Annotated in this window: 93 protein-coding genes, 1 tRNA gene, 2 pseudogenes and 2 riboswitches (1 of these 98 running past the window's edge); of the genes and pseudogenes, 46 read left to right on the top strand and 50 right to left on the bottom strand. The window is 63.4% G+C overall.

Translation table 11 applies throughout. The features are described 5' to 3' along the window. The 4 genes from prpC to prpD all read left to right on the top strand — a co-directional run. Positions 1–315, top strand: partial view of a 2-methylcitrate synthase gene (gene prpC / locus E8E68_RS04620; RefSeq protein WP_110745013.1) — the 3' portion only. The gene continues 813 nt to the left of window position 1, outside the view; 315 of the gene's 1128 nt are visible here — the last part of the coding sequence; its start codon lies beyond the left edge, outside the window; the stop codon is at positions 313–315. 161 nt (positions 316–476) lie between these two features. Then, a complete protein-coding gene (gene acnD, locus E8E68_RS04615; RefSeq protein WP_110745014.1) occupies positions 477–3065 on the top strand; it encodes a Fe/S-dependent 2-methylisocitrate dehydratase AcnD in 2589 nt (862 codons plus the stop codon). 65 nt (positions 3066–3130) lie between these two features. After that, positions 3131–4321: a 2-methylaconitate cis-trans isomerase PrpF gene (gene prpF, locus E8E68_RS04610; protein WP_266030337.1), complete on the top strand. Its 1191-nt coding sequence runs from the start codon at positions 3131–3133 to the stop codon at positions 4319–4321. A 171-nt stretch (positions 4322–4492) separates the two neighbouring features. Then, the gene (prpD, locus tag E8E68_RS04605) at positions 4493–5977 is read left to right on the top strand and encodes a 2-methylcitrate dehydratase (RefSeq protein WP_047604059.1); all 1485 of its coding nucleotides are present in this window, start codon (positions 4493–4495) and stop codon (positions 5975–5977) included. Between the two features lie 103 nt (positions 5978–6080). Here prpD and acnB read toward each other — a convergent pair whose 3' ends face one another. Continuing rightward, a complete protein-coding gene (gene acnB, locus E8E68_RS04600) occupies positions 6081–8690 on the bottom strand; it encodes a bifunctional aconitate hydratase 2/2-methylisocitrate dehydratase (RefSeq protein ID WP_110745017.1) in 2610 nt (869 codons plus the stop codon). A gap of 406 nt (positions 8691–9096) precedes the next feature. Between acnB and E8E68_RS04595 the strand changes: the two genes are divergently transcribed. Continuing rightward, a complete protein-coding gene (locus E8E68_RS04595) occupies positions 9097–9576 on the top strand; it encodes a DUF1289 domain-containing protein (RefSeq protein ID WP_266030484.1) in 480 nt (159 codons plus the stop codon). A 39-nt stretch (positions 9577–9615) separates the two neighbouring features. On the opposite strand, the gene queD is transcribed toward E8E68_RS04595, so the two are convergent. Further along, positions 9616–9972: a 6-carboxytetrahydropterin synthase QueD gene (queD, locus tag E8E68_RS04590; RefSeq protein ID WP_003250327.1), complete on the bottom strand. Its 357-nt coding sequence runs from the start codon at positions 9970–9972 to the stop codon at positions 9616–9618. 308 nt (positions 9973–10280) lie between these two features. Between queD and E8E68_RS04585 the strand changes: the two are divergent. Beyond that, positions 10281–10901 (top strand): annotated as a pseudogene (locus tag E8E68_RS04585) (zeta toxin family protein). A gap of 107 nt (positions 10902–11008) precedes the next feature. Then, on the top strand, positions 11009–11206 hold the full coding sequence (locus tag E8E68_RS04580; RefSeq protein ID WP_110745021.1) for a hypothetical protein: 198 nt from the start codon (positions 11009–11011) through the stop codon (positions 11204–11206). Between the two features lie 139 nt (positions 11207–11345). Here E8E68_RS04580 and E8E68_RS04575 read toward each other — a convergent pair whose 3' ends face one another. Continuing rightward, on the bottom strand, positions 11346–12425 hold the full coding sequence (locus E8E68_RS04575) for a patatin-like phospholipase family protein (RefSeq protein WP_266030333.1): 1080 nt from the start codon (positions 12423–12425) through the stop codon (positions 11346–11348). A gap of 180 nt (positions 12426–12605) precedes the next feature. Here E8E68_RS04575 and E8E68_RS04570 point away from each other — a divergent pair, with 180 nt between their 5' ends. The 5 genes from E8E68_RS04570 to E8E68_RS04550 all read left to right on the top strand — a co-directional run bounded on the left by E8E68_RS04570 (position 12606) and on the right by E8E68_RS04550 (position 16593). Beyond that, positions 12606–12914: a PepSY domain-containing protein gene (locus E8E68_RS04570; protein ID WP_110745023.1), complete on the top strand. Its 309-nt coding sequence runs from the start codon at positions 12606–12608 to the stop codon at positions 12912–12914. Then, positions 12914–13228 (top strand): PepSY domain-containing protein, encoded by a 315-nt coding sequence (locus E8E68_RS04565; protein WP_110745024.1) that lies wholly within the window; start codon positions 12914–12916, stop codon positions 13226–13228. Before E8E68_RS04570 ends, E8E68_RS04565 begins: the two co-directional genes overlap by 1 nt. Then, positions 13229–13897 carry a response regulator transcription factor gene (locus E8E68_RS04560; protein ID WP_110745025.1) on the top strand — a complete coding sequence of 223 codons (669 nt, stop codon included), beginning with the start codon at positions 13229–13231 and terminating at the stop codon, positions 13895–13897. Next, the gene (locus tag E8E68_RS04555) at positions 13894–15213 is read left to right on the top strand and encodes a sensor histidine kinase (RefSeq protein WP_280339923.1); all 1320 of its coding nucleotides are present in this window, start codon (positions 13894–13896) and stop codon (positions 15211–15213) included. Before E8E68_RS04560 ends, E8E68_RS04555 begins: the two co-directional genes overlap by 4 nt. A 225-nt stretch (positions 15214–15438) precedes the next feature. Then, entirely contained in the window at positions 15439–16593 is a 1155-nt protein-coding gene (locus E8E68_RS04550) for an HPP family protein (protein WP_280339921.1), read from the top strand. Here the strand turns inward: E8E68_RS04550 and E8E68_RS04545 are convergent. Continuing rightward, positions 16567–17433 (bottom strand): LysR family transcriptional regulator, encoded by an 867-nt coding sequence (locus E8E68_RS04545; RefSeq protein ID WP_266030327.1) that lies wholly within the window; start codon positions 17431–17433, stop codon positions 16567–16569. The genes E8E68_RS04550 and E8E68_RS04545 overlap by 27 nt on opposite strands. A 179-nt stretch (positions 17434–17612) precedes the next feature. Between E8E68_RS04545 and E8E68_RS04540 the strand changes: the two are divergent. Beyond that, positions 17613–19502: pseudogene (locus E8E68_RS04540) on the top strand (propionyl-CoA synthetase). 88 nt (positions 19503–19590) lie between these two features. Here the strand turns inward: E8E68_RS04540 and E8E68_RS04535 are convergent. From E8E68_RS04535 to E8E68_RS04525, 3 genes are all read right to left on the bottom strand, one after another. Beyond that, positions 19591–20817: a hypothetical protein gene (locus E8E68_RS04535; protein ID WP_266030325.1), complete on the bottom strand. Its 1227-nt coding sequence runs from the start codon at positions 20815–20817 to the stop codon at positions 19591–19593. 103 nt (positions 20818–20920) lie between these two features. Then, entirely contained in the window at positions 20921–21994 is a 1074-nt protein-coding gene (gene zapE, locus E8E68_RS04530) for a cell division protein ZapE (protein WP_266030324.1), read from the bottom strand. A gap of 132 nt (positions 21995–22126) precedes the next feature. Next, positions 22127–22369, bottom strand: a complete 243-nt coding sequence (locus E8E68_RS04525) for a hypothetical protein (protein ID WP_110745032.1) — start codon at positions 22367–22369, stop codon at positions 22127–22129. Positions 22370–22635: 266 nt separating this feature from the next. On the opposite strand from E8E68_RS04525, the gene E8E68_RS04520 reads away from it, so the two are divergent. After that, positions 22636–22710 (top strand) — tRNA-Gln (locus E8E68_RS04520). Between the two features lie 185 nt (positions 22711–22895). Here the strand turns inward: E8E68_RS04520 and E8E68_RS04515 are convergent. The 3 genes from E8E68_RS04515 to E8E68_RS04505 are packed head-to-tail and all read right to left on the bottom strand — an operon-like array spanning position 22896 to position 28032. Beyond that, a complete protein-coding gene (locus E8E68_RS04515) occupies positions 22896–25292 on the bottom strand; it encodes a response regulator (protein WP_266030323.1) in 2397 nt (798 codons plus the stop codon). A 13-nt stretch (positions 25293–25305) separates the two neighbouring features. Beyond that, the gene (locus E8E68_RS04510) at positions 25306–25767 is read right to left on the bottom strand and encodes a response regulator (protein ID WP_266030322.1); all 462 of its coding nucleotides are present in this window, start codon (positions 25765–25767) and stop codon (positions 25306–25308) included. 6 nt (positions 25768–25773) lie between these two features. Then, a complete protein-coding gene (locus tag E8E68_RS04505) occupies positions 25774–28032 on the bottom strand; it encodes an ATP-binding protein (RefSeq protein ID WP_266030321.1) in 2259 nt (752 codons plus the stop codon). Between the two features lie 267 nt (positions 28033–28299). On the opposite strand from E8E68_RS04505, the gene E8E68_RS04500 reads away from it, so the two are divergent. The 7 genes from E8E68_RS04500 (at position 28300) to E8E68_RS04470 (ending at position 34646) form a co-directional block, all read left to right on the top strand. After that, a complete protein-coding gene (locus E8E68_RS04500; protein WP_266030320.1) occupies positions 28300–28827 on the top strand; it encodes a spore coat U domain-containing protein in 528 nt (175 codons plus the stop codon). Between the two features lie 30 nt (positions 28828–28857). Further along, positions 28858–29400, top strand: a complete 543-nt coding sequence (locus tag E8E68_RS04495; protein ID WP_266030319.1) for a spore coat U domain-containing protein — start codon at positions 28858–28860, stop codon at positions 29398–29400. 18 nt (positions 29401–29418) lie between these two features. Continuing rightward, positions 29419–29952: a spore coat U domain-containing protein gene (locus tag E8E68_RS04490; RefSeq protein ID WP_266030318.1), complete on the top strand. Its 534-nt coding sequence runs from the start codon at positions 29419–29421 to the stop codon at positions 29950–29952. A gap of 3 nt (positions 29953–29955) precedes the next feature. After that, the gene (locus E8E68_RS04485; protein ID WP_266030317.1) at positions 29956–30459 is read left to right on the top strand and encodes a spore coat U domain-containing protein; all 504 of its coding nucleotides are present in this window, start codon (positions 29956–29958) and stop codon (positions 30457–30459) included. A 39-nt stretch (positions 30460–30498) separates the two neighbouring features. Further along, positions 30499–31275, top strand: a complete 777-nt coding sequence (locus E8E68_RS04480; RefSeq protein ID WP_266030315.1) for a molecular chaperone — start codon at positions 30499–30501, stop codon at positions 31273–31275. Between the two features lie 108 nt (positions 31276–31383). After that, positions 31384–33681 carry a fimbria/pilus outer membrane usher protein gene (locus tag E8E68_RS04475; RefSeq protein WP_266030483.1) on the top strand — a complete coding sequence of 766 codons (2298 nt, stop codon included), beginning with the start codon at positions 31384–31386 and terminating at the stop codon, positions 33679–33681. Next, positions 33678–34646 (top strand): spore coat U domain-containing protein, encoded by a 969-nt coding sequence (locus E8E68_RS04470; protein ID WP_266030314.1) that lies wholly within the window; start codon positions 33678–33680, stop codon positions 34644–34646. The genes E8E68_RS04475 and E8E68_RS04470 overlap by 4 nt, the downstream gene beginning before the upstream one ends. 144 nt (positions 34647–34790) lie before the next feature. On the opposite strand, the gene E8E68_RS04465 is transcribed toward E8E68_RS04470, so the two are convergent. The 3 genes from E8E68_RS04465 to dkgB all read right to left on the bottom strand — a co-directional run bounded on the left by E8E68_RS04465 (position 34791) and on the right by dkgB (position 37615). Continuing rightward, positions 34791–35939, bottom strand: coding sequence for a M14-type cytosolic carboxypeptidase (locus E8E68_RS04465; protein ID WP_280339913.1), 1149 nt, complete (start codon positions 35937–35939; stop codon positions 34791–34793). A gap of 200 nt (positions 35940–36139) precedes the next feature. After that, entirely contained in the window at positions 36140–36604 is a 465-nt protein-coding gene (locus E8E68_RS04460) for a nuclear transport factor 2 family protein (RefSeq protein WP_266030311.1), read from the bottom strand. Between the two features lie 207 nt (positions 36605–36811). Further along, the gene (dkgB, locus tag E8E68_RS04455) at positions 36812–37615 is read right to left on the bottom strand and encodes a 2,5-didehydrogluconate reductase DkgB (RefSeq protein WP_266030310.1); all 804 of its coding nucleotides are present in this window, start codon (positions 37613–37615) and stop codon (positions 36812–36814) included. A 203-nt stretch (positions 37616–37818) separates the two neighbouring features. On the opposite strand from dkgB, the gene E8E68_RS04450 reads away from it, so the two are divergent. Beyond that, the gene (locus tag E8E68_RS04450) at positions 37819–41853 is read left to right on the top strand and encodes an NEL-type E3 ubiquitin ligase domain-containing protein (RefSeq protein ID WP_280339911.1); all 4035 of its coding nucleotides are present in this window, start codon (positions 37819–37821) and stop codon (positions 41851–41853) included. A 46-nt stretch (positions 41854–41899) separates the two neighbouring features. Here the strand turns inward: E8E68_RS04450 and E8E68_RS04445 are convergent, their stop codons facing one another. After that, a complete protein-coding gene (locus E8E68_RS04445) occupies positions 41900–42394 on the bottom strand; it encodes a DUF934 domain-containing protein (RefSeq protein ID WP_266030308.1) in 495 nt (164 codons plus the stop codon). Next, positions 42378–44030 (bottom strand): nitrite/sulfite reductase, encoded by a 1653-nt coding sequence (locus E8E68_RS04440; protein WP_110745048.1) that lies wholly within the window; start codon positions 44028–44030, stop codon positions 42378–42380. Before E8E68_RS04440 ends, E8E68_RS04445 begins: the two co-directional genes overlap by 17 nt. Before the next feature lie 213 nt (positions 44031–44243). Between E8E68_RS04440 and E8E68_RS04435 the strand changes: the two genes are divergently transcribed. Further along, positions 44244–45320 (top strand): ABC transporter substrate-binding protein, encoded by a 1077-nt coding sequence (locus E8E68_RS04435; protein WP_266030307.1) that lies wholly within the window; start codon positions 44244–44246, stop codon positions 45318–45320. 290 nt (positions 45321–45610) lie between these two features. On the opposite strand, the gene E8E68_RS04430 is transcribed toward E8E68_RS04435, so the two are convergent. After that, positions 45611–45826: a DUF2970 domain-containing protein gene (locus E8E68_RS04430; protein ID WP_043201995.1), complete on the bottom strand. Its 216-nt coding sequence runs from the start codon at positions 45824–45826 to the stop codon at positions 45611–45613. 76 nt (positions 45827–45902) lie between these two features. Then, positions 45903–49610, bottom strand: a complete 3708-nt coding sequence (gene metH / locus E8E68_RS04425) for a methionine synthase (protein WP_280339905.1) — start codon at positions 49608–49610, stop codon at positions 45903–45905. A 182-nt stretch (positions 49611–49792) separates the two neighbouring features. Here metH and E8E68_RS04420 point away from each other — a divergent pair, with 182 nt between their 5' ends. The 5 genes from E8E68_RS04420 (at position 49793) to E8E68_RS04400 (ending at position 55205) form a co-directional block, all read left to right on the top strand. Continuing rightward, on the top strand, positions 49793–52093 hold the full coding sequence (locus tag E8E68_RS04420) for a fatty acid cis/trans isomerase (RefSeq protein ID WP_280339935.1): 2301 nt from the start codon (positions 49793–49795) through the stop codon (positions 52091–52093). Between the two features lie 148 nt (positions 52094–52241). After that, a complete protein-coding gene (locus E8E68_RS04415; RefSeq protein ID WP_110745051.1) occupies positions 52242–53276 on the top strand; it encodes an acyltransferase in 1035 nt (344 codons plus the stop codon). Positions 53277–53334: 58 nt separating this feature from the next. Then, positions 53335–53919: a Fe-S biogenesis protein NfuA gene (gene nfuA / locus E8E68_RS04410; RefSeq protein WP_003250416.1), complete on the top strand. Its 585-nt coding sequence runs from the start codon at positions 53335–53337 to the stop codon at positions 53917–53919. Between the two features lie 194 nt (positions 53920–54113). After that, a complete protein-coding gene (locus E8E68_RS04405) occupies positions 54114–54722 on the top strand; it encodes an SCO family protein (RefSeq protein ID WP_110745052.1) in 609 nt (202 codons plus the stop codon). Beyond that, positions 54723–55205, top strand: coding sequence for a copper chaperone PCu(A)C (locus tag E8E68_RS04400; protein WP_110745053.1), 483 nt, complete (start codon positions 54723–54725; stop codon positions 55203–55205). A 42-nt stretch (positions 55206–55247) separates the two neighbouring features. Here E8E68_RS04400 and E8E68_RS04395 read toward each other — a convergent pair whose 3' ends face one another. The 8 genes from E8E68_RS04395 to E8E68_RS04360 form a co-directional block, all read right to left on the bottom strand. Further along, the gene (locus E8E68_RS04395) at positions 55248–55475 is read right to left on the bottom strand and encodes a hypothetical protein (RefSeq protein WP_023381060.1); all 228 of its coding nucleotides are present in this window, start codon (positions 55473–55475) and stop codon (positions 55248–55250) included. Between the two features lie 68 nt (positions 55476–55543). Further along, positions 55544–56446 (bottom strand): AraC family transcriptional regulator, encoded by a 903-nt coding sequence (locus E8E68_RS04390; RefSeq protein WP_266030301.1) that lies wholly within the window; start codon positions 56444–56446, stop codon positions 55544–55546. Further along, complete coding sequence (locus E8E68_RS04385; protein ID WP_266030300.1) at positions 56443–56757, bottom strand: AzlD domain-containing protein; 315 nt, start codon at positions 56755–56757, stop codon at positions 56443–56445. The genes E8E68_RS04390 and E8E68_RS04385 overlap by 4 nt, the downstream gene beginning before the upstream one ends. Continuing rightward, on the bottom strand, positions 56754–57446 hold the full coding sequence (locus tag E8E68_RS04380) for an AzlC family ABC transporter permease (protein ID WP_110745057.1): 693 nt from the start codon (positions 57444–57446) through the stop codon (positions 56754–56756). Before E8E68_RS04380 ends, E8E68_RS04385 begins: the two co-directional genes overlap by 4 nt. 129 nt (positions 57447–57575) lie before the next feature. Beyond that, positions 57576–58271: a sel1 repeat family protein gene (locus tag E8E68_RS04375; RefSeq protein WP_110745058.1), complete on the bottom strand. Its 696-nt coding sequence runs from the start codon at positions 58269–58271 to the stop codon at positions 57576–57578. 138 nt (positions 58272–58409) lie between these two features. Beyond that, positions 58410–59492 carry a hypothetical protein gene (locus E8E68_RS04370; protein ID WP_266030296.1) on the bottom strand — a complete coding sequence of 361 codons (1083 nt, stop codon included), beginning with the start codon at positions 59490–59492 and terminating at the stop codon, positions 58410–58412. Positions 59493–59531: 39 nt separating this feature from the next. Next, complete coding sequence (locus tag E8E68_RS04365; RefSeq protein WP_110745060.1) at positions 59532–60158, bottom strand: LysE family translocator; 627 nt, start codon at positions 60156–60158, stop codon at positions 59532–59534. 2 nt (positions 60159–60160) lie between these two features. After that, positions 60161–60949: a YqcI/YcgG family protein gene (locus E8E68_RS04360; protein WP_280339894.1), complete on the bottom strand. Its 789-nt coding sequence runs from the start codon at positions 60947–60949 to the stop codon at positions 60161–60163. A 160-nt stretch (positions 60950–61109) separates the two neighbouring features. On the opposite strand from E8E68_RS04360, the gene E8E68_RS04355 reads away from it, so the two are divergent. Continuing rightward, a complete protein-coding gene (locus E8E68_RS04355) occupies positions 61110–62030 on the top strand; it encodes a LysR substrate-binding domain-containing protein (RefSeq protein ID WP_280339892.1) in 921 nt (306 codons plus the stop codon). Here the strand turns inward: E8E68_RS04355 and E8E68_RS04350 are convergent. Next, a complete protein-coding gene (locus tag E8E68_RS04350; protein ID WP_266030481.1) occupies positions 62011–62907 on the bottom strand; it encodes a LysR family transcriptional regulator in 897 nt (298 codons plus the stop codon). The two genes, E8E68_RS04355 and E8E68_RS04350, sit on opposite strands and share 20 nt — an antisense overlap. Positions 62908–63023: 116 nt before the next feature. Between E8E68_RS04350 and E8E68_RS04345 the strand changes: the two genes are divergently transcribed. The 8 genes from E8E68_RS04345 to E8E68_RS04305 all read left to right on the top strand — a co-directional run bounded on the left by E8E68_RS04345 (position 63024) and on the right by E8E68_RS04305 (position 78789). Continuing rightward, positions 63024–64214 carry an MFS transporter gene (locus tag E8E68_RS04345; RefSeq protein ID WP_280339889.1) on the top strand — a complete coding sequence of 397 codons (1191 nt, stop codon included), beginning with the start codon at positions 63024–63026 and terminating at the stop codon, positions 64212–64214. 66 nt (positions 64215–64280) lie between these two features. Then, complete coding sequence (locus E8E68_RS04340; RefSeq protein WP_280339887.1) at positions 64281–66641, top strand: DNA polymerase II; 2361 nt, start codon at positions 64281–64283, stop codon at positions 66639–66641. A gap of 78 nt (positions 66642–66719) precedes the next feature. Continuing rightward, positions 66720–71141, top strand: coding sequence for an NEL-type E3 ubiquitin ligase domain-containing protein (locus E8E68_RS04335; RefSeq protein ID WP_280339885.1), 4422 nt, complete (start codon positions 66720–66722; stop codon positions 71139–71141). A 98-nt stretch (positions 71142–71239) separates the two neighbouring features. Continuing rightward, entirely contained in the window at positions 71240–75733 is a 4494-nt protein-coding gene (locus E8E68_RS04325; protein WP_348530064.1) for an NEL-type E3 ubiquitin ligase domain-containing protein, read from the top strand. A gap of 226 nt (positions 75734–75959) precedes the next feature. Next, positions 75960–76508 (top strand): DUF4174 domain-containing protein, encoded by a 549-nt coding sequence (locus E8E68_RS04320; protein WP_110745067.1) that lies wholly within the window; start codon positions 75960–75962, stop codon positions 76506–76508. A 174-nt stretch (positions 76509–76682) separates the two neighbouring features. Next, entirely contained in the window at positions 76683–77174 is a 492-nt protein-coding gene (locus E8E68_RS04315) for an EF-hand domain-containing protein (RefSeq protein WP_266030281.1), read from the top strand. Between the two features lie 78 nt (positions 77175–77252). After that, positions 77253–78101 carry a DUF692 domain-containing protein gene (locus tag E8E68_RS04310; protein ID WP_266030279.1) on the top strand — a complete coding sequence of 283 codons (849 nt, stop codon included), beginning with the start codon at positions 77253–77255 and terminating at the stop codon, positions 78099–78101. Beyond that, positions 78094–78789 carry a putative DNA-binding domain-containing protein gene (locus E8E68_RS04305; RefSeq protein WP_280339880.1) on the top strand — a complete coding sequence of 232 codons (696 nt, stop codon included), beginning with the start codon at positions 78094–78096 and terminating at the stop codon, positions 78787–78789. The genes E8E68_RS04310 and E8E68_RS04305 overlap by 8 nt, the downstream gene beginning before the upstream one ends. Before the next feature lie 41 nt (positions 78790–78830). Here the strand turns inward: E8E68_RS04305 and E8E68_RS04300 are convergent, their stop codons facing one another. The 4 genes from E8E68_RS04300 to E8E68_RS04285 form a co-directional block, all read right to left on the bottom strand. Next, positions 78831–79319 carry a DoxX family protein gene (locus tag E8E68_RS04300; RefSeq protein ID WP_110745071.1) on the bottom strand — a complete coding sequence of 163 codons (489 nt, stop codon included), beginning with the start codon at positions 79317–79319 and terminating at the stop codon, positions 78831–78833. A 14-nt stretch (positions 79320–79333) separates the two neighbouring features. Continuing rightward, on the bottom strand, positions 79334–79951 hold the full coding sequence (locus tag E8E68_RS04295; protein ID WP_280339878.1) for a ferric reductase-like transmembrane domain-containing protein: 618 nt from the start codon (positions 79949–79951) through the stop codon (positions 79334–79336). 120 nt (positions 79952–80071) lie between these two features. Further along, entirely contained in the window at positions 80072–81358 is a 1287-nt protein-coding gene (locus tag E8E68_RS04290) for a HAMP domain-containing sensor histidine kinase (RefSeq protein WP_280339877.1), read from the bottom strand. Further along, entirely contained in the window at positions 81355–82095 is a 741-nt protein-coding gene (locus E8E68_RS04285; protein ID WP_110745074.1) for a response regulator, read from the bottom strand. Before E8E68_RS04285 ends, E8E68_RS04290 begins: the two co-directional genes overlap by 4 nt. A gap of 219 nt (positions 82096–82314) precedes the next feature. Here E8E68_RS04285 and E8E68_RS04280 point away from each other — a divergent pair, with 219 nt between their 5' ends. Further along, entirely contained in the window at positions 82315–82590 is a 276-nt protein-coding gene (locus tag E8E68_RS04280; RefSeq protein WP_266030272.1) for a DUF2790 domain-containing protein, read from the top strand. A gap of 10 nt (positions 82591–82600) precedes the next feature. After that, entirely contained in the window at positions 82601–83116 is a 516-nt protein-coding gene (locus E8E68_RS04275) for a thioredoxin family protein (RefSeq protein ID WP_280339933.1), read from the top strand. A 207-nt stretch (positions 83117–83323) separates the two neighbouring features. On the opposite strand, the gene E8E68_RS04270 is transcribed toward E8E68_RS04275, so the two are convergent. Together E8E68_RS04270 and aroQ are read right to left on the bottom strand one after the other, a co-directional pair. Next, on the bottom strand, positions 83324–84172 hold the full coding sequence (locus E8E68_RS04270; protein WP_266030270.1) for a shikimate dehydrogenase: 849 nt from the start codon (positions 84170–84172) through the stop codon (positions 83324–83326). Beyond that, positions 84169–84618 carry a type II 3-dehydroquinate dehydratase gene (aroQ, locus tag E8E68_RS04265; protein ID WP_110745078.1) on the bottom strand — a complete coding sequence of 150 codons (450 nt, stop codon included), beginning with the start codon at positions 84616–84618 and terminating at the stop codon, positions 84169–84171. Before aroQ ends, E8E68_RS04270 begins: the two co-directional genes overlap by 4 nt. Positions 84619–84843: 225 nt before the next feature. On the opposite strand from aroQ, the gene E8E68_RS04260 reads away from it, so the two are divergent. From E8E68_RS04260 to E8E68_RS04250, 3 genes are read left to right on the top strand one after another with little or no spacing between them, the layout of a single operon-like run. Beyond that, the gene (locus E8E68_RS04260) at positions 84844–86097 is read left to right on the top strand and encodes a TolC family protein (RefSeq protein WP_266030267.1); all 1254 of its coding nucleotides are present in this window, start codon (positions 84844–84846) and stop codon (positions 86095–86097) included. Next, complete coding sequence (locus E8E68_RS04255; RefSeq protein ID WP_280339871.1) at positions 86090–87286, top strand: efflux RND transporter periplasmic adaptor subunit; 1197 nt, start codon at positions 86090–86092, stop codon at positions 87284–87286. The genes E8E68_RS04260 and E8E68_RS04255 overlap by 8 nt, the downstream gene beginning before the upstream one ends. Before the next feature lie 16 nt (positions 87287–87302). After that, positions 87303–90449 carry a CusA/CzcA family heavy metal efflux RND transporter gene (locus E8E68_RS04250; protein ID WP_266030265.1) on the top strand — a complete coding sequence of 1049 codons (3147 nt, stop codon included), beginning with the start codon at positions 87303–87305 and terminating at the stop codon, positions 90447–90449. 32 nt (positions 90450–90481) lie between these two features. Here the strand turns inward: E8E68_RS04250 and E8E68_RS04245 are convergent, their stop codons facing one another. From E8E68_RS04245 to E8E68_RS04220, 6 genes are all read right to left on the bottom strand, one after another. Then, entirely contained in the window at positions 90482–91819 is a 1338-nt protein-coding gene (locus tag E8E68_RS04245) for an MFS transporter (protein ID WP_280339869.1), read from the bottom strand. Positions 91820–92030: 211 nt separating this feature from the next. Continuing rightward, a complete protein-coding gene (locus tag E8E68_RS04240; protein WP_280339867.1) occupies positions 92031–94181 on the bottom strand; it encodes a TonB-dependent receptor in 2151 nt (716 codons plus the stop codon). Positions 94182–94249: 68 nt separating this feature from the next. Then, complete coding sequence (locus E8E68_RS04235; protein ID WP_266030262.1) at positions 94250–94660, bottom strand: DUF2946 family protein; 411 nt, start codon at positions 94658–94660, stop codon at positions 94250–94252. A 113-nt stretch (positions 94661–94773) separates the two neighbouring features. Continuing rightward, positions 94774–95550: a ParA family protein gene (locus E8E68_RS04230; protein WP_110748639.1), complete on the bottom strand. Its 777-nt coding sequence runs from the start codon at positions 95548–95550 to the stop codon at positions 94774–94776. 145 nt (positions 95551–95695) lie between these two features. Next, positions 95696–97267, bottom strand: a complete 1572-nt coding sequence (locus E8E68_RS04225; protein ID WP_266030261.1) for a sensor domain-containing diguanylate cyclase — start codon at positions 97265–97267, stop codon at positions 95696–95698. Between the two features lie 53 nt (positions 97268–97320). After that, a complete protein-coding gene (locus E8E68_RS04220; protein WP_266030260.1) occupies positions 97321–97800 on the bottom strand; it encodes a hypothetical protein in 480 nt (159 codons plus the stop codon). 131 nt (positions 97801–97931) lie between these two features. On the opposite strand from E8E68_RS04220, the gene E8E68_RS04215 reads away from it, so the two are divergent. Further along, positions 97932–98429, top strand: a complete 498-nt coding sequence (locus E8E68_RS04215) for a GNAT family N-acetyltransferase (protein WP_266030259.1) — start codon at positions 97932–97934, stop codon at positions 98427–98429. Between the two features lie 103 nt (positions 98430–98532). Here E8E68_RS04215 and E8E68_RS04210 read toward each other — a convergent pair whose 3' ends face one another. From E8E68_RS04210 to lpxO, 10 genes are all read right to left on the bottom strand, one after another. Beyond that, entirely contained in the window at positions 98533–99870 is a 1338-nt protein-coding gene (locus E8E68_RS04210; protein ID WP_280339861.1) for an OprD family porin, read from the bottom strand. Continuing rightward, entirely contained in the window at positions 99867–100301 is a 435-nt protein-coding gene (locus E8E68_RS04205; protein WP_266030257.1) for a pseudoazurin, read from the bottom strand. The genes E8E68_RS04210 and E8E68_RS04205 overlap by 4 nt, the downstream gene beginning before the upstream one ends. Positions 100302–100318: 17 nt before the next feature. Continuing rightward, the gene (locus E8E68_RS04200; protein WP_266030255.1) at positions 100319–101107 is read right to left on the bottom strand and encodes an ABC transporter ATP-binding protein; all 789 of its coding nucleotides are present in this window, start codon (positions 101105–101107) and stop codon (positions 100319–100321) included. Further along, positions 101104–102120, bottom strand: a complete 1017-nt coding sequence (locus tag E8E68_RS04195) for an iron ABC transporter permease (protein WP_110748381.1) — start codon at positions 102118–102120, stop codon at positions 101104–101106. The genes E8E68_RS04200 and E8E68_RS04195 overlap by 4 nt, the downstream gene beginning before the upstream one ends. Further along, a complete protein-coding gene (locus E8E68_RS04190) occupies positions 102120–103130 on the bottom strand; it encodes an ABC transporter substrate-binding protein (protein WP_280339859.1) in 1011 nt (336 codons plus the stop codon). Before E8E68_RS04190 ends, E8E68_RS04195 begins: the two co-directional genes overlap by 1 nt. A 110-nt stretch (positions 103131–103240) precedes the next feature. After that, positions 103241–103439, bottom strand: a riboswitch (cobalamin riboswitch). Between the two features lie 28 nt (positions 103440–103467). Then, entirely contained in the window at positions 103468–104634 is a 1167-nt protein-coding gene (locus E8E68_RS04185) for a DUF1624 domain-containing protein (protein WP_266030253.1), read from the bottom strand. A 142-nt stretch (positions 104635–104776) separates the two neighbouring features. Further along, positions 104777–106903 (bottom strand): TonB-dependent receptor, encoded by a 2127-nt coding sequence (locus E8E68_RS04180; RefSeq protein ID WP_280339857.1) that lies wholly within the window; start codon positions 106901–106903, stop codon positions 104777–104779. A gap of 108 nt (positions 106904–107011) precedes the next feature. Next, positions 107012–107220: riboswitch (cobalamin riboswitch) on the bottom strand. Positions 107221–107375: 155 nt separating this feature from the next. Then, a complete protein-coding gene (locus tag E8E68_RS04175; protein WP_280339855.1) occupies positions 107376–107945 on the bottom strand; it encodes a GNAT family N-acetyltransferase in 570 nt (189 codons plus the stop codon). A 78-nt stretch (positions 107946–108023) separates the two neighbouring features. Then, complete coding sequence (locus tag E8E68_RS04170; protein ID WP_013973174.1) at positions 108024–108368, bottom strand: carboxymuconolactone decarboxylase family protein; 345 nt, start codon at positions 108366–108368, stop codon at positions 108024–108026. Positions 108369–108474: 106 nt separating this feature from the next. Continuing rightward, positions 108475–109374: a lipid A hydroxylase LpxO gene (lpxO, locus tag E8E68_RS04165; protein ID WP_266030251.1), complete on the bottom strand. Its 900-nt coding sequence runs from the start codon at positions 109372–109374 to the stop codon at positions 108475–108477. 158 nt (positions 109375–109532) lie between these two features. On the opposite strand from lpxO, the gene thpR reads away from it, so the two are divergent. Continuing rightward, complete coding sequence (gene thpR, locus E8E68_RS04160) at positions 109533–110078, top strand: RNA 2',3'-cyclic phosphodiesterase (protein ID WP_266030250.1); 546 nt, start codon at positions 109533–109535, stop codon at positions 110076–110078. An 81-nt stretch (positions 110079–110159) separates the two neighbouring features. Here the strand turns inward: thpR and E8E68_RS04155 are convergent, their stop codons facing one another. Continuing rightward, the gene (locus E8E68_RS04155) at positions 110160–111065 is read right to left on the bottom strand and encodes an AraC family transcriptional regulator (RefSeq protein WP_266030248.1); all 906 of its coding nucleotides are present in this window, start codon (positions 111063–111065) and stop codon (positions 110160–110162) included. Positions 111066–111245: 180 nt separating this feature from the next. Here E8E68_RS04155 and calA point away from each other — a divergent pair, with 180 nt between their 5' ends. Then, entirely contained in the window at positions 111246–112298 is a 1053-nt protein-coding gene (gene calA, locus E8E68_RS04150; protein WP_266030246.1) for a vanillin reductase, read from the top strand. A gap of 78 nt (positions 112299–112376) precedes the next feature. On the opposite strand, the gene E8E68_RS04145 is transcribed toward calA, so the two are convergent. Further along, positions 112377–113693, bottom strand: coding sequence for a hypothetical protein (locus E8E68_RS04145; RefSeq protein WP_266030245.1), 1317 nt, complete (start codon positions 113691–113693; stop codon positions 112377–112379). 204 nt (positions 113694–113897) lie between these two features. Between E8E68_RS04145 and E8E68_RS04140 the strand changes: the two genes are divergently transcribed. Beyond that, positions 113898–115097: a sugar transporter gene (locus tag E8E68_RS04140; protein ID WP_110743288.1), complete on the top strand. Its 1200-nt coding sequence runs from the start codon at positions 113898–113900 to the stop codon at positions 115095–115097. Positions 115098–115343 lie beyond the last annotated feature (246 nt).

The raw sequence follows: 115343 nt of genomic DNA, 5'->3' as shown, positions 1-115343 counted from the left end.
GAGGTCATCAAGGGCTGGTCGAAGCAACTGGCCGATGAAGTGGGTGACAAGGTGCTGTACCCGGTTTCCGAGGCCATCGACAAGACCATGTGGGAGCAGAAGCGCCTGTTCCCCAATGCCGATTTCTACCATGCCTCGGCGTACCACTTCATGGGTATCCCGACCAAGCTGTTCACCCCGATCTTCGTCTGTTCGCGCCTGACCGGCTGGGCGGCGCACGTGTTCGAACAGCGTGCCAACAACCGCATCATCCGCCCGAGCGCCGAGTATGTCGGCGTCGAGCAGCGCCAGTTCGTACCGATCGAGCAGCGCTGAATAGCTATAGAGAGGCAACCCGTTCTCCTTGTGGGAGCGGGCTTGCCCGCGAATGCGCCCGGCCTTGCAACCACTGTGCAGCTGCTGACGCATTCGCGGGCCGCCCGCTTCCACAGGTACGGTAAAACCTTCCGAATCCTGTGACCGAGCCTGATTCCATGATGAACACTGCATACCGCAAGCACCTGCCAGGCACCGATCTGGACTACTTCGATGCCCGCGCGGCGGTCGAGGCGATCAAGCCCGGCGCCTACGACGGCCTGCCCTACACCTCACGCGTACTCGCCGAAAACCTCGTGCGCCGCTGCGACCCGGCCACCCTCGACGCCTCGCTGGGGCAACTGATCGAGCGCCAGCGCGACCTCGACTTCCCGTGGTTTCCGGCGCGCGTGGTGTGCCATGACATTCTCGGCCAGACTGCGCTGGTCGACCTCGCCGGCCTGCGTGACGCCATCGCCGACAAGGGCGGCGACCCCGCCCAGGTCAACCCGGTGGTGCCGGTACAGTTGATCGTCGACCACTCCCTGGCCGTCGAGTGCGGTGGCTTCGACCCGCAAGCGTTCGACAAGAACCGCGCCATCGAAGACCGCCGGAATGAAGACCGTTTCCATTTCATCAACTGGACCAAGAAGGCGTTCAAGAACGTCGACGTGATCCAGCCGGGCAACGGCATCATGCACCAGATCAACCTGGAGAAGATGTCGCCGGTTATTCACAACGACCACGGCGTGGCCTATCCAGACACCTGTGTCGGCACCGACAGCCATACTCCCCACGTCGATGCACTGGGCGTGATCGCCATTGGCGTGGGCGGCCTGGAGGCGGAAAACGTCATGCTCGGCCGCGCCTCGTGGATGCGCTTGCCGGAAATCGTCGGGGTCGAGCTGACCGGCAAGCTGGCACCGAACATCACCGCCACCGACCTGGTGCTGGCTTTGACCGAATTCCTGCGCAAGCAGAAAGTCGTGGGCGCCTACCTGGAATTCCATGGCGAAGGTGCGCGCGCCCTGACCCTGGGTGACCGCGCCACGATCTCCAACATGGCCCCGGAATACGGCGCCACGGCGGCAATGTTCGCGATCGACCAACAGACCATCGACTACCTGCGCCTGACCGGCCGCGAGGAGCAGCAGGTCAAGCTTGTGGAAACCTACGCCAAGGCCACCGGCCTGTGGGCTGACAGCCTGAGCGGCGCCGTCTACGAGCGCACCCTGAGCTTCGACCTGTCGAGCGTGGTGCGCAACATGGCCGGCCCGTCCAACCCGCATGCCCGCGTCGCCACCAGTGACCTGGCGGCCAAAGGCATCGCCGGCAGCTGGGAGGAAGTGCCGGGGCAAATGCCGGATGGCGCGGTCATCATCGCTGCCATCACCAGTTGCACCAACACCAGCAACCCGCGCAACGTGATTGCCGCAGGCCTGATTGCGCGCAATGCCAACAAGCTGGGCCTGACCCGCAAGCCGTGGGTCAAGTCGTCGTTGGCACCCGGCTCCAAGGCGGTGCAGCTGTACCTGGAGGAGGCAGGGCTGGAGAAGGAGCTGGAGCAGCTTGGCTTTGGCATCGTCGCCTTCGCCTGCACCACCTGCAACGGTATGTCCGGCGCCCTGGACCCGGTGATCCAGCAAGAAATCATCGACCGCGACCTGTACGCCACTGCCGTGTTGTCGGGTAACCGTAACTTCGACGGGCGTATCCACCCGTACGCCAAGCAGGCTTTCCTGGCTTCGCCACCGCTGGTGGTCGCCTACGCCATCGCCGGTACCATCCGCTTCGACATCGAGAAGGATGTACTGGGGGTGGTCGACGGCAAGGAGATCCGCCTCAAGGACATCTGGCCCAGCGACGAAGAAATCGATGCGGTGGTGCGTGCGGCGGTCAAGCCGGAGCAGTTCCGCAAGGTCTACATCCCGATGTTCGCCATCGAGGAAGACCGCGGGCCGAAAGTTGCGCCGCTGTATGATTGGCGCCCGATGAGCACCTATATCCGCCGCCCTCCCTACTGGGAAGGGGCCCTGGCCGGTGAGCGCACCCTGCGCGGCATGCGCCCGCTGGCGGTGCTGCCGGACAACATCACCACCGACCACCTCTCGCCGTCCAACGCGATCATGCTCGACAGCGCGGCAGGTGAGTACCTGGCGAAAATGGGCCTGCCGGAAGAAGACTTCAACTCTTACGCTACCCACCGTGGCGACCACCTGACCGCCCAGCGCGCCACCTTCGCCAACCCCAAGCTGTTCAATGAAATGGTGCGCAAGGAAGACGGCAGCGTGAAGCAGGGCTCGCTGGCGAGAATCGAGCCGGAAGGCAAGGTTACCCGTATGTGGGAGGCGATCGAAACTTACATGCAGCGCAAGCAGCCGCTGATCATCGTCGCGGGTGCTGACTACGGCCAGGGCTCGTCGCGCGACTGGGCGGCCAAGGGCGTGCGCCTGGCGGGTGTCGAGGCAATCGTCGCCGAAGGCTTCGAGCGCATTCACCGGACCAACCTGGTAGGCATGGGCGTGCTGCCGCTGGAGTTCAAGCCGGGCACCGACCGCAAGACCCTGGGCCTGGATGGCAGCGAGACCTATGATGTCCTGGGGGCGCGTACGCCACGGGCGACCCTGACCCTGGTGGTTACCCGCGCCAATGGCGAGCGCCTGGAGGTACCGGTGACCTGCCGCCTGGACACCGCCGAGGAAGTGTCCATCTACGAAGCGGGCGGGGTGCTGCAGCGCTTTGCCCAGGACTTCCTCGAAGCGACCGCCTGAGCATGAATCGGGGGCCGCTTTGCGGCCCCAGGGTATTTCACCGGACTATCAGGATGCCCAAGACAATGGCACATGTACCCCAGATCAAAATCCCCGCCACGTACATCCGTGGCGGCACCAGCAAAGGCGTGTTCTTCCGCCTGCAAGACCTGCCCGAGCAGGCGCAAATTCCAGGCCCCGCTCGCGACGCACTGCTGCTGCGGGTAATCGGCAGCCCCGACCCCTATGGCAAACAGATCGACGGCATGGGCGGCGCCACGTCCAGCACCAGCAAGACCGTGATCCTGTCGCAAAGCATCAAGCCCGAACACGATGTCGACTACCTGTTTGGCCAGGTCAGCATCGACAAGGCCTTCGTCGACTGGAGCGGCAACTGCGGCAACCTCTCTGCTGCGGTCGGTTCGTTCGCCATCAGCAGCGGCCTGGTCGACCCGGCGCGTATTCCGCGCAATGGCGTTGCCACCGTGCGCATCTGGCAAGCCAATATCGGCAAGACCATCATCGCTCACGTTCCGATCACCGAAGGCGAAGTGCAAGAGACCGGCGACTTCGAGCTGGACGGGGTCACGTTCCCGGCCGCCGAGGTGCAACTGGAGTTCCTTGACCCCGCCGCCGACGAGGACGGTGACGGCGGGGCTATGTTCCCCACCGGCAAGCTGGTCGATGACCTGGAAGTGCCCGGTGTGGGCACCCTGAAGGCGACGTTGATCAATGCCGGCATCCCGACCATTTTCCTCAATGCCGCCGACATTGGTTATAGCGGTACGGAACTGCAGGATGCCATCAACGGTGACCCCCAGGCGCTGCTGCGTTTCGAGACCATTCGTGCCTATGGAGCAGTGCGCATGGGCCTGATCGAAAACGTCGACCAGGCTGCCGGGCGTCAGCACACGCCGAAAGTCGCTTTCGTCGCGCCGCCGAGCACCTACACTGCGTCCAGTGGCAAGACGGTGCAGGCGGGCGACATCGATCTGCTGGTGCGGGCGTTGTCGATGGGTAAGCTGCACCATGCCATGATGGGAACGGCGGCGGTGGCAATCGGCACCGCAGCGGCCATTCCGGGTACGCTGGTCAACCTTGCTGCTGGTGGGGGTGAGCGCAGTGCCGTACGGTTCGGCCACCCCTCGGGCACCTTGCGGGTTGGGGCCCAGGCGCGCCAGGTGGAGGGTGAGTGGACGGTAACCAAGGCAATCATGAGCCGCAGTGCTCGCGTGCTGATGGAGGGCTGGGTTCGCGTGCCTGGCGATAGCTTCTAACGCACCACTGGCGCTCGGCTTTAGTTCGTTGGGGCCGCTTTGCGGCCCTTCGCGGGCTTGCCCGCTCCCACAGGGTAACCACTGGTTCTGAATGCTGTGGTCAATCTGTGGGAGCGGGCAAGCCCGCGAAGGGCTGCACAGCAGCCCCGGCAATTCTGAAGGGAGCTGGATATGAGCGCCAACGTAGACCTCAACGACCGCCCGGACTACGACCGGGTGCTGCAAACCTTGGCCGATTACGCCCTCGGCTACCGGGTCGAATCCCTCGAGGCCCTGGACACTGCGCGCAACTGCCTGATGGACACCCTCGGTTGTGGGCTGCTGGCCTTGCGCTTCCCGGAGTGCACCAAGCTTCTTGGCCCCCAGGTGGAAGGCACCGTGGTGCCCAATGGCGCGCGCGTTCCCGGCACTGCTTACCGCCTAGACCCGGTCAAGGCCGCATGGGACATTGGCTGTACGGTGCGCTGGCTGGACTACAACGACACCTGGCTGGCCGCTGAGTGGGCCCACCCCTCGGACAACCTCGGTGGCATCCTGGCGGTCGCCGATCACCTGTCGCAGAAGCATGTGGCCGCAGGCGAGCAGCCGCTGCTGATGCGTGATGTGCTCCAGGCCATGATCATGGCCCACGAAATCCAGGGCGTGCTCGCGCTGGAAAACGCCTTCAACCGCGTGGGCCTTGACCATGTGATACTGGTCAAGGTGGCCTCCACGGCCGTGTGCGCGAGGCTGATGGGCGCCAACCGCGAGCAGATGCTGAGCGCGCTGTCCCATGCCTTTGTCGACGGCCAGGCGTTGCGCACCTACCGCCATGCCCCCAACGCCGGGTCGCGCAAGTCCTGGGCTGCAGGCGATGCCTCCAGCCGCGGCGTGCGCCTGGCAGACATCGCCCTGCGCGGCGAGATGGGCGTGCCAAGTGTGCTCACGGCGCCGCAGTGGGGCTTCTACGATGTGTCGTTCAGCCATACCAACAAGGACCTGGCGCTCAAGCCTGCCGGCCAGTACGAGCTGCGCCTGCCGCAACCGCTGGGCAGCTACGTGATGGAAAACGTACTGTTCAAGGTCAGTTTCCCTGCCGAGTTCCACGCCCAGACGGCCTGCGAGGCGGCGGTGACCCTGCACCCCAAGGTGCGTAACCGCTTGCACGAAGTCGACCGTATCGTCATCACCACCCAGGAGTCGGCAATCCGTATCATTTCCAAGAGCGGGCCGCTGGCCAATGCCGCTGACCGCGACCACTGCCTGCAGTACATGGTGGCGGTGCCGCTGATTTTCGGGCATCTGGTAGCCGAGCAATATGAAGACGCCTTTCATGCCAACCACCCGAGCATCGACCGCTTGCGCGAGAAGATGGAAGTGGTGGAAGACCCGCGGTTCAGCCGTGAGTACCTGGAGCCAGACAAGCGTTCGATCGCCAATGCGCTGCAGGTGTTCTTCAAGGATGGCAGCAGTACCGAGCAGGTGGTGGTGGAATACCCGATAGGGCATCGGCGCCGGCGCGGGGAGGGCATACCACTGCTGGAGAGCAAGTTCAGGGCTAACCTGGCGACACGTTTTGCCCGGCAGCGGTGTCAGCAGATTGTCGAACTGTGCAAGGACCAGCAAACGCTGGAACAGATGGCGGTGCACAGGTTTGTGGATCTGTTCGTGATCTGAGCAGCGCGAGGCCTATCAAGGCTGCTGCAGGAAGGCGGGACAGGGCGAACAAAAAAGCCCCGGCATCGCTGCCGGGGCTTTCTGTTACACCTTACAACTCAGCTTACGCCTGAACCACCGGGATCTTGGCGTTGGCTGCCGCCTCGCGGAACTCGGCGATCTGGTCGAAGCTCAGGTAGCGGTAAACGTCGGCAGCCATGCTGTCGATGTCTTTCGCGTACTGCATGTACTCTTCGACGGTCGGCAGTTTGCCGATGATCGAGGCAACAGCAGCCAGCTCGGCCGATGCCAGGTACACGTTGGTAGCGTCGCCCAGGCGGTTCGGGAAGTTACGGGTCGAAGTGGAAACCACGGTCGAACCGGTCTGCACACGTGCCTGGTTACCCATGCACAGCGAGCAGCCTGGCATTTCCATGCGCGCACCGGCCTTGCCGTAGATGCCGTAGTAGCCTTCTTCGGTCAGCTGGTGAGCATCCATCTTGGTTGGCGGAGCCAGCCACAGACGGGTCGGGATACCGCCCTTGACCTTGTCCAGCAGCTTGCCGGCCGCGCGGAAGTGACCGATGTTGGTCATGCACGAACCGATGAACACTTCGTCGATCTTCTCGCCCTGTACCGAGGACAGCAGGCGGGCATCGTCCGGGTCGTTCGGCGCGCAGAGCACAGGCTCTTTGACGTCGGCCAGGTCGATTTCGATGATTTCGGCGTATTCGGCATCGGCGTCGGCCGACAGCAGCTCAGGCTTGGCCAGCCAGGCTTCCATGGCCTGGGCGCGACGCTCCAGGGTGCGGGCATCGCCGTAGCCTTCGCCGATCATCCAGCGCAGCAGGGTGATGTTGGACTGCAGGTACTCGGCAATAGCCTTCTCTGGCAGCTTGATGGTGCAACCGGCAGCGGAGCGCTCGGCCGAAGCGTCGGACAGCTCGAAGGCTTGCTCGACGGTCAGTTCGTCCAGGCCTTCGATTTCCAGGATACGGCCGGAGAAGGCGTTTTTCTTGCCTTTCTTCTCGACGGTCAGCAGGCCCTTCTGGATGGCGTAGTAAGGGATGGCGTGTACCAGGTCACGCAGGGTGATGCCTGGTTGCAGTTTGCCCTTGAAGCGCACCAGGATCGACTCTGGCATGTCCAGCGGCATGACGCCGGTGGCAGCGGCGAAGGCTACCAGGCCGGAACCGGCCGGGAACGAAATACCGATCGGGAAGCGGGTGTGCGAGTCGCCACCAGTACCCACGGTGTCAGGCATCAGCATGCGGTTCAGCCAGCTGTGGATGATGCCGTCGCCCGGGCGCAGCGACACGCCGCCACGGGTGCGGATGAAGTCTGGCAGGGTGTGGTGGGTGGTGACGTCGATTGGCTTCGGATAGGCCGCGGTGTGGCAGAACGACTGCATTACCAGGTCGGCAGAGAAGCCCAGGCATGCCAGGTCTTTCAGCTCGTCGCGGGTCATCGGGCCAGTGGTGTCCTGGGAACCGACGGTGGTCATCTTCGGCTCGCAGTAGGCACCTGGGCGCACGCCCTGGCCTTCTGGCAGGCCGCAAGCGCGGCCGACCATTTTCTGTGCCAGGGTGAAGCCTTTGCCGGTGTCGGCAGGCTGCTCTGGCTTCTTGAACAGGTCGGAAGCACCCAGGCCCAGCTCGGCGCGGGCCTTTTCGGTCAGGCCACGGCCTACGATCAGCGGGATACGGCCGCCAGCGCGAACTTCGTCCAGCAGTACTTCGGTTTTCAGTTCGAAGGTGGTAACCAGCTCATCGCTTTCGTGGCGGCGTACTTCACCTTTGAACGGGTAGACGTCGATGACGTCGCCCATGCCCAGGTTGGTGCAGTCGAATTCGATCGGCAGGGCGCCAGCGTCTTCCATGGTGTTGTAGAAGATCGGGGCGATCTTGGTGCCGAAGCAGAAGCCACCGGCGCGCTTGTTCGGCACGTACGGGATGTCGTCGCCGAAGAACCACAGCACCGAGTTGGTGGCGGATTTACGCGACGAACCGGTACCGACCACGTCACCAACATAGGCAACCGGGAAGCCCTTGGCCTTGACCGCTTCGATCTGGGCCAGCGGGCCGACCGAACCTGGCTGCGACGGCTCGATGCCGTCGCGGGCCATTTTCAGCATGGCCAGGGCGTGCAGCGGGATGTCAGGGCGCGACCAGGCGTCCGGGGCAGGCGACAGGTCGTCGGTGTTGGTTTCGCCTGGCACCTTGAACACGGTCAGGGTGTACTTGTCGGCAATGGCCGGACGCGAGGTGAACCACTCGCCGGCAGCCCACGATTCCATAACGGCCTTGGCGTGCGCGTTGCCGGCCTTGGCTTTTTCAGCCACGTCGTGGAAGGCATCGAACATCAGCAGGGTGTGCTTGAGCTGCTCGGCCGCGACGGCGCCCAGTTCGGCGTCATCCAGCAGCGCTACCAGCGTTTCGATGTTGTAGCCGCCCTGCATGGTGCCCAGCAGCTCGGCAGCGTGCTTGCGGTCGATCAGTGGCGACGTGGCTTCGCCCTTGGCGACGGCGGAGAGGAAAGCGGCCTTGACGTAGGCAGCTTCGTCGACCCCTGGTGGTACGCGGTTGGTGATCAGGTCTACGAGGAAGGCTTCTTCGCCGGCCGGCGGGTTTTTCAGCAGCTCGACCAGGCCTGCAGTTTGTTCGGCGTTCAGCGGCTGGGGCACGATACCCAGGGCGGCGCGCTCTTCGATGTGTTTGCGGTAGGCTTCAAGCACAGTTATTTCCCTCATCAGTGGTCCCTAAAGGGGGTCCGGGACGCTTATCCAGCATTCGATGCACCCATGCGCTGCCACGGCTTTGTGGGCCGCCCAGCCAGGGTCGCAAAGAATCCTTACAGAAGCTGCTTTCAAAGTTTTACGCCTGCAGAACGGGGGGCTGATGAGGGCTGGCTCGGGCATGCGAGGGGTGCATGGCCCGGGCCAACGCCGTTCTACCGGATCAACTGTGCTCGTGACGCTTTGAAAACAGCTTCCAACGGACATTGTTGCCTTTGAAAAGGCGGGATGATTCTACGGCAAAAAAAGCCTGAAAGTAAGGCGCAGAAGATGACTTTAACGGGTGACCCTGGTTAGACAAAGGGCTAACATGGGTCCTTGTGCCACCGCCAAGCCGTTGTTTTTCATGTCCAACAAGTCCATCAAAACCCCTTGCGTCGGCCTGTGCTCCACGGTGTACGGAGACACGGTGTGCCGTGGCTGCAAGCGTTTTCACCACGAAGTGATCAATTGGAACGGCTACGACGACGCGCAAAAGCGCGCAGTGTGGCTGCGCCTTGAGCAGTTGCTGGTACAGGTGATGATGGCCAAGCTTGAGGTGTTCGACAAAGGCCTGCTGCGCCAGCAGTTGGAGCAGCGCTCGATCCGCTTTGTCGAGCAGCAGTCCGAGTATTGCTGGGCCTACCAGCTGATCGCCCGCGGGGCGCGGATGATCCGTGATCTGGAGGCCTACGGCATGGCGCTGCTGCCGGAATTTCGCGGTTGGGACCTGCCGCAACTGCGCGATGCCATCGACCGCGAGTTCTTCTTGCTGTCCGAGGCGCACTACCAGCGCTACATCGCCCCCAGCTTCCTGCGCGATGCCATGGGCAGCGCGCAGGGCTGACACAGGCGTTGGACAGGCCTTGAAGCCAACGCCACCAGGTCAGTCGCCGGTATATTCACAACCGCTGGTGCAGGTTTCATGAATACGCACCTTTGACAGCTCCGGCATCAGCGGCTTGACCTGATCCCAGATCCACTTGGCGATCACTTCGCTGGTGGGGTTTTCCAGGCCGGGGATGTCGTTCAGGTAGTTGTGGTCCAGCTGATCATAGATAGGCTTGAAGATCGCCTTGACCTCGGCGAAGTCGCGGATCCAGCCGGTGTGCGGGTCGAGCGGGCCGGTCAGGTGCAGGCCGACCTTGAACGAGTGGCCATGCAAACGGCCGCATTTGTGCCCTTCAGGGACGTGAGGCAGGCGGTGGGCCGATTCGAATGTGAATTCCTTGAAGATTTCCACTGGTGGACCTGTATAAGCTGGTGGGATAAGGGGTTGGGCAGAAACTGCTATCTCAGTGGGCTGCTCAATGTACTGATTGGTCGTCGCTGGCGCCGGGCAATCGAATTGCGCGTATCTTAACCTGTTTTGGGAATGTGGCCTTACGGAATCCGCGATGGGCGGTGTGCCGGCCTATCCTCGTCAAGTGCAGCAACCTGTCGAGGCGCAGGAAGTGGTTGAGGTGTTCTGCAGGTGGTGTGGGTGTCTCCTATATGGACGGTCAGCCCTTGAACGTTGGTACATTTTACGATCGTCAAAAGGACTGAGAAATGACCCAAGAAGAACAGGAAGTTTCTGACCGTGCTCTGCAGTTCGCAAAAGAGAATCGCACGCGCATCGCTCGTGAACTGACTTGCCTCGAAACCTATCCGGCGGATGAATACCCGGTGTCAGTTTTTATGGCAGGATCTCCTGGCGCTGGGAAAACCGAGGTTTCAAGAGCTTTCATCGGGCACATGCAGTCCGCAGGATCTCGTGCGCTACGTATCGATCCTGACGATTTCAGGGAGTATTTTCCCGACTACAACGGAAAGAATTCCAGCCTTTTCCAGCGCGGGGTAACCACGTTTGTCGAGAGAACCCTGGATCAGGTGTACAAGCAGCGGCAGTCCTTTCTGTTGGATGGCACCCTCGCCAACCTTGATGTGGGAAGAAGAAACATCGCTCGCGCGCTTGAAAAAGTGAACAGGTCCGCCCAGGTTATCTACGTGTGACAGCGACCTGAGCTTGCTTGGGAGTTTGTTCTGGCGAGAGAGAAGAAGGACGGAAGGCACATCCCGTGCTCGGAATTTGTAAGACAGTTTTACGCGGCCAAGGTGTCGGTATGTGCGCTGAAACGTGAATTTGATGGCAGGCTGCAGGTAGATGTGATCATCAAGGATAACGATTGAAGCAACAGTGACATCGGTATCGACCTTTCAGTTAGCGAAATTGACGCATTTGTCAACCAGCCCTATGATCACCTTGAGCTTCAGCGTGTTTTGAACGGAGAGTCCCAATGAAAGGCGAAAAGGTAGCAGGCGTGTCGACCAAGCCCTATGAGGCATCGACTATGTCTGAGTTTTTCCGCCACGGGTCCGTGGAGGAGAGGCGATCTGTGTATCGCATGGCTGCAATGGCTGCCATCGACGAGCAGAAGGATGTGATTCGCTCAGCAAAGTCTGAGGAATTCAGTATCGCCAAATGCAAAATGTGAGCGATCACTCCACTTGGTAGCCCAAAGCCCAGCCTCCCGCTGGGCTTTTTGCATCTGCGCCGACCACGCGATCTGGCCTGCAGTCGGTGAAGAGGTACTGCAAGCTTTCCAATTAACGGTAGGCCATGTGACATGGCCGCTACAAGGCTTGCAGGCGTTCATGCAGCCGCCCGGTGGCGATCAGTTCGAGCAGTTCGTCCCCCAGCCGCTGGCTTTCGGCAATGGCCTTGTACCAATAGCGCTTGCGCGCTGGCGCATCGCCCATGAAGCGCTTGAAGTCGTTGCGGTCGGGCAGCTTGCCGTAGGGCAGGGCGGCCAGGTACTGCGGCGAGGGGGTCATCAGCAGCACGTTCTGCAGGCGGGTGGCATTGCCCTTGCGCCAGGGCAGCGCCTTGTCGAACCAGCCGGGCACCACCTTGTCGGTGAAGTGCGGGTACAGCACCAGGTCGTCGCCGCGATAGGGAAGGTCGAGGTGGTAGTCGAGCAGGCCGCCGTCACGGTAGGTGCCAGCACCTGCGCCGGGGATGTCCTTTACCCCTTCCATGACCATGGGAATCGAACCCGAGGCGAGCAGGGCGTGGCGCAGGTTGGCCAGGTCCAGCGGCAGGCAGCGCGAAGGAAAGTCGGTGAGGGCGTCGAGCGGCGGCGCGCTGCGACCATCATGCAGGATGATGCGCTCGAAGTGGCGGGCCAGGCGGGAGCGGCCTAACAAGTTGCTGGCCACCACCGAACCCAGGCCAAGGCCCAGCCGACCGCGATGGTCGTGGGCAAGTTGGCCGTGGCTCTTCACCACCAGGATGTTGAGGCGGTAATGCGGGTTGGCCAGCAGCTGGTTGTCGCGGCCTTGCAGCAGGTCATCGAGCATGCGTTGGCAACTGCGGCTGATTTCGGCCGGGGTCACGCCCTTGGCGAAGTCTTGTTCGGTATACAACTCGCCCAGCCGGCGAATCCCGGCGACTGGGTCGTCAAGGCAAGCACTGGCGAAGCGCCAGGCGCCGATCGAGGCGCCGATCAGGGCGCGTTGGCGCGGTGCCGTCGGCAGGAATTCACCAAACAGGGCGAGGTCCAGGCCCTGAATACCCAGTGGTTTCGGTCCGCCCGCAGCGCCCGGCAATACCCCCACATCCGCCGCCTGCAGGCCACGCTGGCGGACCTGCCGCAGCGCACGCTCGCCGGCCTTGAAGGTGAGGGCGGGGTATTTGATGTGGATGGCGCTCATGAGGGACCTCTTGGCTGACGAGCTGGTCATTGTAAAGGGTTTGACGGGCACATCGCCGGCAAGCCCGCTGCCACGTTGACCTGCGCTATCATGCCGCCAGCTGTTTTCAGGTTGAATTAAGGACTGCTGGTTAATCTTAACCCCGTAGACAACTTGCACAGTTCTCAGGAGAGAAGAACGATGAAAACCTTGACTGCCCTGTTCACCGCCGCCGCCCTTGCCCTGGGTGCCAATGCCGCCTTCGCCAAGGACGTGCAGCCCGACGAAGTGGTCAAACTGGTGAATGCCAAGACCATCATGTCGCTGGATGGCCTCAAGGCCGCTGCCGTGGCCAAGCACCCCGGCGCCACCGTGACCGATTCCGAGCTGGAAGACGAGTACGGCCGTTACATCTACAAGGTCGAGCTGCGCGATACGCAGAACGTCGAATGGGACGTGGCCCTGGACGCCAAGACCGGTGAAGTGCTGAAGGACGAGCGGGACAACTGATGATCCACTTACCGCGGCCGGCGCGTTACCTCGCGCTGGCGCTGCTGGCAGTGTGCTCGCTCGCCGCTGCCCGCGACCTCGACCAGGACGAAGCCCTGAAGCTGCGGCAGAAGGGCGTCATCCTGCCACTCGAACAGTTGCTGGAAACCGCCCTGGGGCGTTACCCCGGGGCGCGTTTGCTGGAAGCCGAGCTGGAAGAGGACGACGACCGCTACGAATATGAAGTCGAGTTGCTGACGACTGAAGGTGTGGTGCGCGAAATCAAACTCGACGCCAGCACCGGCGCCCTGCTCAAAGACGAGGAAGACGACTGAATGCGCCTGTTGCTTGTCGAGGACAACGTACCGCTGGCCGATGAACTGATCGCCGGCCTGCAACGCCAAGGCTACGCGGTGGACTGGCTGGCCGACGGCCGTGACGCGGTTTACCAGGGCCAGAGCGAGCCTTATGACCTGATCATCCTCGACCTCGGCTTGCCGGGCTTGTCGGGCCTGGACGTGCTGGCCCAGTGGCGCGCCGCCGGCCTGGCCACGCCGGTGCTGATCCTGACTGCGCGCGGCTCATGGGCTGAGCGTATCGAAGGGCTCAAGGCCGGGGCGGACGATTACCTGAGCAAGCCCTTCCACCCTGAAGAGCTGCAACTGCGCATTCAGGCCCTGTTACGCCGTGCCCGGGGCCTGGCCAATCAGCCAAGGCTGGAGGCGGCCGGCCTGCACCTGGACGAGGGCCGCCAATGCGTAAGCCGCGACGGTGTGGACATCCAGCTGACTGCCGCCGAGTTCCGCTTGCTGCGCTACTTCATGCTGCACCCGCAGCAGATCCTGTCCAAGAGCCACCTCGCCGAACACCTCTACGACGGCGAAACCGAGCGTGATTCCAACGTGCTGGAAGTACACGTCAACCACTTGCGCCGCAAGCTGGGGCGCAGTGTTATCGAAACTCGCCGTGGGCAAGGCTACATCTACGCGGGGAGCGGCGTGTGAAGTCGATCCAGGCGCGCCTCAGCCTGGGCCTGGTGGCGGTACTGGTGGTGGTTGGCGTGGTGCTGGCGCAACTGACCTTGTGGCTGTTCGAAGCCGGCCTGCAACGTTACCTGGAAAACGGCCTGCGCAAGGAAAGCGAGAACCTGCTGGTGGCACTGGTGCGCGGTCCGTCCGGCCTGCAACTGGACGAGCGGCGTATCTCGGCGGCTTATCAGCGGCCGTTTTCCGGTTACTACTTCCGCATCGATTTCGACAAAGGCACCTGGCGTTCACGTTCGCTGTGGGACCTGGATATGCCCAAACCCGCGGCACCGGGCCTTTCCGACAGCCATGAACTCGGCCCGGAAGGGCAGCAACTTCTGGCGTTGCGCGCTGACTACCGGCGCCTGGGCCAGGACATCTCGATCAGCGTGGCGCAGGACTATTCGCCGGTCCGTGAAGGGTTCCGGCGCCTGCAGCAGATCGGCCTGGGCATGGGCCTGGTCGCGCTGGTACTGGTGCTGGTGCTGCAGCGCATTACCGTGACCCGCTCGCTGCGGCCCCTTGAGCGGGCACGCCAGCAGATCGCCCAGTTGCAACAAGGCCAGCGTTCGCAGCTGGATGCCGAAGTGCCCAGCGAGCTGGCGCCGCTGGTGGGGCAGATCAACCATTTGCTCAGCCACACGGAAAATAGCCTGCGCCGTTCGCGAAATGCCCTGGGCAACCTTGGCCACGCGCTGAAGACGCCGCTGGCGGTGCTGTTGAGCCTGGCGTCGAGCGACCGGCTCAAGGATTTGCCGCAGGTGCGTGAGCAGATGCGTGAGCAGCTGGAGCAGATTCAGCAACGCCTGGCCCGCGAGTTGAACCGTGCCCGCCTGGCGGGAGATGCGTTGCCAGGGGCGCAGTTCGATTGTGATGCGGAGTTGCCCGGGCTGCTCGGGACCTTGGGCATGATCCATGGCGAGGGCCTGCTGCTGGCCAGTGATGTGCCGCCGGGGCTGTTGTTGCCCTGGGATCGGGAGGACGTTCTGGAGCTGCTGGGCAACGTGCTGGACAACGCCTGCAAGTGGGCTGACAGCGAGGTGCGCCTGGGGCTTGCGGCGGATGCCGGTGGGTACCGGCTGTGGGTCGATGATGATGGACCGGGTATCCCCGAGGGGCAGCGGCAGCAGGTGCTGGAGCGAGGGTCGCGGCTGGATGAGCAGGTTGACGGGCATGGCCTGGGGCTGGGTATCGTGCGCGATATCGTCGAGGCCTGGGGTGGGCAGTTGGCGCTGCAGGAAGGCCCCCTTGGCGGGTTGCGGGTAAGCATCGACCTGCCGCGCAAGGTTCGATAAAACCCGGGTCGCCCTATCAGCACTGCAAAAAAATTGCAGTACAGGCGCATTTTTTTGAATTGGCCCAATCCTGACCCACCCGGCAAAATCCCCCCATGAAACCCTGCGGTTTCCATCTCTCCACGGACGGAGCCCCTTGTGATATTGCATGCGCAATATCAGGCCCAGGCCGGCTCGGCTGGGCTTCCTTTTTAACCAGAAAAACGACAGATCCCGAATCCCCGAATGTCTGCCTCGCGTTCCGAAAAACGTCTGCAGCGGCTGTTGCCGGCGCCCCTTAATACCGCCCCAAAAGAATGGCTGCGTGCCGGCATCGGCGCGCTGCTTGGTCTGTTTCTCGCAGGCTGGTTGACCAGCATGGCCTATGGGCCCGGCATTGCCCTGCACCTGCTCGGCCCGTTGGCGGCCTCGGCGGTGCTGGTGTTTGCCGTGCACTCCGGCCCGCTGGCGCAACCCTGGCCAGTACTGGGCAGCTACGCCCTTGCCGGTGCGGTCGGCCTTGCCATGCGCCAGGGTTTTGGCCCCGAGCTGTGGGTGGCCGCCGCCGCCCTGGGCATCTCGCTGCTGGTAATGTGCCTGCTGCGCTGCCTGCACCCGCCAGGTGGCGGGGTGGCGGTTAGTGCGGTGCTGGCCGACTCGGGCCTGACCGCCATGGGTGACCACCTGCTGGAACCGGTATTGCTCAATGCCCTGGTCCTGGTGGTGGTGGCCATGGTCTACAACCGCCTGACCGGCGTGCGCTACCCGAAAGGCACAGTGCCGCGCAAAGACCTGCACCACACCCATGACCCGCTGCCCAGTGAACGGGTAGGCGTCAGCAGTGAAGACCTGGACCAGGCACTGGAAGAACTGGGCGAGTTTGTCGACGTCACCCGTGACGAGTTGGAGCGCATCATCCTGGCTACCGAACAGCACGCCTTGCAGCGCAGCCTGGGCGGTATCACCGCTGCATCGGTGATGTCCCGCGATGTGCAATTCGCCAGCCCCGACACCACCCTGGAGCAGGCCTGGAAAATGCTCGCCAGCCATCACCTGAAAACCCTGCCGGTCCTGCAGGAGGGCAAGCTGGTGGGCATCGTAAGCCTCAGCGATCTGGTTGGCCCGGCCATGCAACGTGCCCGTTTCAGCTGGCGCGGGCTGTTCGGTCGCAAGGCGGTGCGCATGGAGCAGGTCATGAGCCGGCGAGTGGTCAGCGTCAGCAGCCAGCACCCGCTGGAGCGCCTGCTGCCGTTGTTGTGCGAGCAAGGCCTGCATTGCCTGCCGGTGCTTGATGCCGGCAAGCTGGTGGGGGTGGTCACCCAGACCGACCTGGTGGCCGGCCTCAAGCGCCAGTTGCTCAGCAAGGCTGAGGCTTCAGGCAACCGGGTCCCAGCGTTGTGACCAGTCGCTGGCGCCGGCAGCTACCAGCCGGCGCAGGATGGCGAAGGCTTGTTGCAGGGCTTCGCTGTCGCGTTTGCGTGGGTACACCAGAAAGGTCGGGTAGGTGAACTCCGGTGCCTGCGGTACCCGCTCGAGCACGCCGCTGTCCAGATAGGCCTGCACCACCCGCGTGCGGAAGTAGCCACTGCCACCTTGGTCGAGAATGAACTGCAGGGCCAACGGGCCGAGGTTGAAGCTCAGTGCCGGGCGCGCGCATTCGGGCAGGGCCGCGTCGTGCTGGCGGCGGAAGGCCTCGCCCCAGTCGATGTAGATGTAGGGTTCGGGCCGGCCGACCCGGCGCACGCGGATCAGCTTTTCTTCCATCAGTTGCTCGACTTGCAAGCCAGGGCCATAGGTCGGCTGGTAGACCAGCGCGGCGTCCAGCAGACCCATTTCGACCTTGCGCAGCAGTGACTCGCCGTCGCTGACCTCGCTGCGGATGGCATGGCTGGGCAACTCGCGGTGCAGGGCACTTACCCAGTCGAGCATCATCGGGTTGCCCAGGCTCACCTCACCGCCTACATGCAGCACCTGCTGGCAACCTTCAGGCAACGGGAGGTCGCGGCGCGCGGCTTCCCAGGTTTGCACCAACTGGTTGGCATAACTGACGAACGCTTCGCCATCGCTGGTCAGGCTGGCGCCATTGCGGCTACGCACGAATAACTGGCAGCCCAGTTGCTGCTCCAGGCGCTGCACGCGTGCGGTGATCGCGGTTTGTGACACGAACAGGCGTTCGGCTGCGGCGACCAGGCTGCCGCAGCGCACAATTTCCAGGAAGGTCCGGGCCTGATCGATGTCCATGGGCTGCTCGGTGTGTGAAGGGGTGGCTATTCTAGAGGCTTTGCACCGTTCTGGGGCGTTTTTGCCTTGTCTGCAAATTTGCAGGTCGGTTGTGACTTTAGTCCCCTGGCGGGGTGGGTGTAGCGGTCCATACTCAGTGTTCGCCCTTCAATAACAACAAGTACCGGGTTTCTTTCACTATGAGCTACCAGCACAGCTACGCCCATTCCATTTCCGACCCTGCCGCTTTTTGGGCGGAACAGGCCGCACACCTGGCCTGGCACCGCAAGCCTGCCCTGACCCTGCAAGACAACGCCGACGGTACCCACCGCTGGTTCGCTGATGGCCGCCTCAACAGCTGTTACCTGGCCCTGGATCACCAGATAGAACAGGGGCGGGGCGAGCAGCTGGCGCTGATCTACGATTCGCCCGTGACCGGCGTTCAGCAGGCCTACACCTATAACCAGTTACGCGACGAGGTGGCACGTCTGGCCGGTTTGCTGCGCCAGCTGGGGGTGAACAAGGGCGATGGGGTGATCATCTACATGCCCATGGTGCCGCAGGCGGCCATGGCGATGCTGGCCTGCGCGCGGATTGGCGCCGTGCATTCGGTGGTGTTCGGTGGCTTTGCTGCCAACGAGTTGGCCTTGCGCATCGATGACGCCCGGCCCGCCTTGTTGCTGACGGCTTCGTGCGGCCTGGAGTTCGATCGGGTCATAGCCTATAAGCCGCTGGTTGACCGCGCCCTGCAACTGGCCCGGCACCAGCCGCGCAATGTGCTGGTACTGCAGCGGCCGCAGGCGCATGCCGAACTGCTGCCGGGCCGCGACCTGGACTGGCAGGCGGCCTTGGCCGGCGCAGAACCGGTGGCGCCAGTCGAACTCGATGCCGGCGACCCGCTGTACATCATGTACACATCGGGCACCACCGGCAAACCCAAGGGTATCGTCCGGGAAAACGGCGGCAATGCCGTGGCGCTGTGTTATGCCATGCGCCATATCTATGGCATGCAGGCTGGCGATGTGTGGTGGGGCATATCCGACGTCGGTTGGGTGGTCGGCCATTCACTGATCGTCTAAGGGCCGTTGATGAGCGGCTGCACCACCGTCTTCTACGAAGGCAAGCCGATCCGTACCCCGGACGCTTCGGCCTACTGGCGGGTGGTGGAGCAGTACCAGGTCAACGCGCTGTTCTGTGCACCGACGGCCATGCGCGCCATCCGCAAGGAAGACCCGGAGGGCGAACTGATTCGCAAACATGACCTCCGCTCGCTGCGTCAACTATTCCTGGCGGGGGAAAAGCTCGATTCCAGCACCCATGAATGGCTGGAGCGGGTAAGTGGCAAACCGGTGCACGACCACTGGTGGCAGACCGAGACCGGCTGGCCGGTCACCGCGCCGTGCGTCGGGTTGGAGGGCAGCGCCGCGAAGCCAGGGTCGAGCAACCGGGCGGTGCCTGGCTACAACGTTCGCGTGCTGGATGACGAAGGCCACTTGCTCGGGCCTAACCATCAGGGGGCGATCGTGATTGCCCTGCCATTGCCACCTGGTTGCAGTCAGACGCTGTGGGGTGATCACGAACGCTACCTGCAGGCCTACCTGCACACGTATCCGGGTTACTACCACACGGGCGATGGCGGCTATCTGGATGACGAAGGCTTTGTCTACATCATGGGTCGCACCGATGATGTGATCAACGTGTCCGGGCATCGGCTTTCCACGGGTGAGATGGAGGACTTGGTGGCGCGCCATCCGGCGGTGGCCGAGTGCGCGGTGATCGGCGTGCACGACGAGATCAAGGGCCAGGTGCCATTGGCGCTGGTGGTGCTCAAGGACGGCGAGGGCATTGCCGAAGCTCAGCTGCTGGTGGACCTGGTAGGCCGTGTGCGTGATGAGATCGGCCCACTGGCCTGTTTCAACCAGGTGCGGTTGGTGAAACGCTTGCCCAAGACCCGCTCTGGCAAGATTCTGCGGGCGGTGCTGCGCAAGATTGCCGATGGGCAGGATTATGTGCCGCCTTCGACCCTGGATGACCCGGCAGTGCTGGGCGAGATCGAAGCGGTGCTGGCGGATTTGCCCAGGGCGGGGTAATCAACGCCAGCATTGACTGAGTATCGGTAGCCCCGCTCGCATGGTGCTGGAGCGCGACGGGGCCACCCGTCTATCAAGACGCCAAGTGTTACAAGGGGTGGCGGGCAATGAACTCCTTGCCCCTCAGCTCTATGATTTCCTGGTCGTCGTAAGTCAAGGTGAGCAGGGTATAGGGCTCGGGATATTCGGGCGTGATCAACCAGCCTTGGTCACCGAATGCGGTATCCACATGGCCATTTTCGTCCAGGCGAACGATGGCGATTGGCATCTGATCTTCGATTGGGGACACCGCGCGGCAGCCCACCAGGACGCCGCTGCCATGCGGCGTGAGCGCGAATGCGATTGTCCGCTCGAATTCAGGTCGTTTGAAAATGATGGCCTGGCCATCGTTGAAGCGATTGTCCACGGTGCCGTCCAGTTTCAGGCAGTGTACAAAGCCACTTTGGTTGGTGCCGGTGCCAGCGTTGCCTGTCAGATAAAGGCGGTCGTGGGCTTGAGTGGTAGCGTGTACGGCAATATAAGCGAGATCTGGATGGCCGGGCAGGCGTTTGACAATCCAGACGCCTTGCTCGGCAAAGCCCGATAACACGGCGCCGTTCTTGTCGCATGCTCCAACCCATGCCTGCGTTTCATCACCGCCCACGCGGTGGTCGCCGCAATAATGGAAGCCAGCATGTTCAGTACCGCGGTAACGGGCGTTTACGGCAAGTGTCTGTAGCGCGCGGCCTTGCCAACGGAAGTGCCTGCGCATACCTACTTCATTGAAGGAGGTATCCAGATTGCCTTGCATATCGAACTGTGCGAGCCCGGAGTTGACCATCTGGCGGAGTTTGCCATCCGGGAATTGCGGCACGCTGCCCGCATAACCCTCAGCACCATCAAGCCTTGGCTGGGCTGCCTCTGAGGTGTCGTCCGGCTCGACTGGATAAGGATGTATTTTATATCCCTGGTGGCCGAAATCGATATCCATGGCGCCTGACGCCTTGTTCAGGCGGAAAATGGCAAAGTTATCGGAGCTCCGAAGCGCTACACCGCAAAGGAGGTGTTCGCCGTCGACAACGAAGCAGAAGTAGTCGCCCCATTCCCCTGGCATAGGGATGCGTACGGTGCCGTTGTCGCCAAATGCCTCGACTGCCCTGCCATCGGGCGTAAGCTTGGTAACTACCGTTGTGGGTTCACCCTGACTGTCCCGCGAGGCCCAGCAACTGTAGAAAAAACCCTCTACCAGATACGGCGGGCGATAGACGATTTCGTTTCGGATGTCATCAGGCAGTTGAAGATCAATACGGGTCCATGCTTCTTGTCTCGAGATCATGATAAAGGCCCTTCGTGAGTGAGCCTCCATTACAGGGCTTAGTCGCTGGACTGTCTGCTGGCAAAACTGACAGTTGCCTATTCAACAACGCTCATGATTCGCATCAGCCCGGACCGAGCGGGTGCAGCTGCCCCAAGCGGCTGCGGGTACGCATCAGGTCGGCCAGTGGGCCGCCCAGGCTCTCTTCCAGCGGATGTTTACCTATGACAACCACCCGCCGGTCCTGGTCATACAGCACGTCTACCAGGTTGACGAAGCGCTGCTGAGCCGCCAGCGAACACGCGGACAGATCGTCCAGCCCGTCGATGATCCACTCGTCATACTCCCTGGCCAGCACCAGGTAGTCGATGACCGCGGTGGCTTTTTCGCACAGGTCGTCAAAGCCAAGCATCACCCGCCGGCCATCAATGGCCAGCGCCCGCAGCGGGCGGTTGTTCACCTCCAGTATCACCGGTTGTTCGTCCGGCACGTTCAGCGCCCGGCGCTGCGCTGCATCGCCCGGCCAGACATATTGGCCCTGGGTAAAACGCTGATGCTCGCGGTTGGCCGGCAAACTGCGAAAATCGGTGTCGCCACCAACTTCAAGCACTTGCATCGAGCTGTTGATCAGGCGAATGACCGGCAGAAAACGCTCGTGGTACAGCGGGTTGGGCAACAACCCTTCGGGCGCGTAGTTCGAGGTCACCAGCAGGTATACGCCACGGCTGAACAAGGCCTTGAACAGCCGGGTGAGCAGCATGGCATCGCCGATGTCATGCACGTGGAATTCGTCGAAGCACAGCACCCGGCAATCGCCCACCAGCTCGTCCAGCGTTGCGCCCAGCGCGTCGTCCAGCGCCCGATGGCGGTGCATCCCCTGGTGCAGGCGGGCGAAAAAGTCATGAAAATGCAGGCGCAGCTTGGCGGCTATCGGCACGGCCTGGAAAAACCCATCGAGCAGCCAGCTTTTACCGCGACCAACCGAGCCGAACAGGTACAGGCTGCGGGGTTGGCCTTGTTCAAGCTGCGCCAGTTGTTCGGCCATGCAGTGGATCACCCGCCGCTGGCCGTCACTCAGCTGATAACCGCGGCTGTGCGCTTTGTCCTCGAACCAGCCGAGCAGTTCGCTCTGTTGATTGGCGGTGCCGCGCAGGCGTTGGCCAAGCTGGCGCAGCGGGGTAGGGATCCAGGCAGGCAAAAGCAAAGCTCCTTGGGCGATGGCGGGGCAGCATGCAGCTTGCCCCAGGGCGGCCATTTTGACTAATAGAGAAAGTGCCCGGCAATCATCACTTCTTGCGATAGGTCTGGCAGCCTGTCGTGCCTGTCTGGGCTATGCCTTGCGCTCCAGCTGGTTCTCGATCATGTATTTCACCGCCAGACGACGCTCCTTCAGGTGGCGCAGGTCCTCGTCAACGAAGTTGCCGGCCGAGATCGACTCGGCGGCCAGCACCTGGTTGTCGATGTCCACGTATTCGTCCAGCAGGCGGTCCAGGGTCTTGTCCTGCTGACGGCGCTGCTGGACGATTTCGCGGGGGTAGTGCAGGTCTTGGTAGAGGTCGTGTGAGACAGGCATAGGGTCCTCCTTGGTCAATGCAGTACGCTCATCTGATTGGAAGGAAATAAACCGATTGTGTTGAAGCGAAGCGGAAGGAAAGCGACGGATGGTCGTGCCGTGAGCGGCCAAATGACTAAGCCGCTGTTTTTTGGCAATTTTTTTCATCAGGGGGGTTCACAGACCGGATCTTTGTTGTTAAAGTGCCGCGCATTCCAAGACAACAAGCAAATAAGCGGTTGTCAGAAAGTTGGAATTGTCAGAGCAGCAAAAGCTGCATCCGATACAGGGGCGTCGCCAAGCGGTAAGGCAGCAGGTTTTGATCCTGCCATGCGTTGGTTCGAATCCAGCCGCCCCTGCCATTTTCCAGTTTCAAACGTCTATGCCCGGTGCCTGATTTGACAGGTTCTGGGTTTTTTCGTTTCTGCAGGTTCAATTGCGACGTTGACCCGCCAGTGCCAATGCTCCCAATAGCAACGTGCATACGTTGAGGGCGAGGCCGCCTCCCAAGGAAGCGCAACCTCCAGTGGGAAAAGCGGCCTGCTGATTAGCCGATCAAGCCAGCAACGCCCAGCATCTCGTTCAGCGCCCGTGCCAATTCATCGGCCTGCACCGGCTTCTGCATCACCACGCTGCCCGGCAATTCCAGCCCCTGCAATTCCGCATACCCGGTCAGAAACACAACAGGCAAGCGCGGGTAGCGCTCGCGGGCTGCCAGCGCGAGTTGCGCCCCATTGAATTCTGGCATGGCGAAATCGGTAAGCAGCAGGTCGATCTCGTCATCCAGCAGCGCCAACGCCTGCTCGCCGCTGTGCGCCTGGCGTACCTGATATCCATATTGGCGCAACACATCGCCGAGCATGTCGCGCACCAGGTGGTCGTCGTCTACCAGCAGCACGGTGCGGTCATGGCCACTTTCGCAGATCGGTTGGCTGGGCTGCGCCGCTGCAGGTTCACTGGCCATCTCACCCTTCACCGCCGGCAGGTACACCGCCACCTCGGTGCCGCGGCCTGGCGCGGTGTCGATACGCACGCCCCCGCCGGACTGCTTGGCAAAACCAAACACTTGCGCCAGGCCCAGGCCGGAGCCTTTGCCGATATCCTTGGTGGTGAAGAACGGCTCGAATACCTTGGCCAGCACCTCTTCGCTCATGCCGCTGCCGGTGTCGCGGATACTGAGCATCACGTACTCACCGGGTTCCGGGTCTTCCGGGCGCTGCGGGCGGGTGTCGATGCAGGTGTTGTGGGTGGCCAGTGTCAGCTGACCACCATCCGGCATCGCATCGCGGGCGTTGATCGCCAGGTTGAGGATGATCATTTCGGTCTGGGTCGGGTCGGTCAGCGCCTGCCACAGGCGCGGGTCCAGGTCCAGTCGCACCGAGACGTTGCCACCCAAGGTCCGGCGCAACAGCTCCTCGAGGCCGGTCAGCGTGCGGTTGAGGTTGAGTGGCACCGGCTCCAGGCGTTGGCGGCGTGAGAAGGCCAGGAGTTGCGACGTCAGCTTGGCACCGCGCTCGCCCGCTTCGCGGATATGCGTGAGACGTGTGCGCGCCTTGTCCAGGTCGGCCTTGGCCAGGTCGCGCTCGAGAAAGCTGGCGCCAGTGAGGATCACCGTCAGCAGGTTGTTGAAGTCGTGCGCCACGCCGGCGGTCAGCTGGCCGACGGCTTCCAGCCGTTGCATCTGCTGCAGTGCCGCTTCGATGCGTTCGCGCTCGTCGATCTGCTCGCGCAGGCGGGCGTTGGCCTCGGCCAGGCCCAGGGCCGCTTCGCGCTCGCTGGTGATATCCCGCGCCACCACATACAGCAGGGTGTCTTCCGGTACCACTACCCATGACAGCCAACGCTGCTGGCCACCGGCATGCAGGATGCGGCCGACGAAGCGCGCGCTGGTGCGGCCATGGGCAAGGGCGGCAAGTTCGGTGAGGAGGAGTTCCTGGTCAGGCTCGGGCAGCAGGTGCAGCAGTGACGACTGGCTAAGGCGCTCGCGGGAAAAGCCCACGCTGGCTTCCCAGGCGGGGTTCAGCGCGACCGGGGTCAGGTCCTTGTTCAGGACGGCCAACAGGTCCTGCGACAGTTCCCAGGCGCGGTCGCGTTCACGTGTGCGGCGCTCTACGCGCTCGCCGAGCATTTCGTTCAGCTGGCGCAACGCCTGAGTGGCCTGGCGTTGGGTATGGATGTCCTGCAGCACGCCGGAAAAGCGGACGCACTGGCCGTTGACGAACTGGCTCTGGCCACTGCTGAGCAACCAGCGCGGTTCCAGGCCGTTGGGTTGCGCGATACGGAACTCGACCCGGTACTGGCCGCCACTTTCGGGGCGCATGGCGTATTCCACCGCATCGCGCACCATGGGCAGGTCAGCGGGGTAGATGCCATCGAGGAACACCTCAAGGCTCATTTCGGTGCTGGTGGGCAGGCCGAACAGGGTCTTGCAGCGGTCATCCCACAGCAGCAGGCCTTCTTGCGGGCGCAGGTCCCAGGTGCCCATGCCGGCAGCGTCGATGGCAATGCGTGCACGTGCCTCGACATCGGCCAGGGCTTCTTCGGCGCGGCGTCGGCGTTGGCGCTCCTGCACCTCGGTCAGCGCCCGGCGCACGGCCTTGGGCAGCAACGGCAGGTTCTTTTTCAGCACATAGTCGGTGGCGCCGAGGCGGATCATTTCCACCGCGTGCTCTTCGCCGTAGATGCCCGAGAGGAAGATGAAGGGTGTATCCGGGGCCAAACGTTGGGCGATGGCCAGCACTTCAGTGCCGGACGACCCCGGCAACACGCAGTCGCACAGGATCAGGTCGTAGCGCGCCTCGCGCAGGGCATGTTCAACGCCCGTGTGGTCGAATTCCAGCTGGGGCTGAACATGCAGCCCGCTGCGCTCCAGGCGCATCAGGGTCAGCTCGGCGTCCATCGAGCTGTCTTCGACCATCAGTAGTTTCAACGGCGTTTGCTGCATCGTTGCGGTGGCCTCAGTTGCTACCGCGACGGTTCAGCCGCAGCGAGCCGGGTGGCGGTTCGTTCAAAACGGCCCAGAATACCCCGAGGTCGGAAATGGCAGCGACGAATTCCTTGAACTCGACCGGCTTGACCACATAGGCATTGACGCCCAGTTCGTAGGCGCGCAGCAGGTCGGGTTCTTCGCGCGAAGAGGTCAGCATCACCGTGGGGATGCTGCGCAATTCGGGGGTGGCGCGCACTTCCCTGAGCACTTCCAGGCCGTCGACCTTGGGCAGCTTGAGGTCCAGCAGTAGAACGGCAGGGTTGCCGTCGTCGCGCGTGGCATAGGCATTGCGGCGCAGTAGGTAGTCCAGTGCTTCGGCGCCGTCACGCAGCACGATGACCTCGTTGGCCAACTGGCTGCGCTCTAGCGCCAGGAGCGTCAGCTCCAGGTCCCGTGGGTTGTCTTCGACCAGCAGGATGGGTTTGAGCATGGTTATTCAGGTGCCTCGGGTAGTTGCGGGTTGGCGCGGTAGGGAAAAGTGGAAACTGGCGCCTTGGTCGATCTGGCCTTCGGCCCAGACACGGCCGTCATGGCGCTCGATGATGCGGCGCACGCTTGCCAGGCCAATCCCTGTGCCTTCGAACTCTTCCATGCGGTGCAAGCGCTGGAACACGCCGAACAGCTTGTTGGCATAGGCCATGTCGAAGCCCACGCCGTTGTCGCGGATACAGATCTCGGTTTCGTCCGGGTGTTGCTCTGCGCTGACCGAAATACGCGCAGGCTCACGGCCCCGGGTGTACTTGATGGCATTGGCAATCAGGTTGTGCAAGGCCAGGTTGATGAATGCCGGGTCGCCGATCACCTTCGGTAGCGGGGCGATGTCCCAGACGATTTCGCGGCCCTCGTAGTCCGGCGCCAGTTCGTTGCGGATGGCTTCGACCAGGGCATTCAGGTCAACATCGGACATGCGCAAGGCAGAGCGGCCCATTTGCGAGAAATTGAGCAGGTTGTCGACCAGGCTGCCGGCAAAGTTGGCCGCTTCGCCGATGTGCTGCAGAAAGCGCTTGCCGCGCTCGCTCAGGCCCTGGCCCTCTATTTCACCGAGCAGCTCGGTATAACCCGCGATGTGCCGCAGGGGCGCCCGCAGGTCGTGGGAAACACTGTACGAAAAGGCCTCCAGCTCCCTGTTCGAGCGGCGCAGTTCACCGGCGAGCTGCGCCAGCTCCTCGGCCTTGCGCAGGACGATGCCGAGTACGGCAGTGCGCAGTTCCTGGACACCTTCGATGACCAGTGGGTGCCAAGGTTCGCAGTATCCTTGCAGCTGTTCCTGCCAGCGTTCGAAGCTGTGCCGCGGGCCAAGGCTGCCCTGCGGCCCCACGTGCTTGCTCGGCTGGCCCGCCCAGTTCACCGTGCGCACCTGCTCGGGGCGGAACCACAACAGGTAGTGCGAATGGATCTGCGAGATGGCCACCGCCAGCACGCCACCGGCATGGTCTGCCAGTTCTGGCAACTCATCGATGTCGCGACGCAGGTTGTCACTGTGGAAAACCGCCCCTTCGCAGCGCTGGCTCAGCCAGTGCACCAGGGCGGTGACCTGGGCGGCAGGCGGGGTCTGGCCGATCAGGTCGCAGCGCTCTGCCGAAATCACGGCGGCGCCTTGGGCGCCGGCAAACGCCAGCAGCACCTCGGGCAGGTTAAGCAGGCCCTCGCTGACGCTGTCATGGTCGGCCATGGAAGAGATCATGCGCACGATGTGCTGGCGCAGCTCCAGCAGTTTCTGTGTGCTGGCATGCGACTCACGGGACTCGATCTGCAATGACAGTACGCTGGCCAGTAATTCGCAGGCGGTTCGCGTGCGCAGGTCTACCGTGCGCGGTTCATGATGGTGGCAGGAGACCAGCCCCCACAGCTCACCGTCGACCACGATGGACAGTGACATCGACGCCAGGGTACCCATGTTGCGCATGTACTGGAGGTGGACTGGCGAAACGCTGCGCAGCACGGTAAAGCTCATGTCCAGCGGCTTGCCGGTACGCGGGTTGGCTGTCGGCATGAGGGGTGAGGGCTGGTAGTTGGCATCCTCGATCACCCGGATACGGTTGACTCGGTACAGTTCGCGCGCCTGGCGCGGGATGTCCGAGGCCGGGAAGCACAGGCCCAGGTAGCTGGGGTAGCCGGGGTCGGCCACTTCGGCCAACACCTGGCCGTTGCCTTCGCTGTCGAAGCGGTAAGCCTTGACGCGGCCGAAGCCGGTGATGCGCTTGAGCTGCACCACCGCTTGCTGCAGCAAATCCTCGACACTGCCAGCCAGGTGCAAGGTGCTGACGAAACTGCGCACCAACGGGTAGTAATCACCTTGGCCGGTCAGGTCGGCTGGCAGGCGCGGCGATTCGAATTCGGTAATCAGCACCTGGTCGTGACGATGGGCCAGCACGTGCAGGGGGGCGCTGTGGGGTGCGCCCTGGCGCAAGCGTACGTCACCGATGTGGAATGGGAAGACTTCGTCCTCGGGTAGCCGTCTCAGGTGCAGGCGCAGGTCGAAGGCATCGCTGACCAGCTCGGCGAAGTGGCACCCGATCAGTTCCCTGGCGGGTATGCCCAGCCACCGTTCGGCATTTTCACTGGCCTGAAGAATGCGCAAGTCGGCTTCGTCGACGACCAGCAGGAAGCCTTGGGGTTGGACGCTGCCGGGTACCTGGATGGGTTCCTGTGCGCAACGCTCTACGGCTTGGGCGAGCGTGCTGTCTGCAGTCATCAATTGAGCGCTCCTGTCTTGTTCGTCCATGCTTGCCGTACGAGTTTGAGGCAGGATGATGGAGCTATACCCTATCAGAATATCTGCTCGTTCGCCGGCCTTTGGCAATTGGAGGGCCATCAAACACCAACGGTTCTGTACTGTGCATGGTTTTTTTGGCGAGCGGTTATCGCTTTGTTGCTAACACGAAAAAAAGGTAGGCCGTGGCCGTTGGGTCTGCGCCTCGCTGCTACGCTCAAAACAGCATAGAGCGAAAGGGACAACAAGGTGACGGAACGCTTTCTGGCCGGGTTGTTGGGCCTGCTGTTGAGCAGCGGTGCTGCAGCTGCGGATTTTCTCGTGGAAGTGCGGGTGCTGGTACAGCGCGGCTGCATGCTGGTGAACCAGACCCGCGACGCGGGTGCGCAAGCGCTGGGGCGTATTGACCTGGGCACTGCCGCGCGCCTGGATGGCGCGGGTGGGCCATTGAGCGGTGTGCTACTGAACCAGCGCCCGCCGCGCCTGGAGTGCAACCCCGATACCCCCTACCAAGTACGCGTCGACGGCGGCCAGCATGGCGGCGTTGGCGAAGTGCGTTTTTTGGCCAGTGATGACACCAATGCCCGGCCGATTCCCTATCGCCTGTACCGCGATGCGGCCTGGCGCGAGCCGTTAGCGGTGGATGTGGCGCAGTCGGCGCGGGTGCCGGACAGCGGCTCGGTTGAACTGCCGCTGTATGCGCGTATCGACAAGCTGGCCTGGGTGCCGAACGCCGGCCTGTATGCCGACCTGCTCAAAGTCACGGTTACCTGGTAGGGACGCCATCATGCACAAGGACGGCACGCCATGAACCGCACCCGCACCTCGATCCTGCTGTTGTCCCTTGGGCCGCTGTTGGTACCCGGCGGTGAGGCGCATGGCACCAGCACCGGGTTCATCCAGGCGCGGCTGGTGATCAGCGCGGCCTGCCAGATCAGCAGCAATGAGCCCCAGCCGGCAACCTTGGCCAACCCAGGTTTGCTGGACTTTGGCGAGCGCGGCCCGAACTGGGAGCAGCCATTGCGCAGCCGCGTAGATGAGGCCGGCGGGGAGGGCAGCCTGCAGATCAGTTGCACACCCGAGGTACGTGCCTTCAACGTGCGCATCAATGGCGGCATGAACGGCGACGACGGCATTCGTCGCCTGAGCAACGGTAGCCAACTGATCCCTTATCAACTGGCGGTCGACCCAGGCGGCAACAGCCGCTACGGCATCGGCCAGGCCCGCGCCTTCACCATCAGCAGCACCCAGCAGATACCGATCCCCATCTACGGCGTGGTCGTGGCGCAACCGCGCGGGCTGCCGGCCGGGCTGTACCGCGACACCCTCAGGGTGACCCTGGACTGGTAACAACGCAAGGAGACTCCGATGCGAACGAACCTATCATGCTGCATCCTCGCCGGTCTGGGCCTGGCCCTGGCCTCGCAGGCCCAGGCCGCCACGGTGACCGGGACCATCAACTCGACGCTGACGTTAACTGCGGCGTGCCAGGTCAACGGCAGTTCGGGCACCTCTGGGTTGAATTTCGGTTCCCTCAACTTCGGCACCCAGGATGCCTTGTTCACTACGGCCAATGCCCAGGTGCTTGGCGGCGGTGGCGGGGCAATGAGCATCCTCTGCTCGGCGGGTACAGTGCCGGCGATTCGCGTGCGTGCAGGCAGCCACGATGGCCAGTCGACCGGCGGCACCCGTGCCCTGGCGGATGGCGCGGGTAACTTCGTGCCCTACGATTTCTACACCGACGCCGGTCGCACGACCCTGTTGGCCATCGACGGCACCATCACTTTGCCGACCAGTACCGGCGTGGCGCAAACCGTCAACCTGTACGGCCAGGCGCGCGGCAAGGCCGGGCTGCCGGCCGGGGTGTACACCGATACGGTGGCAGTCGAGTTGTCGTTCTGAGCCATGCGTGGCTGGCTGGCGGGTGGCCTGACCGGCATCGGTGTGCTGCTGGCCGCACCGTTGGATGCGGCAACCACCAGCACTTTCACGGTGTCGGCGCAGATTGTCGCCGGTTGCCTGGTGGTGGGTGGTGTCACCAACTACGGGGTTCTGAACTATGGTACCCAGTCGGCGTTGTCCACTGGGCTTCTCAGCACTTCGCTGGGCGGCACCACGGTGACGTTCCAGTGCACCCCAGGGGTTGCCTTGAGCATGAGCCTGGACGGCGGCCAGAACAGCGCCAGTGGTACGCGCAACCTGAAGAACACCAGCGGGACGCAAGTGTTGGCCTACCAGCTGTACCGAGACGCGGCATACACCCAGAGCCTGGGGATAGGCCAGAGCGCAGCGGTGAGCTATACCGATGCAACCGCCATCAAGCTGCCGGTCTACGGGCGGGTGCAGTTGACCGGTACGCTCCCGGCAGGGACGTATACCGATGTGGTGCAAGTGACGGTGACCTGGTGAATGCCAGCGGCACCCTGACCAGTGTTTAAGGAGAGTTTCATGGCGGCAGGCGCGAAGTGGGCGCGTGGGTTGATTGGATTGTTGTGGCTGGCAAGCCAGCCGGCCGGGGCGGCCACCTCGGTGCTGATCTGGCCCATCGACCCGGTGCTGGAGGCCGACCAGAAGGCAGGTGCATTGTGGCTGGAAAACCGTGGCACTGACCCCGCCAACCTGCAGGTGCGGGTATTCGCCTGGCGCCAGGGTGACTATCAGGAGCAGTTTCAGGCGCAGCGCGAGATTATCGGCAGCCCCCCGGTGGCGAATATCGCTCCCGGGCAAAAGCAGCTTATCCGCCTGACCCGCACCGGCGCTTCGCCTGCTGGCCAGGAGCAGGCCTACCGCATCATTATCGATGAAATCCCGCCCGCTATTCCCGTCGACAAGGCCGGCCCCGGCACCACGGCGGCCATCCGCCTGCAGATGCGCTACTCCGTGCCGCTGTTCGTTTACGGCGAGGGCCTGTGGGGCAAGGCGGACCCGGAGGGCAAGCGCAATGCCGAGGGGGTGGGCAAGCCGCAGCTCAGCTGGCGCCCGGTAACGGTGCAGGGCAAGCCCTATGTGGAGCTGCGCAACACCGGCCCGGTACATGCGCGCCTGACTGACGTGGTGCTGCAGCAAGGCAGCCAGAGCAAACCGCTGGTCGAGGGCTTGCTCGGCTATGTGCTGCCGGGCGCCAGCATGCGCTGGCCCGCCCCCGCGGCGACCAATGCCGGCAGCGTGCTCAAGGGCCGGGTAAACGGGCAGAGTAGCGCCGACGCTATCCGCCAAGGCCAATGATCCACCGAATGAATGCTGCGCAGGGGCCAGGGAGGACCCGGCAATGGTTGGAAACCGTGTGTGAGCTGGCTATCGGCGACGACGCGCCGCTGGTGTTTGGGGCTGGCCATGGCCGGCTCCGGCCTGGTGCTGGCCGACGACCTGCCACCGCCGCCCACGGAGATGGCTGCCATCGCCGACGCCACCCTGTACCTCGACCTGATGGTGAACCAGATGCCCAGGGCTGAGCTGATACCCGTGCAGCAACGGGCCGGGCGGTTGTACCTGGACAGCGAGGTGCTGCGGGCTGCCGGCGTGTCATTGCCGGGCAACCCCCAGGGAGAGATAGCGCTGGACGCTGTCAGCGGGCTGCACACCGACTACGACAGCCAGAACCAGCGCCTGCTGTTGCAGGTACCGCCGGCCTGGTTGCCAGACCAGCAGGTGGGTGAGCGCAGCCTTTACCCGCCCAGCGATGCGCGCAGCAGCTTCGGCGCCTTGTTCAACTACGACCTGTACCTTAACGACACCGATGATGGCGGCACCTACCTGGCGGCCTGGAACGAGCTGCGTCTGTTCGACAGCTGGGGCATTTTCTCCAGCACTGGCCAATGGCGCCAGTCGTTCAACGGGGCGCAGGCAGACGATTCGCGCCAGGGCTTTCTGCGATACGACACCACCTGGCGGTTCACGGACGAGCAGCGCCTGCTGACCTATGAAGCGGGTGACTTCGTGACCGGTGCCTTGCCCTGGACCAGCTCGGTGCGCGTCGGCGGTTTGCAACTGTCGCGTGACTTTGCCGCGCGGCCCGACCTGGTCACCTACCCATTGCCGGCGTTTGCCGGCGAGGCGGCGGTGCCGACCTCGCTCGACCTGTTCATCAACGGCTACAAGTCCAGCTCCGCCGAGCTGCAGCCAGGCCCCTACACGCTGACCAACGTGCCGTTCATCAACGGTGCGGGTGAAGCGGTGGTGGTCACCACCGATGCCCTTGGCCGACAGGTGTCGACCACCTTGCCGTTCTACGTCACCAGTAGCCTGTTGCAGAAAGGCCTGTCGGATTACTCGGTCGCAGCCGGTAGCCTGCGTCGCGATTATGGCGTGCGTGACTTCGGCTACGGGCCGGGCGTTGCATCGGCCAACCTGCGTTACGGCGTGAGCGATACGTTCACCCTGGAAACCCATGCCGAGACCGCTGAGTCGCTGATGCTTGGAGGCCTGGGCGGCAACATGCGGCTGGGCAACTTCGGCGTGCTCAATGCCGCCCTCGCACAAAGCCAGTTCGACGGCGACAAAGGCCACCAGGTCGCGCTCGGCTACCAGTACAACAGCCAGCGCATCGGCTTCAGCTACCAGCGCCTGCAACGCCACGGTGATTATGCCGACCTGACCCGCGTCGATACCCCGGACATGCAGCTGAGCAAAAGCAGCGAGCAGGTCACCCTCAGCCTCAACCTCAACGAATATGGCAACATCGGCGCGGGCTACTTTGACGTGCGCGCAGGGGACGGTACGCGCACCCGGCTGATCAACCTGAGCTACAGCAGGCCGCTGTGGGGCAATAGCAGCGTCTACCTGTCAGCCAACCGCGAAGTCGGTGACAGCCAGTGGGCGGTGCAGGCGCAACTGGTGATTCCGTTCGACACCCACGGCACGCTGGCTTTGGGCATGGAGCGCAGCAACACAGGTGAAACCCTGCAGCGGGTCAACTACAGCCGTGCAGTGCCGGTGGGCAGTGGTGTCGGCTATAACCTGGGTTATGCCGCCGGCAGTGACCGTGATGCCTATCGCCAGGCCGATGTCACCTGGCGCCTGCAGTCGGTTCAGTTGCAGGCCGGTGTATACGGCAGCAGCGGCGAGATGACGCGTTGGGCCGACGCCAGTGGCTCGCTGGTGTGGATGGATGCCGGCTTGTTTGCCGCTAACCGCATCGACGATGCGTTCGTGGTGGTCAGCACCGACGGTTACGCCAACGTGCCGGTGCGCTACGAAAACCAGGAGGTCGGCCGCACCGATGCCGGCGGCCACTTGCTGGTGCCCTATAGCAGTGGCTATTACCGGGGCAAATATGAGATCGACCCGATGGACCTGCCGCCGGATGTCCTTGCGCCGCAGGTGGAACAGCGTGTGGCAGTGCGCCGGGGCAGCGGCTATCTGCTGGAGTTTCCGCTCAGGCGCGTGCTGGCGGCCAGCATCGAACTGGTGGACGCCAACCAGCAACCGCTCAAGCTGGGCAGCCGCGTCACCCATGAGCAAAGCGGCAGCCAGGCAGTGGTCGGTTGGGATGGCCTGGTGTACCTGGAAAACCTCTCACCGCAAAACCGCCTGCAGGTCGAAGTCGAGGGAGGTGGGCATTGCCAGGTGACCTTCGACTTGCCCGAGGCCGAAGGTTCGATCCCGCTGATCGGCCCGCTGGTGTGCAGATGAAGCCCGCCTGGCGTGTGATGTCGGCCTGTGCGTTGCTGCTGTGCGCGGGGTCGGCCTGGGCAAAGTGTGCGGTGGTGGCTACTGCGCCGGTGCTGTTTGGGTCGCTCAATTCGACCCAGGTGCGCTCCACGGTACAGACGGGCTCCACCACCAACGCAGGCCTGCAGTGCAACGGTACCGTGCTGAGCGTACTCAGCGCCACCGACTCGTTCAAGCTCACTGTACTGCCCGCCACGGGAGGTCTGGTAGGGCCAACCGGCGATGTCATCCCTTACACGCTGTATGCCGATTCATCCACCAACTTTCCGATTACCCGCAATGTGGCATTCGAGTTCGGCCGTACCGGTATTCTCGACTTGCTCGGGCTGCTCGGCGGCACGCCGAAGACCGTGCCGTTGTACATCCGCACGCAGGTTGGCAGCAACGTCGCGGCAGGCCTGTATCAGGAAACCTTGAGCCTGGGCTGGTCGTGGAACTATTGTGAAGGGATTGCCATCGGGGGGCTTTGCATCGGGCGGGACACTGGCTCGGGTACGCAAAGCCTCACGGTGAGCCTGACGGTGACCAACGACTGCCAGATCACCACACCGAACATAAGCTTTGGCAGCGCGCCGGTGGTGGCGGGGTTCGCTACGGTGAGCCAGAGCCTGAGCGTATCTTGCACCAAGGGTAGCAACTACACCGTGGGGCTGGATGATGGGTTGAACGTGGCCAGCGGGCGACGACGGATGAAATCCACGGCCAACAACTACCTGGCGTACGACATTTTCAAAAGTGCCGGGGCCGTGCGCTGGGGGGCTTCGGGAGCGGCACGGCGTGCCAGCAGTGATGCGGATGTGAACCCGGGAGCAGGAACTGGCACGGGGAGCCAGGTGTTCAACTACAACGCCAGGGTCTACACCGACCAGGCCACGCCGCCGGCGGCGAGCTATACCGACAGCGTTGTTCTGGATGTGCAGTTCTGACGCAAGTCCCGGCTGCCACGATCCGCGTACCGTGTGGGAACTGCCTTGTCCTGCAGGCCAGATCACCGTGTCCCCTGCACAGAGCCTCGTGACCTGAACAGCAGAGCAAGGCAACGGTGCCCAACTGCGCTGCGCAAGGCGCGTTCAGCGCAAGTCGCCAACCATCTTCGCCAGGGTCTCCAGCACCGCTCCGGCCAGTGCCTTCGAACGTGCCCCAGACCAGCCGGTAACGGTATCAGGCGCGTCATCATGGTCCTTGAACGGCATTTCAAGGGTGAGCGACAGGCAGTCATACGCCATGCCGACGGCATTGCAAGCCAGCGTCGTGTTCGCCTGCCCGGGTTCGTCGCGGGTATAGCCGTGCACCGTCTGGAAGTCGCGCGTCACGCTGCACAGCGTTCTGCGGAACTGCTCTTCTAGGTTTGCCAGCCGTGGTGTGTAGCCCGGGTTGCCCTCGCAGGCGGCGGTGAACACATGCGGGATTTCTTCGTCGCCATGCACGTCGATGAACGCATCCACCCCGTACTGTTTCATCTGTGCCTGGGCGAAGAACACTTCCGGGCTGAGTTCGACGCTGGCGTCCTGCCAGGCGCGGTTCAGGTCCTTGCCCTTGAAATTGGTGCGCAGGTGGCCGAGGAAGGCGCCGTCGGGGTTCATGTTGGGGATGAGGTACAGGTCGGCCTTGGCCAGCAGTTGCCGGACCACCGCATCGTTGGCCTGCAGGCGGTCGATTACCCCTTCCATGAACCATTCCGCCATGTGCTCGCCCGGGTGCTGCTGGGCGATCAGCCACAGCTTGCGCTTGCCATCGGCACCGTCACCGGCCCGCAGCAGGGGAATGTCCCGGCCCTGCACGCTGCGGCCGCTGGCCAGCAATGCGACGCCGGGCAACTGCCGGGCGCGTTCGATCAGCTGGTTGTGGCGGGCGCGGGGGTAGGGCTCGAAGTAGGCGAACCAGATTTGCGGCTGTTCGGCCTTCACTTCGAACGACAGCGCCGTGCCGTCGAACTGGCTGGGCACGCGGAACCAGTTTTGCTGGTCGTAGCTGGCTACGGCGTTGTAGCCACTCCAGGCGTTCTTGTAAGAAGAGCCTGAGGCGTTGTCCAGGCTGAAGCGATGGACCTGCCCCGGCGTCAGTCCGCTGACCTTGAAGTGGAACCACTGGTAGTGGCCGCTGTGGGTATCCGGGCGGATTGCCAGACGCACCTGGGCGGGGTTGCTGGCATCCAGGACCTGGATGTTGCCGGAGTCGAAATCGCAGTCTATCTGTAGGGGGGACAGCGTCACGGTCATGTGCCGGGCTCCTTTGCGGGCATTGTTTCAGGGGTACTGTACACGCCTTGTCCGGGATGCTGCGCAACTAGTGGTTTGCGTTTTTTGTCTGGGCGATGCGGCAGGGCGGCGCCGTTGCGTTCAGTTGAGCCGTGACGCACGCGGCGAGAGGGCCGCTGGAAAGCGCATTACCAGTGGCCCAGGAGGTGGACTCAGCGACGTCACAACCCAAGCTCACTGAGCCCTGGATGATCATCCGGGCGTCGCCCCAACGGCCAGTGGAACTTGCGCTCGGCTTCGCTGATGGGGTGTTCGTTGATGCTGGAATGGCGGTTGTGCATCAGCCCGTCTTCGACAAACTCCCAGTTCTCGTTGCCATAGGCACGGAACCACTGGCCGCTGTCGTCGCGGTACTCGTAGGCGTAGCGCACGGCAATGCGATTACCGGTGAATGCCCATAGCTCCTTGATCAGGCGGTATTCCAGTTCGTGGTTCCATTTACGGGTCAGAAACGCCTCGACCTCGGCACGGCCACGGGGGAACTCGGCACGGTTACGCCAGACCGTGTCAGGGGTGTAGGCGAGCGCGACCTTGGCCGGATCGCGGCTGTTCCAGCCATCTTCGGCCAAGCGTACTTTTTCGATGGCGCTTTCGCGGGTGAAAGGCGGCAGAGGTGGGCGGGGCATTGGGCTACTCCTAAGGGGTGAAGGGTAGGTAGGAGGGTAGTAGCTGAATGCCTGGGCGAGAATGCCCGGGCCGGGGACTTCACAATTTCGCCAGGTGCAACGGTGGCGCAGCGTACGTTCAACGGGCCCGTGCCTGCCGGCAGCAGGGGTGGGCAATGTGGGGGCGGTTCTCACACCAACCCCCGGCTGCTGGTGACTGCGCGAGTGTCAATCCCACGCGGGGGCGAGGCCATCCGGGCTGACTTCGCGACCATTGCGTTCAAGCGTGGCGATGCGAGCCATGTCGTCAGGGTCCAGCTTCAAGCCAATAGCAAGCAGGTTGCTGGCCAGGTTTTCGCGCTTGGTCGACGACGGAATTGCCGCATAGCCCAGTTGCAGGGCCCAGGCCAGGGCAACCTGGGCGACGGTCGCCTTGTGCTTGTCGGCTATTTCACCCAGTACCGGGTCGTTCAGTACTTTGCCGTAGGCCAGGGTCATGTATGAGGTAACGGTAATGCCTTGTTCCTTCAGGAAGCCAGCCAGCTTGCTGTTCTGCAGGTACGGGCTGAGCTCGATCTGATTGGTGGCAATTTCGCCCTTGCCAACCACTTCGATGGCCTGGCGAGTCAGTGCGATGTTGAAATTGGACACGCCAATCTGGCGGGTCAGGCCCAGCGTCTTCGCTTCGGCCAGTGCGGTCATGTATTCCGGCAACCCTACGCCATTGCCTGGGGCTGGCCAATGGATCAGCAGCAGGTCGACGTAGTCGGTGCGCAGTTTCTTCAGGCTTTCGCGCAGGCTCGGGATCAGCTTGTCCGCCGCGTAGTTGTCGACCCAGATCTTGGTGGTGATGAAAAGCTCGCTGCGCGGTACGCCGCTTTCAGCGATGGCTTGGCCGACTTCGGCTTCATTCTTGTAGATCTGTGCGGTGTCGATGGCCCGATAGCCCAGCTCAAGGGCCGATTTGACCGAGTCGATGACGGTTTGGCCAGTGAGTCGGAAGGTACCGAGGCCGAAGGAAGGAACGCTCATGGGCTTACTCCTGGGAAGTGGGGTTGAATCCTTTAGCAGCCAGTGTGCAGGTTCGCAGGACAACGAATAAGCGGCTGCTGCGTCAAAGTCCTTTGACCTGCGGGCAAGAATCGCGTTTCACCCAGGCCTTCATTACATAAGTATGGCCAGAACAGGGTGAGACCTTGGTCAGCTAACGCTTTTATCAAGCGGACACACTGCCCATGACTCCTTCTGTAATACCTGCCGACTCCATCGATGCGCTGATTGCCAGTCATCTGCCGGGTTGGGTAACGCGCGCTCGCGTCGAACACCTGACACTGTTGCGCGCAGCTTCGTTGCGTCAGCAGCGGGCGCAGGAGCAACTCCACGCCAGGTTGCAAGCTCTAAAGCCTCTGGACGAGTTCGCCGAAGCGCTGCTCAAAAGCGCGCTCGCGGCGCGCTCCATCACACAGGTAGACCTACGCCTGGCCCGGGTCAGGCTGGTGACCCTGCGACGAAATCCGCCGATATCGCCGGCTTTGCCATCCTCCTCGACCCGGGTAGAAAGTACTCAGTCGCTGCTTTCGGCGGCACTGCACAATTTCCACGAAAATGAAACGCGACCGGGCTGGTTCGCCACAGGGTCACAGCTGGTCAATGCGACTGGAAAGAGGCTGCCATTGAGCGTTGAGGTATTCGCCCAGCTCTGTCGCAGCCTCGATATCGGTCGACATTATCAACGCCATCTGCAATCGCAGCTGGAAACCGAAAGCATGGCCGGGGGGCAGGTCGAGGCCATCATGGAGGAGGCATTGAGCGCCAGGCTGGAGCTTGACGCGGTTGTCGCCAGGGTAAAGGGCGACATTGACGAGTTGACGTATCAGCGTATCCGCCACGTTGTCGAAGCAGCGTCAGGGCCTGCCGAGGACACCGTTGTGAGGTGCCACACCCTGAGGCTGCTGGGCAAGAAGATCATTGGCGCACTGGCGATCGAAGTGCGTCAGGACGCCCGTCTGGTTGGCGTTATCGCATGGTTGCCTGAGGACCGGTACGCCGCGGTGAGCTGGCATGCCAACTGGGAACTGTTGTACCTGACGCTGGGTGTGCGCATGCGTGACGAAGCGTATCGCCAGTGCTTTCAGCGCTTTGTCGCAGAGCGGGACCGCGTTGCTTTCTACACGGCCCTGAACGCGCTGCTGAAGCAGGGCAATACTGTTTTACCGCTCGAGCTGGATGGCCGCTGCTTTGCGGTCGAAGGCAACGTGTTCACCGCGCTACGCAAAGCGCTGCTCGACAAGATGCTGGATGATGCACGGGTATTGGCGGTATCAACGGAGGATGAGGATATCGCCGACCGCCAGGCACGTCTGCAAGGTTATCTTGACTTGGGGCTCAGCGTGGCAGGCCTGGCAGCGCTGTTTGTGCCCGGGTTGGGCCAGGCCATGCTCGGGCTTACGGTCGCGCAGTTGGCGGGCGAAGTGTACGAAGGGTACCAGGACTGGCAGTTGGGTGATCGCAATGCTGCCTTGGGCCACCTGTTCAACGTGGCGGAAACGGTGGCGACAGGGGCGTTGACGGCTGCAGGGGCGGCGGCACTCGGCAAGCTCGCCCAGCGCGTGGCACGCGTGGATGCGCTGGTGCCGGTACGCCTGGCGGATGGCCAGTTACGTCTGTGTGATCCGGATTTGCCAGGCTACCAGCTAGCGGGCATCGACCTGACGGCAGGGCAGGCCATCAATGAAAATGGCCGCTCGCTGAGGCGCCTGCACGATGCGGTGTATGAGGTAAGTGAAGGCGACGATGGAGCATGGCGGATTCATCACCCGTCCAGGCCGGGGGCCTATGTACCTGCACTCGAGCACAATGGTGCCGGGGGATGGGTGCATGAGTTCGAGCAACCCCAGCGCTGGCAGGACGCCGCCTACATGGTTCGCCGGCTTGCCAGCCGCACGGCGGCTGTTTCCGACGAGGCGGCAGCCTTTGCCTTGCAGGTTACCGGTTACGACGCTGACCAGCTGCGCCGGTTGGTTCTGGAGAGCGCCGCACCCCCGGCGCGTTTGCTCGATGCCATCGAGCGCTGGCACCTGCACGATGAGTTTCCGACTCTGCGGGGTGAGGCATTCGAGGAGGTGTTCAACGAGCGGCAGGTCTACCCGAACGCTGCGGACCAGGTGCTGATGCGCGACTTCCCTGGCCTTTCCCATCGCTGCGCTCGAGAAATTGTCGAGCACGCCAACAGTGTCGAGCTCGAGCGCCTGAATGATGCGGGACGGGTGCCGCTTACCCTGGCGGAGCGAGCACGTTGGGCCGTACGTGACAGCCGGATTGATCGCGCCTTGGCAGGGTTGCGTCAGCCTGCTGCGGTAAATGCTGACACCGAAAAGCTCGTGCAGGGCGGGGTGGGCGATGCCCTTGCCGAGCGGGAGGCGGCGGCCCGAATGATTGGTCTGGCCCCGGTGGGGCAAGGCGTTCGCCCCCCTTTGCGGTTGTTCGATGGGCGCTTGGGCTACCCGCTCAGTGGCCACCTGTCGGGGACCCGCCAGGCGCTGCGGCGCACCTTGAATCATGTGTTCCCGCTGATGACCGGTGAAGAGTTGCAGGCATACCTGCAAGACCTGGCTCGGCGGGGTGTAGAGCCGTGGAACCATGTCAGTCAACTGTTACAAGCCAAGGCCAGCCTCAAGCAGGCATTGCACGCCTGGCGGAGTGAGCCAGGGCTGAACCTGGTTCGCCGCTGGCGCCGGATCAAGGTTGCCAGGCGCATCATGATGAGCTGGCAGCGCGCGACGCCGGGTGATGTCGCGGGTGATTACCACCTGACCATCGTGGGTGAGCGGGTGGGCAATCTGCCGGCCTTGCCTGAGAATGTGTCTTTCGACCACATCACACACCTCACATTGCGCGATATGCGGGCGACGAGCGTCGAGGCGGGCTTCCTGGTTCGCTTCAGCAAGGTGCGTAACCTGGATTTGCGGGGCAACCAGCTGACCCGGCTTCCGGCTGGCATCGAGCAACTGGGCGAATTGCGAAACCTGCGCCTTGCTGACAACCAGATCGTACTGACCCGCGACGACAACCTGCGCTTCAGCCAACTCGAGGGGCTACGCCGCCTCGAGTTGAACGGTAACCCGGTCGGCTTGCTGCCGCCATTGGCATCGTTCCCGATGATGCGCCGGTTGTCCTTGCGCAACACCGGGCTGGGCGAATTACCTGTTGACCTGGCCAGGCACGGCAACCTGGAATTGCTGGACATGCGTGACAATCAGATCCACACGCTGCCAGAGGCATTGTCTGCGCTGCCGCTTCGCTTGTTGCAGGGCTTGGAGCTGCACGACAACCCACTCTCGGATCAGACCGTGCAGCGCCTGCAATTGGCCAGAGCGTCCGCCGGGTCACCTGCACGTCGGCTTGCGCCTCACCCATCGTCGGGCCCGAGCGCTGCCTCACCTTGGCTGTCGGGGTTTTCCCCGGCGCAGCGCGAGGCGCGATTGGCGCTCTGGGCCCGCTTGTACCGGGAGGACGGCGCGAGTGATCTGTTCCGGTTCATTTCAGACTTGCAGGGCCTGCGTGAATACCGCGAGCAGCCCCGCGACCTTCAGTTGCGGGTGTGGCACATCCTTGATGCCTGCGAGCAGCACGCTGAAGTGCGTGCGAGCCTGTTCGAGCAAGTTAGCCGGCCGCGCAGTTGCAGTGACGAGTTACTGCTTACGCTCAGCGAACTGGAGATTGGCGCGATGGTCGCCAGGGCTGGAACAGCTGGCAATGGGTTGCACAAAGAGCGGGCACTGGTGAAGCTGGGGCGTTCTTTAGCCCGCCTGGACAAAGTCAACGCAATTGCGGCACGGCATATTGCTGAGCAGCATTCTGTCGATCCCGTCGAGGTGTATTTGACCTATCGCGTAAAGCTTGCGGATAGCCTCGACCTCCCTGCGCAGCCTGACAAGTTGATGTACCAGAGTGTCAGCGGGGTGGGCCCTGATGAGCTGGACGCTGCACGCAACGAGGTTCTGCGGGAGGAAACACCACACGCCTTGGCGCAGGCTCTGGCAGATCGAACCTTCTGGCAGGCCTACCTGCACGAACACCAGGCGGCGCGCTTCAGCCAGATGGAGGTGCCGTTCCAGCAGCGCTTGGATACGTTGTTCACGCAATGGAAAACGCTGAGTGACGGCGACTATCTCGCGCAAATCGAGCAAATCTGCGCTGAGCGTGAAGCTGTGCAACACCAGCTTCTGCTGGCGTTGAGCCGCGATGCCATTCAGCGCCACGGCCTGTAAACGAAACAGCCCGCCGAGGGGCGGGCTGTTCGCTGGAGCGGGACGATCAGCGGCGGCGGAACAGTGGCAGCGGTTCGTCAGTCGCGGCCTGGTAGGTCACCGAGAAGTCCTTCAGGCTTTGCAGCGCGTCTTCCGGGTCTTTATCGGCACGGATGGCGAATGCATCGAAACCGCAACGGGCCATGAAGAACAGCTGGTCGCGCAGTACGTCGCCAATGGCGCGCAGCTCGCCCTTGAAGCCATAGCGGTCACGCAGCAGGCGCGCATTGGAATAGCTGCGCCCGTCGGTGAAGGCCGGGAAGTTCAGGGCGATGACCTGGAAGTGCTGCACGTCTTCGCCGATTTCTTCCGCTTCCTGGTCACTGTCCAGCCATACGCCCAGGCCGCCATCACGGGCCTTGAGCACATGGGCATGGTCGCGCCACATCTGCAGCGGGACGATGTAGTCGTCACAGTTGGTCAGCTCGTCGAACGAAAAGTCCTTGGGCAGCAGGTGCCAGGTTTCGTCGACGATCTGGTTGTTCTTAATGATTCGCTGCATAGACGCGTTCCTTGAAGGGGTCGATACCGATACGCTGGTAGGTGTCGATGAAACGCTCTTCCTCGGTACGTTGCTCGACGTACACGGCGATCAGCTTCTCGATCACGTCGGCCATTGCATCCTGGGCGAACGACGGGCCGAGGATCTTGCCCAGGCTTGCGCCGCGCGCGGCGTTGCCGCCCAGCGACACCTGGTAGAATTCCTCACCCTTCTTGTCCACGCCAAGAATGCCGATGTGGCCCACGTGGTGGTGGCCGCAGGCGTTCATGCAGCCGGAAATGTTCAGGTCGATTTCGCCGATGTCGAACAGGTAGTCCAGGTCGTCGAAGCGGCGCTGGATGGATTCGGCGATCGGGATCGACTTGGCGTTGGCCAGCGAGCAATAGTCACCGCCCGGGCAGCAGATGATGTCGGTCAGCAGGCCGATGTTCGGCGTGGCGAAGCCACCTTCGCGCAGTTCCATCCACAGTGCGTGCAGCTGGCGCTGCTCGACGTCGGCGAGGATGATGTTCTGCTCGTGCGAAGTCCGCAGGAAGCCGAAGCTGTAGCGCTCGGCCAGGTCGGCAACGGCGTCCAGCTGCTTGTCGGTGAGGTCGCCCGGGGCAACCCCGGTGGGCTTGAGCGACAGGGTCACGGCCACGTAGCCCGGGCGTTTGTGGGCGCGGGTGTTGCGCGAACGCCAGCGGGCGAAGCCTGGGAACTCAGCGTCCTGGGCGGCGTAGTCGAAGTTGTCGAGGGCCAGGTATTCCGGGTCGACGAAGTGGCGCGATACCCGCTGCACTTCGGCTTCGGTCAGGGTGGTGTTACCGCCACGCAGGTGGACCATTTCGGCCTCGACCTTTTCGGCGAACACTTCCGGGGTCAGCGCCTTGACGAGGATCTTGATCCGCGCCTTGTACTTGTTGTCACGGCGACCGTAACGGTTGTACACGCGCAGGATGGCGTCGAGGTAGCTGATCAGGTCCTGCCACGGCAGGAACTCGTTGATGAACGAACCGACCACTGGGGTACGGCCCAGGCCGCCGCCGACCAGCACGCGGAAGCCCAGCTCGCCAGCCGCATTGCGCACCGGCTCCAGGCCGATGTCGTGCACCTCGATGGCAGCGCGGTCTTCCTGCGAGCCGTTGATGGCGATTTTGAACTTGCGCGGCAGGTAGGCGAATTCCGGGTGGAAGGTGGTCCACTGGCGGACGATTTCGCACCACGGGCGCGGGTCGATGATTTCGTCTGCGGCAACACCGGCGAACTGGTCGGTGGTGGTGTTGCGCAGGCAGTTGCCGCTGGTCTGGATCGCGTGCATCTGCACGTTGGCCAGCTCGGCGAGGATATCCGGGATGTCTTCCAGCGCCGGCCAGTTGTACTGCACGTTCTGGCGGGTGGAGATGTGGGCGTAGCCCTTGTCGTAGTCGCGAGCGATCTTGGCCAGGGTGCGGACCTGGTTGGCGTTCAGCTGGCCGTACGGCACGGCGACACGCAGCATCGGCGCGAAACGTTGGATGTATAGGCCGTTCTGCAGGCGCAGAGGGCGGAATTCTTCTTCGCTCAGCTCACCGGCCAGGTAGCGGCGGGTCTGATCCCGGAACTGCTTGACGCGGTCCTCGATGATCCGCTGATCGTACTCGTCGTATACGTACATAAAAGTCCTGTCTCAGGCATGCAGCTATTCGCGCGCACGGCCGCGCACTCCGGTACGGAGCCGGGGAACGATAGCAGGTTGCGGTTATGCGCTAAAGTGATGTTTTTGCATATGAAAAGAACCAAATGGACTATGTGAGACTGACTGCCATTTATGCGCGGCCCGGAGCCTGGTGGGTATAATCCGGTGTTTGCATTGCAGGAATGTCAGCCCATGCTCAAGGTGTTGTGCCAAAGCCTGTCGCTTGCCTTGCCACTGGCGGCAAGCGCGCAAGCGGCTTCGGTGGTGTTCCTCAACCCAGGGCTGTCCACCGAGAACTTCTGGACCAGCTACAGCCGCTTCATGCAGGCCGCCGCCGACGACCTGGGCATGACCTTGCGGGTGGAATACAGCGAGCGGCGGGCCGACCTGGCGCTGACCCAGGCCAGGGCAATCCTCGCCGGGCCGCAGCGGCCGGACTACCTAGTGCTGGTCAATGAGCAATACGTGGCGCCCGAGATCCTGCGCCTGTCACGTGGCACAGGGGTGAAGCTGCTGCTGGTCAACAATGGCCTGACTGCCAGCCAGGTTCGCAGTATCCAGGCCCAGCCCGACAAGTATGCCGAACCCTTGGGCACGCTGATGAGCAACGACGAGCAGGCCGGCTTCCAGATGCTGCACCAGATGGTAGCGCAGTTGCCTCGCGACAGCCTGCCGGTAGACCTGGTGGCATTTGCCGGGGTCAAGACCACCCCGGCCTCGCAGTTGCGCGAGCAAGGCATGCGCCGTGCCTTGGCCGACTTCCCACAGGTGCGCCTGCGTCAGGTGGTGGATGGCGGTTGGAGCCGCCAGCGTGCCTACGAGCAGGCGCAGCAGTTGCTGGAGCGCTACCCGGCCACCCGCCTGGTGTGGTCGGCCAATGACGAGATGGCCTTCGGGGCCATGCGGGCGTTCGAGGAGGCCGGGCGGGTACCGGGGCGCGACGTGCTGTTCAGTGCTGTCAACAATTCACCCGAAGCCTTGCGGGCGCGTATCGATGGGCGCCTCAGTGTGTTGATGGGGGGGCACTTCAGCCTTGGTGGCTGGGCCATGGTGATGCTGCACGATGACGCCCAAGGGCTGCCCATTAACCGCGACGGCCTGCGCGAGCACAACGCGCCGGTTTTGCAGGTGATTGACCGGGCCAAGGCCAGGCGCTGGCTGAAACTGTTGCAACGGGACGACTACGGCGTCGATTTCCAGCGTTACAGCGCCGAAGGGCGGCCACCGGGCTACCAGTACCCGTTTCTGACGTCACCGGTCGAATATTGAAAGACCTTGCTTGAGGGAAGGGCATTGCTCGTCTTAACTGCTGGTTGTGAAGTGCATTCCCATAACCACTACAAGAGGCAATGCAATGGGAAACCCAACCAAGGTCCGCAAAGCTGACAGCAGTGTAGATGCCTGGGCGATCCTCTGCCTGATCGCGCTGGTTGTAGTGACTGCCGTGTATTGGGTCAGCCACCAGTGACTTGAAACTCAAGACCGTGATGCAGCCAGAGCGCCTGCGGGAAGAAATCCCGCAGGCGCTTTTGTTTTGTCGGCGATGAGGCCATGACGGGCTAGCGGGTGAGGTGCAGGGCCAACTGCACCAGGCCGATCAGCACGGCAATGAACACCAGGGTAAACAGCGTTCCCAGCGCAATGAAATGGCTGGCCTTGCCGTGGGTGAAGTCACGGGCGCGGTTTTTGCCGCTTTGCACGCCGAAGGCGGCGGCGAGGATGCTGTGCAGCATCTGCCAGAAGGTCGGGGGTTTGCCCTGGCTGGAATCGTCCATGGTGGCTCCTGAAGAATCAGAGGCAGTCAGGGACAGTGTAGGTGGCTATCGGGGCTGCAGTGCAGCCCCAACGGTCTTAGCTGTCGTACCCCAGGTTGGGCGCCAGCCAGCGCTCGCTCACACTCACATCCTGGCCTTTGCGCGCGCTGTACTTCTCGACCTGGTCCTTGTCGACCTTGCCCACGGCAAAGTACTGCGCCTGCGGGTGGGCAAAATACCAGCCGCTGACCGCCGCCGCCGGGAACATGGCGAAGTGCTCGGTAAGGAACACGCCGCTCGGCCCGGTCTCGCCAATGGCAGTGCCATCGAGCAGGCGGAACAGGGTCTCCTTCTCGGTGTGGTCGGGGCAGGCTGGGTAGCCCGGGGCCGGGCGTATGCCGCTGTACTGCTCCTTGATCAGCGCTTCGTTGTCCAGGTGCTCGTCGCGGGCATAGCCCCAGTGCTCCTTGCGCACTTGCTCGTGCAGCCATTCGGCACAGGCTTCGGCCAGGCGGTCGGCCAGGGCCTTGACCATGATCGAGCTGTAGTCATCGCCCTTGTCCTGGTACGCCTTGGCCACTTCCTCGGCGCCGATGCCGGCGGTGGTGATGAAGCCACCCACGTAGTCGGTCACGCCGCTGGCTTTGGGCGCAACGAAGTCGGCCAGCGACCAGTTGGGCTTGCCGTCCGGCTTGATGGTCTGCTGGCGCAGGTGATGCAGAGTGGCCAGTGGCTGGCCGTCTTCACCGTAGACTTCGATGTCGTCATCGGCCACCTGGTTGGCTGGCCAGAAGCCAAACACCGCCCGGGCGCTGATCAGCTTCTCGTCGATCAGCTTGTCGAGCATCTCGCGGGCATCCTTGTACAGCGCCGTGGCAGCCTCGCCGACCACTTCGTCGGTGAGGATGCGCGGGAACTTGCCTGCCAGGTCCCATGAGATGAAGAACGGGGTCCAGTCGATGTATTCGGCCAGGGTGCGCAAGTCAATGTCTTCCAGCACCTTGACGCCGGTGAAGGAGGGCACGGCTGGCTGGTAGTTCTCCCAGTCGTACTGCGGCTTGGCAGCGATGGCCTGGGCGTAGCTCAGGCGCTCGGTGCGGGCGCTGCGGTTGGCGGTGCGCTCACGCACTTCCACGTATTCCTGGCGAATCTTCTCGACAAAGCCTGGTTTCAGCTCTTTCGACAGCAACTGAGTGGCCACGCCCACGGCGCGCGAGGCATCGGTCACGTAGACCACGGCGTCGTTGCTGTACTTGGGTTCGATCTTGACTGCGGTGTGGGCCTTGGAGGTGGTGGCACCGCCGATCATCAGCGGCAGCTCGAAGCCCTGGCGCTGCATTTCGCGGGCGACGTGGACCATCTCGTCCAGCGACGGGGTGATCAGGCCGGACAAGCCGATGATGTCGCACTTTTGCTCGCGGGCGGTCTGCAGGATCTTCTCGGCAGGCACCATCACCCCAAGGTCGACGATGTCGTAACCATTGCAGCCCAGCACCACGCCAACGATGTTCTTGCCGATGTCGTGCACGTCGCCCTTGACGGTAGCCATGAGGATTTTGCCTTTGGCTTCCGGCTTGTCGCCTTTCTCGGCTTCGATGAACGGGATCAGGTGGGCAACGGCCTGCTTCATTACGCGGGCCGACTTGACGACCTGCGGCAGGAACATCTTGCCGGCGCCGAACAGGTCGCCAACCACGTTCATGCCGTTCATCAGCGGGCCTTCGATCACTTCGATCGGGCGTGCGCACTGCTGGCGGCATTCTTCGGTGTCTTCGACGATGAAGGCGGTGATGCCTTTTACCAGTGCATGCTCCAGGCGTTTTTCCACCGGCAGCGAGCGCCATTCTTCGTTTTCAACTTCTTTGGTGGCGCCGCCGCCGCGGTAATCGTCAGCGATCGCCAGCAGGGCGTCAGTGCCATGCGGGGTGCGGTTGAGCACTACGTCCTCGACCTTCTCGCGCAGTGCCGCCGGGATTTCGTCGTAGATCTCCAGCTGGCCGGCGTTGACGATACCCATGGTCAGGCCGTTCTGGATGGCATGGTAGAGGAACACCGAGTGGATCGCTTCGCGCACCGGGTTGTTACCACGGAACGAGAACGACACGTTGGACACACCGCCCGAGCTCAGCGCATGGGGCAGGTGGTCACGGATGTAGGCACAGGCCTCGATGAAATCGACAGCGTAGTTGTTGTGTTCCTCGATGCCGGTGGCCACGGCGAAAATGTTCGGGTCGAAGATGATGTCTTCCGGGGGGAAGCCCACTTCGTTGACCAAGATGTCGTAGCTGCGCTGGCAGATCTCCTTCTTGCGCGCGGCGGTATCGGCCTGGCCGACCTCGTCGAAGGCCATCACCACCACGGCAGCACCGTAGCGTTTGCACAGGCGGGCGTGGTGCTTGAACTGCTCGACGCCTTCCTTCATGGAGATGGAGTTGACGATACCCTTGCCCTGGATGCACTTCAGGCCGGCTTCGATCACTTCCCACTTGGACGAGTCGATCATGATCGGCACCCGCGAGATGTCGGGCTCGCCGGCGATCAGGTTGAGGAAGCGAACCATGGCGGCCTGGGAATCGAGCATCCCTTCGTCCATGTTGATGTCGATCACCTGGGCGCCGGCCTCGACCTGCTGCAGGGCGACTTCCAGGGCTTCGGTGTAGTTCTCTTCACGGATCAGCCGGGCGAACTTGGCGGAGCCGGTGATGTTGGTACGCTCGCCGACGTTGACGAACAGCGACTGGCGATCGATGGTGAACGGTTCCAGGCCCGACAGGCGGCAGGCCTTGGCGATTTCCGGGATTTCGCGCGGCTTGTACTTGGCCACGGCCTCGGCAATGGCCTGGATGTGGCCTGGGGTGGTGCCGCAGCAACCGCCGATGATGTTGAGGAAACCGCTGGCGGCGAACTCCTCGACCACCACGGCCATCTCGGCCGGGGTTTCGTCATACTCACCGAAGGCGTTCGGCAGGCCGGCGTTGGGGTGGGCGGACACGTGGGTGTCGGCCTTGGTGGCCAGCTCTTCCAGGTACGGGCGCAGGTCCTTGGCGCCGAGGGCGCAGTTAAGGCCCACGGAGATCGGCTTGGCGTGGCGCACCGAGTTCCAGAACGCTTCGGTGGTCTGCCCCGACAGGGTACGGCCGGAAGCGTCGGTGATGGTGCCGGAGATCATGATCGGCAGTTCGACCTTGTCGTCCTCGAACACTTGTTGCACAGCGAAAATCGCGGCCTTGGCGTTGAGGGTGTCGAAGATGGTCTCGATCAGGATCAGGTCGGCGCCGCCCTCGATCAGGCCGCGGGTAGCCTCGACGTAGTTTTCCACCAGTTCGTCGAAAGTGACGTTGCGGTAGCCAGGGTCGTTGACGTCAGGGGAAATCGAGCAGGTGCGGCTGGTCGGGCCGAGCACGCCGGCAACGAAGCGCGGCTTGTCCGGGGTTTCCAGGGTCTTGGCGTCAGCCACCTGGCGGGCAATGCGCGCACCTTCGACGTTGAGCTCGTAGACCAGCGACTCCATGCCGTAGTCGGCCTGGGAAATCTGCGTGGCGTTGAAGGTGTTGGTTTCGAGAATATCGGCACCCGCATCCAGGTAGGCCTTCTCGATGGCAGCGATCACGTCCGGGCGGCTGAGCAGCAACAGGTCGTTGTTACCCTTCACATCGCTTGGCCAATCGGCGAAACGCGTGCCACGATAGTCGTGTTCCTCCAGACGGTAGCTTTGGATCATAGTACCCATGCCGCCGTCGAGTATCAGGATGCGCTCTTTGAGTGCGTTCTGGAGTGCTTGGAGACGAGCGCTGCGGTCGGACATAGGAACTACCTGGTCGGGCAAATATCAGAAGGTGCGGAATCATAACAAAGCTGCGCGGTTTTTAGGTGTATCGCCCATTTGCATGAAATTTGCTCATGTTGGGCGGCGCCTGCGAGGCTCGGCACCCAGGGACGACCAGGCAACAACTCGTGATGGCTTTCAAGAACCAGGACTTTCCGCACATGGTGCATCGTATCCTTGCCGGCGCTTTCGCCCTGCTTATCAGCGGCGCGGTGTTCGGGCAAGCCCCCCAGTCGAGCCCGGCTATTTCCTACACCCGGGACATTCAACCGATCTTTACCGAGAAGTGCGTGGCCTGCCACGCCTGCAACGACGCCGCCTGCCAGCTCAAGCTGGAAAGCCCCGAAGGCGCGGTGCGCGGGGCCAGCAAGGTCCCGGTGTACCAGGGCGAGCGCAGCCAGGCGGTGCCTACCACACGGCTGTTCTACGATGCCCACAGCGAGGGTGAGTGGCGCAAGAAGGGCTTCTACTCGGTGCTCGACAACCAGGGCAGCCAGGCCGCGCTGATGGCGCGCATGCTCGAGCTGGGGCACAAGACCCCACTCACGCCCAACGCCAAGTTGCCCGAGGAAATCGTCCTGGGCCTGAACCGCAACAACATGTGCCCATTGCCGCATGAGTTCGACGCGTACGCCGGCGCACACCCCAAGGAGGGCATGCCGCTGGCGGTAACCGGGTTGACCGACAAGGAATACGACACGATGCGCCGCTGGCTGGCCGCAGGTGCGCCGGTGGAGTACCAGCCAATCCAGCCTAGCGCGAACGAAGCCAGGCAGATCGCCGACTGGGAAGAACTGCTCAACCGCCCGGGTTCAACCGAGGCGCTGGTTGGCCGCTGGCTGTACGAACACCTGTTCCTGGCGCACATCTACTTTGTTGGGGGTGAGCAAGGCCACTTCTTCCAGTGGGTGCGGTCACGCACCCCAAGCGGCAAGCCGGTCGACATCATCGCTACGCGGCGGCCCAATGACCCGCCGGGCACCGACTTCTATTACCGGTTGATCCCGGTGCAGGGCGTGATCGTGCACAAGACGCACATCACCTACCCGATGGGGCCGCAAAAGCTCAAGCGTGTGAAGCAGCTGTTCTACGCGGGCGACTGGCATGCCAGTGCGCTGCCTGGTTATGGCCCTCGCCACCGCGCCAACCCGTTCGAAACCTTCGAAGCGATCCCGGCGGTCGCGCGCTACCAGTTCATGCTGGATAACGCCGAGTATTTCGTGCGCACGTTCATCCGTGGCCCGGTTTGCCGTGGGCAGATCGCTACCGACGTGATCCGGGACAATTTCTGGGCGCTGTTCCAGGAGCCGGCCCACGACCGCTACATCACCGATGCCCAGTACCGTGGTGAGGCCACGCCGTTGCTGGCCATGCCTGGCCAGATCGATGACGTGGGCAGCGTGCTGAGCCTGTGGCACGCCTACCGCGACAAGCGTAACGAGTACGAGAAACTGCGCCGAGAAGCCTATGCCGAAATGCCGGCACCGGGATGGTCAACGTTGTGGGCCGGCAACGACAATGCACTGCTCAGCATCTTCCGCCACTTCGACAGCGCATCGGTCACCAAGGGTCTGATCGGTGACGTGCCACTGACCGTGTGGTTGTTCGACTACCCGCTGTTCGAACGCACCTACTACCAGCTGGCGGTCAACTTCGATGTGTACGGCAATGTTTCGCACCAGTTGCAGACGCGGCTGTACTTCGACCTGATCCGCAACGGTGCCGAGGTCAACTTCTTGCGCCTGATGCCGGCCGACCAGCGCAAGGCGATCCTGGGTGACTGGTACCAGAACAGCGGCAAGGTGAAGATGTGGATGGATTATGAAGACATCGACACCGACACCCCGAGCGGCATCAAGCTCGACCCGCGCAACCCCAAGCGCGATTTCGGCCTGAAGCTGCTGCAGCGCACCGGGAGCCTGAACGCCGCGCCGGATCCGATCAACCGCTGCCAGGGCGCGTTCTGCTCACGGCCGCAGTCCAGCGAAGAGTTTCGCAATGCCGAGCAGTCGCTGAGCCGTCTGGTCTCGCGCCCGGCTGCCGGGCTGAAGGTGATCAACCAACTGCCTGAGGCAACCATGCTGCGCATCGAAGGGCAGGGCGGTCAGCGCCAGGTGTACAGCCTGCTGCGCAACCGCGCGCACAGCAATGTGGCGTTCCTGCTGGGGGAAGCCTACCGCTACCAGCCTGGCCTTGACACGCTGACCCTGTACCCGGGCGTGCTCAGCAGCTACCCCAACTTCATCTTCAACATCCCGACCAGCGATGTGGCGGAGTTTGTCGAAGACATGGAGTATGCGAAGGATGATGCGGCGAAGTTCGAGCGCATTGTCATGCGTTGGGGTGTGCGTCGCAGTCACCCTGAGTTCTGGCGCTACTTCCATGACCTGAACAGCTATATCAAGGAGACCGAACCGGTCGAGGCGGGCGTGCTGGACATGAACCGCTACGAAAACCTCTGATCGGGTTGGCTGACCTTTCCGACCTACCTGCGGTCGGAAAAGGTGGGTGGTCCGGGGGCTGGTGTGCAGCCCCCTTCGCGGGTCAGCCGCGCGAACGAGCGCGGTGCGCTCACCGGGCCTCAATGCACAGCCAAGCGCAGGGTATTTCATGCTGTATTCGCTTCAGGCACTGCGGGCGTTCGCCGCCTGGGTGGTGGTCTGCCACCACTTCATGCAGATCTTCTTCGACTTCCACGCCACCGGCCCTATCGGCCAGCTGCTCACCGACCGCGGTGCGGTGGGCGTCGACATCTTCTTCGTCATCAGCGGGCTGGTCATCTACCTGTCGACCCGCGACAAGGCGATCGAGCCGCGTCAGTTCCTGCTCAACCGCGTTCTGCGCATCGTTCCGGCTTACTGGTTCTACACAGCACTGATGAGCATACTGTTGCTGGCCTTCAGCCAATGGATGCCGCATCAGGAATTCACCTGGCACCATCTGTTGCTGTCGCTGGTCTTCGTCCCGGCGGAGAACCCCGGTGGGTATGGCCTTTACCCGACGCTGAACGTGGGCTGGACGCTGAACTTCGAAATGTTCTTCTACCTGCTGTTCGGCCTGGCGTTTCTGGTGCGTCAGCGGCACCACCTGCTGCTGGTCACTGCCGCGCTGCTATTGGTCAGCGAGGTGCTGGGGCGGCTGGGTGTGCTCAGCCGTTTCTACAACAACGACATCATCTATGAGTTCCTGCTCGGCATCGGTTTGGGCGTGCTGTATCGCCGTGGGCTGATCCGTGAGGGCCGCGGGTTGCCGCTGCTGGTGCTGGTGGTGGCAGGCCTGGCCATCTACCACCTGGATGCGTCGCAGCGGCTGCTGCACTGGGGCGTGCCGAGCGCGATGATCGTGCTGGCGTTCATTGCCCTGGAGCCGTGGTTCAAGGGCAACCGGTTGCTCAAGGCGCTGGGTGATTGCTCTTACTCGGTGTACCTGATCCATGTGCTGGTGCTGTATGCCGGCTGGTTCGCCAGCCAGCGCCTGCACCTGAACCCCTACCTGGTGTTCGCGCTGTGCGTGCCGTCCATTGGACTAATGTCGTGGTTCAGCTACCGCTGGCTGGAGCGCGGCCTGTACCGGCGCATGCAAGCCTGGCTGGCGGCGCCGCGGGAGCCGGCGGCGGAATATGCGCTTTCCCGAGTCAAATACTAGGACTTTGTTCAAGGGCCGGGTTGGCGTACACTTGGCGGCAAGTCTGTGAGGAACCTACATGAGCGCTATAACCATTACCGACGCCGCCCATGACTACCTGGCCGATCTGCTTTCCAAGCAGAATACGCCTGGCATCGGCATTCGCATTTTCATCACCCAGCCGGGCACCCAGTACGCAGAGACGTGCATTGCCTACTGCAAGCCGGGCGAAGAGAAGCCTGACGACACCGCCGTGGGTCTGAAGAGCTTCACCGCCTACCTGGACGCGGTCAGCGTGCCGTTCCTGGAGGATGCCCTGGTCGACTATGCCACCGACCGCATGGGTGGCCAGCTGACCATCAAGGCACCGAACGCCAAGGTGCCGATGGTCAACGAAGACAGCCCGATCAACGAGCGCATCAACTACTACCTGCAGACCGAGATCAACCCGGGCCTGGCCAGCCATGGCGGCCAGGTAAGCCTGGTGGACGTGGTCGACGACGGCATTGCCGTGCTGCAGTTCGGTGGTGGCTGCCAGGGTTGCGGCCAGGCCGATGTCACCCTGAAGGAAGGCATCGAGCGCACCCTGCTCGAGCGCATTCCGGAGCTCAAGGGCGTGCGTGACGTGACTGACCACAGCCAGAAAGAAAACGCCTACTACTGAGTTGAAGGCGCCTCCCTAGCAACAAAGTGTTACGGTTTCAACCCCTGCGACAACAGGCCGCAGCCCGTAATCAAAGGGCTGCAGGCCACCACCGCCTTGGTCGGGTAGAACCCCTCTGGGTGTCATGCCAGAATGCCCCGGTTTTCGACCGGCCCATCCCGAGGGCCGGCACCTTCCCTGTAAAGGATGGTTTCATGAATGATCTATATAGCCGGCGGGCAGTAGTCGCCGGCATGGGCGTTCTCGGGCTTGGCCTGCTTGCAGGCTGCAGCCCGGCCCGGGGGCTCGAGTTCAAGTACGGCAAGAACATGAGCAACGAAATCCTAGGGCGCAAGTTCAGCCTCAAGGACCCGCAAGGCAACGTGCGCACCCTGTCGAGCTTCTACGGCAGCATGCCGATGATCTTCTTCGGCTTCACCCAGTGCCCAGCGGTTTGCCCCACCACCCTGGCGCGTGCGGCGCAGATCCGCAAGACCCTGCGGGGCCGTGATCGCGACCTGTTCCAGGTGGTGTTCATCACCCTGGACCCGGAGCGCGACACCCCCGAGGTGTTGGATGCCTACGTCAAGGCCTTCGACCCGACGTTCATCGCGCTGACGGGTACACCGGAAGAAATTGCCGCGGTAGCCAAGGAATTCAAGGTGTTCTACGAGAAAGTCCCGGCCGGGGACACCTATACCATTTCTCATTCGTCCACCAGCTACGTCTACGATACACGTGGCACCCTGCGCCTGAGCCTGGGTCATTCCCTGAACGCCAAGGAATGCGCCGAAGACCTGGTCACCCTGATGGAGATTTGCTGAATGTCGATGCTACCGATCAAGCGCGGTCTGGCTGCCCTGGTCCTGGTGGGCCTGGCGCTCCCTGCCTTTGCCCAGACTACCGTAAGCGACGCCTGGGTACGTGCCAGCGTGCCGCACCAGCAGTCCACCGGTGCGTTCATGACCCTGACCGCCAGCAGCGACAGCAAGCTGGTAAGCGTGGCGTCGCCCGTGGCCAAGACCGTGCAGGTGCATGAAATGACCATGAACGGTGACGTCATGGGCATGCGTGAAGTGAAAGCCGTCCAGCTGCCAGCTGGCAAGGCCGTGACCCTGGACCCGAATGGCCTGCATGTCATGCTGATGGGCTTGGCCAACCAGGTGAAGGAAGGCGAGAAAGTGCCGCTGACCCTGACCATCGAAGATGCCAAGGGCGCCCAGGAAACCCTGGATGTGCAGGCCGAAGTGCGCGCGCTCAATGCCGAAGCGGGTGCCGGGCATGACCACATGCACATGAATCACTGACAGGCTGGAAACGTTGGGGCTGCACAGCAGCCCCCCTCTCGCTCAGCTGCGAAACCTGGGCAGCGGCCTGTCGAGGGTCAGCGAGGTCAAGGTCTTGCGAACCTGTGCCTCATCGGCCTCCAGGGCCTTGAGGCTTGCGCGGATCTTGCCGGCGGCGGGCATGTCGCCCTGCCGGTCGATCCAGTCGGCAATCTCCTTGCAGGCACTGCTCAGGCAGGCCTGACGCTGGTTCATCAGCGACAGGAGGGTGGTGAGCTCTCTTTCGGACATGGCAGGATCCTCCATTTCAGCCATCTCAGTGTAGCAGAGGGATGGTGTAGCCCTGCTTGTGGTTGCCGTCAGGATTCGACGGCACATGCGGGATCCGCTGCAACTGGCGTTGGGATTGTGAGTAGCCGGGTGGCCACGTTTGGGCTGACGCAAGCTTGCCGATAGGCCCCCGGTGAAACCCCGTAAGCCTGCTTGAATTGCCGGCTCAAATGGCTCTGGTCGGCGAAACCCAGGGCGAACGCCACTTCTGAAGCCACCCGCCCGCTCTTCAGCATTTCCCGCGCGCGCGCCAGGCGGCGCTGCTTCAGCCAGGCGTGCGGCGGCAGGCCTGTCGCCTGTCGAAACACCCGGGCGAAGTGGAACGGCGACAGGTTGACTGCTGCCGCCAGCGCTTCCAGTGAGGGTGGGTCTGCCAGTTGGCTTTCCAACAGTTCGCGGGCGCGGGCCACGGCCAGGGGTTCTTGACCAGGGGCCGAAGGCTCGGCGCATTGCCCGTGCCGTTGCACCAGGGCCAGCACCGCCTGGCGCCAGGCAGTCTGCTGCTGCAAGGCACTGGCGCCGGCCTCGGACAGCTGGTGCAGCTGGCTGAAGGCGATAGCCAGGGCCGGGTCGTGGATCACGCTGTCCCTGAAGCTCGGCATGCCGTGGCGGCCAAGCTCCAGTTCGTCCAGCACCCCGGTGACACGCTCGTGCTCAGGATAGAAGCCGCGGTAGCGCCAGCCCGCTTCGTGGGCAGTGGCGCCAGTGTGCAGCTCGTCCGGGTTGATCAGTACCATGCTGCCGACCGGCGCCAGGTGCTCGCTGCCACGATGCCAGAAGCGCTGGGCGCCGGACTCGATCACGGTGAATACAAAGCCTTCGTGCACATGTGGGGCGAAGCGCTGCTGGAAATACCGCGCGTGCAGCATCTCGACGTCGCCCAGGGCTGGCGCCTGCCACAGGTGTGTCTGCTCGCGCAGGGGCGTGGTCATGCCAGCCAGCTGCGCAGGATGAAAAAGATCAACATGCTCACCAGCATGCTCAGCAACACGCTACGGGTCAACAACACCAGGGCGATGGCCACCAGCGAACCCAGCAGGTAAGGGTTGAGCAGGCTCAGGTTGAGCTGGTGCTCGGGCATGAAGATGATCGGGCCGCAGATGGCAGTGAGCATCCCCGGTACGGCAAAGCCGAGGAACTGCCGGGCGTTGGAGCTCAGGCGCAAGGGCAGGCGTGGTTCCAGAAAGGCATAGCGGTTGAGGAACACGATGGCGCCCATGGCGAAAATCAGCATCCAGGTCATGTGCGGGCTCCGGCAAATTTCTGGCAGATGAAGCCGGCGCTCATGCCCAGCAGGCCTGCGGCGACCAGGGCGGTCTCCCAGTGCCAATAGCTGAACAGTACCGAACTGAACAACGACACGGCCACGCACACAACGGTGGCCAGGTTGCGCACCAGTGGGGCGATGAGGGCGACGAAGGTGGCGACGATAGAGAAGTCCAGGCCGAACTGGTCCAGGTGCGGAATGCTCTGGCCCAGCAGGATGCCGGCAAGGGTAAACAGGTTCCAGGCGACGTAGAAGGTCAGGCCCACCCCCAAGGCGTACCAGCGGTTGAACTGCTGCTGGTCGTACTGACTGGTCAGGGCAAAGAATTCGTCAGTCAGCAGAAAGCCCAGGCCCAAGCGCCAGCGCAGCGGCTGGCTGGACAGTACCGGGCGCATCGACAGGCCATAGAGCAGGTGCTGCGAGGTCAGCAGCAGGGTGGTGAGCAGGATCGATGCCAGGTTGGCACCCCCCTTTAGCATGCCGATGGCGACCAGTTGCGCGGCGCCGGCAAAGACGATGGCCGACAGCCCTTGCCCCTGCCAGGCGCTAAGGTTGGCCTCGATGGCCATGGAGCCAGCCAACAAGCCCCAGGGGGCGACAGCCAGGGACAGCGGGAGAATGGCGATGGCGCCGTGTAGAAAGGCTTGGCGGGCGACGTGGGGCATGATGGCTGCAGTACGTTTACGTGGCAGGCCAGCATGCCAGACGGGCGGGCGTGTGGCTTGAACGATCTTGCTCTCAAGTCATGCCCGTGGTCTGCACGCGGCAGTTCAACCTGTGCGTCCAGGCGAAGCTCAGGGATGACTGCTCAGGTGCTGCTGCGCCGTCACGCAGCCGTTGATCTCCACGGCCTTCTGCAGCAGGCTCAGGCGGTGCTGTGGGTCGAGGTCGCCGAGCAGCCGGTACACTTCGGCCTGGTAGTCGCGCTGACGCCCCCAGAGCATTTCCAGCCCTTGCGGGCGGCTGCGGTTGCAGGCCAGGCGGGTGGCCGGTTGCGGATAGTAGGGGGCGTAGACCGTGGCCATGCTGGGAATGGCCTCCAGCGCTGCGCGGTACTCACTGCTGGCGTTGTAGGGCCTGCACCAGGTAGCGATGGCGGGCGCCGGTGCGGCAAAGCCTTGCTGAAGGCTGGCTTGGAGCAACGGGCAGGCGGCCTCCGGAATTTGCGCAGCTGGCAGATAGGTCATGTAGTACAGCGCCAGGCGGTACTGTGCGACCGGGTGGCCGAGCTCGACCGATTTTTTCAGCAGGGCAACCGCTGTCGGCAGGGTATGCGCCAGGGCCTGCCCTTGGCGGCTGAGCTCGGGGTCGCCGCCGATGGCGGTGCGCAGCGTGCTGGCGCCGTCATCCTGGTTGTCGGCCTGCTCCAGCAGGGGCAGGGCCTGACGGTAGAGCAGGTCGGCATGAGGGTCGATGCTCACCTCCAGCGCGTGCGCAGCCAGCGGCATCAGGGCGATCAGCAATGGGGGCAGGCGTCGCACCAGGCTCACAGGCACACCCCGTTGATGGCCAGGTGCAGATGGACGGCTTCGATGTTCATGGCGGTCAAGCGTGCGCCTCGGGCAGATCGGAACGACGACGTATTCTAGCCACCCAAGGGGCCTGCCCGGAAGACCATCCGACGATTGTCAGGCCAGCCTGATCGGCGTGACCTTGCGCTGGCCGTGTTTTTCCTGGGCCAGGCCAAGCTTGGCGGTGATCACCTTGGCCAATGCATTGTTGCCCAGGTCGTTGAGGTGCAGGCGGTCGATGAACAGGTCGGCACCGAACACTGGCGAGCTGTTGAGCATGCAGTTCATGTCGTAGCAGGGCACGGGGTCGGCCTGGTTCTTGATGCGGCGGAAAAACGCCGAGTGCAACTGGCTGTCGAAAGCGCCGTCCAGCAGCCGGTCGAAGTTCGCCGGTTTTCGCTCCAGCGCGGCCAGCATGGCCTGCTCGCCAGCGGGCAGGGTGTCCCGGCACCAGGGGAGCAACGGTTGCAGGATGAAGGTGAGGGTGGCGTGGCTGTCGGCCAGCAGCCGCTCCCATTGGCGCAAGGTGCGGCCAATGTTGTCGGCGGCACGGGCCAGGCGTTTTTCCGGGGACGACAGGGGCCAGCTGGCCGGGGCTGCGACCTCAGGGCTGGCCAAGGCCTGGGCGATGCGCCGCCACAGCGAGTGCCGGCGGGGTACAGCAGCGGGCTGCATGCCTTCGCTGAAGCTGTTGAGATAATCCTGGTAAGCCTGGGCGTGTTGCGGGTCGCCAGCGCTGGCGAGGACTTCGCTCAGGGCTTCGTGAGCCAGGCTGTTGAGGCCGCTGAGCACCACCACATGCCCCAACTGGCCAAGGCGATGCTGGTGGGTGAGGAACATCAGCAGCTCCTGGCTGGCATTGAGCCCGCAGCCGGCCAGGCTCAGCCAGACCTCGCCGGTGAGCATCGACAGGTGCGAGGCCACGGTGTGCTCGTCGGAGCTGGCGCCGATACCCAGGGCCGTGGAACCGCCGACCAGCAGGTTGACCCGCGAGGCGCCGCCACGTTCGGCCGGCGAAAAGCGCTTGCCGGCGCAATGGCTGTAGCGCAGGCCCAAGGCATCGGTATTGATGGTGCCCGAGCGGTAGCCGGTTTCGTGCACATGCACGGTGTGTGGGGCACGGCGGCTACCCAGCAGTAGGAAACGCTGGTAGTCCTGTTGCAACGGCGAAGGAAGCGGGCTTGTGTCAATCGCGGTCATGCTCTCTCCTGCGGTTGCGTCGTCTGCTGCGCATGGGTTTCAGGCCGTCAGTTCCTTGAAGTTGTACAGCAGGCCGCCGGCCGCGATCAGCAGCAGGGCGACCCCGGAGGCCAGGCTGATGAAGCGGTTGCTGCGTTGCGATGCGATCTTGCCGATGGCGAAGATGTACAGGCTGAGCACGGCGAAATCGATGGCCACCCACAGCAGCGACAGCACCACCATGCTCTTGCCGAACGACTCGGTGATCTGGATGAACTGAGGGAAGAAGGCGATGAAGAAAATGATGTCCTTGGGGTTGGAAATGCCCACCATGAAGCCTTGCAGCAGCCCGCCACGGGTGGGTTTTGCAGCGTCGCTGGTGGCCTCTGACGCAGGTGCCTGCAGGGCGTCCTTCAATGTGCCCACGGCGATGTAGCCGATGAACAGGCAGCCAAGCAGGCTCATGATGCTGAGCCAGGCCTTGTCGATGGCCGCGCTGGTGAGGATGATCCAGGCCGCCGCGCCGATGAGCACCAGTGACGCCCAGTTGGTGCCGACGGCGGTGAACATGGCCTTGCGTGAGCCGGAGGCGGCCGCTGTATTGACGATTAGCGCCACCACCGGGCCGGGGGTAGCGATCAGCAGCAGGACAGTAAGGGCGTAGGTGGCGGTGAGTGCGGTATTCACGGTCAGTTCTCGATCTGTATGTCGGGTGTCGCCTGATGTGCGGCATGGGCATGGAACGGGCAGCGGGACGGGTTGAGCGAGCCTGCTTCCTGCAGTTGATACTGCTTCCACTCGTAGTTGTCGGTATCGCCGAAGGCACCAAGCGTGTCGGGCACCACGCCGTCGTTGTAGTGGTGCACGCGCTCGCGAATGCGGGCGCGAATTCGCCGGCCACTTTCGCTTTCGGCGTTGGCGACTTCGTCGAAGTTTTCCCTTGGGTTGATGACGAAGGTGATGTGCTGGCCCAGGTTGCGGCTTTTCATGTGCTGGTGGCCGGGAAAATTCATGTTGATGAACAGTGCCATGCCGGCATAGCAGAACGACCAGGCGTTATCCTCGGGGTCGGTCGGGATGCCCTGCGGCCAAGGGTGGGGGTCGCGTGCATGCACGCCGCGCAGCACCTTCCAGGCCAGTGCCTGTTGCTCAGCCAGATTGCTGGCGGTGGCTGTCTCGAGGAACACCACCAGCGGGCTGCCGATGCGCTGCTTGGGTGTGATGGGGGCGACGGTGCGCACATAATCGGCCAGGCCTTGGGCGATATCGTCAGCCAGTTGTTCGGCGCGGGCGAAGAGGATGTGGCAGGTTTCACCGTTAACCGCCTTGCGGCCAAACAAGCAGGGAAACTCAGGGTTGGCGAGGACACTGCGAAAATGTTCTACAGTCTTGTAAGTCCAGTGTTGCGTGTTGTATCCATGTTCAGCGGCGAGCTCTAGCGCATCCAGGCGATAGCAATTTCCATATCCCGTAAACATGATTTCCCCAGGCGTTGAATTAAGTAAACGTTCCAGTCATATGCAGGCAGGATCTTGGATATGTTTATTATTTACCTGCATTTTCCGGAACACACTTGACGTTGTAAAACGCGTGGAACTATGACCTACTATTAGTCTTGCTCATGCTCGGGATGTCGCGATGTCAGAACGAATTCAGGCCTTGCACGCGCTGCGTGCATTCGAGGTGGCCTCTCGCTATGGCTCATTTACCCGCGCAGCGGAAGAGCTGGCCTTGACCCAGGGGGCCGTCAGCCACCACATCAAGACCCTCGAAGCCATGTTCGGCTGTGACCTGTTCGAGCGGCGCGGGCCCAAGCTGAGCCTGACCGAGCACGGCCGCCTGCTGGCGCAAGAGCTCAAAGTTGGCTTCAAGATCATCGAGAATGCCTGCGCACTGCTGCGCCAGGACCGCTATGGTCTGCGCCTGAAGGCCCCGTCCACGCTCACCGTCCGCTGGCTGCTGCGGGCGCTGGACGGGTTCAAGAAGCATGAAGACAACTGCACCGTTCAGCTGTCGAGCGTCTGGATGGACATCGACAGCGTGGACTTCTATTCCGAGCCCTACGACTGCGCCATTCTCCTGGCCAGTGGGCGGTTCCCCGCCGATATCGAGTGCTTCAAGCTGTTCGATGAATGGCTCATCCCGGTGTGCCACCCGGATTACATGGCGCAGGCGCAACCGGCCCTGAGCGACCTGACCCGGTGCGAGTTCCTGCATCCGTCCCCCGACCGCCGCGACTGGCGGCGCTGGCTGGCGCGGATGGACGCGCTGGACATCAGCATCGACCAGGGCCAGGTGTTCGACACCCTCGACCAGGGCATCTCGGCCGCGCAGCAGGGCCTGGGTATTTCGGTGGTCGACCTGGTGCTGGCCAGTGCCGACCTGGCGGCCGGGCGCCTGGTCACGCCGTACAAGCACGCAGTGGCCACTGGCGACGGGTACTACATGACCTGGCTCAAGGCCAGCCCCAAGGCGCGACAGATGCACAAGCTGCGCGACTTCCTGCTGGGCCAGGTGCCGCCGCTGGTCTGCAAGGACATCAACTACCTGTACGGTTGAATACCCGATCGAGCATGAAATCGATGAATACCCGCAACTTTGGCGGCACCTGCCGCCCGGACGGCCACAGCAGATAGAAGCTGCCGCGCCGTTCCATGAAGTCGTCGAGGACACTGACCAGTGAGCCATTGCCCAGTTCACGACCCACGTTGAAGTCAGGCAGGCAGGTAATGCCGCGGTGGTTCAAGGCAAAGCAGACGCGCGTTTCGACGTGGTTGCAGACCATCGAGATGGGGATGTCATAGGTTTGCTCGGGATGCTCCTGGCGCAGCGGCCAGGTTTCCAGCTTGCCGTTGCTGGGGAAGCGATAATGCAGGCAGCTATGCGCCGCCAGGTCGCGTGGGTGCAAGGGTGTGCCGCGTTCGCGCAGGTACTCGGGCGAGGCCACCAGGCGGTGCTGAAAGTGCCCCAGGAATTTGGCGCTTAGCCGGGAATCCACCGGCTGCCCGCCGCGCATCACCACATCGAAGCCTTCGCCGACGATATCCACCATGCGATCGGAGAAGTCCAGGTCCAGTTCAACCTGTGGGTACAGTGCCATGAACTCGGCCAGTGCCGGCATTACCAGTCTGGTCACCTGCGGCATGCTCACCCGCAGGCGCCCGCGCGGCGTTTCGCTGGCCTGCGACAGTTCCTGCTCGGTGGCCTCGATTTCGGCAAGGATGCGCCGGCTGCGTTCGAGGAACATCGCGCCTTCAGCGGTGAGGGTAATGCTGCGTGTGCTGCGGTGGAACAGGCGCACGCCCAGGCGGCTTTCCAGCCGCGCCACGCGCTTGCCCACTGCCGAGGCACTGATCCCCAGTGACTGGCTGGCGGCCACGAAGCTGCGGGTTTCGGCCACCCGATTGAAGACCACGAAGCCACTGAGGCTGTCCATGTCGCATTCCTGATTGCGGACGCTGAGGTCCTGGGTGAGCGGCATTGTAACCGTCTTTTTCCGCAATGGCCTTGTCTGCAGACTGTTCGCCTTGTTTCCCACTCAAGGCATTTGCAATGTCCCAGACTTCTTCCGCACCGTTGCTGGCCGCCAGCCATGAACGTCTGCCCGTAGGCGGACTGCTGGCGCTGGCCATGACCGGTTTCATCGCCATTCTCAGTGAAACCCTGCCGGCGGGTCTGCTTGACCAGATCGCCGATGGCATGCACATCAGCCAGGCCATGGCTGGGCAATGGGTCACGGCGTACGCCCTGGGCTCGCTACTGACCGCCATCCCGTTGGTGACGTTGACCCAAGGCTGGTATCGGCGCCGGGCGCTGTTGCTGGCGATCATCGGCTTCGTGCTGTTCAACGGGCTGACGGCCTTGTCGGACTCCAACGGGCTGACCCTGGTGCTGCGCTTTTTCACGGGGGCTGCGGCCGGCCTGGCATGGGGCCTGATCGCTGGCCATGCCCGGCGCATGGTGCCGGTGCCGTTGCAGGGCCGGGCCATGGCGCTGGCCATGCTCGGGCAACCGATTGCCCTGTCGCTCGGTTTGCCGATTGCGACCTGGTTGGGAGCGGGGTTGGGCTGGCGCGCGACGTTCGTGGTCGTCACCTTAGTGGCGTTGCTGCTGGTGGTGTGGGTGTTGCGATCCGTGCCCGACTATCCGGGGCAGGCTGCCGGCAAGCGCCCGTCGGCCATGCAGGTACTGCGCACGCCGGGGGTGTTGATTGTATTGCTGGTGATCCTCACCTGGATCCTTGGCCATAACATTCTCTACACCTATATCGTGCCGTTGCTGGCAGCGGCGGGCATGTCTGCGAAGATTGGCCCTGCGCTGATGGTATTTGGTCTGGCGGCGCTGGCCGGGATCGGCCTGGTAGGGCTGCTGGTCGACCGACACCTGCGCAAGCTGGTGTTGCTGAGCCTGGCCGGTTTTGCCTTGGCCACGCTGGCATTGGGGCAGGCATCGTCGTGGCTTGTGTACTTGAGTATCGCCTTGTGGGGAATGACCTATGGCGGCGCCCCGACCCTGCTGCAGACAGCGTGCGCCGACGCAGCAGGCCAAGGTGGTGATGTGGCGCAGTCGATGCTGGTGACGGTGTGGAACAGCGCCATTGCCCTGGGCGGGATCATTGGCGGATTGCTGCTGGCTGGGGCAGGCGTGGCGTGGTTTGGCGGGGTGGTGCTGGTGTTGATTGCCTTGGCCTGGCTGCTGGCTGCGGCTGGACGGAAAAGCGGTTTTGTGGCGGGCAGGCGCTAAAACACTCATGCCAGGCACGACACAGGTAGAATAACCGCATCTACAGACAATCCAGAGGTCGACGCAGTGGAGTTGCAGCAGGGTTTTGTCCTGACCCGGCATTGGCACGATACGCCGGAGGGCACCTGCGTGGAGTTCTGGCTGGCCACCGATGCCGGGCCGCGGCTGTTGCGGCTGGCTGCGCAGGAGTCGGTGGCTTTCATTCCCCAGGCGCAGGCCGAGCACGCCCGTGTGTTGCTGGCCAACGAAACAGGGGCGAAGCTCAAGCCACTGCGCCTGAAGGACTTCGAGCATCGCCCGATGCTCGGCCTGTATACCCGCCAACATCGCCAGTTGATGCAACTGGAACAGCGTCTGCGCACAGCCGGTATCGACGTGTTCGAGGCCGATATCCGGCCGCCGGAGCGTTACCTCATGGAGCGCTTCATCACGGCACCGGTGCAGTTCACTGGCCAGCCGGATGCGCAGGGCGTTTACCGGGACGCCCAGCTCAAGCCGCAGCCAGGCTATCGCCCGGTGCTGCGCCTGGTGTCGTTGGACATCGAGACCAGCGAGCGTGGCGAGCTGTACAGCATCGCCTTGGAGGGTTGCGGCCAGCGCCAGGTGTACATGCTCGGCCCGGCCAACGGCGGTGCCAGCGGGCTTGACTTCGACCTGGAGTATTGCGCTGATCGCGCCGCTTTGATCACCCGCCTCAACCAGTGGATGGCCAGGCATGACCCGGACGCGATCATCGGCTGGAACCTGGTGCAGTTCGACCTGCGCCTGCTGCATGAACACGCCAAGTCGTTGCAGGTGCCACTTGCCCTGGGGCGCAACGGTGCGGTCATGACCCTGCGTAGCCATGCCGGTGGAGGTCACGTTTTTGCCGATGCGCCGGGGCGTTTGCTGATCGATGGCATCGAGGCGTTGCGTTCGGCTACCTGGAGTTTTCCCTCGTTCAGCCTGGAGAACGTTGCCCAGACCCTGCTGGGCGAAGGCAAGGCCATCGACACACCGTACCAACGCATGGACGAGATCAACCGACGCTTCGCCGAAGACAAACCGGCACTGGCGCGCTACAACCTGAAGGACTGCGAACTGGTCACGCGTATTTTCGCCCATACCCGGCTACTCGACTTCCTGCTGGAGCGTGCGTCGGTGACGGGGCTGGCCGTAGACCGCAGCGGTGGGTCGGTGGCCGCGTTCTGCCATTTGTACATGCCCCAGATGCACCGGCTTGGCTTTGTCGCCCCCAGCCTTGGCAGCCGCCCGGACGAAGCCAGCCCCGGCGGTTTTGTCATGGACTCGCGCCCGGGGCTTTACGATTCAGTGCTGGTGCTGGACTACAAGAGCCTGTATCCATCGATTATCCGTACCTTTCTCATCGACCCGGTCGGGCTGATCGAAGGCCTGCGTCAGCCCGACGACGCACATTCGGTCGAGGGCTTTCGCGGTGGGCGTTTTTCACGCACACAGCACTGCCTGCCAGCCATCGTCGAACGGGTGTGGCAGGGCAGGGAAGCAGCCAAGCGCGAGGGCAATGCGCCGTTGTCACAGGCGTTGAAAATCATCATGAATGCCTTTTATGGCGTGCTGGGCTCCAGCGGTTGCCGTTTCTTCGACCCGCGCCTGGCGTCGTCCATCACCATGCGCGGCCACCAGATCATGCGCCAGACCAGGTCCCTGATCGAGGCGTGTGGCTACGATGTGATCTACGGTGACACCGACTCCACCTTTGTCTGGCTCAAGGGTGCCCACGCCGAGGAGGACGCGGCGCGCATCGGCCGCGAGCTGGTGGCAAAGGTCAACCAATGGTGGCAAGCCCATCTGCACGAGACCATGAACCTGCAGAGCGCCCTCGAACTGCAGTTCGAGGTGCACTACCGACGCTTCCTGATGCCCACCATCCGCGGTACCGATGAAGGCAGCAAAAAGCGTTATGCCGGCCTGGTACAGCGGGCCGACGGTTCGCAAGAGATGGTTTACAAGGGCCTCGAATCGGTGCGCACCGACTGGTCACCGCTGGCCCGGCAGTTTCAGCAGGAGCTTTACGGCCGTGTGTTCCGCGGCGAGCCCTACCGAGATTATGTCCGTGAATACGTGCGGCGAACGTTGGCGGGCGAGCAGGACGATCTGCTGGTTTATCGCAAACGCCTGCGTCGCCCGTTGGCCGATTACCAGCGCAACGTGCCGCCACATGTGCGCGCCGCCCGGCTTGCGGACGATTACAACAGGCGCCTGCAGCGCCCCCTGCAGTACCAGCGTGGTGGCTGGATCAGTTACCTGATCACTACCGCTGGCCCGGAGCCGCTGGAAAACCTGCAGGCCGCAATCGACTACGACCACTACATCAGCCGTCAGCTGATGCCGGTGGCAGATGCCATCCTGCCCTTTGTCGGTGATGATTTCGCTCGCCTTACCGACCATCAGTTACTGCTGTTCTGAATGGGTGGTAGATAGCTAGGCGTCAGCACCAGGCTGCACGCTTCAGACTCGTGCCTCCATGTCACCGCGGAGGCAGAGATGCAGAACAACAGCAGTCAACCATCGGCTGCGGTCGATACCCTTGCCATGGCACAAGCATGCCAGGACCACTACATTGCACGGCGGCTGCCGGCCTGGATGAAGCGGCTGAGCATGGCCGAATTCACCCTGCTGAGCGAGGCACTGCCTGAACTGCTGGCCTGTCGCGCAGGCTTGTCTTCAGCGCTGGCGCGGTTACGCAACCTGAGTGCATTTACCCAGCCCTTGCTGCAGCAAGCGCTGGGTGCCCACGGCAGCCTTGATGTCGATCGGTTGTACTTTCGCCAGTGGTACACCTTCACTTCGCCGACGATCAATTATGTCACCAGCCGGCTTCCGGTTGTCGCCAACGACTACTACGACATCCCTCTGCTCGAGGCCGCTTTGGGCAATTTCACCGCGGACCAGCAGCGCGACCAGCCGCCTGGTAATTGCCTGGTCGATGCGCATGGCGAAAAACGTGCCGAACTGTCTGCAACGGCCTTCGCCAGGCTGTGTCGCACGCTGGACCTTGGGCAGAAATACCAGGCGCATCTGGATGCCGTACTGCAGCCCGAGGTCAGGGGATTGCTGACGCGACGGCAACGCTACAGCATGCTGGTGGATGCCTTGCAAGCCAGGGCGCAAGGCGTATTGAGCGCTAACGAACTGCAGTGGGTGGTCGCGCTCTGCCTTGAGGACAGGCTCGGCAAACTCGAAGGTGCACCGGTGCGCGTGCGGCAGTTGGCGTTGTTCGGTTGCCGCCTGCAGCAGATTGTCGTGCTGGACGTGATCGACGATGGCGTGTTGTTCGACACCAGCAAGCGCGTGCTGGTCTATGTGCCGGGTGACCCACATGGCCCCTGGAGCGTGCGCAGTGACCTGGATGAGTATGCCCGCCGGGTGCTTGGCAAACGCCTGCGCGAAGATGACTACCGGCGTTTCTTCAACCGCTTCGTGCGCCGACGCGACAGCCAGCGATTTTTCTCGGCCGTCAGTGAGCGGCTGGATGACGTGGCGGGCTGGGCGACCAGAGACCTCGATGAGCAGACCTTCGCTTATCGCCTGCCACTGTTCGAACACCTTGCGAACGACTGGGTCGCGTGGATCAAGGACGATGCTGCCGTCATCGCCCCGCCCGTGGCCTTGCTTGATCGCGAGGTCCAGGCCGAACACGCCCGCCGTTTGCGTGCTGAAGGCTGGACGCTATTGGGTGTTGCAGGGCTTTTCGTTCCGGGCATTGGTGCGGTGTTGTTGGGGGTGATGGCCTGGGAACTGCTACAGCAGACCTTCCAGGCGATAGGGGACTGGCAGGACAACGAACGCAATGCGGCACTTGCGCACCTGCTGAATGTTGGCAAAGGGCTGCTGGCTGTGGGGGCGACCGTTGCGGTCGTCGCCACCGCTCGACGCGCCTGGAGCGTGGTCGACAGCCTGGTACCGGCGCAGCTGGAAAGTGGGGAAGAAAAACTGTGGAACGCAGACCTCAGCCCCTATCGCGGCGAAACCCCGCCAGCGGCGGCGGTGCTGGACATGCAGGGTACGCACCGCCTGGGCGAGCGCCGCTGGATCAGCATGGACGGGCACTGGTATGAGGTGGCCTGGCACGACGCCGACGAGCAGTGGCAACTGCTCCCCTATCAGGGCTATGCGCCGCCGCTGCGCCACAATGGCGCCGGTGCGTGGCGGCTGTGGTGCGAGCAGCCCGCCGAGTGGGACGACACACGCCAGTTGTTCCGCCGCCTGGGCGGGCCATTCAGCGACCTTGACGATGCGCAGATCGACCGGTCGCTGGCGATCCATGGCCTCGATGATCAGCACCTGCGAGCATGGCATGTGTATGGACGACCACCGGAGGCAGCGCTGGTCGACACCGTCGCACGCGTGCGGCTCGCCGGCAGGATGGGTACGTTGATCGACCAGTTGCGCGAGGGAGGGGGCACCGCAGACCCGCTGCTGATGGCGCGGGTCATGCGCCTTCCCCAGGCGGCCGGAAAGCACGGGCCAGCGCTGGCCGATGTGGCTTGGGCCGGGCGACGGGAACTGCTGCAGACGTTGTACGACGAGCAGAACCCCGACACGGAAACAAGCCGCCTGTTACGGCAGGATTTTACCAGCCTGCACCGCTTGGCCGCAGATGAGGTGCTGCGCGATGCCAGCGAGGATGACGTGCAGCTGCTGCGTGAAACGGGGCGTGTGCCGTTGCTGATGGCCGAGGCAGCAAGGTTGCAGGTGGCGCGGATTCGAATGGCGCGGGTGTATGAGGCGCTGTGCATCGACACGCCGCAGAACCTCGACCTGGCGCGTGTGGTGTTGAACCTGCTGGTGCACGTGCCGGGCGCTGGCGGGCCGGGCTGGCGGTTGTTCGATGCAGATGCCAGCGAGCCGTTGCTGACGGTCAAGGGATCGGGGCAGACGTTTGACCTGCTTCATCGCCATGGGCTGTTCCGCCTGCGCACCGGAACGCACAGCGTGGTCGGTGAGAAAGGCGAGTTGTTCGAAGCGTTGGCCGGAGCCTATGACGACGTAGCACAAGCGGCCATCGGCCAAGGTCAGCCTTTTGTGCCTGCGCTGCGCCTGGCACTGACCAACGTTGCTTTCGACCAACGCCAGGCCGTGGTGAACCTGCTCAGGCTGGAACAGCCCAGTGGGTCGTTTCTTGCGCCGCAACGGCTTGCGGATGGCCGGATTGGTTACCCCATGGCCGGCGGCAGGCTATGGGGGGCGCTAGGGCGAAACAGGCCTAGGGCGTTTCAGGCCCGGTTGCGAGACCTGTACCCGGCCTTTACTGACGAACAGATCGAGCGCTGGTTGGCCTCAGGCGACGCGCAGGCCAGGTTACATAGGCTGGAGCAGCAATATGGGGTGCTGAAGAGACACTTGACCCAGTGGGCACGCAGCGCGCTGCTCTCATCGGAACTGGTCGCACGGCGTGAATTCAGAAAGGGCCTGATCAACTGCTGGCGCTGTCTTGTGCCCGAACTGCAAGCGCAAGCGGCACTGGACGACGGGCGCTTCATGCTGACCCAGACGATCAGCCGCTTGGGCCACCTGCCGGCCCTGCCCGCGCAGGTGGGCTTTCCCCACGTCTCTATCCTGGCCCTGCGCTCCATGCGCGTGGAGCATGTTCCGGATGAGTTTCTGCAGGCATTTCCCAACTTGCGCAACCTCGAAATCACCCATTGCCGACTCAGGCGTTTGCCATTGCCGCTGGGGCTTGTCCAGAAGCTGGAGGTGCTCGACTTGTCTGGGAACCAGATCGCGCTCGACCAAGGCCAGGCATTGGTCCTGGCAGATTGCCGCTCTCTGGTGTACCTGAACCTTTCGGACAACCCGTTGCGCAGGGCATTTTCCGTCCTCGCAATGACCGAGCTCAATGCCCTTTACCTGTCCAACACGCAGATACCCGAGTTTCCCTACGGGCTGATGGACGCGCCAGAACTGCATACCCTGGATCTCAGCGGCAACCGTATTGCTGAACTGCCCGAGGGTTTTCATCGATCGCAGCTGTGGCGCTCGGGCAGGGTCGAGCTTTCCGGCAACCTGCTGGGCGGCGCGCAGGATGGGCTATCAACCTGGCATTTGCTTGAGGCCAGTCGCGTGCCTTACCGGTTGCGCATTCTGGATGCGTTGCCTGGCGAGCGTCGGGATGAAATGGCTGCACTGTGGGCCCATCTAGAGGCCGAGGAACCATCGGAAGAGTTCTTCAATACCCTGTCGATGCTGACAGAATCGGGCGCCTTCAGTTTCTCATCGACTGCATCCGCGCTGGCGGCCCGGGTGTTCGACATGCTCCAGGCGATGTCGGAGCATGATGCCCTCAGGCAGGAGCTGTTTGAGCACGCTGCGGCGACCGGTTGCCAGGATAACGCCACCGCGCGTTTTGCCGACCTGGAACTGCGAGTGATGATATGGCGCACGCGGCAAAGCGGATCTACCCGGCCGGAACGGGCCTTGCTAAAGCTCGGTGCCCGGGTGTGGCGGTTGGCGGTGCTTGAACAAATTGCCGCTGAACATGCTTATCGGGTGGGGGCGGGCGCTGAATCGATCGAATTCGCCTTGGCCTATCGAATCGGCTTGCGCAAGTCGCTGGACTTGCCTGCCCAACCCGATGAAATGCTTTATGCAGGCATCCCAGCCTTGAGCAAGCAGGACCTTCTCCTGGCCCGTGAAAGGGTCCTGGCGAGACAAACCCGGGAAGGCATTGCTGATTATCTGGCACGCCAGTGGTTCTGGCAGGATTACTTGCGCAAGGCCTTCGCGGTTCGCTTGCAAGTGCCCCAGTCCATGCACGCTGAGCTGGAGCGGCTGATGGCGCTGGGGAATCGGGACGAGGAAATCGCACGGCTGCAGATCCGCAATCAGCAACGCGAGCATGCGGTGTTGCTGCAGTTGACGCTGGAGGCGCTGGACCGGAATACGGTGCAGCGGGTGCTCAGCTAGCGGGTGGCCGGCTGGCTGGCCGCAGGCATTAGCTATATAGCGCCTGGCGGGGAGCAGGCGTCTTAGTCTGGCTTCTTTTCATGAAGAGGCTCCCCGCCATGAACACCACTGTGCCGTCAGATGCGCAGGCCGCCATCGACGCTTTCCAGGATGGCATCATCGGCAGGCGCTTGCCGCCCTGGTTGCGTCACGCCCCCGCTGAGCAACTGCCTGAGATCGGCAGGGCATTGGCAAACAGCCTTCGCTGCTGTGAGCAAGTGAACGCGATGCTGCGAGGCATCGAGGGCATTGACGGTTTCGTCGCTTCAGCCCTGGGAAAGGCGCTCGACGAGCGTTATGGGCTTGGCCGTAACCCGTACTCGCTCAGGTTTCTGCAGGGCCGTCGCGAAGCTGTGATCAACAGTCAGCCGGTTGGCGCGCACCTGACCACAGTGGTCTATGAAGAACAGCCACTGCTCGAAGTGGCAATGCGCAATTTCACCGCCGCTCAGGCGCAGGAGGGTGGCCAGCCGCGCGGTAATCGCCTGCTGGTTCCCACCCACGGTACGGTCAAACCACCCACCAGCATCGAGCTTGCCAAACTCTGTCGTGAGCTGGACCTGGGTGAACGCTATCAACGTCATCTGGATTCCATCCTCAAGCCCGCTGGCAGTGCCGAGCACGTGGTGGCGCGGCTTGTGGATGCCTTGCGCTACAGCATGCTTGTGGACGCCTACAAAGCCCGGCAACAAGGAACCCTGGATGACAGCGAGCTCGGCTTGCTGGTGACGGTGTGCGAGAAGGGCAAGCTGCTGCGCCTGGCGGGCGACCTGGTGCAGGCCAGGCAGCTGAAAATGCTGGGTTGCCAGATCGAGCAGGTGACGGTATTCGCGGTGGTTGAGCAAGGCGTGCTGTTCAACACGACCCGTCGGGTGTTTCTTTACGTACCTGGGGACCCTCGTTCGCCTTGGAGTGCGTTCGAGAGTATCGACAAAATGAACCGCGAACTGGGCCGGCGCTTGCGCGACAAGGCCTATCGGCGTTTTTTCAGCCGCTTCGTGCTGCGGCGGGACAGCCAGGCATTTTTCGCCCAGGTCGCGGAGCGCTTCGATGACCTGGCAGACTGGGCTTTTCGCGATCTCGAACCACACTTGCAGGCCTACCCGCAGCCGTTGTTCATAAGCCAGGCACAGGCCCGTATCCAGCAGATCAAGGACGATGCGGCGATGATCGCAGTACCGGTGGCCAAACTGGATCGTGAGGTTCAGCGCCAGCATGACCTGCGCCTTGAAGCCGAAGGGTGGGCGCTGCTCAACCTGGCCAGTTTCTTTGTGCCTGGGCTCGGCCTGGCGCTGCTGGCCGTGACGGCCAGCGAGCTACTGAAAGAGGTCTACCATGGCGTTGAGGCTTGGCATGAAAACGACCGCCAGGAGGCGCTGGACCATTTGACCCATGTGGCTACAGACCTTGCCATCGTGGCGGCCACGGTAGCCGGGGTGGGTGTGGCTAGACGGGTTTGGGCCCGGTCTGCGAAGGTCGATGCCATGTTGCCGGCTCGGCTGGAAGACGGCACGGTGAAGCTCTGGCAACAAGACCTGACCCCGTTCCAACGCCAGGTCCCCGATGCGGCCTCAAGCCCGGACGCTTTGGGGATCCGGCGTCAGGACGGGCTGGCCTGGATCGAAATGGACGGGCAGCACTATCGCGTGACGGAGGCGGCCGGCGGTGATCAATGGCAGCTGTATCCGGTCGACGGCCACGGGCCGTTGCTGCATCACAATGGCGCTGGTGCCTGGCGGTTGTGGAGTGAGCAACCTGCCATGTGGCCCGACAAATACCGCATGTTCCGGCGCTTGGGTGAACCTTTCAACCGGCTGAATGATGAACAGATCGATCAGGTTCTGCTGTTCCACGGCCTTGATGGCGACGATGTGCGTGGCTTGCATGTCCATGCCCAGGCACCGAGCCCCGCGCTGATCGACAGTGTGGAGCGGGTCCAGCTTGATCAGCGCATCCGCAGCATGGTTGGCCGTTTACGCAGCGGCGAGCCGGTAGAAGATGCAACCGTGCTCGATCACGTTCGGCGTTTGCCAGGCGCGGATGGGCTTACAGATCAGGCGCTGGCGGGGTTGGCATGGGCGCAGCGGCGAACACTGTTGCAGCACCTTTTTGAAGCATTGCAGCCCGATGACAGCCTCGGCAGCACGGCGTTGCGCCGGGTGTTTCCTGGGCTGAACGTGCGTGGTGCGCAAGCCTTGGTACAGGCTGCCAGCAGCGTTGATCGCACACGGTTGCTATCCAGCGGCAGGGTTGCCCTGGGGCTTGCCGAGGCGGCGAGGAGCAGTTTGCTGGCGACCCGGCAGGCGCGGGTATTTGAAGCGCTGTACCTGGATACGCCGCAGCATGCAGACCTGGCCCGGGTGGTCGTGGGCTTGTTACGGTATCTGCCCGGGGGCGAACGAGGAGTAGGCTGGCGGCTCTACGAAGGTTGGCTGGGCGGGCCGATGCTGGCGAAGTCCGAGCAGGGGCAGCGGGCGTTCGATCTGGTGCACCTGGACGGTAGCTTTCAACTGTATGACAGCCACGGCACGGCGCGTGGTGAGGCGGGTGAGCTGTTCGACGTCATGGCGCCTGCCTATACCGATGTACAACGGGAGGCGATGGGCATCGGCGATCCATTCTCGCACAACCTCAGGGTAATGCTGGGGCGCGAAGCGGTACGCCACCGTGACCAGATCAGTCGTTTGCTGGGCGCGGTACGTCCGGGTGCGGTTCGACGGCCCATGCGCTTGACCGATGGACGTATCGGCTACCCACTGGGTGGTGGTGGAGTGAGCGGTTTTGCATCCAGAGGGAGTGCCCTGAGGGCAACGCTGCGCGATCTCTTCCCGTGGTTGAGTGATCAACAGGTCGAAACGTTCGCCGATGAGGCCAGGCGCTCAGGGCAGCAACTGGAACACGTACTGACGAGCCTTCGCAATGAGTTCGCGATGCTTCGCATGACGCTGAATACCTGGGTCGCACGCGCGCAGGGCGATGTCATGGATGATCGCGAGGCGTTGCGCCAGACGTTGTTCAATTGCTGGAGGCGGTCGGTGGGTGTGGGAGAACTGCAAATCAATGCCCAGGAAAACCTCCACGTCATGTTCTGTAATTTCAAACCAGGCGGCTTGCCCAACATTCCCGTGCAGGTCAGCTTCAGGGGCGTTACCAGCTTGTCGCTGTTGCACCTTGACCTTCTGGAGGTCCCCAGCAGCCTCCTGCTGGCTTTTCCTAGCCTGCACACCCTTGACCTGGGAGGGAACCTTCTGACGCGCCTTCCGCAACCTTTATTGCAAATAGAGCAGCTGCGGCATCTGAGCCTGACCAACAACCGTATCGTCCTGAACATTGCACAAACCGCCACACTGGCCAGTTGCGCCAGCCTGCAGTCTCTCGACCTGTCCCACAACCCGTTGGGCAGGTTCATGCTGGCAGGTTTGACTGAATTGCGGTGGCTGAACTTGCGCGACACACAGATCTCGCAATTTCCACTGGGCGTGTTCGACAACACTCAATTGGTGTCCGTTGATTTGCGGGATAACCGGATCAGGCACATTCCAGAGAGTTTCTTCCAATTGCCCGTGTGGCATCGGCGGCGGTTTCGTCTGAATGGAAACCCGCTGGGCGAAGCCCAGACGCTACGTTTGCAGGCTGCGTTGAGTAGCGATGATCCTGGCCTGGACGAGGAGCAAGTGCTTCTGCGGCTGCAGCGTGCCCGTGAAGTATGGGGGGATGCCGTGGCCCCGGAGCACCGCGGCTTGATGCTTGCTGCCTGGGATTCGTTGGATTCAGGTGAGGATGCTGACCGGTTTTTCCGTGTGCTTCGCCAGTTGTTGCTGTCCGAAGACTTCCGTGTCAATGCCCGTGCACTGGGCAATCGGGTGATGGCGGTATTGCAAGCCATGGCCATTACGCCAGAGTTGCGGCAGAACCTGCTGTCGGTGGCCAATGATGAGTGGGGTTGCCAGGATGGTGCCACTTGGTGCTTGAGCAACCTTGAACTGAACCTGCTGGTTTGGCAGGTTGAACATGCAGCCCAGGGGGAAAGCGAACGTGCCTTGCTCGACCTGGGAAGACGTTTATGGCGCCACGATGCGGTCGACAGGTTCGCTACCCGGTGGGCGCTGCGACATGGCAGGATGCTGGAAGGAAGCGAGGTCGGGTTGGCTTTCCGGATCGGGTTAAGGGAGCGTCTCGACTTGCCACTGCAGGTGGGAGAAATGAGCTTCCTCGCGATCTCGGGCGTGCTGGAGGCGGACCTTGCAGAAGCAGAGGCTGCGGTGCGGGCTGCAGAAACCCCGGAAGAGATTGCCCGCTCCATGGTGGATCGTGAGTTCTGGCAGGCGCACCTGGAGCGTACTCACCCTGACCGTTTCGCGGCGGTCGACCTGCCGTTCAGAAGGCAGCTTGAAACGGTACTGGACGATGAAGCGCTGACCGAGGGGGCAAGGATCGATCAGGCGGACGCCATTCGTGATGCTCAGCGCGCTGCACGCAGAGGGCTGATGCTGGATATGACCACGCAAGCGATGGAAGTGAGGCCGACGGGGCCTTCTATCGACGTGCGTTGACATGCGCGCCGGGTAGCGGGGCTGGCCCCTGCCAAAGCACCTTTGGGCTATGCTCAATCAAGCTGATAGCGGTTTGTTCCCGCGCCGTAGTTCTGGCTTCAGGAAGCTCGGAAATCGACAGTTACTTTTGCGCACCCCATTCGTGGATGAAGTGGTTTAGGCTCCCTGTCGGATTTTTCTCCGTGATCTGTAGTCATTGGTATATCGAGACAATAAGGAGATACGCATGCTCGTCCGGTCACTGACCCTCGCAACCTTGCTTGCTGTTGCCGCCCCCTTGTTTGCCGCAGACAGTGATGCGCCTTTAGCCAAGGAACTGGGCAAGGCCAGGCCATTGGTGGTCATTGCGCCGAGCAGTGCCGACCCGACATTGCGAGCGCTGAACAAGGCGCTGGAGGACCCGGCTACCCAGGCCAAGTTCAAGGAGCGCAACCTGGTGCTGTACAGCGTTGCGCAAATGATGGGTAAACGTGAGGACAAGAACCTCGAGCAGCAGACCACCATGGCCCTGATCCGCGAACTGAAGCTGGGCGCGAGCAAAGGCACCAAGGTGATTCTGGTGGGCAAGGACGGTGAGCGGCATATCCTCAAGGATGACGAAGAGAACACGCCACTCGACCCGGCGGTAATCTTCAAGGCCGTCGATGACCTGCCTGCCAGCGAAAAGGCGGTAGCAGCGCCCGAGCCCGTGGCTGCGGCACCGGAAGCCAAGCCCAAGGCCAAGGACAGCAAGCCTGCCAAGCCGGCAGCACCGCCCAAACCGCTGGAAGACTGAATGTATGACGGCCCTGGGCTGATGCCTGGGGCTACTTGCCGGTCTTTGTGTATCCCACTGTATCTGGCCGCCATGCAGACGGGTTTCCATACAAAAGCGCCCCTTGCCTGATACATCCACGACAAACCGCAACGGCTTAATGGCTCCACTACCCCAGCACAGTGGAGCATCACCATGACCCAAGTACGAAACACTCTCGGCCTGCTCGGCGCCGCCTTGATCGGCAGCATGGCATTGAGCAGCAGTGCGTTTGCCGTCGAACCGTTGGCCCAGGGTTACCAGTTGGCTTCAGCCAAGGTCGCCGGCGAGGGCAAGTGTGGTGAAGGCAAGTGCGGTGGCAGCGCCAAGGCCACTCAGAACGAAGGCAAATGCGGTGAAGGCAAATGCGGGGCGAGCGCCAAAGCCGGGGCGGAGGGTAAATGTGGCGAAGGCAAGTGTGGTGATGCCTCGTTCGCCAAAACCGACAGCAACCACGATGGCAAAGTCTCGCGCGATGAATTTCGTGCCGTGGCCAAAGACCGTGCCGGTGATTTCACCAAGATCGACCGTAACCACGACGGTTTCATCTCCGAACAGGAGGCAGCGGATCACCTCAAGGCGATCTACCAGGCCAATGGCAAAGCCATGCCTGAAGGCGTGTTCAGCCACCTGACCGGCAAGCCCTGACATTCTGCCCCCTTGAAACGCCGCAACGCCCCTCCTGCTGGTCAGGCGGGGCGTTGTGCCTGTTGCGGAGACCTGTTCATGTACCCCATACCTTTGCACCCACAACCCCTACGGGCGGGGCTTGGCCTGCGTCGCGGCCTGCTGCCGGAGCTGCTGGCCATGCCGGCTGGCGCAGTGGACTTTCTCGAATGCGCACCGGAAAACTGGATTGCCGTCGGCGGGGCCTACGGCAAGGGCCTGGCTCAACTGGCCGAGCGTTTCCCCATTGCTTGCCATGGCTTGTCGTTGTCGTTGGGAGGCAGCGCGCCGCTTGACCAGCATTTCCTCGGCCAGACCCGGCAGTTTCTTGACCGCCACCGAGTGCGGCTGTACAGCGAGCACCTGAGCTACTGCAGTGATGACGGGCACCTGTACGACCTGATGCCCATTCCCTTCACCGACGAAGCCGTACGCCATGTAGCCGCGCGCATACGCCAGGCCCAGGAGCAACTGGAACGGCGCATCGCGGTGGAAAATATCAGCTACTACGCCGCGCCTTACCAGGCCATGAGCGAGCTCGACTTTGTTCGTGCCGTACTCGATGAAGCCGATTGCGACCTGCTGCTGGACGTCAACAACGTCTTCGTCAACGCCTGCAACCATGGCTATGACGCCCAGCAATTCCTGGCAGGCCTGCCCCAGGCGCGAGTGACCGGCATGCACGTGGCCGGCCATTACGATGAAGCGCCGGACCTGAAGGTCGATACCCATGGCGCTGCGGTAAAGGATGATGTATGGGCGCTGTACGCCGTTGCCTGCAGGCGCTTTGGTGTGCAACCCACGGTGCTTGAGCGCGACTTCAACTACCCGCCACTGGCTGAGCTGTTGGCCGAGACAGCACGCATTCGTGAAGTGCAGTGCGCTGTGGGAGGCCAAGCAAATGAATGAGACGTTGCGCGAGCAGCAATACACCCTGGCCCGGCACCTGCGCGACCCGCAGCGCCATGCCCCTCCGCCTGGCATTGAGGCACGCCGGCTTAAGGTTTACCGCGAGCTGTTCTATGGCGCTATCGAAGGTCTGCTGGCTGGCAGCTTCCCGGTGATGCGTCAGGCGCTGGGTGAGCAACGCTGGCACGCCCGGGTACATGATTTCTACGCCAGTTACCGCAGCCAGACACCCTTGTTTACCGAGGTGGCTGAAGCTTTCGTCGACTACTTGCAAGGGGTGGCGCTGGACGCGCCCTGGCAGCTGGAGCTGGCCCACTACGAGTGGATCGAGGCGCAGCTGTACCTGAGTGATGCCGAAGACCCGATGCATGATCCTGCGGGTGACTTGCTGGACCGTGAGCCGCTGTTGTCTTGCGTGGCAAGGGTCTTGGCTTATCGGTGGCCAGTGGAGCGTATCGGCAGGGATTACCAGCCTGATGCTGCGCCAGAGTCGCCGACTTTGCTGCTGGTCTATCGCGATGCCGGGTTGCAGGTGCGCTTCGCGCGGCTGGCGCCAATGGCGTATCGGTTGCTGGTGGGGCAGGGGACTGGCCGCGGGCGGCTGCAGGCGTTGGGCGGGGATATGGCGCAGGGCTTGGCGTTGCTGCAGGGGTTGCGCGAGCAGGGCGTCATCATCGGTACCCGCTGAGTGCGCGTATCAGGGGCGCATTGCGCCCCATCGCAACGGTTTCAGCTGCACAACCGCGCCCTCAGCCAATGATCCAGGCTCAAGCGCCCAGCCCCTTTGAGCAGCAGCGGCAGCAACGCCACCAGGTAGATCAACGGCAGCTTGTAGTTGCCAAAGCCCTGGTCGGTAATCGCATAGCCCTGGGCCAGTTCAGCCAGGCTCGACCAGTGCGCCGGCCAGTGCACGGCAGCAATCGCTACCACCGTCACCACCATCAGTCCCAGTGACGCCAGCCGAGTACCAAGACCCAGCAACAGCAACAGCGGCAATATCAGTTCTGCCCACATCGACAACTGCCAGTTCCACTCCGCCGGCAGCTGATTGAACGGGAACGGGAAGCTGGCCTGCAGGTCGGCGAACCAGTTGCTGCCGTTGAGCTTCTCCAGGCCGGATTCGAAAAACTCCCAGGCCAGAAACAGTCGCAAGGGCAGGTCGGCACTCCAGGCACCGAGGCGGTCGAAGGTGGTCAGGGTGCGGGTCAAGGTAGTCATTGGCGGTACTCGGTTCAGGAAAGGGCTTGGGCGCGGCGGCGTTGTTGACGGGCGAGTTTGGCGGTGAGCTTGACGGCGATGGCGCTGAACATCAGGGCGAACGCCAGGGGGTACCACCCCCCCATGGGAATGCGTTTGTAGAACGACAGGCAGAACACCGCAGCCAGCAGCCACATGCCGCTGCTGTGCAGGGCTCGCCAGGCACGGCCGCCCAACAGGCGCGTGGGGGCCTTGAACGAGGTGATGGTGAGCAGCAGCAGGAACAGGTAGCCGACGCTGCCGGGCAGGCTGGACGTGAGCGTGCGGCCGGCCCAGAACAATGCCGGGAATTCTTGGGCATAGCGGTAGATCAGCAGGCCATGCACCGTGTGCGAGAAGGCAAAGGCCAGGCCCAGGTAGCGCCGTTCCTGCAGGATGCGGCGGCTTGTCGTGCCAGGCAGCAAGGTCGCAAGCGACGACCCCAGGAATGCCAGCAAGAACAGCGCGAAGGAGCTGCGCGCGGTGGCGCGGATGGCACTGCGCAGGCCGTCCGGGTCAGGCTGGCTGGCGAGGACCACGGCGGTCATCGCCAGGGTCAGGCCGGCGAGGGTGGCGAACAGCTTCCAGCCGGACGGCAGGGTAAGGGCTTTCATCAGAAGGGCTCCCGGTGTGTGATGGTGTGACCGGGAGTGTGTGACGGCGGGGTATCTGCAGTGTGTCGGGGTGGGTAGGGTTGTGTATCGGTTTGTAGGGCAAACGCCGGGCGCTTGCCTTTACCTGAGTTCTATTTGTGCGCATAACCCGCCAGTGGCGCGGTTGCTCAGGGTCAGCCGGCCGCCCATGGCCTGAATCAGCTGGTGAGCAATCGCCAACCCCAGCCCGGTACCCCCGGTGCTGCGGTTGCGTGAGCCCTCCACGCGGTAGAACGGCTTGAGTACCTCGTCCAGTTCGCCGCCGGGTATCCCGGGCCCGTTGTCGAGCACGCGGATTACCGTCGTGCTGCCCTCGTGGAATACTTCCAGCTCGGCGGCACCGGCGAACTTGAGGGCGTTATCGACCAGGTTCACCAGCACCCGGCGCAGTGCATGCGGGCGGGTCTCCAGCAAGCTGCCGCAGTTGCCGTGGCGCTCGACCCGGGCGCCGCTGTCTTGGTAGTCGAACACCAGGCTGTCGAGGAAGGCGTCGAGGTTGACCCGACAAGGGGCTTCGGTGCTGGTGTCCATGCTGCGGGCATAGGCCACGCCTTCGCGCACCAGGTGCTCCATCTCGCCCAGGTCACTCCACAGCTTGTCCTTTTCGAGCCCATCGTCCATCACTTCGACACGCAATTTCATGCGCGTGATCGGCGTTTGCAGGTCGTGGGAAATCGCTGCCAGCAGCTGCATGCGTTCTTTGAGGTGGGCAGCGATGCGCGCCTGCAGGGCATTGAAGGCCACAGCGGCATAGCGCACCTCGCGCGGGCCGCTTTCATCCAGCTGAACGCCGGGTTTGTCCGGGTTGAGGTTGTCCACTGCCTGCGACAGACGGGTCAGCGGGCCGATGGCCAGGCGTACCGCCAGCCAAGTACACAGCATCAGCACGGCCAGCTGTATCAGCAGTACGACAGGCAGCCAGCGGGCCACCGGAACGGGAGTCGGGGTAACGTCGATGGTCAGCGGCGCACCGTCGGCCAGGTTGAGGTGCGCCTGGAAGTGCGTATTCGGGCCGGGGATCTCCTGAAAGGTCAGGTGATAGTCGCTGCCGATGGCCTTGACGACCGATTCGGCCGCCATCGGTGGGTCGCTGCTGGGCATCGCATCGCCAGCCAGGCCGTGGTCCAGGCGATAGCGGTAGGTACGCCGTTCCAGGCGCGGTAGCCAGGCGCCACGCTCGGCTGCGGGCAGGCGGTCGAGAATGGCCACGGAGGTGGCCACGTCCTGCTCCAGGTTGCTGAGCATCATCGACCGGCTACTGATGTAGCGCTCGTAGGCCTGCAAGCTGAACGACAGGCCGTAGGCCAGTACCAGGCCGGTGAAAAAGATCAGTGCCAGCCGCGAGGCTAACGTGCGCGGCCATTTCATGACGGCGACTCCAGCAAGTGCACCGGCAACGAGAATACATAGCCCTCGCTGCGCACGGTCTTGATGCAGCCGGGTTCGCGGGCGTCATCGCCCAGCCGCTGGCGCAGGCGGCTGACCAGCAGGTCGATGGAGCGGTCGAAGATGTCGGCTTCGCGGCCCTGGGTCAGGTTCAGCAGCTGTTCGCGGCTGAGGACACGTTGCGGATGGTCGAGGAACACCCGCAGCAGGCGGTATTCGGCGCCGCTCAGGGCCACCAGGGTACCTTCGCTGTCGAGCAAGTGGCGCGCGGTGGTGTCCAGGCGCCATTGACCGAAGCCAAGCAGGCGGCTGCTTTCACTGATGGTCAGGTTGGGTGGCAGCATGCGCGTGCGGCGTAGCACGGCGTTGATGCGGGCGAGCAGTTCACGGGCCGAGAATGGTTTGGTCAGGTAGTCGTCGGCGCCCATTTCCAGGCCGATGATGCGATCGGTTTCGTCATTGCGTGCGGTCAGCATCAATACCGGGGTATTGCGGTGTTTGCCGGCGCGCAGCTCGCGGCACAACAGCAGGCCGTCGTCACCGGGCATCATGATGTCGAGCACGATCAGGTCGACGCTGTTGGCTTCGAGAAAGGCGCGCATCTGCCGGCCGTCGGCGACGATGCTGGTGCGCAGGCCGTTCTTCTTCAGGTAATTGCCGACCAGTTCGCGGATCTCGCGGTCGTCGTCGACGATCAGGATGTGATCGACGTGTTCCATGCGCTGCGTTCCTGTGCAAGTGGGGTTAAGCGCAGTGTACCGAGCGTGTTCGCGCTTGCCTGCGGGAGTTTGTATTGCAGTGTATCTGGCGCGGGCGCAGATACAGCAGGAAGCGCATCACAGCCTCGGGCGACACATACGGGATACCTGGCGGGCGTGAAATGGTTCTCACCGGGGAGCACGACTCCCCCTACCCAAGTGACACCCAGGAGAGATGCCATGAACGTCAAGACTTTCGCCAGCGCCAGCCTGTTCGCCGTGCTCAGCTTCGGCGCCATCGCCGCCCAGGCCGACACCGCCCCGATGCAGGACGACGAAGCCATGCAATACCGCTACGGCCAGCATCTGGATGTGAAGAAAGTGCTGTCGGTACAGGATGACCAGAGCAACGCTTGCGGCCTGGTCAACACCCGCATGGATTATCTGGACTCCCACGGCCGGCAGCAGAGCGTGCAGTACCGCACCTACGCCACCGGCGGTTGCCATGATAATTGATCGGCGGCTGATGCTGAAAATGGGTGGCTTTGCCCTGGCGTTGGTCGGCTTGGGCTTGGCCGGGCACCTGATGGCGCGCGACAGCTACGGTGCCATGCCGTCGCTGTCGGGCGCCAGCCAGTGGCTGAACTCGGCACCCTTGGACACCCAGGGGCTAAAGGGCAAGGTGGTGCTGGTGGACTTCTGGACGTGGGACTGCATCAACTGCCGGCGCAGCTTGCCGCATGTGAACGACTGGGCACGGCGTTATGCCGACCAGGGTCTGGTGGTGGTCGGGGTGCATACGCCAGAGTACGACTACGAGCATGATGTCGGCACCTTGCGCGACAAGGTGGCCAGGTTGGGCATCGGTTACCCGGTGGCGGTGGATAACGATCACAAAGTGTGGAATGCCTGGGGCAACCAGTTCTGGCCGGCGCATTATTTTGTCGACCGCAAGGGGCAGGTGCGCCATGTGCATGTAGGCGAGGGGGATTATGGCGGGCAAGAGCAGGTGATACAGGCTCTATTGGATGAAAAAGGATGACCTGCCTCCACAGATTGCACCGCCTGCAAGCTTCGTGCGGTTCCTGGGGGCGGGCTTGGCCCGCGAAGGGGCCCGCGCGGTGCATGGCACCGGCTTTGCCGGTGTTCGACGGGGCAAGCCCGCTCTCACAGAGTCCCTGCCAAATCACTACGTCACGATTTGTTCTATGAGAGCGGGTTTGCCCGCGAACTAGCCAACAGCGGTCTTTCAGCTGAAGCTGGCGAAATGCGCCTGCATCCGCGCCGCATCCGCCTGGCGGCCACTGAACAGCTCGAACGCTTTCACCGCCTGGAACACTGCCATGTTGCTGCCATCGAGTGTGCGGCAGCCCAGTGCGCGGGCGGCGCGCAGCAGTTCGGTTTCCAGCGGGAAGTAGATGATCTCGGCCACCCACAGCCGTGCATGCAGCAGCTCCACCGGCAGCGGTGTGCCCGGTAGCTTGGCCATGCCCACGGGTGTGGTGTTGACCAGGCCGTCAGCCTGCGCCAGCGCGTGGGCCAGGTCAGTGCCGACCACCGCGCGCCCGGCACCGAAATGAGTGTTCAGGTTGTCTACCAGCGCTTGCGCGCGGGCGGCATCCACTTCGAACAGCACCAGCCGCTCGACCCCTTCTCCCAGCAGGGCATGTGCCACTGCTGAACCGGCGCCACCGGCGCCCATCTGCACGACCTGACCGCGCGCTACGTCCGGTAGCCCGCGACGCAGGCCTTCGGCAAAGCCCAGGCAGTCGGTGTTGTGGCCGACCCGCTTGCCGTCCTTGAGCACCACGGTATTGACTGCGCCGATGCCGCGGGCCTCGTCCGACAGTTCGTCAAGCAGCGGCAGTATCGCCTGCTTGAACGGGTAGGTGATGTTGAGGCCGGTAAAACCGGTGTGCTGCGCTGCGTCGAGCAGGCTGGGCAGGGCGCTGTCGTCCAGTTGCAGCTGGTCGGCGTCGATCAGCCGATACAGGTAGCGCAGGGCCTGGGCGTCCCCTTCGTGTTCGTGCAGGGCGGGGGTGCGCGACAGTTGGATGCCGCGGCCGATCAGGCCGGCGAGGATGGCTTGCTGGCTCATGCGGTGCGCTCCTGGAACATTGCGGCGAAGTGGCTGATGGCCATGCGGTAGCCGTGGCTGCCGAGGCCGCAGATGACACCGACGGCGATCGACGAGACGAACGACACGTGGCGGAACGGCTCGCGCTTGTGCACGTTGGACAGGTGCACTTCGATAACGGGCACTTCACTGGCCACCAGGGCATCGCGAATGGCCACCGAGGTGTGGGTCCAGGCACCGGGGTTGATGACGATACCGGCGCAGCGGTTGCGCGCGGCGTGGATCCAGTCGATCAGTTCGCCTTCGTGGTTGGTTTGCCGGAACTCGAGGTCCAGGCCGTGGGCATGGGCAGTATCGGCACAGCCCTGGCCGACGTCGGCGAGGGTTTCATGGCCGTACTGGGCAGGCTCGCGGGTGCCCAACATGTTCAGGTTGGGGCCGTTGAGCACGAGAATAAGGGGCTTCATGACGGGCATCGCTTTGTTGTTGTTGGTTCTGCGTAGTTTTGTACTGACTGGTTAGTTTCGTCAATTGGACTAGATCGCCGTCCCGGGAAAGTGGGCGATTATCGAACCGTCGACGCACGCGGGCTGCTGTGAATGGATTACAGAATTGTAATTTCCCCGCCACCGCCCCGATAAGCACGGCTTTCTACAGTCCCTCGCCAACGCTTCGCCGACGAGGACCTGTCCGTGCCCATCCCCCGCAAGATCGCCTTGCTCTGCCTGTTGCTGGCCGGTGCCGCCAGCGCGCAGGCCAGCCAGAGCCTGAGCCTGCCCCAGGCGCTTGCCGCCGCCTTTGCCCGCAACCCGGAGCTGGCTGCGGCCGGCCGTGAAATCGGCATTGCCGATGGCGAGCGGCGCCAGGCGGGGCTTATCCCCAACCCGGAGCTGGCCTGGGAGGTCGAAGACACCCGTCGCGACACCAGCACCACCACCGTCACCCTCAGCCAGGCGTTGGAACTGGGCGGCAAGCGCGGCGCACGTATTGCCGTGGCCAGCGCCAGCCAAGCCATTGCCCAGCTCGACCTGGAGCGCCAGCGTAATGGCCTGCGGGCAGATGTGGTGCAGGCATTTCATGCCGCCTTGCGCGCGCAGACCGCGCTGGAGCTGGCGCAGCAGTCGCAGGCCTTGACCGAGCGCGGGTTGCGCGTGGTCCAGGGGCGAGTGACTGCCGGCCAGTCATCACCGGTGGAGGCCACCCGTGCCCGCGTGCAACTGGCCCAGGCCCAGGCCGAAGTGCGCCGCGCGCAGACCCAGCGCAGCGTGGCTTACCAAGCCCTGGCCCGGTTGACCGGTAGCTCGCTGGCGGGCTTTGACCAGCTGCAGGTGGCCAGTCTTTCGCCTGGCCTTGCACCCAACGCAGATGCCTTGCTCGCTCAAGTCGAACAGACCGTGGAGTGGCGCCTGGCTGCAGCCCAGGTCGAGCGTGGCGATGCAGGCTTGGGCTCGGAAAAGGCCCAGCGCGTTCCCAACCTCACCGTCAGCCTGGGTAGCCAGTACAGCCGCGAGGATCGCGAGCGGGTGAACGTGGTGGGCCTGTCCATGCCGCTACCGCTGTTCGACCGCAACCAGGGCAATGTGCTGGCGGCCGCGCGCCGGGCCGACCAGGCACGTGACCTGCGTAACGCCGTGGAGCTGCGCCTGCGCAGTGAAACCCATAGCGCCGTCAGCCAGTGGGCCACCGCCATGCAGGAAGTGGACGCCTACGACCGGACCATCCTGCCTGCTGCGCAGCAGGCAGTGGACACCGCGACCCGTGGCTTTGAAATGGGCAAGTTCGCCTTCCTCGATGTGCTCGACGCCCAACGCACGCTGATCGAGGCCCGCGGGTTCTACCTCGAGGCCCTGGCCTCGGCGACCGACGCGCGCGCGCAGGTCGAGCGCATCTACGGCGACCTCGATGGCCTTGGCAACCAATTGAACAGCAGGAGCAACAATGACTAACCCACGCAAGTTCGCCCTTCTGGCCGCCGCCATCGCTGCGCTGGGCATCGGCAGCCTGGCCTGGACCGGCAACCTCGGCCAGGCGTCGAAGGCGCAAACCCGCCACGCCGAGCTTGGCGCAGACAGCCACGACCACGCTGAGGAAAAGCCCACGGAAGGTCATGCTGAAGAAGGCCAGCTGCACCTGTCCACCGCGCAGATCGAAGCGGCCGGCGTGCAACTGACGGTCGCAGGCCCCCGTGAGCTGGGCACCGCCATCAGCTTCCCGGGGGAAATCCGCTTCGACGAGGACCGGACCGCCCACGTCGTACCGCGTGTGCCGGGTGTGGTCGAGGCGGTGCAGGCCGAGCTGGGTCAGGCGGTAACCCGCGGCCAGGTGCTGGCGGTGATTGCCAGCCAGCAGATCTCCGACCTGCGCAGCGAGCAGCAGGCTGCCCAACGCCGGCTGGAAATGGCGCGCCTGACCTTTCAGCGAGAACAGCAACTGTGGCAGGAGCGCATCAGCGCCGAGCAGGATTACCTGCAGGCGCGCCAGGCGCTGCAGGAGGCTGAGATCGCCTTCGCCAATGCTCGGCAGAAGGTCGCCGCCGTGGGCCCGGCCGGTGCCGGCAACCGCTATGAGCTGCGCGCGCCGTTCGATGCAGTGGTGGTGGAAAAGCACCTGAGCGTAGGCGAAGTGGTCGACGAGACCAGCAATGCCTTCACGCTGTCGGACCTGCGCCGGGTATGGGCGACCTTCGCCGTCGCCCCGCGTGACCTGGACAAGGTGGTGACCGGCCGCGAGGTCACGGTCAACGCGCCGGACCTGGGCGCCCGGGTCGAGGGCAAGGTCAACTACGTCGGCAGCCTGCTCGGTGAGCAGAACCGCGCCGCCACCGTGCGGGCCACCCTGGCCAACCCGAGCGGCGCGTGGCGCCCGGGCCTGTTCGTCAATGTTGCGGTCAGCGTCGAGCGCTTCAATGCTGCCGTGGCGGTGCCGGAAAACGCCCTGCAGACCTGGGAGGAGCAGACCGTGGTGTTTGCCCGTACCGAGGAAGGCTTCGAGGCACGGCCGGTACAGACCGGCCGCCGCGATGCCGGGCAGGTGGAAATCACCAGCGGCCTCGCCGCCGGTACCCAGGTAGCGGCCGCCGGCAGCTTTGTCCTCAAGTCGGAGCTGGGCAAGGGCTCAGCCGAGCACAGCCATTGATTACGGGGACACCTGCATGTTCGAACGCCTGATCCAATTTGCCATCGAGCAGCGCCTGGTGGTGATGCTGGCTGTGGTCCTGATGGCCGCGGTGGGTATTCACAGCTACCAGAAGCTGCCGATCGACGCAGTACCGGACATCACCAACGTCCAGGTACAGATCAACACTGCCGCCCCCGGCTACTCGCCGCTGGAGACCGAGCAGCGCATCACCTTCGCCATCGAAACCGCCATGGCCGGCCTGCCTGGGCTCAAGCAGACCCGCTCGCTGTCACGCTCGGGCCTGTCGCAGGTCACGGTCATTTTCGATGACAGTACCGATATCTTCTTCGCCCGCCAGCTGGTCAACGAGCGCTTGCAAGTGGCCCGCGAGCAGCTGCCCGAGGGCATAGAAGCCGGCATGGGGCCTATTTCAACCGGCCTTGGGGAAATCTTCCTGTGGACGGTGGAAGCCGAGGAGGGCGCTCGCAAGGCGGACGGCACGCCCTATACCCCGACGGACCTGCGGGTGATCCAGGACTGGATCATCAAGCCACAGTTGCGCAATGTGCCGGGGGTGGCCGAGGTAAACAGCATCGGCGGCCATGCCAAGCAGTACCTGATTGCACCGGAGCCCAAGCGCCTGGCGGCCTACAAGCTCACCCTCAACGACCTGATCGCGGCACTGGAGCGCAACAACGCCAACGTTGGCGCCGGCCATATCGAGCGCAATGGCGAGCAATTGCTGATCCGCGCCCCTGGCCAGGTGGCCTCGGCCGATGACATCGCCAACATCGTCATCGCCAGCATCGAGGGCTCGCCGATCCGCGTCAGCCATGTTGCCGAGGTAGGCCTTGGCGAAGAATTGCGCTCGGGCGCGGCCACCGAGAATGGCCGCGAGGTGGTGTTGGGTACGGTGTTCATGCTGATTGGCGAGAACAGCCGTACGGTGTCGCAGGCGGTTGCTGCCAAGCTGGTCGAGATCAACCGCAACCTGCCCAAGGGTGTGGTCGCGGTGACCGTGTATGACCGCACCAACCTGGTGGAAAAAGCCATTGCCACGGTGAAGAAGAACCTGGTCGAAGGCGCGATCCTGGTGATCGCCGTGCTGTTTCTGTTCCTGGGTAACATTCGCGCCGCGTTGATCACTGCCATGGTCATCCCGTTGTCGATGCTGTTCACCTTCACCGGCATGTTCAGCAACAAGGTCAGTGCCAACCTGATGAGCCTGGGCGCGCTGGACTTCGGCATCATCGTCGACGGTGCGGTGGTGATCGTGGAAAACGCCATCCGCCGCCTCGCCCATGCCCAGCAACGTCACGGCCGCATGCTGACCCGCGTCGAGCGTTTCCATGAGGTGTTCGCCGCTGCCCGCGAAGCGCGCCGGCCGCTGATCTACGGACAATTGATCATCATGGTGGTGTACCTGCCGATCTTTGCCCTGACCGGCGTCGAGGGCAAGATGTTCCACCCCATGGCGTTCACCGTGGTCATGGCGTTGCTCGGTGCGATGATCCTTTCGGTTACCTTCGTGCCGGCAGCGATTGCCCTGTTCGTCACCGGCAAGGTCAAGGAAGAAGAAGGGCTGCTGATGCGCACGGCGCGCCAGCGCTATGCCCCGGTTTTGGCCTGGGTGCTGAGCCGGCGCAAGCTGGCGTTCGCGGGTGCAGCCGGGCTGGTGCTGTTGTCGGGGGTGATGGCCGGCCGCATGGGCAGCGAATTCATCCCCAGCCTCAGCGAGGGCGACTTTGCCCTGCAGGCCCTGCGGGTGCCGGGCACCAGCCTGTCCCAGTCGGTGGACATGCAACAGCGTCTGGAACGGTCGATCATTGCCCAGGTACCGGAAGTGGAGCGGGTGTTTGCGCGTACTGGTACTGCCGAGATTGCCTCCGACCCGATGCCGCCCAATATCTCCGATGCCTACGTGATGCTGCGTCCGCGCGAGCAATGGGTAGACCCGGGCAAACCAAGGGAGGCGCTGATCGCCGAGGTGCAACGTGCTGCGGCCAGCGTGCCGGGCAGCAACTACGAGCTGTCGCAGCCGATCCAGCTGCGCTTCAACGAGCTGATTTCCGGGGTGCGCAGCGATGTGGCGGTGAAGTTGTTCGGTGACGACATGGAGGTACTCAACCGTACTGCCGCGCAGATCGCCAGCAGCTTGCAGAACGTACCAGGTGCGTCCGAGGTAAAAGTGGAGCAGACCACCGGCCTGCCGGTGCTGACCATCGACATCGACCGCGACAAGGCTGCCCGCCATGGCCTGAACGTGGGCGATGTGCAGGATGCCATCGCCATCGCCGTGGGTGGCCGCAAGGCCGGGACGTTATATGAGGGCGACCGCCGTTTCGACATGGTGGTGCGCCTGTCGGAAACTTTGCGCACCGACGTCGACGGGCTGGCCAGCCTGTTGATTCCGGTACCGGCCAGTGCTGCGGTGGGGGGTGGGCAAATCGGCTTCATCCCGTTGTCGCAGGTTGCCACGCTGAACCTGCAACTGGGGCCGAACCAGGTCAGCCGGGAGGATGGCAAGCGGGTGGTGGTGGTCAGTGCCAACGTGCGTGGGCGTGACCTGGGTTCGTTCGTCGAAGAGGCCGAACAGACCCTGCTTGGCCAGGTGCAAATCCCGCCGGGTTACTGGACACGTTGGGGTGGCCAGTTCGAGCAACTGCAGTCGGCGGCCGAACGCTTGCAAGTGGTGGTACCGGTAGCCTTGTTGTTGGTCATGGCGCTGCTGCTGATGATGTTCAACAACCTCAGGGATGGCCTGCTGGTGTTTACCGGCATTCCGTTTGCCCTGACCGGCGGGGTGCTGGCGCTATGGTTGCGGGACATTCCGTTGTCCATTTCTGCCGGCGTCGGGTTCATTGCCCTGTCGGGTGTGGCGGTGCTCAACGGTTTGGTGATGATTGCCTTTATCCGCGGCCTGCGCGAGCAAGGGCGGCCACTGCGCGCGGCGGTGGAAGAGGGGGCGCTGACCCGTTTGCGGCCCGTGCTGATGACCGCGCTGGTGGCGTCGCTGGGGTTCATTCCGATGGCCCTGGCGACCGGGACCGGCGCTGAAGTGCAGCGGCCACTGGCAACGGTCGTGATTGGCGGGATTCTGTCTTCCACTGCGCTGACCTTGCTGGTGTTGCCGGCGTTGTATCAGTGGGCGTATCGCCGCGAAGAGGTGCAGGAGGGCTGAAATCATTGGGGCCGCACAGCGGCCCCAAACGCTCAAACGGTACCCTGCGCTCCTGGCCGCATACCGTCCACCCCGGGTTCATCATGCAACGAAATCCGTGATGTCTCTGGCAACGCCAACCCACCGACCAGCGCCACCAGCGCAATCGCCACCAGGTAGAACGCCGGTGCCAGGCTGCTGCCGGTCTGCCCGATCAGCCAGGTTGCCACCAGCGGCGCGGTACCACCGAACAGGGTATAGGCCACGTTGTAGGTAATCGCCGAGGCGGTGTAGCGGGTGCGGGTAGGGAAGCTCTCCGAAAGCAAGGCTGCCGTCACCACGCCACTGCACAGCGCACCTACCGCCAGCAGAATCACCCCCAGCAGCGCCCCCGAGATCGACCCCGAACTGGCCAGCCAGTAGGCCGGGAACACGCACAGCATGACCCACAGGCAGGTAAAACCGATAGTCTTGCGCCGCCCGACGCGGTCCGAGAATGCGCCGGCCAGCGGGCAGCCAACGGCGGCGAACAGCAGGGCCACGGTGGTGACCAGCAGCGACTGTGCCCGGCTCAGGTTGCCGACCAGTTGCAGGTAGGTGGCGAAGTAGGTGGTGAACATGTAGAACGACAGCGCCGTCAGCGAAATGAACGCCCCCAGGTTGCGAATCGCCCGGCCATGATGGCGCAGGGTTTCCTTGAGCGGCGAATGTTCATGCTCCTTGCCTTGGGCTACCGCTTCACGGAACGCCGGGGTTTCCTCCATGCGCCAACGCAAGTACAGGCCAACCAGGCCCAGCGGCGCGGCAATCAGGAACGGAATACGCCAGCCCCAGGCATTCATCGCCTCGCTCGACAGGCTGGCTTCCAGGCCATAGGCGATCACCGCTGCACAGGCAAATGCGGAAAAGGTCGATACCGGCACGAAGCTGCCATAAAAGGCGCGCTTGTCGTTGGGCGCGTGCTCCATCAGGTAGGCGCAGGCCCCGGCATACTCGCCACCTGCAGAAAAGCCCTGCAGGCAGCGCGCCAGGGTCAGCAACGCCGGGGCGGCGAGGCCGATGCTGGCGTAGGTCGGCAGCAGGCCGATCAAGGTAGTTGAGCCGGCCATCAGCAGGATGGTCAGCGACAGGATGCGCTTGCGCCCCAGGCGGTCGCCGAGGGCGCCGAACACGATGCCCCCCAACGGGCGCAGGGCAAAGGCCACGGCAAATACGGCAAAGGTCTTGAGCAAGGCCACGCTGGCGTCTTCACTGGCAAAGAACTGGCTGGCGATCATCGTGGCGAGAAAGCCGTAGACGGCGAAGTCGAACCATTCGACGAAGTTGCCGATGGCCGACGCGGCGATCACCCTGCGCAGGGTGGCGGGGGATACCTCGTGAGGTGCGGACATGCGTGTGCTCTCCGGTTCCATTGGCAGGCATGATGAAAGTGGCGCGGTCAGGCCGCGCCATCATTGTTGTGCTAGCCAGTAGATTACCGGGCGCTGCAAAGCGCTTTGTCGAGGACGACCTCGGGATACCTGAATAAGCCGCCGCAGCGGTTTACGCCGGCCGACTCCAACGGGTCGGCGTGGCGAGCAGGCGCCGCGCAGGTGGGGAGGTTCAGAAACGCATATCCAGCGCCAGCTCGAAGGTGCGCGGTGGCCCCATGTAGTACTGGCTGTTGTAGGCCTGTTTGGCATACACCTCGTCGGTCAGGTTGCGGACCCGCCCGGTCAGCGTGGTGTGCGCATCCAGCCGATAGCGGGCGAACGCGCCGAACAGCGTATACGCCGGGGCCTTCAGGCTGTTGGCGTTATCGGCGTACACCGAGCCTACGTAGCGCCCGTCTGCCCCTACTGACCAGGCCGATGACAGGCTGTAGGTCAGCCACAGGTTGGCGACGTTGGCCGGCACGTTCACTGGCGCATTGCCCTTGCGCGACACCGACACGCCGTTGACCGCCTCATTGAACTCATCGTACTGCGCATCGACATAGGCGTAGTTGGCCTCGGCCAGCAACGTTGGCGTGACCTGCAAGCGCCCGGACACCTCGACCCCGCGCGAGGTCTGTTGCCCGGCCTGCACCGTGAGGTTGGCGTCGTTGGCGTCGCGCACGGCAAAGTCCTTGCGCACGATCTGGTAAAGCGCCAGCGTAGCCGCGCCACGGCCGTCGAGGAAGTCGAACTTGCTGCCCACTTCCCATTGCTCGCCCTTGGACAGGTCGAACAGCCCGACGTTGGAGTAGGTTGCGGCCGCCAACGAACCGGCTGGCAGGTCGGCGGAGGTGCTGTACTGGGCGTAGAGGCTGGCCGAAGGTGTCAGCGCGTAGGTCAGGCCGACGCGCCCGGACAGCGGTTCCCAGCGCCGTTCGAAATACGCCGGCGAAGTGGGCGTCACTGCACCGTAGTTGGTCACTTCCATGTTCAGGTAGTCGTACCGCAGGGCAGTCAGCAGGGCCAGACGTTCGGTCAATTGCAGACGGTTTTCGGCAAACACTGCACGGTTGCTCACTTGGTGACGGCGCTGCTTGGTCAGGCCAGCGTTTACGCCTGGTATGTCATCGAAGCTACCGGGGTCGAAGTGCTCGGCATCGACCACATCGGTCCAGCTGCCCGAGGTGGGGGAGAGGGTCTGGCGCATGCGCGAGTATTCAAGCCCCAGCGACCACTGGCTGGCCAGGCCGAGCAGGTGGTTGTCGTGGCGCAGTTCGATGCGGTCGCCCAGCAGGTTCTGGTCGTGGCGCTGCAGGTACGGGCTGCTGCGCTGAACCTGGCCACCGGGCGTGTAGGCATAGCGTTCCAGATTGCGGTAATCGCGCTGGGCATTGTAGTGGTACAGCGTGTTCTGCACGCTGGTGCTGTCACTGATCTGGTAGTCGAGGATCGACCGCAGCCAGCGCACCCGTTGCTCATACCGACCGTCGCCAACGTTGTAATTTTCAAAGCGGCGACTCTTGTCGATTTTCATCGTACTGCGCCCGGGCAGGATCGGCGACCCCCAATAAGGGCTGTCTTCGCGGTCTTCCTGGTACTCCAGCGACAGCGTGTGGGTCAGGTTGGGCGCGAGGTCGCTGAGCAGCGAGAAGGCCAGGCTGTCGGTGCTGCGCTCGTTACGGTCGACATAGCCATTGCCGTGGCCGCGGCTGAAATCCAGACGCATGAAGTGGCGGGCATCGGCGGGGTTGCTGGCCAGCGCCTGGTTGATGCCGAAGGCCACTTCGCTGTCGTCGAAACTCCCGTAGCGGATACGCCCGTCAAGGGTTTGCTGGTCGCGGCTGGCCAGCTTGGTGATGTAGTTGATCGAGCCACCTACCGCCCCCGCGCCGTGCAGGAATGACGACGGCCCACCGATCAGTTCGACGCGGTCGAGCACCCAGGCATCTACCGGCCGTGTGGCGCTGCTGTAGCCCAGGTTGATGCCGTTGTACAGCTGTGTGACCTGGTTCTGGGTGAAGCCGCGGTACGCGACGAAGCCGCCGAAGCCGGGGTTGGCCGAGGCGTTGACGCCGGTCATGGCGTTGATCACGTCCTGGCTGTCCTTGGCGCCGCGTTCTTCGATGAGGCGGCGGTCCGAGACGCTGACCGAGGCCGGTGTTTCCCGCGCGGTGAGGCCCAGCCGCGAGCCGGTGCGGATCGGCTCGTCCAGTTGCACACCGCTGGGGTTTTCGCGTTCACCGTCGATGGTGGTGGCGCTGAGTTCCACGGCGGCGTTGTCCGCCCAGGCAATGCTGCAGGTGCCCATGAGGAGCACCAGAGAGGTATTGCGAAGCATGTTGGCAAGTCTTCCATGCAAAGATCATGGCTGACGGCGAGCGCGCAGGCAGGCGCGCCCGGCTGAAGTCAGGCGAAATGAAGTGAGGCTGCGTGGAAGACGGCGGGGGAAGCGCGGGGGTTGAGGGCGGGGCGTTGATAGCGCGGCGGTGGTTGTGCCCAGCTGCGGACCACGATTGGCGAAGTGGCAAAGGCTTGCGCCGGGGTGAATGACCAGCCGCCGCTGCTGAGCGGTACGGCCAGGCCGAACGAGGAGCACACCGGGCAGTCGAGCTGGGCCATGTGCTGGTCGCCGCCGGCGCCGTCGAGGTCGATGGCAACGCCATGCTCGCTGTTGATCGAGCAAAAGCCACCTTCCAGGCCGGCCAGGCGCAGGCCGCCCATCTGGCCGTGATGCAGGCCACACAGCAGCAGGCTGAACAGGACGCTGGCGTAAAGCGTCCAGGCCGTCAGCGTGCGGGTGTGCCGGGAAATGTTCATGGCGGCGAATCTACCATTCGGCTGAGGGGCCGGGTAGCCTTTTCGCCGCGGATTTTTCGGCTGCTGTGCAGCCCGCTCGATCGGTCCCGAGGGGGCGCGGGTTCCTGGGGTAATCAGGCAGCGCGCTCGAGCACATCCAGCAAATCGACGAACTCCAACGCCAGTCTGTGCCGCGGGGCCAGGTGCACCAGCGGTACCGAGGCCTGGTGCGACTCACGCATCTTGATCGAGTTGCTCAGGTACACCGGCAACACCGGCAGGCCTTCGCTGCGTAACTGCTCGACCAGGGTATGGTGCAGCGCAGTGCGCCCGGCGAACTGGTTAACCACCACCCCCTCCACTTGCAAGGCCGTGTTGTGGTCCTGACGCAGCTCTTCGACCTCGGCCATGACGCTGTGCAGTGCCTGGCGCGAGAAGCTGTCGCAGTCGAACGGGATCAGCAGGCGCTCCGCTGCCACCAGTGCGCTGAAGGTGTAGAAGTTCAGTGCCGGCGGGGTGTCGATATAGATCCGCTCGTAGTCCTCGCCAAGCTCCACCAGCAGCTTGCGCAGCTTGTTGATCTTGAACTTGCTCTCCAGCTTGCCTTGCAGGTCGCTGAGGTCGGGGCTGGCGGTGACCAGGTGCAGATTGCTGTACCGGGTTTCGGTGATCGCCACGCGGTGCTTCTTGCCGGCAGCGGCGACCGGCGACAAGGTCTGCCGGAAGAAGTCGGCGATGCCGGCGGGAATGGCGTCATTGACCAGGCCGGTCAGGTAATAGGTGGCATTGGCTTGCGGGTCGAGGTCGACCAGTAACGTCCGGTAGCCCTCGGCGGCACTGGCCGCGGCGAGGTTGCAGGCGATGCTGGATTTACCGACGCCACCTTTCTGATTGAAAACCACACGACGCATGAGACGCTCATCCATGAAATGAAAATGTCAGGTTGGGGTCAATCCTATGACTGAAAGGCGACAGTTTTATGACAAGGATTGTTACAACCCACAGTTTCATCTGCGTCTGGACCGGCCCTTTCGGCGGACGGCGGAAACAGGCGGTTCAGGAAGTGACTACCCGATTACGCCCCTCCTGCTTGGCCCGGTAGAGGGCCTGGTCAGCCTTACCCAGTGCCTCCGCCGGCTCGCTCCCGGCCTCGCCATCCCAGTACGCCACCCCCAGCGACAACGTCACCGCGCCCACCGGCTCCACCGGCGTACCCTGCACCGACACCCGGAGGCGCTCGGCCACCACCGCTGCCACTTCCAGGCCGGCCCCTGGCAGCAGCATCAGGAACTCCTCACCCCCGGTACGGCACAGCAGGTCGCCCTCGCGGCAACCACGCCGCATCAACTCCGCCAGCCGGCGCAGCACCTGGTCGCCCACCTCGTGCCCAAAGTTGTCATTGACCCGCTTGAAGTGGTCAATATCCAGCACGATGGCCGAAAACGCCCGCCCTTCGGCTTCCAGTAGCGAGAGGCTGAATTCCAGGCTGCGGCGGTTGCCGAGGCCGGTCAACGGGTCGGTCTGGGCATCACGATTGAGCCGGCCAATACGCTCCTGCAACAAGTTCAGGCCGAACAGCAGCGCGCGTTTGAGTTCTGCCGCCTCGAAGTACCAGGCCCGCACCCGGTGCAGGCGCTCGTCGGTGCCGACCCGGTCCATGGAGCGGGCGCCAGCGGCCAGTTGCCAGAGTGGCCGGGCGATGGTCATCGCCAGCCACCACAGCAGCAGGCTGCCTACCAGTGCCAAGGGCGCGGAAATGCCCACCACATTCAGTATCAGCGAGTTCAGCGGCATTGTGGTCTGCGCCAACGGCTGCTGCGCCACCACGCCCCAGCCGGCACTGGGGACAGTGGCGTAGCCCGCAAGTACTTCGACGCCCTGGCTGTTGGTCAGTTGCCGCGTGCCGCTGGTCAATGTCGTCAGCTGGTCGATCAGCGCGTTGCCCTCTACCACCGTACCCACCCGCTGGCTGTTGGGGTGGTACAGCAACCGGCGGTTGCGATCGACCACATACAGGTACGAGCCGTCCTGGTGGAAGTGCTCGCCCAGCAGGCTGTTGAGGATGTTGCGTTCGCGCAGGTACAGGCTGCCGCCGACGTACCCGAGGTAGCGCCCGTTGCTGTCGAAAATCGGGTGAGACAGCACCACTACCAGGTTGTTGGCCGCTGATAGAAAGGGTGTGGAAACCAGCGGGCGGCGTTCCTGCAGTGCCTCTTTGGCGCCGGGCGACTGCATGCGGGTGCCGACCAGGTGGCGAAGCGGGGCAGGGGATATCGCCAGCAGCATGCCGCTGGCGTCGATCACGAATGTGGAATTGAAAGCCATGCCCTGGCCAAGCACGCGGTCGGTCTCGTCCTGCAGCGCAGCGGCGTCGCTCAGTTGCCGGGCTTGAACGCTGGCGCTGTAGGTCAGTTGTTGCAAGGCGCTGGCGATAAAGGTCTCGGTGATGCTGGCCAGCTTGGTCGCATACACCCGGTTGGCCTCCAGGGCGTGGTCGATCAGCAATTGGCGCTGTACCCGGTAGCTGGCGAAATAGCTGGCGCAGAGCATCACCACGGCGGTAAGGGCGCAGAGCACCAGAATGAGTGTACGTAGATCCAGGCGCAATCCGTGCTTGGCGTGTGGCAATCCTGACCTCGGGTGATTGGGTTACGGAATGGGGATGACCTTGCCGGCCACGTTCAGGAGCCTGACTTTTCCAGCGCGTTCAACTCGTCTTCCACCTGCTGCATGCGCTGCTCGACCAGCGCCTGGACCTTCGTGTCGCGGGCGGTCTCGCGCATCAGGCCGGTGAGTTTTTCGCTGAGGCGCTTGCCGGCTTCGGTGTCTTCCAGGGCGCGGGCCTTGGCCGGGTCCTGGGTGGCCGCGACAATGGTGGCGAACTCGGCGTCACTGAAGTTCTTTTCGCTGTACAGGCGGAACAGGTCCTGGCGCTGGTCCTCGACGGTGAGGTGCTTGCGCAGCACATCCTGGATGGTCGCTTGCGATAGCTGCGGGTGCGTGCGCCCGAGCAGCCCGGCCATGCGTTCGATGTTATGCGTGTAGGCATCCTGCAACGGTAACTGGGCAAGGATCTGCTCTTCACGGGAGGGTTTCTGCTCGCAGGCGGTGAGGGCGGCAGTCAGCAACAGTGGCAACAGCAACTTCGGGAGGCAAGGCATGGGGTGGCCTGGTCGGGCAGTGAAGAATGTCGATTATAACGATGTCCGCCTGGTCGCGACGAGCCCTGTGATTTGCCTTGAGCGGCGTGCTGCGGTAGAACCTTGCCCTCCCGACCATTGCCGATAGCCTCATGCCGACCTGGACCCTGCAACCTGTGGCGCGCAGCGCCATTGCCGAAGTGCTGGCGTTTGTCGACAGCGCCCGCCGCCAGCTGTTTCCGATGCTGACGAACGCCCCTGTGCCACGCGACCTGGCGCAATTCGCCGAAACCTATCTGGAGGGCGAGGGCTGCTTCCTGGAGGCCCGCGATAACGGGCGACTGGTGGCGGTGATTGGTTACCTGCCCTATGACCATCGTTTCGCCCAACTTGATTATCACGCCGAGCGGGTTGTCGAAGTGGTGCGCCTGTTCGTGTTGCCGGACTACCGCCGGCATGGCCTGGCGGGCGCGTTGTTCGGTGCACTGCGCGAGCGGGCGGTACAGGCGGGCATTGGCTGCCTGTACCTGCATACCCATCCATTCCTGGCCGGTGCAATTGCATTCTGGGAGCGGCAAGGGTTCGTGGTGGTGGATGTGGAGCAAGATCCGGTCTGGCAGACCACGCACATGCAAATGCGCCTGCGCTGACCTGTGCGAAAGCGCCTACAACGGCGCTTTCGGGGTGATCGACGGGTTCATTTAAAAAACTTCATGGCTTGCTTGTCCTCCCCGGTTCAGGCAACGCGATCTGTCAAAAACCGCCCGAAATCGGCCACTCCACCGCCAGCCGTATCTGGTCACCATCCAGCTCCGCCTGGGCCGTGTTCCCACGGTGCACGTTATGCCGCAGCGAGAACGTGGTGCCCTTGGCCTTGCCGCCCTGTACCACGTAGCGCGCCTCCAGGTCGCGCTCCCAATGCTTGCCACCTTTGCCATAACCCAAGTACGCATACCCGCCATCGGGGTCGACGTGCGTGCCATCGATATCAAACCCGCGCACGTACAACGCCGTCAGGTTCAACCCGGGCACGCCGTAGGCACCCATGTTCAAGTCGTAGCGCGCCTGCCACGACTTTTCGTTTGGCGCGTTGAAGTCCGACATCTGCACCGCATTGGCAATGAAGATCGCCCCCCGCGTCACGTAGTCGAATGGCGTGTTGCCGTCTACTTGCTGCCAGCCCAGGCTGAAGCCGTGTGGCCCTTGGTTGTAGCGCGAGACCAGGCTCCAGGTGGTGTTGTCGATACGCCCGGACAGCGCCTTGCCAGTGTCGGTGGTGCGGTACAGGTTGAGGTCCAGGCTGACGCTGCGGCGGTCATCCAGTGCCTGGCTGAGGGTGCCGCCCAGGTAGTGCTGGTTCCAGCTGTCTGCATAGCGCGAGGTGTACAGGCTGCCGCTGAAGGCAGCGCTGGGGTTCCACACTGCGCCGGCCAGGTCGAAGCTGTTGCCCTGCCGGCCGTTGGAGTAGTTCACCACAAAGCCCTGATCGTGGCTGGAAGCGTTGCGGTCGGTGCTTTCGTTGAAGTGCCCTGCCACCAGCTTGAGGGCGTCGAACGCGTTGCTGGTGAGAAACCAACCGGTGGCGGTCTCGGGCAGCAGGCGGCTGTCTGAAGAGCTGAACACCGGGGTCTTGACCCGCTGCTCACCGTAGGACAGCACGGTATTGGCCATGCGCAGTTTCACTGCCGCGCCCCCACGGCTGTATTCGTTCTTCGGGTGACCGTCGTTGTCGACACCCAGCAAACGCGCCTTGCCGGCGCGCCCTCCGCCGCTGTCGAGTTGCACGCCCAGGTAGGCATGGGCATCGACCCCGACACCAATCAGCCCTTGGGTGAAGCCGGACTGGAAGGTGCCCATCAAGCCATACGCCCATTCCTCGGCTTTGCCATTGCGCGCGTTACGCGGCTTGTAGGCATTGCGCGCAGCACTGTTACGCCCGCCGTGCTTGTAGTCACGCTGGTCGAACACGCTGCGGTTGAGAATGCTCCAGCTGCCATCTTCGATGAAACCGTGGCTTAGCGCTTGGGCGGAGTCGGCCAGGGCGACAGGCGCCAGGCTCAACAGGGGCAGAGCCCACAACAGCCGGCTCATTGCCCGGCCTCGAGCTTTTGCAGTTGCAGGGCCAAGCGCGCCTTGGCCCGGGGTGGCAAGCTGGCGGGTATTTGCGCTGCGGGCGCGTCACCCACCCGGATCACCATGACCATGCCCATCGCCAGGTGCGGAATGCACTGGATGCCGTATACGCCTGGCACGCTGAAGGTTTGCTCGAACGGTTGGTTCAGCTTGCTTTTGAACGCTGTGGCCCCGGCAGGTAGCAGGCCTGCCATACTGGCGGCGTTGTGCCCGTTCTGGGTTGGCAGGAAGCGCACGCTGTCACCTGGCGCAATGCGCAGGTGGTCGGGTTCGTAAACCATGGCGCCGTCGCTGCCGCGGTTGAGCATTTTCACTTCATGGACTTCGGCCTGCGCGGCCGGGGCAAGCAGGGCGCTGGCGAGCAGCAGGGCGACAGGGCGCAACAGCATGGGCAGAACTTCCTGGTTCAGGGGGCGCGAAAGCGCAGGATGCGCGCGCCGTCGTAAGGGTCGGTAAGGTAGTGGGCGTGGACGCCGAAGGTGCTCAGCAGAAGGCCCGGGGTAAGCACCTCGAAAGGGGCGCCCAGGGCGACCAGGCGGCCTTTGTCGAGTACCGCGACACGGTCGCAGGTAAGTGCCTGGTTGAGGTCGTGCAGGGCCACCAGGGTGGTGACTGGCAGTGCCTGCACTTGTTGCAGCAGGCTCAACTGGTGCTGGATATCCAGGTGGTTGGTGGGCTCGTCCAGCAACAGGACCTGCGGCCTCTGCGCCAGGGCGCGGGCGATGTGCACGCGCTGGCGCTCGCCGCCGGACAGCGAACCCCACAAGCGGGTGCGCAGGTGCAGGGCATCAAGGTCGGCCAAGGCTTGCTCGACGATGGCGCGGTCGTCCCGGGAGAACGGTGCCAGGGCTGAAAGCCACGGCGTGCGGCCCAAGGCAACCGCATCGAACACGTTGATCGCATCGAGGGTATCGGCCTGCTGTTCGACCAGTGCCAACGCCTGGGCGACCCGTCGGCGAGGCATGTGTGCCAGTGGTTCACCCATGAGTTGCACGCTGCCGCTGGCAGGCTTGCGCAGGCCAGCCAGCAACTTCAGCAGCGAGGACTTGCCCGAACCGTTGGGGCCCACGATGCCTAGGGTTTCCCCGGCAACGACACCCAGGTCGATATCGCTGAGCACACTATTGCCGGCCAGCTGCAAGCCCAGGCCCTGGCAGCTGAGTGGCGATAGCGTAGCCGCACACATCACCGTCATGGGCGCCCCCTGCGGCTGACCAGGATCAGGGCGAAGACCGGTGCACCGATCAGCGCAGTCACCACGCCCACCGGAATCACCTGGCCCGTGATTAGCGTGCGCGAAAGGATATCGGCGGCGATCAGGAACAACGCGCCGCCCAATGCACTGGCGGGCAGCAGTCGGCTGTGCCCGGGGCCGAGCAGCAGGCGCAGGGCATGGGGGATTACCAACCCGACAAATCCGATGGCGCCGACGATAGATACCATCACCGCCGTCACCAGCGCAGCACAGCTGATCAGCAGCAACTGGGTACGCCGCACCGGGATGCCTAGCGAGGCTGCCGAATCGGCGCCGAAGGTGAACGCATCCAGCGCGCGGCGATGCCACAGGCACACCAGCAAGCCGAACAGCGCTACCGGCACGGCCAGATACACCGAAGGCCAGCGCACGCCGCTGAGGTTGCCCAGCAGCCAGAACAGGATGCCACGCGCCTGCTCGGCGGTGGCTGACTTGGTAATCAGGAATGCGGTCAGGGCGTTGAACAGTTGCGAGCCGGCGATACCGGCCAGAATCACTGGGGCATTGTTGCTGCTCGGGCCGGCCGCGCGGGCCAGCACCAGCACCAGGGCGAAAGCCGCCAGGGCACCAATGAAGGCCCCGGCAGACATGCTCAAGGCAAGGCTACCCAGGCCTAGCAGGCCGACCAGTACTGCACCGGTCGAAGCACCGGCAGACAGGCCCAGCAGGTAAGGCTCGGCCAGTGGGTTGCGCAACAGGGCCTGGAGAATCACGCCGCAGGTGGCCAGGCCGGCACCGCAGGCCGCCGCGACCAGCGTACGGGTCAGCCGGTAGTTCCAGACGATGCCGGCATCGATCGGATCGACCGGGTAACCGGCCTGCCACAGGTGGTTGGCCAGCACCTGGCCGACCACGCTGGGGGACAGGTTGGTTTCGCCAATGGCAGTCCCGGCCAGCAGGGCCGCCAACAGGGCTGCCAGGGCAACGGCAGTGCAGGGTAACAGTCGACTGATCACTGGCTGGCTTTACCGCTGGCAAAGGCTGCCGACAACGTCTGCACCCCACGGAACAGGCGGATGCCGGCCTGCATGGCATCGGCGTCGAGGATGATGATGCGGTCGTGCTTTACCGCATCCATGTTGCGGGTTACCGGGTCGCTGCGCAGGAATTCCAGCTTTTTCTGGTAATCGTCGGCCGGGAAGCGGCGGCGGTCCATGCGGGCGATGATCAACCAGGTGGGGTTGGCCTTGGCCAGGGTTTCCCAGCCTACGGTGGGCCATTCCTCGTTGGATTCGATAACGTTGCGCACACCGAGGGTGCGCAGCATGAAGTCCGCCACACCCTGGCGGCCGGCCACGTAGGGGTCGATGTCCAGGTCGGCGCTGGAGAACCAGAACAGCGCCGAGGTCGTCGACAGGTCCTTGCCGGCCAGTTGCGCCCTGGCGCTGTCCAGACGGCCTTTGAGCTCAGCGTTCAGCGCCGTGCCGCGGGCCTGTACGTCGAAGATTTCCGCCAGTTGGCTGACGCTCTTGTAGATGCTGTCGACCTGGAACGCCTGCAGGCGAGTGCCATCGGCGCCCACCAGGTTGTCTTTGCCTTCGCAGTCCGATGGCAGCAGGTAGGTGGGGATCTTCAGCTCGTCGAACTGCTCGCGGGTACCGACTACGCCCTGGGCGCCGACCATCCATTCGAACTGCACCGCTACCAGTTGCGGGCGCTTGCCCACCACGGCCTCGAAGCTGGGGTCGTTATCAGCCAGGCGCGGTACCTTGGCGTTCACGGCCTGATACTCGGGCAGCACGTTGTTGAACCACAATGAGGTACCAGCCAGCTTGTCGCCCAGGCCCAGTGCGTAAAGCATTTCGGTGCCAGCCTGGCCGATGGTGACCGCACGCTGCGGCGCGTGGGCGAAGGTCTGCGGTTTGCCGCAGTTGTCGACCGTCAGCGGGTAGTGGGTGGCAGCGGCCTGGGCCAGGCCGGTGAGGCCGAGGCCGGCGAGCAGGGTGGCGAAACGGGGCAGCATGCTGGGCGATCTCCTATCGGACAGTTCACGGAATGAACGCACGGACAGGCATCGCCGAGCCCCCGCTGGCCGCAGGGGCAACACTGATGGCCAATCCCGGACACCCCGCCGGTTGGTGAATGTAGGCCGGCAGGTCTCCTGACTGGTGCGTCTTCACCTGGCCCCGGCCTTCCCGAGTCAGCGACTCAGTGGCATTGATGGAGCAGGCTCGGCACCTACAGTTGCGGGGGCAGTTCCGTTTGGCCCGTATTGGCGGGCCTGGGATTCCCTATTAATTCCGTGGTGGAAACCGGCGGCCCGCATGGTAGACCATCGCGGCGCCGGGTGAAAATGCTTTTCAGAAGTACTTCAGCCAGCCGATATCACGGCGGCGCTGCTTCAGCCGGGCGAACCAGCGCACCGGCAGGTACAGCGAAACCGCCAACAGCAGGGCGCCCAGCCACACCGCCGCAATGCCGTCGAAGCCGAAATAGTCGCCATGGTTGAGGCCGAACAGTGCCACGCTGGCCAGGTACAGCAATTTCAGTACATACAGGTGCAGCAGATAGAAGAACATGGGTGCTGCACCGAACACCGCCAGGACGCTGATCCAGCGTGCCTGGCCGGCGCGTTCGAAGGCGCGCAGCAACAGCAGGCCGCAGCTCAGGGTGAGGGCCAGGAACAGCAGCGAGGGCGGGTATTTGGTGATGTTGAAGAAGCTCATCAGGGTTTGCGTCAACGTGGGGTAGCCGCTCCACGGCGCTTCACCATAACCGTTGAACATGCGCAGCGCGACAAAGCCCAGCAGCGCGAGCAGCCCGGCCAGCAGCAAGCGGTGCTGGCGTTGATCTGCCTGGCTGCCACGGGCAAACCAGGGGCCCAGGCCGTAGCCGAGGGCGATGACGCCGATCCACGGCAGCACCGGGTAGGACGTGCGCAGGCGCAGGTGTTCGGAATACTCCAGCCAACCGCGGTCATGCAGGATCGCCCACGGCACGTGCAGGGCCGATTGCACGCCAAAGTGCAGGCTGTCGAGCAGGTTATGGCCAGCGATGATCACCGCCGCCAGTACCAGCAGCGCCGCGCGTGGCAGCCACACCAGCAGTGACAGGGCGATCATGCTGACGCCGATGGCCCAGATGACCTGCAGGTAGATCACGCTGGGTGGCAGCTGGAAGGTCCAGGCGAAGTTGACCAGCGTGAATTCCAGCACCACCAGGAACAGCCCGCGCTTGAACAGGAACGCCGAGACATCGCTGCGGCTTTGGTGTTTTTCGCCGTACAACCAGGCCGACAGGCCGGTCAGCAGCACGAACACTGGCGCACACAGGTGGGCCAGGGTGCGGCTGACGAACAGCGACGGCTCGGTGGTGTCGATGGCCATCGGGTCGCTGACCTGGCGGTGCAGGAAGAAGGTCTCGCGGACGTGGTCCAGGAGCATGAACAGGATCACCAGCCCGCGCAGGGCATCGATGCTCTGCAGGCGCTGGGTTAGCAGGGTGGGGGTGGCGCTGGCGCTTGTCATGGAGGGTCGCTGATGGGAATTGATGTCAAGTGAAACGTTATCTTATAACTAAATGATTAGGTTTTGGTAGCGGTTTCTTGTGTTGCCTGCACCGGCCTCTGCGCGGGTAAGCCCGCGATGAGGTGAGTACAGGCACGTCAGCTCAGAAGCTGTAATCCACCGTCGCGAAATACGAGCGTGGCATCCCCATCAACCACTGCTGCCCGCTGAACGCCGATTGCACGTACTCGCGGTCGAACAGGTTATTCAACTGCAACCCCAGCCTCACATCGGGCCGAACCTGCCAGGCGACATTGGCATCCACCACGGTGTAGCCGGGGGCGCTCTGGGTATTGGCAGTATCGGCATAACGCGCATCCACATACCGCGCCCCAATGCCTGCTTGCACTTGCTGGCCGAAGCCTTTGCTCAGCCACAGGTTGGCAGCACGCCGTGGCACGTTGGCCGGCCGGTTGCCGGCACGGTCCTGCACCATGTCGCCCACCCGTTCGTCAAAGTCGTCATAGCGGGCGCGGACCAGCGAGGCGTTGGCCGACACCTGCCACTGGTGGGGCAGTGCCAGCTCCAGGGTCGCCTCCAGGCCATCGGACGTTTGCTGGCCGGCTTGCTGTTGCGCGTGAGTGAGCGGGTCGTCAACCAGCAGCTTCTTCTTGACGATGTGGTAGGCCGCCAGGGTCCATTCGCCACGGCCGTCCCAGAAGCGTTGCTTCAGGCCTGCCTCTGTCTGCTTTGCTTCCGTCAGGTCATAGTGCATCTGGCTCGGGCTGAGGCTGATCAGGTTGTTCACCCCGTCTTCGCTGGTGGAGTACTGGCCGTACAGCGACAGGTCGTCGCTGAGCGCATACACCAGCCCGATGCGCCAGTTGCCGCCTTGCAGGCTGTGATCGCTGCGGCTGCCATCGGCCAGGTTGTCGCGGTCGATGTGGTTCTGGTCGCGGCGCACCCCGGTAACCAACGACAGGCGTTCGCCCAGCTGCAGGTGGTTCTCGGCGAACAGGGCGAAGGTGTGGGTGGTGGACAGGGTTTGCGGGCGCAGTGGCGAGGCGCTGTGGAACCAGCCAGGCTGCGGCTGCCACGGGTCCATGTAGTCGCCGCCGATGTCGTTGTAGGGGGCGTTGCTGTCGACGTTGAAGCGTACCTTGTTGTACTCGGCACCGAGCAGGGTCTTGCTGGCCAGGCCAAACAGCGAGTGGTCGAAGGTGAACGTCTGGCGGTCGCCGAACTGCTCCTGGTTGTGCTTGATTTCCAGGTAGCTGCCGCGCTGCAGCCGCTGGTGATCGGCGTCCCAATCGTAGTTCTCGGCGTTGCGCCAGTGGCGTCGGCTGTTGATGTAGTACAGCTGGTTGCTGGCGCTGACATGGTCGTTCAGTGTCCAGTCGGTGGTCAGCCGGGTCCATTCGTCGTGGTACCGCTGCACATCGTTCTGCACGTTGTAGTTTTTCTTGCGCAGGCTGCTGCGGTAGTGGCCGTCGATCAGCGGGGTACCGTAATAGTTGGCAGGCTGCGCTTCGCCGCGGTCATGGGCAAGGGTGAAGCTGAGGTCGTCACTGGCATCGAAACGCAGTGCCGCGCTCAGGGCCAGGCTGCGTGAGGTGGTGCGGTCGACCCAGCCGTTGCCGGCCTGCTGGTTCAGGGTCAGGCGGTAGCTCAAGCGCTCGCTGAAGCTGCCACCGCTGTCCAGGCCAAGCTGCTGGCGGTCCCACGAGCCGTAGCCCAGGCGCAGGTGGTTTCGCACCTCGCCGGCGAACGGCTTTTTCGGGATCACGTTGACCACCGCGCCTGTAGCGCCTTCGCCATGCAGCACCGAGGCCGGGCCGCGGATCACCTCGATGCGCTCGACCATCCATGGATCGACCGGGAAGGTCTGGGTGCCAGCGCCGGTATACAGGCGTGCGCCGTCGAACAGCGTCATCACCGAGCTGTGCCCGGCAAAGCCACGGGCGGACAGGCCGGTGCCACCGTCGCCCGGCGAGCCAATGAAGGTGATGCCTGGCGAACGGGTCACCGCATCCTGCACGGTGAAGTTGTTGCGTTGCTGGATCTGTTCGGCGCTGATGCTGCTGGTGCTGGCGGGTGTTTCCAGCGCACTGAGGCCTAGACGCGAGCCGGCCTGGGTGGGTGTGCTCAGGTCGAGGGTGCGGTTGTCGAGGGTGTCGGTGATGGCCGTGGAGGGCAGGGCCAAGGGCTGCGGCCCGCGGTCATCAGCCAGGGCCGGCAGGGTGACGGCCAGGCAGGCCGCCAAAGGGTGAAGCTTGAACATACGGGACATGTCGTTCCACTGCTGCAGGAATGAATGGATCCCGGTGGAAAACACGCAAAGGCGAACCGTGCAGGCAGGCGCGCGCACGGATACCGGCCTGCGCCCGCCCACCGCGGGTTGCCAAGTGAAGCTCCAGGCCGGTCTCCGGGCTTGCGAGGGGCGTGAAACCTTCACCTTCCCATGCCAAGGCACAGTGGTATCTCGAAGGGTTCGCTCGCTTACCGTTGCGGGGGCAGCGCCGGACTTGTCGTGGTTAACACGACGCACCGGCTTCCCGTTTCACCCTGCGCGCGGCGGCGCAGGACACCTGAAACTGGGGCGCATATCACCACTGAAATGCTGGGGCGTCAAATGTTGGCGTGTAGTGATTTCGCATGAATACATGGCAGCGGCACGGTCAACCTGAAGGGCCGCACCAACCCGCATGCCGAGGTGACCTTGCTGATGAAACCCGCGAACGGGCCGGACGTGCACGCGAGGGTCAGCGCCCGCGCCTGCGCGACACCCGCGCCTCGATATTTTTGCGCCCGATCAGCAGCGGCGGCTTCTCCACCACCGGCTCATCGGCCAGCCACTTGTACATCACCAGGCAATCCACCAGCCCCAGGCGGGCATGGCGGTAGGCCTTGGGCAAGCGGCCGACGGTTTCGAAACCCAGCTTGTGCCACAGCGCCACCGCCACTTCATTGGTCGCCACTACCGAGTTGAACTGCAACGCCAGGAAACCCTCCTGGCGCGCCAGTTTCTGCGAGTGCTCGCACATCAGCCGGGCCACGCCGCGGCCGCGTGCCTGCTCGCAGACCATGTAGCCGCAATTGCCCACGTGTGCGCCGGGCCCGGCGGCATTGGCCTTGAGGTAGTACGACCCCAACAGTTGGCCATCTTCTTCGGCCAGCAGCGTGTGCAAGGGCAACTCTAGCCATAGCGAGCGGGCCTGTTCAAAGCCTAGGGCCGGGTCGAAAGCATAGGTTTCACGGCCCTGGACAATGGTCTGGAAGGTGGGCCAGAAGCGTTCGAAGTCTTCGGCCGTCATGGGGCGGATGTGGATCATGCGGGTTCCTGCGCGGGCTAAGCCGCCCAGTCTGCGGGGCGCGGCGCCGTCGCGCAAGGGCGGCGGCGCCGTTCGGGCTCAGCCGTTGGCCTTGCCCACTGCATCCATGGCCCGTGCCGAATAGACCAGCGCGGCTCCGGCGTTCATCGCCACGGCCACGCCGAGGGCCTCGGCAATTTCCTCACGGCTGGCACCGTGCTTGACCGCCTGTTGCGAATGCACGGCGATGCAGCCATCGCAGCGGGTGGTAACGGCCACGGCCAGGGAGATCAGCTCGCGGGTCTTCGCGTCCAGATGGTTGGTTTTGGCCCCGGCACCGCTGGCGGTCATGTAGCCGGCTACGGTGTCGGGTGACAGTTGCTTGAGATCGCCGATGCCGGCCATCAACTGCTTACGGTAGGCGTCCCAGTCCATCATGCTCATCGTCTTCACCTTGGGGTGGTTGCGAGTGGAGCTTTCAGGCTAGTCGAAGAGTGGCAGGTGTGAGGCTTGTACTTTGGGCGGAGCGCATGGCAATTGCGCCCATCCATCAGATGTAGATGAACACCAGTACCAACGCAGCAACCACGGCCCACTTCTCCAGGTAGTAGCGCATGCGGTTGCGTTTCTTCAGCGCCTTGCCGCGTTCGCGGATCTTGTAGATGCGGGTGAACAGGCGGTTGATCCCGCCGGTCTTGTCGCCAGCCGTGTTGGGCGCGGCGGCAGCGGCCATGACGTTGCGGCTGAACCAGCGGTTGAACGCGGTTGCCCAGCGGTACTTGAGCGGGCGCTCGACGTCGCAGAACAGGATGATGCGGTTGTGCTCGGTATTGTTGGCCGCGTAGTGGATATAGGTTTCGTCGAAGATCACACCTTCGCCATCACGCCACGAATATTTCTCGCCATCCACGTTGATGTAGCAACCGTCATCGTTCGGCGTGTCCAGGCCCAGGTGGTAGCGGTACGAACCCGCATACGGGTCACGGTGGCGCACCAGCTTGGCGCCCGGTGGCAGGGTGGCGAACATGGCTGCCTTGACCGTGCCGATGCCTTGCAGCAGTTCGGTGGTGCGTGGGCACAGGGCCATTGCCGACGGGTGGCTTTCGCCGTACCACTTCAGGTAAAAGCGCTTCCAGCCAGTCTTGAAGAACGAGTTGAAGCCAACGTCATCATAATTGTCGGACTTCTTGATTTCCCCAACCTGCAGCAACTGGCGGCCTTCCTCGCGAATTTCCTGCCAGTGGTCCTGCAGCGGTTTCAGTTCTGGGAAGGCCTCGACCGGCAGGTAAGGCTTGGCCGGGAGCCTGGAGAACAGGTACAGGAAGCTGTTGACCGGTGCCAGGAAACTGGAATGGTCGCCCAGCTGGCGAGTCAGCTTGTGGCGAACACGACCGCGCAGGTGAACATAGGCGATCGAGAGGATGAAGATGAGTACGAGTGCAATTTTCATGGACGTTTACTTGTCGAAAAATAGCCATGCGCCATGGCATAAGCCCGCCAGCATAAACAATCATGGGGGTAGTTTGTACTGATTGTTACGAAACGACGGGGCGACATTGGTGTAATGCCCGACAGTCGTGCGCAATCGTTTCATGTTCAGGAGTTTGTATGGTTCAGGATATCCGTCCCAGTGGCAGCCCCTTCAAGCGACTGTTCTTCGCCTTGCCGGTAAGCGATACCCAGCGCCGTGCCCTGGCCCAGTGGCGACGGGAGCTGAACCTGCGCAGTGGCAAGCCGGTGCCGGCCGCCAACTTCCATGTCACGCTGCTGTTCCTTGGTGATGTGGATGCCGCTCAGGTGCCAGCCATTTGCGCGGCAGTTGACCAGTTGACGCTGCTGGGGGCGGCGCCACGGTTGCTGCTCGACCGCTTGCAGGTGTGGCAGCGGGCCAATGCCTTGGTACTGGAGGCGCAGCAGATTCCACCGGCCCTTTTGCAACTGGTGTACGCCCTGCAGCAGGCGTTGCTGCCGCTGGGGGTGGAGGCGGCCAGCCGCGAATATCGCCCGCACCTGACGCTGTCCAGGGATTACCGCGGCCAGCCGCCAGAGGCCAGCAGTGCGCCAGCGTTTTTCCTCGGCGCCCGTCATTTCACCCTGTATGAATCGCGCAAGGGCGCTTACTGGCCGGTAGCGCAGTGGCCGCTTGCAGGCTGACTCCGGTGGCGATTTAGCTGCCCTGCCGGGCGGGGTTGAGGTGTCACGGCGCGAGGTAAGCGACGCCGATCGGGGCATGTGTCAAACCGGCAAGCTCTGGTACGGCAGTTCATCTCCAGGGCTGCGCTCGAACTGGCGCTTGTACTCGCGGCTGAACTGCGACGTGCTCTGGTAGCCCACCCGGTGCGCCGCCTGGGCGACACCCAAGCCTTCGCCGATCAGCATCTGCTGCGCCTTCAGCAACCGCAGGCGCTTGAGGTACTGCATCGGCGCCATGTCGGTGCAGCGCTTGAAGTGCTCGTGGAACGTTGAAACGCTCATGTTGGCGCGCGCGGCCAGGGTTTCCACACTCAGTGGCTCGCTGTAGTGCTCGCGCACGTGGGCGAGGGCAGCAGCGATGCGGGCGAAGTGCCCCTGTTGCTCCACCAACGCCCGCAACACGCCGGCTTGTGGGCCACGCAAGGCGGTGTACAGCACCTCGCGCACCCGCGCCGGCCCCAACACCTTGGCGTCCATCGGGTCATGCAGGCAGCGCAGCAACCGTTCCACGCTCTCGCGCATCGGTGCATCCAGTGCCGCCGAGGTCATCGATTGCGGGGTTTGCGCCTGGACTGCCGGGTCCGGCGCCAGGTCCATCTCCTGTACCAGTTCACCCAGCACGCCACGGTCGATATCCACCGCCACGCCCAACAGCGGCGCCTCGCGGGTAGCGAAGGTTTCGCACATGAACGGTACCGACAGCGCCTGCACCAGGTAATGCCCGGCACCATATTCCAGGGTCCGTGGCCCCAGGCGTGCCAGCTTGCTGCCCTGGGCCAGGATCATCAGGCTGGGTTCGTAGATTTGTGGGCTGCTGGCCACATAGTGGTCCCAGCTCAACACCTGCACCTGGGGCAGGTGCGTAGGGACGAAGCCGGGGCGGCTGGCGAGGCTTCGGATCAGCGCGCAAAGCGGCGCATTGGCATCGACATGGCGGGTCAGTTGCATGGAGCACCACGGGCAGAGAATCAGACAGCTTAATCATCGCAGATTGAAGGCGTGGCGTCAGATGGGGAAGGCATGTTCGGAGAATCAGGCATGCATGCCGGAGAATCCGCTGTGGGCGTAGCGTTGAACGGCGGGCAAAATGCGTCGCCTGAATCGTTTCACTTTACTGCGAGGTCCTGCATGTACACCGCCATCGGTTACGCCGCCCAAACCCCGACCAGCCCTCTGGCCCCCATGACCTTCGAGCGCCGCAGCCCGCGCCCGGACGATGTCGCCATCGAGATCCTGTACTGCGGTGTGTGCCACTCCGACATCCACCAGGCGCGCAATGAATGGGGCATTGCGGTGTACCCGCTGATGCCTGGCCACGAGATCATCGGCCGCGTCACCGCCACAGGCGACAAGGTTACCGCGCACAAGGTCGGTGACCTGGTGGGCGTCGGCTGCATGGTCGACTCCTGCCGCCACTGTGAGGCGTGCGCCAAGGACCTGGAGCAATACTGCCTGGAAGGCCCGACCATGACCTATGCCACCCCGGACCGCGTGGATGGCAGCAATACCATGGGCGGTTACTCCAGCAGCATCGTGGTCAGCGAGCACTTCGTGGTGCGCATACCGGCCGGCATGGACCTGCCCAGCGCTGCGCCAATCCTGTGTGCCGGCATCACCACCTATTCGCCGCTCAAGCATCACGGCGTTGGCCCTGGCCACAAGGTCGGCATCCTTGGCATGGGCGGCCTCGGCCACATGGGCATCAAGCTGGCCAAGGCGCTGGGCGCGGAAGTGACCCTGTTCACCCGCTCCCAGGCCAAGGCCGAGGAAGCCCGGCGCCAGGGTGCCGACCATGTGATCGTGTCCACCGATGCCGAGCAGATGCGTGCTGCGGCCGACCGTTTCGATTTCCTGCTCGACACCATTCCGGTCCAACACGACCTCAACCCGTACCTGGAAACCCTGAAGTTCGATGGCGTGCACATCCTGGTCGGCCTGATCGAACCGATCGACCCGGCAGTGCATGCGGCCAACCTGGTATTGAAGCGCCGGGTGCTGGCGGGATCGTTGATCGGCGGTATTGCCGAAACCCAGGAAGTACTGGATTTCTGTGCAGCGCACGACATTCGTTGCGATATCGAGATGCTGGATATCCGCAACATCAACCAGGCCTATGAGCGCATGATTGCCGGGGATGTGAAGTACCGGTTCGTGATCGACATGGCTACTTTGCAGGGCTGATCGGCGGTTGCCTGGGCTGGCCCTGGCGTGGGCCAGCCAGCGAAGAAGCCGGTTGGGGCAATGTGAATGCCCAATCTGTCACCAGGCCAGTGCCTTGTCCCAGCCCTTCCAGAACAACCAGCGGCGCACCTCGCCGTGCGCCCCGGTTCCGATCTGCCACGCAGGCCGCCCGCTGTCCAGGGCGATCACCGACACAATTCCCGCATGGCTCGCTGCCACCAGCGTGTGCCCGTCGGCACTGATGTCCATGGCACTGATGGTCGACCCCAGGTAGTGCTGCCAATGCTCCTTGCCATCTTCGCCAAAGGCCCGCAGGTAGCCATAGGCATCCCCCACGATGTACTCGCCAGCGCGTGCTACCCCGGCATACACGCGGGCGCCATCCTGCACCAGCGGGGTACGCGGATCCTGGCTGTAGTAGTCGGTTTTCAACCCGGGCAGATCGACCACCCGGACCGCCAGCGTGGCACCGCTGTAGAAGTGGCAGGCATTGAGAATCACCTGGTCACCGGCACGGTTGAACAGCGCAAAGTGCGGGTATTCGCTGCCGGGGCCGACCTCTGCCACAAGCCGGAGCTGGTCGTCCAGCACCAGGTGGCGGCTGCCTTGCTCGCCGACCACGATCAAGCGGCCATCTGCCGACACCCTGCCATGCTCCATGCTCAGCCCCAGGCTGATGTCTTCCGGCTCGGTGCCTTCAGCCAATGCGTCGAGTACCCGTGCCTGGTGCGGCAGCAGGCGTGTTGCCCCCGCGCTGGCCAACACGAAGATGCCTTGGGCACTCACCAGCAGCACGCGCTGGCCATCCGGAAAGGGAATCAGTGCGGTCGGGGTGGGTGGCAGGTCGAACGGTTCGAACGGGTAACCGGCCGGCAACCCCTCCAACCCTGTCGGCCAAGCCAGGCGCTGCACTTGTGGGCCACCCCAGCCATCGGTCACGCGCACGCCCTCGGCATTGGCCAGGGCAAAGTAGCGGCGGGCCGGGCAGCGGCCGAAGTGCTCGATGCCGATTACCGGGGTCACCCCGTGGCGATCGATACGTACCACTTGGCCTTTGTCGTAAGGCATGCCAATGCGGGCCATCAGGCTGCCGTCGTCCAGCAGCAGGACATTGCCGATGCCCTGGCCGTGTTCATCGAGCAACGGCAGCAGAGGTTGGTGAGCCGGTGGCCAGGCTTCGCGAAAGGCCAGGCGCTGTTGCTCATCGACGCCAGCGCGGTTGGCTTCCTGCAGGGCTGCCAGCCAGGCTTCGAGCAGGTGCTCGGTGGTTGGCACCTGAGGTTCTGCAAGGTTGTCCCAGCCTTGCGTACGGCCCTGTGCGACATAGTCGTTGACGGCCAGGGCGTAGGCGGTGACCGCCTGTTGCCACTGCTGCTGGGGGTGCTGCTTGTCCATGAGCGGATCGGGCTCCTTGTTGCACACGCGTTTCACACAAAACGCGCATGGTACTCCTTCTGCCCGAGTTGCGGTTGTGAGGCCCCGGCTTGACGCGTACCATGCCGGGCATTCCTATTTATAACAAAGCGTACGTCGGCAGCCCGCCAGTGGGCGGCTGGCGTGCGATCTGTTGCCTTGTCTGCGGAGAAGCCTTTTTCACCCATGAACGGACCCATCCCCACCCACCTGCCGCCCGCGACGGGCAGCGGCAGCTGGCTAAGCGTCATTGCCCTGGCCCTGGCTGCCTTCATCTTCAACACCACCGAGTTCGTCCCGGTGGCGTTGCTCAGCGACATTGGCCGGAGCTTCGACATGAGCACCGCCCAGGTTGGCCTGATGCTGACCATCTATGCCTGGGTAGTGGCATTGGCCTCGCTGCCGATGATGCTGCTGACGCGCAACATCGAACGGCGGCGTCTGTTGCTATTCGTGTTTTTAGTGTTCATCGTCAGTCACATGCTGTCGTGGCTGTCGCAGAGCTTTGCCATGCTGCTGGTCAGCCGTATCGGCATTGCCCTGGCGCATGCGGTGTTCTGGGCCATCACTGCCTCGCTGGCGGTGCGCGTTGCGCCGCCAGGCCAGCAGGCCAAGGCGCTGGGCCTGCTAGCCACCGGTACTACCCTGGCCATGGTCCTGGGCATCCCGCTGGGCCGTGTGGTGGGCGAGGCACTGGGCTGGCGTATCACTTTCCTGAGCATAGCCGGGGTAGCGTTGGCCACCATGCTGTGCCTGATGAGGTCGCTGCCGCTGTTGCCCAGCCAGAACTCCGGTTCGTTGCGCAGCTTGCCGATCCTGTTCAAGCGCCCGGCGCTGGTCATTACCTATGTGCTGGTGACGCTGGTGATTACCGCGCAGTTCACCGCATACAGCTACATCGAGCCGTTCGCCCTGCACGTAGCGCAAATTGGCGGTGACCGCACCACGTTACTGCTGTTGCTGTTCGGGGGTGCCGGGGTGTTTGGTTCGCTGCTGTTCAGCCGCTACAGCGACCGCTTCCCGCATGGCTTCCTGGTGGGCTCGATCGGTGTGCTGGCGGCATGCCTTTTGCTGCTGTTGCCGCTGTCGGGCAACTTTTATGTGTTCGCTGTGCTGAGCATGTTCTGGGGTGTGGCGATACTCAGTTTCAGCCTGTCGTTGCAGTCGAAGACGCTGAAACTGGCATCCGACGCCACCGATGTGGCCATGGCGCTGTTCTCCGGCATCTACAACATCGGCATTGGTGGTGGTGCGTTGCTGGGCAGCATTGTCAGCAGCCAGATGAACGTGGCGAACATCGGGCTGGTGGGCGGTGGCGTGGCGGTGGTCGGGTTGCTGCTGGCTGTGGCCAGTACCCGTCGCTTTCGTGAGGCGCTGTCGCACTGACCTCAATCCCAGGCGCACTTTCAGGGTGGGGCCTCAAGCCTGCGGGGTATCTGGGGGAGCGGGCCTGTCCCGAAGCATCCAACACGGTGCATGGCACGGGCTGCGCCCGTGTTCGCGGGACAAGCCCGCTCCCACAGGGGATTGCGCTAGATTCTGGAAATTGAGCAAGCCAGTTGTTTCCCTAGGTACTGCATCAGCCTCAAGCCTGCGGGGTACCTGTGGGAGCGGGCTTGCCCCGCGAAGCAT

It is taken from the genome of Pseudomonas sp. BN607 (genome assembly GCF_029871175.1).
Classification (GTDB): domain Bacteria; phylum Pseudomonadota; class Gammaproteobacteria; order Pseudomonadales; family Pseudomonadaceae; genus Aquipseudomonas.
Note: the sequence above shows the minus strand (reverse complement) of the source record. Positions and strands in the feature narration are given on the sequence as shown.

Coding starts and splice junctions, on each gene's coding strand:
- E8E68_RS04405 (WP_110745052.1), top strand. CDS start 54,114: ATGAATGATCTATATAGCCGGCGGGCAGTAGTCGCCGGCATGGGCGTT.
- E8E68_RS04475 (WP_266030483.1), top strand. CDS start 31,384: ATGGCCGGCTCCGGCCTGGTGCTGGCCGACGACCTGCCACCGCCGCCC.
- E8E68_RS04445 (WP_266030308.1), bottom strand. CDS start 42,394: ATGCAGCGAATCATTAAGAACAACCAGATCGTCGACGAAACCTGGCAC.
- E8E68_RS04450 (WP_280339911.1), top strand. CDS start 37,819: ATGACTCCTTCTGTAATACCTGCCGACTCCATCGATGCGCTGATTGCC.
- E8E68_RS04145 (WP_266030245.1), bottom strand. CDS start 113,693: ATGGACAAGCAGCACCCCCAGCAGCAGTGGCAACAGGCGGTCACCGCC.
- E8E68_RS04575 (WP_266030333.1), bottom strand. CDS start 12,425: ATGAGCGCCATCCACATCAAATACCCCGCCCTCACCTTCAAGGCCGGC.
- E8E68_RS04220 (WP_266030260.1), bottom strand. CDS start 97,800: ATGCCTTGCCTCCCGAAGTTGCTGTTGCCACTGTTGCTGACTGCCGCC.
- prpF (WP_266030337.1), top strand. CDS start 3,131: ATGGCACATGTACCCCAGATCAAAATCCCCGCCACGTACATCCGTGGC.
- E8E68_RS04290 (WP_280339877.1), bottom strand. CDS start 81,358: ATGAAATGGCCGCGCACGTTAGCCTCGCGGCTGGCACTGATCTTTTTC.
- E8E68_RS04545 (WP_266030327.1), bottom strand. CDS start 17,433: ATGGACATCGATCAGGCCCGGACCTTCCTGGAAATTGTGCGCTGCGGC.
- aroQ (WP_110745078.1), bottom strand. CDS start 84,618: ATGAAGCCCCTTATTCTCGTGCTCAACGGCCCCAACCTGAACATGTTG.
- E8E68_RS04400 (WP_110745053.1), top strand. CDS start 54,723: ATGTCGATGCTACCGATCAAGCGCGGTCTGGCTGCCCTGGTCCTGGTG.
- E8E68_RS04595 (WP_266030484.1), top strand. CDS start 9,097: ATGTCCAACAAGTCCATCAAAACCCCTTGCGTCGGCCTGTGCTCCACG.
- E8E68_RS04215 (WP_266030259.1), top strand. CDS start 97,932: ATGCCGACCTGGACCCTGCAACCTGTGGCGCGCAGCGCCATTGCCGAA.
- E8E68_RS04370 (WP_266030296.1), bottom strand. CDS start 59,492: ATGACCGCGATTGACACAAGCCCGCTTCCTTCGCCGTTGCAACAGGAC.
- E8E68_RS04490 (WP_266030318.1), top strand. CDS start 29,419: ATGCGAACGAACCTATCATGCTGCATCCTCGCCGGTCTGGGCCTGGCC.
- E8E68_RS04550 (WP_280339921.1), top strand. CDS start 15,439: ATGTCTGCCTCGCGTTCCGAAAAACGTCTGCAGCGGCTGTTGCCGGCG.
- E8E68_RS04495 (WP_266030319.1), top strand. CDS start 28,858: ATGAACCGCACCCGCACCTCGATCCTGCTGTTGTCCCTTGGGCCGCTG.
- E8E68_RS04175 (WP_280339855.1), bottom strand. CDS start 107,945: ATGATCCACATCCGCCCCATGACGGCCGAAGACTTCGAACGCTTCTGG.
- E8E68_RS04305 (WP_280339880.1), top strand. CDS start 78,094: ATGAATGAGACGTTGCGCGAGCAGCAATACACCCTGGCCCGGCACCTG.
- E8E68_RS04390 (WP_266030301.1), bottom strand. CDS start 56,446: ATGACCACGCCCCTGCGCGAGCAGACACACCTGTGGCAGGCGCCAGCC.
- E8E68_RS04140 (WP_110743288.1), top strand. CDS start 113,898: ATGAACGGACCCATCCCCACCCACCTGCCGCCCGCGACGGGCAGCGGC.
- E8E68_RS04170 (WP_013973174.1), bottom strand. CDS start 108,368: ATGAGCATGATGGACTGGGACGCCTACCGTAAGCAGTTGATGGCCGGC.
- E8E68_RS04240 (WP_280339867.1), bottom strand. CDS start 94,181: ATGCTTCGCAATACCTCTCTGGTGCTCCTCATGGGCACCTGCAGCATT.
- E8E68_RS04360 (WP_280339894.1), bottom strand. CDS start 60,949: ATGTTTACGGGATATGGAAATTGCTATCGCCTGGATGCGCTAGAGCTC.
- E8E68_RS04480 (WP_266030315.1), top strand. CDS start 30,499: ATGGCGGCAGGCGCGAAGTGGGCGCGTGGGTTGATTGGATTGTTGTGG.
- E8E68_RS04415 (WP_110745051.1), top strand. CDS start 52,242: ATGCTGTATTCGCTTCAGGCACTGCGGGCGTTCGCCGCCTGGGTGGTG.
- E8E68_RS04315 (WP_266030281.1), top strand. CDS start 76,683: ATGACCCAAGTACGAAACACTCTCGGCCTGCTCGGCGCCGCCTTGATC.
- E8E68_RS04270 (WP_266030270.1), bottom strand. CDS start 84,172: ATGAGCCAGCAAGCCATCCTCGCCGGCCTGATCGGCCGCGGCATCCAA.
- E8E68_RS04190 (WP_280339859.1), bottom strand. CDS start 103,130: ATGCTGCCCCGTTTCGCCACCCTGCTCGCCGGCCTCGGCCTCACCGGC.
- E8E68_RS04280 (WP_266030272.1), top strand. CDS start 82,315: ATGAACGTCAAGACTTTCGCCAGCGCCAGCCTGTTCGCCGTGCTCAGC.
- E8E68_RS04395 (WP_023381060.1), bottom strand. CDS start 55,475: ATGTCCGAAAGAGAGCTCACCACCCTCCTGTCGCTGATGAACCAGCGT.
- E8E68_RS04155 (WP_266030248.1), bottom strand. CDS start 111,065: ATGCAACTGACCCGCCATGTCGATGCCAATGCGCCGCTTTGCGCGCTG.
- E8E68_RS04470 (WP_266030314.1), top strand. CDS start 33,678: ATGAAGCCCGCCTGGCGTGTGATGTCGGCCTGTGCGTTGCTGCTGTGC.
- lpxO (WP_266030251.1), bottom strand. CDS start 109,374: ATGAAAATTGCACTCGTACTCATCTTCATCCTCTCGATCGCCTATGTT.
- E8E68_RS04275 (WP_280339933.1), top strand. CDS start 82,601: ATGCTGAAAATGGGTGGCTTTGCCCTGGCGTTGGTCGGCTTGGGCTTG.
- E8E68_RS04185 (WP_266030253.1), bottom strand. CDS start 104,634: ATGACAAGCGCCAGCGCCACCCCCACCCTGCTAACCCAGCGCCTGCAG.
- E8E68_RS04295 (WP_280339878.1), bottom strand. CDS start 79,951: ATGAAAGCCCTTACCCTGCCGTCCGGCTGGAAGCTGTTCGCCACCCTC.
- E8E68_RS04515 (WP_266030323.1), bottom strand. CDS start 25,292: ATGCAGCAAACGCCGTTGAAACTACTGATGGTCGAAGACAGCTCGATG.
- metH (WP_280339905.1), bottom strand. CDS start 49,610: ATGTCCGACCGCAGCGCTCGTCTCCAAGCACTCCAGAACGCACTCAAA.
- E8E68_RS04310 (WP_266030279.1), top strand. CDS start 77,253: ATGTACCCCATACCTTTGCACCCACAACCCCTACGGGCGGGGCTTGGC.
- prpD (WP_047604059.1), top strand. CDS start 4,493: ATGAGCGCCAACGTAGACCTCAACGACCGCCCGGACTACGACCGGGTG.
- E8E68_RS04250 (WP_266030265.1), top strand. CDS start 87,303: ATGTTCGAACGCCTGATCCAATTTGCCATCGAGCAGCGCCTGGTGGTG.
- E8E68_RS04565 (WP_110745024.1), top strand. CDS start 12,914: ATGATCCACTTACCGCGGCCGGCGCGTTACCTCGCGCTGGCGCTGCTG.
- E8E68_RS04435 (WP_266030307.1), top strand. CDS start 44,244: ATGCTCAAGGTGTTGTGCCAAAGCCTGTCGCTTGCCTTGCCACTGGCG.
- E8E68_RS04210 (WP_280339861.1), bottom strand. CDS start 99,870: ATGAGCCGGCTGTTGTGGGCTCTGCCCCTGTTGAGCCTGGCGCCTGTC.
- E8E68_RS04460 (WP_266030311.1), bottom strand. CDS start 36,604: ATGCCCCGCCCACCTCTGCCGCCTTTCACCCGCGAAAGCGCCATCGAA.
- thpR (WP_266030250.1), top strand. CDS start 109,533: ATGGTTCAGGATATCCGTCCCAGTGGCAGCCCCTTCAAGCGACTGTTC.
- E8E68_RS04535 (WP_266030325.1), bottom strand. CDS start 20,817: ATGATCTCGAGACAAGAAGCATGGACCCGTATTGATCTTCAACTGCCT.
- E8E68_RS04430 (WP_043201995.1), bottom strand. CDS start 45,826: ATGGACGATTCCAGCCAGGGCAAACCCCCGACCTTCTGGCAGATGCTG.
- E8E68_RS04235 (WP_266030262.1), bottom strand. CDS start 94,660: ATGAACATTTCCCGGCACACCCGCACGCTGACGGCCTGGACGCTTTAC.
- E8E68_RS04300 (WP_110745071.1), bottom strand. CDS start 79,319: ATGACTACCTTGACCCGCACCCTGACCACCTTCGACCGCCTCGGTGCC.
- E8E68_RS04580 (WP_110745021.1), top strand. CDS start 11,009: ATGAAAGGCGAAAAGGTAGCAGGCGTGTCGACCAAGCCCTATGAGGCA.
- E8E68_RS04440 (WP_110745048.1), bottom strand. CDS start 44,030: ATGTACGTATACGACGAGTACGATCAGCGGATCATCGAGGACCGCGTC.
- E8E68_RS04560 (WP_110745025.1), top strand. CDS start 13,229: ATGCGCCTGTTGCTTGTCGAGGACAACGTACCGCTGGCCGATGAACTG.
- E8E68_RS04230 (WP_110748639.1), bottom strand. CDS start 95,550: ATGCGTCGTGTGGTTTTCAATCAGAAAGGTGGCGTCGGTAAATCCAGC.
- E8E68_RS04325 (WP_348530064.1), top strand. CDS start 71,240: ATGAACACCACTGTGCCGTCAGATGCGCAGGCCGCCATCGACGCTTTC.
- E8E68_RS04255 (WP_280339871.1), top strand. CDS start 86,090: ATGACTAACCCACGCAAGTTCGCCCTTCTGGCCGCCGCCATCGCTGCG.
- E8E68_RS04285 (WP_110745074.1), bottom strand. CDS start 82,095: ATGGAACACGTCGATCACATCCTGATCGTCGACGACGACCGCGAGATC.
- E8E68_RS04345 (WP_280339889.1), top strand. CDS start 63,024: ATGTCCCAGACTTCTTCCGCACCGTTGCTGGCCGCCAGCCATGAACGT.
- E8E68_RS04350 (WP_266030481.1), bottom strand. CDS start 62,907: ATGGACAGCCTCAGTGGCTTCGTGGTCTTCAATCGGGTGGCCGAAACC.
- nfuA (WP_003250416.1), top strand. CDS start 53,335: ATGAGCGCTATAACCATTACCGACGCCGCCCATGACTACCTGGCCGAT.
- E8E68_RS04380 (WP_110745057.1), bottom strand. CDS start 57,446: ATGCCCCACGTCGCCCGCCAAGCCTTTCTACACGGCGCCATCGCCATT.
- E8E68_RS04420 (WP_280339935.1), top strand. CDS start 49,793: ATGGTGCATCGTATCCTTGCCGGCGCTTTCGCCCTGCTTATCAGCGGC.
- E8E68_RS04320 (WP_110745067.1), top strand. CDS start 75,960: ATGCTCGTCCGGTCACTGACCCTCGCAACCTTGCTTGCTGTTGCCGCC.
- E8E68_RS04245 (WP_280339869.1), bottom strand. CDS start 91,819: ATGTCCGCACCTCACGAGGTATCCCCCGCCACCCTGCGCAGGGTGATC.
- E8E68_RS04510 (WP_266030322.1), bottom strand. CDS start 25,767: ATGCTCAAACCCATCCTGCTGGTCGAAGACAACCCACGGGACCTGGAG.
- E8E68_RS04385 (WP_266030300.1), bottom strand. CDS start 56,757: ATGACCTGGATGCTGATTTTCGCCATGGGCGCCATCGTGTTCCTCAAC.
- acnD (WP_110745014.1), top strand. CDS start 477: ATGAACACTGCATACCGCAAGCACCTGCCAGGCACCGATCTGGACTAC.
- E8E68_RS04180 (WP_280339857.1), bottom strand. CDS start 106,903: ATGTCCCGTATGTTCAAGCTTCACCCTTTGGCGGCCTGCCTGGCCGTC.
- E8E68_RS04200 (WP_266030255.1), bottom strand. CDS start 101,107: ATGACGGTGATGTGTGCGGCTACGCTATCGCCACTCAGCTGCCAGGGC.
- dkgB (WP_266030310.1), bottom strand. CDS start 37,615: ATGAGCGTTCCTTCCTTCGGCCTCGGTACCTTCCGACTCACTGGCCAA.
- calA (WP_266030246.1), top strand. CDS start 111,246: ATGTACACCGCCATCGGTTACGCCGCCCAAACCCCGACCAGCCCTCTG.
- E8E68_RS04355 (WP_280339892.1), top strand. CDS start 61,110: ATGTCAGAACGAATTCAGGCCTTGCACGCGCTGCGTGCATTCGAGGTG.
- E8E68_RS04335 (WP_280339885.1), top strand. CDS start 66,720: ATGCAGAACAACAGCAGTCAACCATCGGCTGCGGTCGATACCCTTGCC.
- E8E68_RS04570 (WP_110745023.1), top strand. CDS start 12,606: ATGAAAACCTTGACTGCCCTGTTCACCGCCGCCGCCCTTGCCCTGGGT.
- E8E68_RS04485 (WP_266030317.1), top strand. CDS start 29,956: ATGCGTGGCTGGCTGGCGGGTGGCCTGACCGGCATCGGTGTGCTGCTG.
- E8E68_RS04525 (WP_110745032.1), bottom strand. CDS start 22,369: ATGCCTGTCTCACACGACCTCTACCAAGACCTGCACTACCCCCGCGAA.
- E8E68_RS04205 (WP_266030257.1), bottom strand. CDS start 100,301: ATGCTGTTGCGCCCTGTCGCCCTGCTGCTCGCCAGCGCCCTGCTTGCC.
- E8E68_RS04505 (WP_266030321.1), bottom strand. CDS start 28,032: ATGACTGCAGACAGCACGCTCGCCCAAGCCGTAGAGCGTTGCGCACAG.
- E8E68_RS04465 (WP_280339913.1), bottom strand. CDS start 35,939: ATGACCGTGACGCTGTCCCCCCTACAGATAGACTGCGATTTCGACTCC.